Source organism: Streptomyces sp. NPDC090994, assembly GCF_044768905.1.
GTDB lineage: Bacteria > Actinomycetota > Actinomycetes > Streptomycetales > Streptomycetaceae > Streptomyces.
This window is the reverse complement of sequence record NZ_JBIVWS010000001.1, coordinates 184,487-298,581: the sequence shown is the minus strand read 5'-3', so window position 1 is coordinate 298,581 and position 114,095 is coordinate 184,487. Positions and strand designations below refer to the sequence as shown.

Below are 114,095 nucleotides of genomic sequence, written 5' to 3'. Positions count from 1 at the left end.
CGCGGTCTACCAGCGCCGCCGCGTTCCCGGTGCCGCCGATCTCGCCCGCCGCGCCCGCGAGGCCCTCGCCTAACATGCCCAACAACCCGCCCGACGAAGGGAACACCGTGGCCCAGCAGACCAACGACCAGCCGAAGGCCCTCAAGCCGGCGCTCGAATCGATGACCCTGCTGGTCGCCGCCGTCATCGTCCACGACAAGGCCACCAACCGCGTCGTCCTCCTCCAACGCAGCGAGAACGCCAAGTTCGCCCAGGGCATGTGGGACCTCCCCGTCGGCAAGAGCGAGCCGGGCGAACCCATCACCGAAACTGCGGTGCGCGAGCTCTACGAGGAGACGGGCCTCACGGTGAAGCCCGAGTCTCTCAAGGTCGCCCACATCATCCACGGAGCCTGGGGCGTCGAAGCCCCCAACGGCTTCCTCACGGTCGTCTTCGCCGCCCACGAATGGACTGGCGAACCCGAGAACCGCGAACCCCGCAAGCACTCCCAGGTCCGCTGGGTCGACGCCAACGCCATCCCCGACGCCTTCGTAGACACCACGGCAAGTGCTCTCAGCCACTACCTGGATGGAGGCGCCCAAGTTTCACTTGATGGCTGGCTGCAGGTGTAGCGAGCAGAAAGAATGAGGGTTGACCTCAATCGATAGGCCGAAAACAAGCAGACGCGCCGAAATGCTATCCCCTAAAACAGAATTCAAGGACGGCGGAGCTAATGACTAGCAATGACCTGGTTCTCATCGATCAGCTCCTCAAGCAGCGACAGCAGGAGCGAGTAACTCCGCTCGCCGATGACAAAGCGTTCGAAGTTTTTGCTTGCGAACAGGCGGTGACTCTCGGAGAACTGTCGCTGGAGGAAATCGAGGCAGGAGTTCTCGGAGGCGGTGACGACGGGGCTATCGACGGGGTCTATGTCTTCCTGGGTGAACAACTGCTGATGGAAGATAGCGAAGTCCTCGGGGAAGATTTCAAGGCGACGACTGTTGAGCGAGGCACGCGGCTGACACTTTGGATGGTTCAGGCCAAGACTACTCCGTCATTTACGGAAACTGCCCTCGATCTGGTTTCCTCGTCTGCTCGTCGCCTTCTCGACTTGTCCGCGTCTGAAGAGGACTTGCGTCAGCTCTATAATGATTCTGTTGTTGAGCGGGTTGGGCGGTTCCGTACCGCATTGCGGGCGCTGGCCACGAGGCATCCGAAAATTGAAATCCGGTTCTCGTATGTAACGCGCGGTGACACTGAGACGGTTAATGCTAAAGTCCTAATCAAGGTGCGCGACTTGGAGTCGCAATTCTCCAGGGTTATGTCCGGGGCAGTGGGGAAAGTGGAGCTTCTGGGGGCGGCAGAACTCTGGAAGCGCGCCAACTCTGCACCCTCCTACACTTTGACACTCCCCTTCCAGGAAAGTATCACGCATGGTACTAGCCATATCGTGCTAGTCAAGATTCGAGACTACCTGGCATTCTTGCGTGATGAGGATGGTTCTCTGCGGCGCCATATCTTTGACTGGAATGTGCGTGACTATCAAGGCGAAGTCGAAGTAAATCGCGAGATTCGAGCCTCGTTAGTAGATGATAATGCTCCTCAGTTCTGGTGGCTTAATAACGGTGTCACCATCGTGTGTTCCCGGGTTTCCACCGTGGGTAAGGAGCACTCTCTCGATGACGTGCAAATTGTCAATGGCTTGCAGACCTCTCACACCTTGCACCGAACGCTAGAAGAGCTGGCTGTTAGTGACGCAGAACACCCTGCGCTCGAACGCTTGCTCCAGGTCCGGGTGCTGGTGACGGGGGATGCCAGCGTCCGCGACAAGGTAATTCGAGCCACGAACCGTCAGACCAGCGTTCCGGTCGCTTCATTGCATGCCACGGATGAAATTCAGCGCCAGATCGAGAAATATTTCCTGGAAAATGACTGGTTCTACGATCGCCGTAAGAATTACTACCGAAATCAGGGTCGACCTGCAGGTCGAGTGGTAAGTATCCCGCTGCTGGCTCAGGCTGTTATGGCGATGGGGCTCAGTCAGCCACATAACTCTCGCTCTCGGCCATCCAGTCTGCTCAAGGATGATACCGATTATAAGCGAATCTTCTCCGCCGACATTCCCCTCAACGTCTACCTATGGCTTGCGCGGACTCAGAGCGAGGTAGATTCCTTCCTCTCGTCTGAGGCCGCCGGTGCTCCTGCGGCCGAGCGAACCAACCTGCGCTTTCACTTGGCCATGCTGGCTGTGGCTGAACTGCTGGGTCGACGGGTCCGTAGCCCGAAGCAACTCAAGCAACTTGCCACTGATGATCGGCACAGTACCCCGGAGCTTCTTTTGACGCAGCTGCAGTTCCTTCGTGGTCACTTTGAGGAGCACGCCAGCCGTACTGGCGACACGCAGGACAAGATTGCCAAGCGTTCCGATTTTGTGGAATCTCTTCTCGGAGCAGCCGGCTACCTCTGAGTATTTGGGCCAGTCCAGAGAGCGTGCGTGGCAGCGTCGGCGCTACTCCGTGTGAAATGGATAAACTGGTCGCAGGCGCCGAAGTCCTGGTGATTCCGCTGGGCCTTGATCAGGGAGACCTGGTTCGCGCCGCCGCCCATGGTCGGCTGGCGGAACTGGACCCCGTCGTCCTCCCAGAAGCAGACGGGGCAGATCTCGTACGAGCCGGGCATCGCGTCCAGCACGCGGTGCCCGCAGCAGGGACAGGGGCAGCGGTCGTTCACCTGGGCAGTCTCCTTACCGGTCCCGCCGGTGTGCCATGGATTTCTCTGCCTCAGGCCCCGGCCAGTCCGCAGCCAGTCCGCAGGACACCCGTAAACGGCCGTCGGGAGCCAACGCACGTCAACGAGGAATCCCAGGTCAGCGCCCTGCTCGGGGCTCCGCCGCAGGTCAGGATCAGTCCCCAAACATTCCGCTTCAACGTGTGATCGGGAAAACGCAGTACGGCAATGAAGTGTGTGGAACGGGGTCGCGCCCTCTCGGGAGTTCGGCCCCTTCCCGCAGCGTCGTCCGCCAGTTCGGGCAGTCCGGTCTCAGAGCCTGTACGAGCTGGTCGTCGCAGACGATCAGTGCTCAGACGGTGCGGACGACAGGGGCGGGTTTGGTGTCCTGGGCGTCGATGAGAGTGCGGATGTCGTTCGGGTCCGACGTCCAGATGATGGCACCGAGGCCGGCCGCCATCGTCACGACGGTGGCATCGACGATGTCGGTGGTGCCGGCCTTGCCGCAGAGGATGCCTGCGGCTTTGGCGGTTTCGAGGCCGACGGGTACGACGTTGCACCCGGCGAGGAACTTGCCGAGTCTGACCTGGCGGCGGGAGTCCCGCCAAGCCTGACTGACGACGACGGACGGGATGTGGATGTCCCGTCCGTCGTCGAGGGCCAGGCTGTGGCGGGCCCACATGCGTCGGTCGTCGTTGTCGATGGCGATGAGTGCCCCGGCGTCGTACAGGTAGGGGATGTTCACGCGGCCGAGGCTCCCGAGCTGCTGAGGTACTCGGCGTCGGCGGCGGCCAGGTCCGAGCGGGCGGCAGCGAGCTCTTCCGGGGTGAAGGCGCCGTGTTCTGCCTGCCATTCCTGGATGACGGCCCGGCCGGCCCGCAAGCGCAGCTCGCGTTCGGCTGCCCCGGCGACGAGGCGGGAGAGCGGGATGCCTTCTTCCTCGGCGGCTCCGGCCAAGGCTTCGACCAGTGCTTCGTCGAGAGTGATAGTCACCTTCTTGGTAGCCATATCACCACCATAGCGCGGTATGGCCTGGGGGTGGCCGTTGAGACGTCGCCTACGTCGCCCACCGACGCGTTCGCGGAACGCTTCGCGTCGGCCTACGCCGATCAGCCATGCGGCGGTGAGGCGTGAACGCCATTTCGTACCTGAGGAGGGCTTCCAGTTCCTCGTCGGTGATCGCGGCGGCGTCATCGATCAGGTGTCGGGTGGAGCGTGTGGTGTGCCACCAGCGGGGGCTCAGGATCCGCCCGCCGTTCGGTACGAGGTAGCGCGGGAGGCCTCCGTACGTCCTGGTCACGTAGCTCCCGACCACATGGCCGCAGTCGGTTTGTTCGGGGTGCTGGGACGGCATCGGTCACCTCTGTGGGTACGGGCGGCACGGTCGGGTCATCGAGCCGCTGGACGGTCTCGCGACGCGGGTGGTCATGAGCGGTCCCGGTGCCAAAAGGTGGGGAGCCACCAGCAGAGCACCGAGCTGTCTGTGAGCCAGGGGGCGCGGTCCTCGGCGGACGGAGGGCGGACGTACCGTCGGCCGGCGGAACTGGATCCCGTCGTCCTCCCAGAAGCAGACGGGGCAGATCCCGTGCGAGCCGGGCAGGGCGTCGAGTATGCGGTGCCCGCAGCAGGGGCAGGGGTGGAGGTCGCGCTCACTTGCGCAGTGTTGCCGCGGGGCCGGCCGGCGCCACGGATTTCTCCGCCTCGGTGCTTCGGCCGGTTCGCGGTCGGCTCCCGGCCGGTCCGGTGGTGTCGGAGCCCGTCGGGCCGTTCTCCGGTTCGGGCAGCTGGGCCGGGGTCAGGCGCCGCCGTCCGCGCGCCTCAGGCGGAGGGCGGAGGCGAGGAAGAAGACGCCGCCGAGGAAGGCGTAACCGGCGAGGCTGCCCAGGGCGGCGCCGTCCTTGCCCGCCTGTGCGAAGAAGGACGCGCCGGCGAGGGTGGAGATGGCGCCGCTGGCGATCATCGGCCACTGGCCGCCCAGCCGGCGGCGGGCGGCGCCGACGGCGAGCTGGACGAGCCCCGCCGTGACGGCCCAGGCGCCCCAGACGCGCAGGACCGCGGGGATGCCGGACGTGGCGGCGACGGCGAGGCCGATGCCGGTGAGGGTGCTGAGCGCGATGTTGAGGTACAGGCCGCGGACCGGACCGTCGTTCGCGCGGGCGGACCGGACGTCGACGACGGCGCACGCCACGTCGAACAGCGGATAGAGCACCAGCAGCGGCACGCTCAGCGGGCCCAGGGCGTCGGCGGTCGCGAACAGCAGGGCGGCCCAGACGGCGGCGAACCCGAAGCGCAGGAAGTACAGCTTCCGCAGTGTTGAGGAGACGTCGGTGGCGGGAGCGGCGGGGATGGTGGCGGTGGTGGTGTCGAGGCGGGAGTTCATCGGGTGCCTTTCAGTGACAGGGAAGTGGCGCGGGGCGGGACTGCTCTCAACGAACGGAGAGAGGGAGAACGTTCGGTCTCTTTTTCACTCAAGAGGACTCCGCGGCCCCTGTCAAGACCGAACGTTCTCCCTCATCTCTTGGTAGCCTCGGAGCCATGCGGCAGGGCACAGAAGGCGGCAGCACGTCCGAGGCGCGGGCCCGGCTGCTCGGTACGGCGGCGAGGGTCTTCTACGCGGAGGGCATCCACTCCGTCGGCGTCGACCGGATCATCGCGGAGGCGCAGGTGACCCGGGCGACGCTGTACCGGCACTTCGCGGGCAAGGAGGACCTCGTCCTCGCCTACCTCGACCAGGCCGACCGGGGAATCCGGGCGCAGGTCGAGGCCGCGCTGGCGGGCGGCGGGCCGGCGGAGGACCGGATCCGGGCCGTCAGCCGTTCGATCGCCGAAGGCATCCGGTCCCCCGGCTTCCGCGGCTGCGCCTTCCTCAACGCGGTGGCCGAGTATCCCGACCCCGCCCACCCGATCCACCAGGCCGTACTGGCCCACCGGGCCTGGTTCCTGGACACGGTCACGGAACTGCTGGCGGAGAACGGCCACCGGCCCGCCGACGCGGCCGGCCGGCACCTCGTCATGCTCCGGGACGGCGCCATGGCGGCCGGCTGTCTCTTCGACCCGGAGCTGGTCTGCGAGACCTTCCTGCAAGGAGTGGAAGGGCTGTTGCGGGCCTCGCGGTGACGCCGCCGCTCCCGCTCCGGAGGGGCCCGTTCCGCCGTCCTCACCAGGCAAACGACTCCGCGTGCCCGCCGCCGGGCGCTTACGATGCGCCCAGCCGTACGGCAGGCAGCGGTACGGCATGTCCGCGGACGCCTGCGCGCCGCCGTCCGAGTCAGGAGCACGGTACGTGTCCATACCGCCGCCGCCCCACCCGCACCCGGCCTGGGGCCGGCCCTACGCGCCGCCGCCCCGCCAGGCGCCCGTCAACGGGATCGCCATCTCCGCCCTCGTGCTCGGCCTGCTGTGCTTCCTGCCGGCCGTCGGACTGGTGCTGGGGCTGATCGCGCTCAGTCAGATCAGGCGGCGGGGCGAGCGCGGCACGGGGTTCGCCGTGGCCGGGGCGGTGGTGTCCTCGGTGGGGCTGGTGCTGTGGGCGGTGGCGCTCACCACGGGGGGCGCGTCCGCCTTCTGGCAGGGGTTCAGGGAGGCGGCGAGCGGCGAGGGCACCGCGTACGCCCTCGACGCCGGCCAGTGCTTCGACACCCCCGACGGCTCACTGGGCGGCGTGACGTACGACATCGACGAGGTGCCCTGCTCCGGTGCGCACGACGGTGAGGTGTTCGCCGCCTTCGACCTGGCCGACGGGCCCTTCCCGGGGGACGACTCGGTCGCGCGCACGGCTGACGACAAGTGCTACGCGCTGCGCACCGGTTACGCCATGGACGCCTGGGCCGTGCCCTCGAACGTCGACATCTACTACCTCACGCCGACCCGGCAGAGCTGGCGGGCGGGCGACCGGGAGGTCACCTGCCTGTTCGGCGGCGCCGAGGAGGGCGACGTCCTGACCGGCTCGCTGCGCAACGACGAGACGACGCTCGACGCCGACCAGGTCTCCTTCCTGAAGGCGGCCGAACTCCTCGACGAGGCGCTGGAGTCCGAGCCCGCGACCGCGTACATCGAGGACGACCTGCCGGGGCACCGGGAGTGGGCGGGCCGGATGGAGAGCGCGCTCGCCGAACAGGGCCGGCGGCTGCGCGGGCACACCTGGCCGGCCGGTGCCGAGCAGCCGGTCGCCGACCTGGCCGAGGACCTGGACGCGGCCCGCGAGGAATGGGCCGCGGCCACGAAGGCCACCGACGCGGACACCTTCTACGAGCACTACGACACCGGGTACGACCTGATCGCCCCCTCCGCCTCGGTCGCCGCGCGCGAGGCGCTGGGGCTGGCCGCCACCCCGCCGGCGTACCAGGAGGGCGACGCGGGGGAGGGGACGGACGGGGACGGCCCCGGCTTCGAGGTGTGAGACCAGGAGGGGGACGGGTGAGGCCCCCGGGAAACTCCCGGGCAAAACCCGTCGCCGCCGTATGTCATCACATCGAGTGATTCTCTGGCCTTTGCTTGCCTGGTACAACCTACGGTTGCCACGCTGTTGCTGTCTGTACAACCTGATGGGAGAGCGGCCAGTGGCATTCGGTGAGCAGCCGGCGTATCTGCGTGTCGCGGGGGATCTGCGCAAGAAGATCGTCGACGGCCTGCTGCCGCCCCACACCCGCCTGCCCTCCCAGGCCAGGATCCGCGAGGAGTACGGCGTCTCGGACACCGTCGCGCTGGAGGCCCGCAAGGTCCTCATGGCCGAGGGCCTGGTCGAGGGCCGCTCCGGCTCGGGGACGTATGTGCGCGAGCGTCCGGTGCCCCGGCGCATCGCCCGCTCCGGTTACCGGCCGGCCGGCGGGGCCACGCCCTACCGGCAGGAGCAGGCCGACGCCGAGGTGCGCGGCACCTGGGAGTCCAGCAGCGAGCAGACCGAGGCGGGCGTCGGCGTCGCCGATCGGCTCGGCATCAAGCCCGGCGAGCGCGTGATGCGCACCAAGTACGTCTTCCGCGAGGGCGGCGACGCGGTCATGCTCTCCACCTCCTGGGAGCCGCTGGCCGTCACCGGCCGCACGCCCGTGATGCTGCCCGAGGAGGGCCCGCTCGGCGGAATGGGTGTCGTCGAGCGCATGGCCGCCATCGACATCGTCGTGGACAACGTCACCGAGGAGGTCGGCGCCCGCCCCGGCCTCGCGGAGGAACTGCTCACCCTGGGCGGGGTCCCCGGCCATGTCGTCCTGGTCGTCCAGCGCACGTTCTACGCGTCCGGCCTCGCGGTCGAGACGGCCGACGTGGTGGTCCTGGCGGACCGGTTCCGGGTGGCGTACCACCTGCCGGTGAAGTAGCCCCGTTCCGAGGGCGGACGTACGGGACGTACGGCGTCCAGGGCGCCGGTGTGAGATGGCGCACGCCGCCCGCGCCTCTCGCGCCCCTGGAGGTGTGCCGCCTCCGCCTCCCCGAGGCCCGCCGCTCCCGGCGGTGACGGGGTGATCCGGCCGTTCCCGCAGGTGGGCCAGACGAGCCCGGCGGACGCCCCGACCCGATACGCCGACGCCCGGCCGGGGCGCGTTCGGCGTGCGCGCCCCTGCCTCCTGACCGGCCGCATGCCTCTTTGTGAAAAGCCGTATTCGGTGCGTGAAGGTAGGGCGTAAGGTCGGGCATATGCGGACTGCGGTTTCCTTGGCGGGCGGGGTGCGCGACGGCCATGGACGCGAAGTGGAGGGGCGCGATGAATGACGGCACGGTCACTCTGCCCTGGCTTGTCGTGCGGCAGGACGACAACGGCCATCGCTACCGGGTGGGCCGGTACGCGACCCGGGCCGAGGCCCAGAAGATCGCGGACAGCCTCGGGGGCCGCGGCGCCCAGCAGATGTACTGGGTCGAGCGGATCGGACAGAACGGGACCGCGGCCGACTGACGGCCTCCGACTGACGGCCTCCGACCGACGGCCTCCGACCGACGACCGCGGGTTGACGACGGCTGATCGGCGAGGGCCGGCCGACGGGGTCCACGATGCCCGCCGGACGGGCGTTGAGGTGCCGGCGGGTCATGTCCCGTGACGCCGGCCGTGCGCGGCCCCGCGGCCTCGGCCGCGCGGGGGTTGCGTGCCCTCCCGTAGGCTCCGGCGCATGACGGAACGGATCGTGGTCGGGGCCGCCCTGTTCGACGGCGGGCGCCTGCTCGCCGCGCGCCGCAGCGCACCGGCCGGACTCGCCGGACGGTGGGAGCTGCCCGGCGGCAAGGTGGAGGAGGGCGAGACGCCCGAGGCCGCGCTCGTGCGGGAACTGCGCGAGGAACTCGGTGTGGACGCCCGGACCGGTGACCGGGTTCCGGGACGGTGGCCGCTGAGGTCCCCGTACGTCCTGGAGGTGTGGACCGCGCGCCTGCTCCCCGGCTCCGCCGCCCCCCAGCCGCTCCAGGACCACGACGAACTGCGCTGGCTGACCCCCGCCGAGATCTGGGACGTGCCCTGGCTCGACCAGGACGTGCCGGCCGTCCGCCGGGTGCTCGCCCACCTCGCGGTGCCGGGGGAGTCCGGCGCGGCGTAGTCCAGCGCGCACCCTCTCGCGTACTCCTCGTGTGACCCGGTGGGCGCCCCCTGTGCGATCCGGGGCATGTCTCCTACGCCGGTCGTGCCACAGTGCGCCCCTCCGGGCGGTACTCGACGCGGCAAATCGGGTATGGGCCCATTAACCCCATGAAAACGGACGGACGTGAGTGGGTCTCCAGCGGCCGGGGAGTGAGCGGAGTGATCGGCACCGAGGGCGACTGCGCCGAGTGGGTCTTCCCCGCGGAACCGGACGCCGTCGGCGCCGCGCGCTCCCTGGTGCGCGGCCGGCTGAACGACTGGGGCCTCGACGGCGTCGGCGACATCACCGTCCTGCTCGTCAGCGAACTGGTCACCAACGCCCTGCGGCACGCCACCGGCCCCATCGGGGTCCGGCTGGTCGCGCCCGACGGACCGGACGGCGTGCTGCGCGTGGAGGTCTCCGACCCGCTCCCCGACCTGCCCCACGAGCGGCCCGTCCGCCCCGAGGACGAGAGCGGCCGGGGCCTGCACATGGTCGCCACCGCCGCGCGCCGCTGGGGAACGCGGCCCGGGGCGGCGGGCAAGACGGTGTGGTTCGAACTCGCCCCGACCGGGTGAGCGCCCGTCACGCTCCGTATCGGTGCCTCCGTGACACCCACCGTTGCCGAAGTACGTGGTTCGATGACGTGTCCGCTGGTTAGAAGACTGGAAGTGTTGTCACGGTCCGGTCCGGAAAGCACAGGGACCGTGCTGTGATCGTGAACACCGTGTTGTGCGGCGCCGTAGTGCTGGATACTGCGGACAGCCGCCCCCGGTGACCGGTGCCGGACGCGGTGAGCTGGAGGGGACGGTTCGCGTGAGCGAGATACCAGCGAGGGCCACGGGGTCCAAGGCGCCCAAGGTGTCCGAGGAATCCACGGTGTCCGAGGGACCCGTGGTGTCCGAGGGATCCAGGGAGACCGAGGGCGCGCCGGACGGCGTGCGGCCCGGCGCCGCGGGCGGGGCCGTGGTGCCCGCGGGACAGTTGCCCGCGGGACAGGTGTCCGCGGGCCGGGTGCCCGCCGGCCGGGTGTCCGCGGGCCGGGACGAGACCCTGCCCGGCGACACCATGTGGCAGAGCAGTCCGCCCGGCTCCATCTACGACTACATCAAGGTCGCCTCCTTCTCCATCGGACCCGACGGGCTGGTGGACCAGTGGAGTCTGCGCGCCGAGCAGCTCTTCGGCATCCCCGCGCAACGGGCCCTCGGCACCGACCCCATCGACGTCTTCATCGACCCCGACCTGCGCGAGCGCGGCCAGCGCAAGATGGCCGAGATCCTCGACGGACGCGAGTGGACCGGCGTCGTCCCCTTCCGGGTACCGCACGGCGAGGGCGGGGAGTGCGGCAAGCGCGGCCTCGCCGAGGTCTACGTCATGCCGACCCGGACCCGGGACGGCGAGAAGGCCGCCGTCTGCATCGTCGTCGACGTCCGCACCCTGCGCAGCATCGAGACCGACCTTGCCGCCTCGCAGTCCATTTTCGGTCAATCTCCGTTCGGTTTCCTGCTGATAGACCACGACCTGAAGGTGCGCCGCGCCAACCAGCGGTTCGCCTCCGTCTTCGGCGGCACCCCCGAGGACCACCGCGGCCGGGGCGTCCACGACTACCTGCCGCGCGGCGAGGGCGACCGGGTCGCCGCGACCCTGCGCCGGGTGCTGGAGACCGGCGAGTCCATCACCGACATGCACGTCACCGGCTTCCGGCCCGGCTCCGACGAGCGCCGCCACTGGTCGGTCAACCTGTACCGGGTGCACAGCGGTTCGGGCCGCCCCATCGGGGTCGCCTGGCTCGGCACGGACGTCACCGCCCGCCGTGCCGCCGCCCGCGAGGCCGCCGCCGCCCGCCGCAACCTCGCCCTCCTCAACGACGCCGGCGCCCGCATCGGCACCTCCCTCGACCTGGAGACCACCGCCCGCGAACTCCTCGACGTCGTCGTCCCCGGCTTCTGCGACCTGGCCACCGTCGACCTCTACCAGGGACTGCTGACCGGCGACGAGACACCGCCCGGCCTCGCCGACGGCAGCGCCGAACTGCGCCGCGTCGCCTACGCCAGCGCCGTCGCCGACGTGCCCTTCCTCGGCACCGGGACGCGCGTCCAGGTCGGCGCCGTCCATCACTACCCCTTCACCTCGCCCTGCGCCGACGCCCTGCGCACCGGCCGCCCGCGCACCGTCCCGGCCGAGGAGGGCGGCCTGGTGCAGTCCACGCTCGCCGTGCCGATGGTCGCCCACGACACGGTGGTGGGCCTCGCGCAGTTCGCCCGGACCAAGGGCAGCGAGCCGTTCGGCGACCGCGACCGCGGGCTCGCCGTGGAACTGGCCGCCCGCGCCGCCGTCTGCATCGACAACGCCCGCCTCTACCGCCGCGAGCACGAGCGGGCGCTGATCCTCCAGCGGTCCCTGCTGCCGCCCGGCGACCCGGAGGCGTCCGGCCTCGACATCGCCTGCCGCTATCTGCCCGGCAACGCGGCCACCGGCCGGCCCAGCGAGGTCGGCGGCGACTGGTTCGACGTCATCGAACTCCCCGGGCACCGCACCGCGCTGGTCGTCGGCGACGTCATGGGCCGCGGGCTGCGGGCCGCCGTCGCGATGGGCGAACTGCGCACCGCCGTACGGACGCTGGCCCAGCTCGACCTCGAACCGGCCGAGGTCCTCGCCCAGTTGGACGAGATCGCCCGGGGCCTCGGCGCCCCCGGCGGCCCCTCGCAGGCGTTCGCGGGCGGGGTCCGGCAGGCCACCCGGTCCGCCCGCCGCCCCCGCGAGGCCGACCTCTCCGAGGTGTACCTCGCGACCTGCGTCTACGCCGTCTACGACTCCGTCACCAGGCGCTGCACCTTCGCCAACGCCGGCCACCTGCCGCCCGTCCTGGTCGAGCCGGGCGAGCCCGCCCTGATGCTGGACGTACCGCCCGGCCTGCCGCTGGGCGTCGGCGGGGAGCCCTTCGAGGAGGTGGAGGTCGAACTCCCCGAGGGCGCGCTGCTCGCGCTCTACACCGACGGGCTGGTCGAGAGCCGCGACCATCCGCTGGACGAGGGGCTCCAGGCGTTCGTGGGCGCGCTGACCGGTCCGGCCCGCCCCTCGGCCGCGCCGCCCCGCGCCGACACCCACCGGGACCTGGAGGACGTCTGCGACCACGTCCTGCACACCCTCGACTCGCACCACGGCGAGGACGACATCGCGCTGCTCATGGCCCGGGTGCAGGGGCTGCCCGCCGAGTCCGTCGGCGACTGGGCGCTGCCGCGCGAGCCGCGCAGCGTGGGCCGGGCCCGGGAGTACGCCCGCGCCCAGCTGACCGAGTGGGACCTGGAACCGCTCGTCGACACCACGGAACTGCTGGTGAGCGAGCTGGTCACCAACGCCCTGCGGTACGGCGAGGGCGAGATCAGGCTCCGCCTCCTGCTCGACCGCACCCTGGTCTGCGAGGTCTGGGACTCGGGCCTGGTCCAGCCGCGCCGCCGCCGCGCCCGCGACACCGACGAGGGCGGCCGGGGCCTGCAACTGGTCGGGCTGCTCAGCGCCGCGTGGGGGTCACGGCGTACGCCGCGCGGCAAGACGGTGTGGTTCGAACTCCCGCTGCCGGGCGGCGACTCCGGCCTGCCCGACCCGGCGGAGGCGCTGCTCAGCCTGTTCTGAGCCGGTGCGGGCCCCGCCGGGGCCGTGTCCCGGGCCGCAACCGGCACCGCCGCGTCCGTCGTCCCCGCCGGTGACACCTGCCACCGGGGCGGGGCGACGAAGGGCGCGGCATGGAACAGCCGACCGACGGCACGGACACCCCGCGCCGGGGGCAGCGGACGGAGACGGCCACGCCCGCCGGGGCCCCCGAGGCCGGGGCCGCCGAGGCCGGGGCCCCCGGGGCCGGGGCTGCCGAGGCCGGGGCCGGGGCTGCCGAGGCGGTGGCCTCCGGGCCCGAAGCGCCGCCCGAGCCCGAGCCCGAGGCCCACAAGGCCAGGCCCCCCGAGCCCGAGGCCCCCGACGCCCCCGAGACCGACACCGCCGACACCACCGACACCACCGACACCGCCGACACCGCCGACACCACCGAAGCCCCCGGCACTCCCGACGCCCCCGACACCACCGAAGCCCCCGGCACTCCCGACGCCCCCGAGCCCCGCACCCCCCGAAGACCCTGGCCCCGCCGCCTCCGCCGTACCGCCCTCGTGCTCGCGCTCGTCCTCCTCGTCCCCGTCCTCGCCGCCCAGGCCGCCCTGCGCGTCAGCTACGCCGGTGAACCGGCCGACGGCACCCGGACCCGGCACCAGGACGCCCTCTGGCTCGGTCACGCCTGGGTCGACGGGCGGAAGACGGACGCCGACCTCGCCGCCCTCGGCCGACGGCTCGCCACCACCGGCATCCGCGACCTCTACGTCCACACCGGCCCCCTGGAACACGACGGCACCCTCCCCCGCGCCCGCTACCCGAAGGCCCACTGGCTGACCGACGCCGTCCACGAGGAACTGCCCGGCGTCCGCGTCCACGCCTGGCTCGGCGACGTCCTCGCCACCGAGACCCCGGACGGCATGCGGCTGGAGCGGGCCGGGACCCGCGCCGCCGTCGTCCGCTCGGCCGGGCAGATCCTCGACGAGGGCTTCGACGGCGTCCACTTCGACCTGGAACCCGCCCACTCCGGCAACGGCGACTACCTCGCCCTCCTCGACGCCGCGCGCCGGGTGACGGACGAGCGCAACGTCGTACTCTCCGTGGCCGCCCACCAGATCGACCCGCTGCCGGCCCTGCACTCCGTCGCGGGCGCCCTCACCGGCCACCCCAAGTGGTGGTCGCAGGAGTACTTCGGGCAGGTCGCCCGCCGGGTCGACCAGATCGCCGTCATGTCGTACGACACCGCGCAGCCCCTGCAGAGCACCTACGGCGGTTACGTGGCCCGGCAGACCTCGCTCGCCCTGGAGGTCACCCCGCCCACCACCGACCTGCTGATGGGCCTGCCCTTCTACTACGAGAGCGACCCCTCCCACTGGGGCCACGCCGAGACCGTCCCCGCCGCCGTGCGCGGCGTCCGCCTCGGCCTGTCCCGCACGGACCCCGGCCGGGAGAACTTCGGCGTCGCCCTGTACGTCGACTTCGCCGCGACCGAGGCCGACTGGCGGGCGTACCGCGAGGGCTGGGTCAGCGCTCCCGGCGCCTCCTGATCTTGGAGCCGAGCCAGACCAGCGGGTCGTACGTGCGGTCGACGGCCCGCTCCTTCAGGGGGATCAGCGCGTTGTCCGTGATCCTGATGCCCTCGGGGCAGACCTCCGTGCAGCACTTGGTGATGTTGCAGTAGCCGAGGCCGTGCTCGTCCTGGGCGGTCTTCTTGCGGTCCAGGCCGGTCGACTCGGCCGCGTCCAGCGGGTGCATGTCCAGCTCGGCGACGCGCATCAGGAAGCGCGGGCCCGCGAACGCCGGTTTGTTCTCCTCGTGGTCCCGGACCACATGGCAGGTGTCCTGGCACAGGAAGCACTCGATGCACTTGCGGAACTCCTGCGGCCGGTCCACGTCCTCCTGCATCATGCGGTACTCGCCGGGCCCGACCCCGGCGGGCGGCACGAAGGCCGGGACCTCGCGGGCCTTGGCGTAGTTGAAGCCGACGTCCGTCACCAGGTCCCGTACGACCGGGAAGGCGCGCAGCGGCGTGACGGTGATCGTCTCCTCGCGGGTGAAGACCGACATCCGGGTCATGCACAGCAGCCGGGGCCGCCCGTTGATCTCGGCGGAGCAGGAACCGCACTTGCCGGCCTTGCAGTTCCAGCGGACGGCCAGGTCGGGGGCCTGGGTGGCCTGGAGGCGGTGGATGATGTCGAGGACCACCTCCCCCTCGTTCACCTCGACCGTGAAGTCCTCCAGCGCGCCGCCCCCGGTGTCGCCCCGCCACACCCGGAACCGTGCCTCGTAACCGCTCATCGGTACAGCTCCTCGTCGGCGAGGTACTTGGCCAGCTCTTCCTTCTCGAACAGGGCGAGCAGGTCGGGACGGACCGGCTCGGTGGTCTCCCGGTGCAGGGTGATCTGGCCGCGCACCGGGTCCGTCGCCGCCAGGCCGCCCGTCGGGTCGGTCAGCCGGCAGAGCAGGTTGACGTTGCGCCACCGGCGGTCCATCGCGGCGTGGTCCTCGCGGGTGTGGCCGCCGCGCGACTCGGTGCGCTCCAGCGCGGCCCGCGCCACGCACTCGCTGACCAGCAGCATGTTGCGCAGGTCCAGGGCGAGGTGCCAGCCCGGGTTGAACTGCCGGTGCCCCTCGACGCCGGCCCGCCGGGCCCGTACCCGCAGCTCGGCGAGTTTCTCCAGGGCCCGCTCCATCTCGGCTTCCCGGCGGATGATGCCGACCAGGTCGTTCATGGTCTGCTGGAGTTCCTGGTGGAGGGTGTACGGGTTCTCCGGGGGCCCGCCGGCCGGTTCCCCCGTCTCCGCCTCCGCCGAGAACGGGCGCAGCGCCTCGGCGGCGGCCGAGCCGATGTCCTCCTCGGCCGTGCGGGGCCGTTCCCGGCCGAGCGCGTACTCGGCGGCGTGCCACCCCGCCCGCCGCCCGAACACCAGCAGGTCGGAGAGGGAGTTGCCGCCGAGCCGGTTGGAGCCGTGCATCCCGCCGGCCACCTCGCCGGCCGCGTACAGCCCCGGCACCCCGCGCGCGGCGGCGGTGTCGGAGTCGACGGCGATGCCGCCCATCACGTAGTGGCAGGTGGGCCCGACCTCCATCGCCTCCGCCGTGATGTCGACGTCGGCCAGCTCCTTGAACTGGTGGTACATCGACGGCAGTCGCCGCTTGACGACCTCCGCGGACATCCGCGTCGACACGTCGAGGAAGACACCGCCGTGCGGGGAGCCCCGGCCCTCCTTCACCTCGCTGTTGATGGCGCGGGCGACCTCGTCGCGGGGGAGCAGTTCGGGGGGCCGCCGGTTGCGGTCCGGGTCGTCGTACCAGCGGTCGGCCTCGGCCTCGGACTCGGCGTACTTCTCCTTGAAGACGTCCGGGATGTAGTCGAACATGAACCGCTTGCCCTCGGAGTTCCTGAGCACCCCGCCGTCCCCGCGCACCGACTCGGTGACCAGGATGCCCTTCACGGACGGGGGCCAGACCATGCCCGTGGGGTGGAACTGCACGAACTCCATGTTCAGCAGCGGGGCGCCCGCGAGCAGGGCGAGGGCGTGTCCGTCGCCGGTGTACTCCCACGAGTTCGACGTCACCTTGAAGGACTTGCCGATGCCGCCGGTGGCGATCACCACGGCGGGGGCCTCCAGGACGAAGAAACGGCCGGTCTCGCGCTCGTAGGCGAAGACGCCCGAGACACGTGAGCCGTCCTTCAGGACGCGGGTGACCGTGCACTCCTGGAAGACCTTCAGCCGGGACTCGTAGGCGCCGGTCTCGCGGTGGTCCTCCTGCTGGAGGGCGACGACCTTCTGCTGGAGGGTGCGGATCAGTTCCAGGCCGGTGCGGTCGCCGACGTGGGCCAGGCGCGGGTACTCGTGGCCGCCGAAGTTGCGCTGCGAGATCCGGCCGTCCTTCGTACGGTCGAACAGGGCGCCCCAGGTCTCCAGCTCCCAGACCCGGTCCGGGGCCTCCTTGGCGTGCAGCTCGGCCATCCGCCACTGGTTGAGGAACTTGCCGCCGCGCAGGGTGTCCCGGAAGTGGACCTGCCAGCTGTCGCGCTCGTTGGCGTTGCCCATCGCCGCCGCGATGCCGCCCTCGGCCATCACCGTGTGCGCCTTGCCGAACAGCGACTTGCAGATCACCGCCGTACGGGCGCCCCGCTCGCGCGCCTCGATCGCGGCGCGCAGCCCGGCGCCGCCCGCGCCGACCACGACGACGTCCCACTCCTGGCGATCGACCACGGACATCAGAAGCACCTTTGTTTTCGCTAGAAGAGGGTCGGATCGTCGAAGGCGCCGGACGCGACCAGGTACACGTAGAAGTCGGCGAGCGCCACGCTCACCAGGGAGGCCCAGGCGAGCTGCATGTGCCGGGCGTTGAGCCGGCCCACCCACTGCCAGGCGCGGTAGCGCACGGGGTGCTGGGAGAAGTGCTTGAGCTTGCCGCCGACGATGTGCCGGCAGGAGTGGCAGGACAGGGTGTACGCCCAGATCAGCGTGATGTTGACCAGGAAGACGAGGGTGCCCAGGCCCATGTGGCCCCACGCGTAGTGCTCGTCGCGGAAGGCGAGCACCGTGTCGTAGGTGAGGATGCCCGCCACCAGCAGCGCCGCGTAGAAGAAGTAGCGGTGCAGGTTCTGGAGGACGAGGGGGAAGCGGGACTCGCCGGTGTACTTCTTGTGCGGCTCGGCCACCGCGCAGGCGGGCGGCGAGGCCCAGAAGCCGCGGTAGTACGCCTTGCGGTAGTAGTAGCAGGTCAGCCGGAAGCCGAGCGGGAAGATCAGGATGATGATCGCGGGGGAGATGCCCCACCAGGAGCCGACGATCTCCCAGTTGGGCCCGGAGCGCATCGGCGCGCAGCGCTCGGCCAGGCACGGGGAGTAGAACGGCGAGACGTACGGGGCCGCGTAGTAGTCGGCGTCGGCGAACGCCCGCCACGTCGAGTACACGATGAACGCGAGCAGCCCGGCCGCGGTGCCGGCGGGGGCCAGCCACCAGCGGTCGGTGCGCAGGTGCGGGGCGCTGATCGCGGCGCGCGCCGGGGCGTGGACGCCGCCGCCGCGGGGTCGGGGGTCGGTGGGGGGTGGTTCCGTTCCAGTGGCCACGGGGCGACTCCGGTGGGGTCCGGTCGGATGCGGTCGGGTCAGGGGGCGCGCCGGTCGCGGGCGCCCAGTCCCTCGTCGTCCGAGTCCGTCCACAGGGTGAGGTCGTACGGGGCGTCGGAGATGGTGACTAGGTCCGGCCGCGGTATCGGCGCGTCCCCCGCGGCGGCGGCAGCGTGCAGCAGCGCGACGCTCTCCCGCAGGTGACCGGCGTCGGTGCGGACCCGCCGGACCTCCAGACCGTCGCGGCCGATCCGCTGTTCCAGCCGGCTCACGGCCCGCGACAGATCGTCGAGGCAGCGCCGGATCGTCGTCAGTTCGTCGTGCACGGACATGACGTGACCTCACTTCCGTCGGACGCGGCCACGCCGGCCGGCCTGGGATGGCGACGTTCATGCGCCTGAGAGTGTCGCGCGTCACACCTGTCCCTGTGAAGGGACGTGCAGCGATTGGCCGAGGCGCGCGGGCGCACCCCCGGGCGCGCGTTCCCCCGGGCGGGTGAGCTTACGGAGCGGGTCCGACGTGTCGCCGGTCGTTGCCGAACCGATTCCTCTTCAGTGGCCGCATACGTCTGAATACAAATGATCAACTCCATATACCGCCAGAAGTGAACACAACGCCCGCGGCTCTCCGGAGGTAGACAGATGTCCCACGTCGGCGTCGGACCACGCGCCCGCACGCGCTCGGTCGCCTTCCTCACCGCGGGCGCGCTCGCGGTCCCCGTCCTCGCCGGGTGCAGCTCAGAGGACCCCGCGGGCGAGCCGCTCGCCGGTCCCGACACCGCCGTCGCGGCCCGCGCCCGGATCGCCGACGGCGGCACCCTGCGCTGGGCGGCGGACTCCGTGCCGGACACGCTGAACGTCTTCCAGTCCGACGCCGACGCCACCACCACCCGGGTCGCCCAGGCCGTCCTGCCCTCGATGTTCCGCATGGACGCCACCGGCCGCCCGGTGCGCAACCCCGACTACCTGGAATCCGCCGAGGTGGTCGCCACCGAACCCCGGCAGGTCGTCCTCTACAAGCTCAACCAGCAGGCCGTCTGGAGCGACGGCCGGGAGATCGGCGCCGCCGACTTCGCCGCCCAGTGGCGTGCCCTGTCCGGCAAGGACAGCGCCTACTGGACCGCCCGCAACGCCGGCTACGACCGCGTCGAGAAGATCGAGCGGGGCAAGAACGACCTGGAGGTCAAGGTCACCTTCCGCCGCCCCTACGCCGACTGGCGCTCCCTGTTCACGCCGCTGTACCCGAAGGAGGTCATGGGCACCCCGGACGCCTTCAACGACGGGGCGCGGCGCAAGCTCAAGATCACCGCCGGGCCGTTCGCCGTCCAGAAGGTGGACCGCGAGGCCGACGAGGTCGTCCTCGGGCGCAATCCGCGCTGGTGGGGCGAGCCGGCCAAGCTGTCGCGGATCGTGCTGCGCGCCGTGGAGCGCGGCGAGCGCACCGCGGCCCTGACCGCCGGCAAGCTCGACCTCGCCGAGGTCGACCCGGCCACCGCCCGGGAGGTCGGCCGGGCCGGCGCCCCGCCCGGCACCGGCAACCCGCTCGGCTCCACCGACACCGAGGACGCGGCACCCCTCTCCGGCCCGGAGAGCGGCCAGGGGCGGTCCGCCGCCGACGCCCTGCGCTCCTGGGCCGTCGCCCACGGCTCCGACGAGGAGGCCGCGTACGAGGAGACGCTCGCCCGCGAGGAACGGCGCGCGGCCCTCGCCCGGGCCGAACGCCGGCGGTCCGCCCTGCGCGGCTTCGAGGTCCGCAAGTCGCTGGAGCCCGCCTACACCCAGCTCGCCCTCAACGGGGCGGACGGCCCCCTCGCCGACGAACGGGTGCGCCGGGCCGTCGCCCGCGCCGTCGACCGCGAGGAACTGGCCGAGGCCGTGCTGAAGCCCCTCGGCCTCCCGGCGGAGCCGCTCGGCAGCCACCTCGCGCTGGCCGGCCAGGACGCCTACGCCGACGGCAGCGGCGCGCTCGGCGAACCGGACGTCAAGGAGGCGCGGGCGCTGCTCGCGGACGCGGGGTGGGTGCCCGGGGGGCCCGTGAAGAAGGGCAAGGAGAAGGAAGGGGAGGCGGAGGAGGCGGCCGGCGCCGAGGAGGGCGAGGGCAGCTCGTCCGAGAGCGACTCCCCGGGCGGGGACGACGGTACGTACATCGTGGGGGAGGACGGCAAGGGCGAGGGCGCCGGCGACGGAAACGGCCACGGAAACGGCGACGGCAAGGGCGAGGCCGAGGGCGACGGGAACGGCGGCGGCAAGGGCGCCGGGGACGGCGACAAGGACGGCGACAAGGACGGCCACGGGAACGGCGACGGCGAGAAGAACAAGGCCAACGGCAGCGCCCCCGGCGCCTACGCCCCCAAGGGCACCGCCGCCCCGGCCGGCGCCGCGGCCCCGCTGGCCAGGAACGGCAAGCCGCTCACCCTGCGCTTCGTGCTCCCCTCCGGCCCCGGCTCCGGCACGCTGCGCACCGTCGCCGACCGGATCAGCCGCATGCTGGACCGCATCGGCATCCGCACCGACATCACCAAGGTCCCCGACGAGAGCTACTTCCGGGACCACATCGCCAACGGCGACTACGACCTGGCGCTCTACTCCTGGCCCGGCACCGCCTTCCCGGCCACCGACGCCCGCCCCGTCTACGCCAAGCCCGTCCCCGCCGCCGACGGCTCCCTCAACGTCGAACAGAACTACACCCGGGTCGGCACCGACCAGGTCGACCAGCTCTTCGAGCAGGCCGTCGCCACCCTGGACGAGAAGGAGGCCCGGTCCCTGCTCCGCAAGGCCGACTCCCGGATCTGGGCGGCGGCCGCCTCGCTCCCCCTCTACCAGCGCCCCCAGCTCACCGTGGCCCGCGAGAACCTCGCCAACGCGGGCGCCTTCGGCTTCGCCACCCCGGTCTACGAGGACATGGGCTTCCTGAAGAAGGGCGCGCAGGGCGGACAGCGCTCCGGGACCCCGGCCCCGACCCCGACCCCGTCCTCGTCCTCGTCCTCGTCCTCGTCCTCGTGACCGTCCCCACAGGGTCGAACAAGGCCACTGCCGTCAGCCCCGTACCATGGAAGGGAAAAGGCCGAGGCGTCACCAGCCCGGCGAGGCCAGCGCAGCAGACCTGGCCGTCCTCACCACTCCGGGAGTACGCCGCACATGGCTGTGTCCGTAACGCGTCACGACATCCGCAACGTCGCCATCGTCGCCCACGTCGACCACGGCAAGACCACGATCGTCGACGGCATGCTGAAGCAGGCCGGTGCCTTCGCCGCCCACCAGCTCGACTCCGTCGACGACCGCATGATGGACTCGAACGACCTGGAGCGTGAGAAGGGCATCACGATCCTGGCCAAGAACACGGCGGTCAAGTACCACCCGAAGGATGGCGGCGACGTCATCACCATCAACATCATCGACACCCCGGGCCACGCCGACTTCGGCGGCGAGGTCGAGCGCGGCCTGTCGATGGTGGACGGCGTGGTCCTGCTGGTCGACGCCTCCGAGGGCCCGCTGCCGCAGACCCGCTTCGTGCTGCGCAAGGCGCTCGCCCAGCGGCTGCCGATCATCCTGTGCATCAACAAGACGGACCGGCCCGACGCCCGCATCGACGAGGTCGTCAACGAGACCTACGACCTCTTCCTGGACCTGGACGCCGACGAGGAGCAGATCGAGTTCCCGATCGTCTACGCCTGCGGCCGCGACGGCGTCGCCTCGCTGACCAAGCCGGAGGACGGCACGGTCCCGGCCGACTCCGACAGCCTGGAGCCGTTCTTCTCCACGATCCTCCAGCACATCCCCGCGCCCACCTACGAGGAGGACGCGCCGCTCCAGGCCCACGTGACGAACCTGGACGCCGACAACTTCCTCGGCCGTATCGCGCTGCTCCGCGTCCACCAGGGCGAGCTGAAGAAGGGCCAGACGGTCGCCTGGCTCAAGCGCGACGGGTCCACGCAGAACGTGCGGATCTCCGAGCTGATGATGACCGAGGCGCTCACCCGCAAGCCCGCCGAGAAGGCCGGCCCCGGTGACATCTGCGCCGTCGCCGGTATCCCGGACATCATGATCGGCGAGACCCTGGCCGACCCGGAGAACCCGGTGCCGCTGCCGCTGATCACGGTGGACGAGCCCGCGATCTCCATGACCATCGGCACCAACACCTCCCCGCTGGTCGGCCGCGGCGCCACCGGCAAGGGCGCGGACAACAAGGCGGTCGTCAAGGACCGCAAGGTCACCGCCCGCCAGGTCAAGGACCGCCTCGACCGCGAGCTGATCGGCAACGTCTCGCTCCGCGTCCTGGACACCGAGCGCCCGGACGCCTGGGAGGTGCAGGGCCGCGGTGAGCTGGCGCTGGCCATCCTGGTCGAGCAGATGCGCCGCGAGGGCTTCGAGCTGACCATCGGCAAGCCGCAGGTGGTCACCAAGCAGGTCGACGGCAAGACCTACGAGCCCGTCGAGCGGATGACCATCGACGTGCCCGAGGAGCACATGGGCGCGGTCACGCAGCTCATGGGCGTCCGCAAGGGCCGCATGGACAACATGTCCAACCACGGCTCCGGCTGGGTCCGCATGGAGTTCGTCGTCCCCTCCCGCGGTCTGATCGGCTTCCGTACCGAGTTCCTCACCCAGACCCGCGGCACCGGCATCGCGCACTCCATCCACGAGGGCCACGAGCCCTGGTTCGGCACGCTGACCACGCGCAACAACGGCTCGCTGGTCGCCGACCGCTCCGGCGCCGTCACCGCGTTCGCCATGACCAACCTCCAGGAGCGCGGCGTGCTCTTCACCGAGCCCGGCACCGAGGTGTACGAGGGCATGATCGTCGGCGAGAACTCCCGCGCCGACGACATGGACGTCAACATCACCAAGGAGAAGAAGCTCACCAACATGCGGTCGTCCTCGGCCGACTCCTTCGAGGCGATCGTCCCGCCGCGCAAGCTGTCGCTGGAGCAGTCGCTGGAGTTCTGCCGCGACGACGAGTGCGTCGAGGTCACCCCGGAGGCCGTGCGCATCCGCAAGGTGAACCTGGACGCCCGCGAGCGCGCCCGCGCCGCGAGCCGCGCCAAGCACGGCTGATCCCCCTCCGGCGGCCCTCACACAGGCCGCCGGACCACGGACGAGCGTCGGGCACCCCTGTCACGGACAGGGGTGCCCGGCCCCGTTTCACGGCCCCCGCGGCGTCACGGATCCGGGGGAGACGACGGGAACGAGAGTTCCCCCACACCCCGGTGCGCACGCGTCCGGTCACCGACGGTTCGCACACGGCATGTTCCGCGCGTTCGGGCAAGCGGATTTCTGTGCCCGAGTGTCCGCAATGCGGACACCTTCCCTCGATAGATGTGTAACAAGTCCGTTTCGCAGGGATCTTTCTGCAAAGGGTTTGTCCGGATTTTGGAAGAAGTTAGCGCCAGGTGTGATCGAACCGAGACCTTTCGGGTGTGGTTCGGCTGTGGGGGGATGGCAGATAGTTAGGCGCGTAGAACTCGATCGAGCGGGGCGTCCGCAGCCGCGGCGCCGACGCACGAGTTACGGGCACCCAACCTTCTCAGGCACCGGTGACGGTGTCGTGTCGCGGGCCTGCCCGTGCGATGAACCATTGGTCTCCTAGGAGGAATCCATGCGCGGTGCGAAGAGCGCCAAGTGGGTCGCGATAGCCGCGGTTGTGGCGCTGAGCGCGACCGCTTGTGGCGGCGGCGGCGACGACGGCGACAGCAAGGCCGCGATCGACCCGGACGGCACGTTCTCCGTCGAGGTGGGTGAGCCGCAGAACCCGCTTCAGCCGGCCAACACCATGGAGTCCAACGGCAGCATCGTCATCAACTCGCTGTTCTCGGGCCTGGTCGACTACGACTCCAAGGGCAACATCACCATGGTGAACGCCGAGTCGGTGGACACCAAGGACAACAAGACCTTCACGGTCAAGCTGAAGGCGGGCTGGAAGTTCCACGACGGCACCCCCGTCACCTCCGAGTCCTACATCAAGGCCTGGAACTGGGCCGCGAACCCGGACAACAAGCAGACCAACAGCTTCTGGTTCTCCGACATCAAGGGCTACGACGACATCTCCGGCGGCAAGGCCGACGAGATGTCCGGTCTGAAGGCCGTCGACGACACCACCTTCACGATCGAGCTGAGCAAGGCGCTGCCCTACTTCGTCTACAAGCTGGGCTACGAGGTCTTCTCCCCGCTGCCGGAGTCCTTCTACAAGGACCCGGACGCCGCCGGTGAGAAGCCGGTCGGCAACGGCCCCTACAAGTTCGTCAGCTGGGACCACAAGAAGCAGATCGTGGTCGAGCGCAACGACGACTACAAGGGTGACGACAAGGCCAAGAACGGCGGCGTGATCTTCAAGAACTACGCCCAGCTGGAGACGGCCTACCAGGACCTCAAGTCCGGCAACCTCGACGTGATGCGCCAGATCGCCCCGCGTGACCTGCCGGTGTACAAGCAGGACCTCGGCGACCGCGCCGTGGACCAGGCGCAGTCCTCGATCCAGTCCATCGCCGTCGCCTTCTACACCAAGCAGTGGAAGGACATCGACCCGAAGGTCCTCCAGGGCCTGTCGATGGCGATCGACCGCGACACCATCACCAAGACCGTCCTCCAGGGCACCCGCGAGCCGGCCACCGGCTGGGTCGCCAAGGGCGTGCTCGGTTACACGGACAACGCCGCCGGGGACGTCACCACGTACGACCCGAAGAAGGCCAAGGCCCTCATCAAGGAGGGTGGCGGCGTCCCGGGCAACAAGATCTCCATCCAGTACAACGCGGACGGCGGTCACAAGGAGTGGGTGGAGGCCGTCTGCGGCTCCATCACCAACGCCACCGGCGTGGCCTGCACGGGCGACTCCAAGGCCGACTTCCAGGCCGACACCAACGCCCGTGACGCCAAGCAGGTCAAGTCGCTGTACCGCTCCGGCTGGGTGCTCGACTACCCCTTCATCGCCAACTTCATCCGGGACCTGTTCGGCACCAAGTCGGACGGCAACCAGGGCGGCTTCTCCAACGCGGAGATCGACAAGCTCATCGAGCAGGCCGACAGCGCCGCCACGCTGGAGGAGTCGGAGAAGCTCTACCAGGAGATCGAGAAGAAGCTCCCGGAGTACATGCCGAGCATCCCGCTCTGGTACTACAAGGTCAACGCGGGCTACTCGGAGAAGGTCACCGGCGTCAAGTACGCCCAGGACGGCGACCCGATCCTGACCGGCGTTCAGGTCACGAAGTAACCGCTGATCACAGCGTGTGCCGTGCCGCACCTCATCAGGTGCGGCACGGTGTCGGCCGGTCGGCCGGGGGGCCCTTTTCACCGGGTACGTACGGGACGTCCGCGAGGACGGTCAGGCGTGCGCGGTGAAAAGGGCCTGCCGCTGTAACTGACATGGAGGCACCATGGGGCGCTACGTCATACGACGACTGCTCCAGATGATCCCGGTGTTCATCGGGACGACTCTGCTGATTTTCCTGATGGTCTACGCGCTGCCCGGCGACCCCGTGCGCGGACTCTTCGGAGACAAGAGCGCGAGCCCGGAAGTGCTGCAGGCCCTGCGGCACGAGTACGGCCTGGACAAGCCCATCATGGTCCAGTACCTGGACTACATGAAGGGCATCGTCCTTCACTTCGACTTCGGCAACCAGATCGCCAGCGGCCGGCCGGTCACCGAGATCCTCGGTGACGCCTTCCCCGTGACGCTGCGGCTGGCCGGCCTGGCCTTCGCCATCGAGGCCGCCCTCGGCATCATCCTCGGCCTGATCTCCGGCATGCGCGCCGGCAAGACGGCCGACACGCTGATCCTCATCCTGACCCTGCTGCTCATCTCGGTGCCGGTCTTCGTGCTCGGCCTGATCCTGCAGACGGTGGTCACCAACGCGGGCGGCGCCCCCTCGGTGAACGACGACACCGACATCGGGCAGATGCTGATGCCGGCCATCGTGCTGGCCAGCGCCTCACTGGCCTATGTGGCGCGGCTGACGCGGACCTCGGTCGCCGAGAACATGCGCTCCGACTACATGCGCACGGCCATCGCCAAGGGACTGCCCCGGCGCCGGGTCGTCGGCGTCCACCTGATGCGCAACTCGCTCATCCCGGTCGTCACCTTCCTCGGCACCGACCTCGGTGCCCTGATGGGCGGCGCGATCGTCACCGAGCGCATCTTCAACATCAAGGGCGTCGGCGGCACGATCGCGGAGGCCATCACCCGCCGCGAGGGAACGACACTGGTCGGCCTGGTCACCGTCCTGGTCCTCGTCTACCTCGTCACCAGCCTCATCGTCGACCTGCTGTACGCGGTCCTGGACCCGAGGATCCGTTATGCCTGAGCTGACCAAGACCTCCGCGGAGGAGTCCGCGACGTCCGCCGCCCCGGACGGCCGGCGCCTGCCCGAGGCCGGCCAGGAGAAGGCCCGCAGCCTGTGGGGCGACGCCTGGCGCGACCTGCGCACCAACTGGATCTTCATCGTCTCCTCGGTGCTGATCCTGCTGCTGCTCGTGATCGCGCTGTTCCCCGGTCTGTTCACCAGCGCCAGCCCGGACGCCAAGGACCTCGCGGCGCACTACCTCCAGAAGCCCGAGTACGGGCACATATTCGGCGCCGACTGGCTCGGGTACGACGCCCAGGGCCGCAGCGTGTACGCCCGTGCCATCTACGGCACCCGCGCCTCGCTGCTGGTCGGCGGCGGCACCACCCTGGCCGTCACGGTCTTCGGCGGTCTGGTGGGCATGCTGGCCGGCTACTTCGGCGGCTGGATCGACGCGGTGCTCTCCCGCATCACCGACATGTTCTTCGGCATCCCGTTCCTGCTCGGCACGATGGTGATGCTGAACTCGTTCACCGAGCGGTCCATCCCGATCGTCATCCTCGCGCTGACCTTCCTGGGCTGGACGCAGACCGCCCGCGTCATGCGCGGTTCGGTGATCACGGTCAAGTCGCAGGACTACGTGCAGGCCGCCAAGGCGCTGGGCGCGAGCACCTCGCGCATCCTCTTCCGGCACGTACTGCCCAACGCGATCGCCCCGGTGATCGTCGTCGCCACCATCGCGCTCGGTGTCTACATCGGCGCCGAGGCCACGCTGTCGTACCTCGGTCTCGGCCTGGAGGGCGCCTCGTGGGGCAACGACATCTCCGACGGCCAGAACCAGATCCGGGTCGCGGCGTACATCATGCTCTACCCGTCGATCATGCTCAGCATCACGGTGCTGGCGTTCATCATGCTCGGTGAGGCCGTCCGCAACGCCCTCGACCCGAAGCAGCGCTGAGGGAGGCGTACGTGACCATCATCGACCAGACCGCTTCCGTACCGGGACCGGCCGACGGCGGCGCCGACGACGCGCCGCTGCTCGAAGTGCGCGACCTGCACGTCGAGTTCCACACCCGGGACGGTGTCGTCCGGGCCGTCAACGGCGTCAACTACAGCGTGTCCGCGGGCGAGACCCTCGCCGTGCTCGGTGAGTCCGGGTCCGGCAAGTCCGTCACCGCGCAGGCCATCATGGGCATCCTGGACATGCCCCCGGCGAAGATCCCGCAGGGCGAGATCCGGTTCCGCGGCGAGGACATGCTGCGGATGGACGCCGAGGAGCGGCGCCGGCTGCGCGGCGCGAAGATCGCGATGATCTTCCAGGACGCGCTGTCGTCCCTCAACCCGGTCCTCTCCGTCGGCTACCAGCTCGGCGAGATGTTCCGGGTCCACCAGGGCCTGGGCAAGAAGGAGGCCAAGGCCAAGGCCGTCGAGCTGATGGACCGGGTGAAGATCCCGGCCGCCGCGGCCCGCGTCGACGACTACCCGCACCAGTTCTCCGGCGGTATGCGCCAGCGCATCATGATCGCCATGGCGCTGGCCCTGGAACCGGACCTGATCATCGCCGACGAGCCCACCACGGCCCTCGACGTGACGGTCCAGGCCCAGGTCATGGACCTGCTCGCCGAGTTGCAGCGCGAGTACCACATGGGTCTGATCCTGATCACCCACGACCTCGGCGTCGTCGCCGACGTCGCCGACAAGATCGCCGTGATGTACGCGGGCCGCATCGTGGAGCAGGCCCCGGTGCGCGAGCTGTACAAGCGCCCCGCGCACCCCTACACCCGGGGGCTGCTGGACTCGATCCCGCGCCTGGACCAGAAGGGCCAGGAGCTGTACGCGATCAAGGGTCTGCCGCCCAACCTGCTCAGGACGCCGTCGGGCTGCGCGTTCAACCCGCGCTGCCCCAAGGCGCAGGACATCTGCCGCACCGACACCCCGGCCCTGTTCGAGGTGACGGAGCGGGACGGCTCCGCCCTGCCGGGCCGGCGCAGCGCCTGCCATTTCTGGAAGGAGACGATCCATGGCTGAGATCAAGAAGGACGAGGCCGTGGACACCACGCCGAACGTCACGGACGTCGAGGTCGTCGACGCGGCCACCGAGGAGGCGTCGGTCGTCGCGCTGGACAAGCCGGTGGACCGGGGCGAGCCGATCCTCCAGGTCCGCAACCTCAAGAAGCACTTCCCGCTGACCCAGGGCGTCCTGTTCAAGCGGCAGGTCGGCGCGGTCAAGGCCGTCGACGGCGTCTCCTTCGACCTCTACCAGGGCGAGACCCTCGGCATCGTCGGCGAGTCCGGCTGCGGCAAGTCCACGGTCGCCAAGCTCCTGATGAACCTGGAGCGGGCCACCGCGGGCGAGGTCTTCTACAAGGGCCAGGACATCACCAAGCTGTCCGGGCGCGCGCTCAAGGCCGTCCGCCGCAACATCCAGATGGTGTTCCAGGACCCGTACACCTCGCTGAACCCGCGCATGACGGTCGCCGACATCATCGGCGAGACCTTCGACATCCACCCCGAGGTGGCTCCGAAGGGCGACCGGCGGCGCAAGGTGCAGGAGCTGCTGGACGTGGTGGGCCTGAACCCGGAGTACATCAACCGCTATCCGCACCAGTTCTCCGGCGGTCAGCGCCAGCGCATCGGCATCGCCCGCGGCCTCGCGCTCAACCCGGAGATCATCATCTGCGACGAGCCGGTGTCGGCGCTGGACGTGTCCGTCCAGGCCCAGGTCATCAACCTGATGGAGAAGCTCCAGGACGAGTTCGACCTCTCCTACATCTTCATCGCCCACGACCTGTCCATCGTCCGGCACATCTCGGACCGGGTCGGCGTCATGTACCTCGGCAAGATCGCGGAGATCGGCACCGACGTGCAGATCTACGACCACCCGACGCACCCGTACACCCAGGCGCTGCTCTCCGCGGTGCCCGTGCCCGACCCCGAGTCCCGCGACCACCGGGAGCGCATCATCCTCACCGGTGACGTGCCCTCGCCCGCCGACCCGCCGTCGGGCTGCTCCTTCCGCACCCGCTGCTGGAAGGCGCAGGACAAGTGCGCGCAGGAGGCTCCGCTGCTGGCCGTGCCCGAGCGGTTCAAGGGCGAGAACTCGCAGGCGGCGCACGAGTCGGCGTGCCACTTCGCCGAGGAGAAGGACGTCGTGCACGCGGCCTGATCCTGTTCTGCCCCCCGGTTCCCGGCACCTGCCCCAGGTGCCGGGAACCGGCGTTTTCGCGAGCCTCGGCAGGTCAGCCGCGTGAGGCGGCCCAGTGGCACGCGACCCGGCTCGGCCCGGCCCCGCCCGTGAGGGACGGGTCCTCGCCGTGACAGCGCTCCGCGACCCCCGCCCGCCCGGCCTCCCCGTCCGCGAGGACCGGGCACCGGACGCGGAACCGGCACCCGGAGGGAATCCGGGACGGGTCGGGCGGCTCACCGGACAGCACCACCGGGTCCCCCGGGGTGTCCGGCAGCACCGACAGCAGGGCCCGGGTGTAGGGGTGCCGGGGTGCCGTCAGCACCTGCTCGACCTCGCCCGTCTCCACGATCCGGCCCAGGTACATCACCGCGACCCGGTCGGCGACGTTCCAGGCCAGCCCCAGGTCGTGGGTGACGATCAGCGCCGCCAGCCCCAGCTCGGCGCGCAGGCGCAGCAGCAGCGCCAGGATCTCGCCGCGCACCGACGCGTCCAGCGAGGCCACCGGCTCGTCGGCGACCAGCAGTTCGGGCGCGAGGACCAGTGCGCCCGCGATCACCACGCGCTGGCGCTGGCCGCCGGAGAGTTCGTGCGGGTGACGCAGCAGGAAGCGTTCCGGCGGGCGCAGTCCCGCCCGGGCCAGCGCCCCGGTGACGGCCTCCTTCTCGTCACCGGCGTACCCGTGGACGCGCAGCCCTTCGGCGACCGCCTCGTACACCGTGTGCCGGGGGTTGAGCGAGCCGCTGGGGTCCTGGAGCACCAACTGGACGCGCTTGCGGTGGGCCTTGAGGGCGCGTGCGCCGTACTCCAACGGCCGCCCGGCGAACTCGATCCGCCCCGAGGCCGGTCGCACCAGTCCGAGCAGGGCCCGGGCGAGGGTGCTCTTGCCGCAGCCCGACTCGCCGACCAGCGCCACGATCTCGCCGGCCCGCACGGTGAGGCCGACCCCGTCCACGGCCCGGGCCGGCGGGGCGCCGTGCCGCCCGGGGAAGGTGACGTGCAGGTCGCTCACGCCGAGCAGCGGGGGAGGGGGCGCGGTCGTCATGTGGTCCTTCCGCTGGGGCCGGCCGGTGCTCCGCCGGGAGCGGTCCGGCCGGCACCGGGGGACGGTTTCTCGGGCGGGGCCGCCTGATCCTCGTCGGCGGCCGGCGGCTGTACGCGGACGCACGCGGCCCGCCGGTCCCCGGCCGCCTCCCGCAGCGCGACGTCGTGCGTGGCGCAGGCGTCGAGTGCGACCGGGCAGCGCGGGCGGAAGGCGCAGCCGGCGGGTACGGCGGCCGGGTCGGGCGGGTCGCCGGGCAGGCCGCGGGGCGCGAACCGGGAGGCGGGGTCGCCGACGCGCGGGAACGCGGCGGACAGCGCCGCGGCGTACGGGTGCAGGGCCCGTTCGTGGACGGCCCCGGCGGGCCCCTCCTCGACCACCCGGCCCGCGTACATCACCGCCAGCCGGTCGCAGGTCTGTGCCAGTACGGACAGATCGTGACTGATCATGATCAGGCCCAGGTCGCGTTCGGCGACGGACCGCTCGATCAGCCGGAGGATCTGCGCCTGGACCATCACGTCCAGCGCGGTGGTCGGTTCGTCGGCGATGATCAGCCGGGGCGCGCAGGCCAGCGCCATGGCGATCATCACGCGCTGCCGCTGTCCGCCGGAGAGCTGATGCGGGTACGCCGCCGCCCGCGCCGCCGACAGACCGACCTGCTCCAGCAGCTCACCGGCGCGGGCGCGGGCCGCCGCCCGGGAGGCCCGCTGGTGCAGCAGGACCGGCTCGGCGATCTGGTCGCCCACCCGGTGCACGGGGTTGAGGGAGTGCATCGCCCCCTGGAACACGATCGACGCCCCGGCCCAGCGCACCGCCCGCACCCGGCCCCACCGCATGGTGAGCACGTCCTCCCCGTCCAGCAGGACCCGCCCGCTCACCTCGGTGCCGCCCGGCAGCAGCCGCAGCAGCGCCAGCGCCAGCGTCGACTTGCCGCACCCCGACTCCCCGGCGATGCCCAGCTTCCGCCCGGCCGGCAGGGTGAGGTCGACGCCCCGCACCGCTTCCGCCCCGCCCGGATAGGTCACCCGCAGGTCCCGTACCTCGAGGAGCGTCACCGCCCCACCCCCAGCCGGGGGTCGAGCACCGCTTCCGCCGCCCGTCCGCACAGGGTGAACACCAGCGCCACGACGGCGATGGCGACCCCCGGCGGCACCAGGTACCACCAGTCCCCGGAGCTGACCGCCCCCGCCTCCCGCGCGTCCTGGAGCAGTCCGCCCCAGGACACCACCGTCGGGTCGCCGAGCCCGAGGAAGGCGAGGGTGGCCTCGGCGAGGACGGAGGCGGAGACCATCAGGGTCGTCTGGGCCAGCACCAGCGGCATCACGTTGGGCAGCACGTGCCGGACCATGACGTGCCGGTGGCCGCCGCCCAGCGCCTTGGCCCGCTCGATGTACGGCCGGGCCTCCACCGCCAGCGTCTGGGCGCGCACCAGCCGGGCCGTGGTCGGCCACGAGGTGACGGCGATCGCCAGGATCACCGTACCCAGCGAGCGGGACATGACCGTCGCCAGCGCGATGGCCAGCACCAGGGCCGGCATCACCAGGAACCAGTCGGTGACCCGCATCACCACCGTCGCGTACGCCCCCCGGAAGTGACCGGCGGTGATGCCGGCCACCGCGCCGATCGTCACCGACAGGACCGCGGCGAGCAGCCCCACCAGCAGGGAGACGCGCGTGCCCCAGACCAGCAGGCCGAGCAGGTCGCGGCCGAACCGGTCGGTGCCCAGCGGGAATTCCCCGCTCGGGCCCTGCAACGGCCGGCCCGGCGCCCCGGTCACGTCGGCCACGTCACCGCCCACGGTCAGCGGCGCGGTCAGCGCGGCCAGCGCCAGCAGCACCAGGGCGGCCAGGCCCGCCAGTCCGGCGCGGTGGGTGCGGTACTCCCGCCAGAACCGGGCCGCCGCCCGGCGCCGCCGCCGCCACGCCAGCGCCCGGGGTCCGGCGGGCACCGCGGGTGCCGGGGAGGCGGGCGGCGCGGTCATCGCCCCACCCGTGGGTCGAGCAGCGGATAGAGCAGGTCGGCCACCGTGTTCAAAATGATCACCGCCGAGGCGAAGAAGAGGAACAGCCCCTGCACCAGGGGCAGGTCGGGCACGCTGAGCGCCTGGTAGAAGAGGCCGCCCAGGCCGGGCCAGGAGAAGACGGTCTCCACCAGCACCACCCCGGCGACCGTCCGGCCGAGGTTGACGAAGACCAGGGTGACGGTGGGCAGCAGGGCGTTGGGCACGGCGTGCCGGCGGCGTACCAGGTCGTCGCGGAGTCCCTTGGCCCGCGCGGTGGTCAGATAGTCGCTGCCCGTCTCGTCGAGCAGCGCCGACCGCGTCACCAGCAGGGTCTGCCCGTACTCGACGGCGACCAGGGTGACCACCGGCAGCACCAGGTGGTGGGCGACGTCGAGGACGTATCCGAACCCCTGCTCCCCGCCCGACTCCATGCCGCCGGTCGGGAACAGGCCGGGCACCGGGCCGACGCCGACGGAGAGGACGACGATGAGCAGCAGGCCCAGCCAGAACGACGGCAGGGAGTACAGGGTCAGCGCCAGCCCCGTGTGCAGCCGGTCGGCGAGCCGCCCGTGCCGCCAGGCCGACCGGGTGCCGAGGAAGATCCCGAGCGCGGTGTGCAGGACGAAGGCCGTGCCGGTCAGCAGCAGCGTCGGCCCCAGCGCCTCGGCGATCTTGCCGGTGACCGGCGTACGGAACTGGTACGAGGTCCCCAGGTCCCCGGTGAGCGCCTTGCCGCAGTAGTCCGTGAACTGCCGCCACAGCGGCAGATCGAGCCCGAACTCTCTGCGGTATGCGGCAAGTTGCTCGGCCGAGACCGGACGGCCGCCGGTCATGGTCTTCACCGGGTCGCCCGGGATCAGCCGGAACAGGAAGAAGCCGGTGACGAGGACGGCGAGGAGCGAGACGACCGCGCCGCCGGTCTTCCCGAGGGCATAGCGGAGGTACGCGGTGCGGTGGCGGCCGGTGGCGGCGGGCGTGGGTGCCGCCCGGGAGACGGCGTCCGCGGTCATCGGCGCTCACCCGGCGCCGGCCGGAGCGGTGCGGGGCGCACCGGCTACTCGCGGTCGTCGGCGGTCGAGCGGCGCCGCAGGGCGAAGAGAATCCCGGCCCCGGCGAGTACGACGACCCCCGCGGCGATCCCGACGACGACCCCGGTGGAGTCGCCGCCGCCCCCGGTGTCGTCCCCGGAGCCGGCCGGTACCGCCGACCACCAGCTCCAGTAGCCGTCCTGCCCGTAGATGTTGCCGCCGTCCTCGGGCATCGTCGTCAGCGAGGCCACCTGGTCGGTGCGGTAGGCCTCCAGGGCGTTCGGGTACGCCATGACGTTCATGTAGCCCAGGTCGTACAGCCGGGACTGGAGCTGTTTGACCAGCTGCGCGCGCTTGCCGGGGTCGTACTCGGCGAGCTGGCGGGCGTACAGGTCGTCGTAGCGGCGGTCGCAGATGAAGTTGTCGGTGGCGCCGGTGTCGTTCTCGGTGGCGGGCAGCGCGTCGCAGGTGTGGATGGAGAGGACGAAGTCGGGGTCGGGGTTGACCGACCAGCCGTCGATGGCGAGGTCGTAGGTGCCGGCCAGCCACGGGTCGGACACGTTGTCCAGGCACTGCAGCTCCACACCGATGCCGAGGTCGCCCCACCACTCGGTGAGGTACTGCCCGACCGCCTTGTCGTTGGGGTCGGTGGCGTGGCACAGCAGGCGGTAGCTGAGCGGCTCGCCGTCCTTGCCGGTCCGCTCGCCGTCGGCGTTCTTCCGGTAGCCGGCCTGGTCGAGGAGGCGGGCCGCCCGTTCGGGGTCGTAGGCGAGTTCCTGCTCGGCGGAGGGCTCCCAGAAGTACGTGTCGAAGCGGGGCGGGAGGTAGCCGGCGCCCTCGACGGCGTGGCCCTGGAAGACCCGGTCGACGAGGGTCTCGCGGTCCACGGCGAGGAAGAGGGCCTGCCGGACCCGCAGGTCGCGCAGCGAGGGGTCGCCGTCGCCGAAGCGGGTGCCGTCCTTGGCGCGGGCGCCCGGGTTGGTGGCGAGGGCATAGAAGCGGCGGCCCGGCGCGTCGTTGACCTTGATGTCCTCCTGGCCCTTCAGGGCGTCGGCCTGCGCCGGCGTCAGATTGCTGACGAACGACACCTCGCCCTTGCGCAGCGCGGCGACGGCCGCGTCACCGTCCTTGTAGTACTTGAAGACCAGCTCGTCGAACTGGGGCGCCCCGCGCCAGAAGTCCGGGTTCGCCTTCAGCCGTACGTAGCTGTCGGCCCGGTAGCCGGTGAGGACGTACGGGCCGCTGCCGACGACCGGGAACGCCTTGTCGTTGGTGAACTTCCCGATGTCGCCGACCTTCTCCCACACGTGCCTGGGCACGATCGGCACGTCCAGCGCGGTCATGGTGGCCTGCGGCTTCTCCAGCTCGACGACGAGCGTGGTGGGGTCCGGTGCCGACACCTTCCTGAAGTTGCCGACGAAGCTGCCGTTGGCGGTGCCCGCCGCCTCGTCGGTCATCATCGTCCGGAACGTCCAGGCGGCGTCCTCGGCGGTGATCCTCCGCCCGTCCGACCAGGTGGCGTCGGAGCGGATCGTGTAGGTCCAGGTGAGCTTGTCGGCGGACGGCGTCCACTTCGTCGCCAGTCCGGGCACGGCGTGGCCGTCGCCGGCGTCGTAGTCGGTCAGGTACTCGTACATCAGCCGCAGGACGCTGGTGCTGACCAGGCGGGTGGCCAGGAACGGGTTGAGCGAGTCGACGCTCTGCGCGACGGCCGCCGTCAGCACCCGCTTGCCGTCGCCGGCCGCCGCTGCCTGCCGGGGTGCCGGGTCGAGCGGGGTCGCGAGGCCGGCCGTGAGGAGCAGGGCCGCGGCCCCGGCACCGGCCGCCCGCCGCAGCGCGCGGAGCCAGGACGCCCCGGGGGGCCGTGACCATGGGCGGGAGCGCCCCGGGCCGTGCTGTTCTTCCGTGCTCATGGTGGTGACCTCGCGTCATCGTTCGGACGGGTCGGCAGTGGCGCCACCTGCGTGAGGAGAGTGTCTATCAGTGCCGTATGCACGCGTCAACGGTCCCTCAGGGCCCGTGTGGCCAGGGAAAACACAGGTGTCGATGTTTCTTCGCACGCCAGTGGTCCAGACCTCTGATGCCGTGCTGGTACGAGGCCGGCGCCGCGCCGGAGGGCGCCCTGTTCCCTCGGACGGAGGGGATGAAGATGGCATCGCGGTCATACCGGGCGATAGTGGGTTGAACCGAGTTCCGCGTCTTGAGACGGGCGCGCGGCGCACACGAGGAGGCATCCCATGCGTGGAGCGACGTACGCCACCCGGGCCGCGTGCGCGGCGGCGGTGGTCCTCGCGGCGACGGCCTGCGGCGGCGGCGGAGGGGGCGGGGGTGCCGACGCGGTGCTCAGCTCCTCCTGGGGCGACCCGCAGAACCCCCTGGAGCCGGCCAACACCAACGAGGTGCAGGGCGGCAAGGTCCTCGACATGATCTTCCGGGGCCTGAAGCGGTACGACCCGGAGACCGGCGAGGCCGAGAACATGCTCGCCGAGAAGATCGAGACGACCGACTCGCAGCACTTCACCGTCACCGTCAAGGACGGCTGGACCTTCAGCAACGGCGAGAAGGTCACCGCCCAGTCGTTCGTCGACGCCTGGAACTACGGCGCGTCCCTGAAGAACAACCAGCGCAACGCCTACTTCTTCAGCTACATCGAGGGCTACGACAAGGTCCACCCGGAGGACGGGAGCGAGCAGAGCGCGGACACCCTCTCCGGGCTGAAGGTCACCGGGGACCGCACCTTCACCGTCGCGCTCGGCCAGAAGTTCTCCACCTTCCCCGACACCCTCGGCTACCCCGCCTACGCCCCGCTGCCCCGCGCCTTCTTCGACGACCACGCCGGCTGGCTGAAGAAGCCCGTCGGCAACGGCCCGTACCGGGTGGACAACTACGCCCGGGGCTCGCAGATGTCCCTGCGGAAGTGGGACGACTACCCGGGCGACGACAAGGCGGCCAACGGCGGCGTCGACCTCAAGGTCTACACCGACAACAACACCGCCTACACCGACCTGATGGCCGGCAACCTCGACCTCGTCGACGACGTCCCCGCCGCCCAGCTCAAGAACGTCGAGAGCGACCTCGGCGACCGGTACATCAACACCCCGGCCGGCATCATCCAGACCCTCGCCTTCCCGTACTACGACAAGGACTGGAACAAGAGCGGCTCGGACAAGGTACGCAGGGGCCTGTCCATGGCGATCGACCGCGCCCAGATCACCAAGACGATCTTCCACGGCACCCGCACCCCGGCCACCGACTGGACCTCGCCCGTGCTCGGCGCGGACGGCGGCTACAAGAAGGGCCTGTGCGGCGAGGCGTGCGCGTACAAGCCGGACGAGGCGAAGAAGCTGATCGAGGAGGGCGGCGGGCTGCCCGGCGGCCAGGTCAAGATCACGTACAACTCGGACACCGGCTCCCACAAGCAGTGGGTCGACGCGGTCTGCAACTCCATCAACAACGCCCTCGGCAACGACAAGGCGTGCGTCGGCAACCCGGTCGGCACCTTCGCCGACTTCCGCAACCAGATCACCGGCAAGAAGATGAGCGGCCCCTTCCGCGCGGGCTGGCAGATGGACTACCCGCTCATCCAGAACTTCCTCCAGCCGCTCTACTACACCAACGGCTCCTCCAACGACGGCAAGTGGTCCGACGACGCGTTCGACTCCCTCATCGACCAGGCCAACGGACAGACCGACACCGCCGCGGCGATCAGGACCTTCCAGCAGGCCGAGGAGGTCGTCCGGGACGCCATGGCCGCCATCCCGCTCTGGTACCAGAACGGCAGCGCCGGCTACTCCGACCGGCTCTCCGGCGTGAAGCTCAATCCGTTCAGCGTCCCGGTGTACGACGAGATCAAGGTGAGCTGATCCGCCGTGGGCCGCTATGTGATCCGACGGCTGCTCCAGATGATCCCGGTCTTCATCGGGGCCACCCTGCTGATCTTCCTGATGGTCAACGTCATGGGCGACCCCATCGCCGGGCTGTGCGGCGACCGGGAGTGCGACCCGGCGACCGCCGCCCAGCTCAGAAGGGAGTTCGGCCTCGACAAGCCGGTCTGGCAGCAGTACGCGACCTACATGGGCAACGTCTTCACCGGCGACTTCGGCACCGCCTTCAACGGCCAGCCGGTCACCGAGCTGATGGGCACCGCCTTCCCGGTCACCGTCCGGCTGACGGTCATCGCGGTCGTCTTCGAGGTCGTCATCGGCATCACCCTGGGCGTCATCACCGGTCTGCGCCGGGGCCGCCCCGTCGACACGGCGGTCCTCCTCGTCACCCTCGTCGTCATCTCCGTCCCCACCTTCGTCACCGGCCTGCTCCTCCAGCTCCTGCTCGGCGTGAAGTGGGGGTGGATCGCCCCGTCCGTCTCCTCCGAGGCCCGCGTCGACGAGCTGATCCTGCCCGGCCTGGTGCTGGCTTCGGTCTCGCTGGCGTACGTCACCCGCCTCACCCGTACCTCCATCGCGGAGAACCGGCGCGCGGACTACGTCCGTACCGCCATCGCCAAGGGCCTGCCCCGGCGCCGGGTCATCACCCGGCACCTGCTGCGCAACTCCCTCATCCCGGTCGTCACCTTCATCGGCACGGACGTGGGCGCCCTGATGGGCGGCGCGATCGTCACCGAGCGGATCTTCAACATCCACGGCGTCGGCTACCAGCTCTACCAGGGCATCCTGCGCCAGAACACCCAGACCGTCGTCGGCTTCGTCACCGTCCTGGTCCTGGTCTTCCTCGTCGCCAACCTCCTCGTCGACCTCCTGTACGCCGTACTCGACCCGAGGATCCGCTATGCCTGAACAGGAGCCCTACGAGCCCGAACGCGCCATCGCCGGCACCGGCATGGGCGGGCAGATGGACCTGGGCGCGAGCGAGGCCGTGACCCTGGAACAGCGGACATCAGCCGCCTCCGGCGGACGGGCTCCCAGGGGACCGGACGGGACGGGCCCCCAGGAGAAGGCCCGCAGCCTCTGGTCCGACGCCTGGCACGACCTGCGCCGCAACCCCGTCTTCCTCCTCTCCGCCCTGGTGATCCTCTTCCTCGTCGTGATCTCCATCCGGCCGTCCCTCATCGCCTCCGGCAACCCGCTCCACTGCGACCTCGCCCTGGCCCAGGAGGGCTCCCGCTCCGGCCACCCCTTCGGCTTCAACGGCCAGGGCTGCGACGTCTACACCCGCACCGTCTACGGCGCCCGTACGTCCGTCCTGGTCGGTGTCCTGTCCACGCTCGGCGTTGCCGTCCTCGGCAGCGTGCTCGGCGGACTCGCCGGCTTCTTCGGCGGGGTCTGGGACGCGGTCCTCTCCCGCGTCACGGACATCTTCTTCGCGATCCCGGTCGTCCTGGGCGGTCTCGTCCTGCTCTCCGTCATCACCAGCAACACGGTCTGGCCGGTCATCGGCTTCATCGTGCTGCTCGGCTGGCCGCAGATCTCCCGCATCGCCCGCGGCTCGGTCATCACCGCCCAACAGAACGACTACGTGCAGGCCGCCCGCGCCCTCGGCGCGAACAACTCCCGCCTGCTGCTGCGCCACATCGCGCCCAACGCCGTGGCCCCCGTCATCGTCGTCGCCACCATCGCGCTCGGCACCTACATCTCGCTGGAGGCGACCCTGTCCTTCCTCGGCGTCGGCCTCAAACCGCCCAGCGTCTCCTGGGGCATCGACATCTCCGCCGCCGCCCCCTACGTACGCAACGCCCCGCACGCGCTGCTCTGGCCCTCCGGAGCCCTCGCGATCACCGTCCTGGCGTTCATCATGCTCGGCGACGCGGTCCGCGACGCCCTCGACCCGAAGCTGAGGTGACCGGCCGCCATGCTGCTCGAAGTGCGTGACCTGCACGTGGAGTTCCGCACCCGGGACGGCGTCGCCAAGGCCGTCAACGGCGTCTCCTACGGCGTCGACGCCGGCCGCACCCTCGCCGTGCTCGGCGAGTCCGGCTCCGGCAAGTCCGTCACCGCCCAGACCGTCATGGGCATCCTCGACGTCCCGCCCGGCCGGATCACCGGCGGCGAGGTCCTCTTCGAGGGCCGCGACCTGCTGAAACTCAAGGAAGAGGAGCGCCGCAAGGTGCGCGGCGCCGAGATGGCGATGATCTTCCAGGACGCGCTGTCGTCCCTGAACCCGGTGCTGACGGTCGGCGACCAGCTCGCCGAGATGTTCACCGTGCACCGGGGCATGTCCCGCAAGGACGCCCGCGCCAAGGCCGTCGAGCTGATGGACCGCGTCCGCATCCCGGCCGCGAGGGAACGCGTACGGCAGTACCCGCACCAGTTCTCCGGCGGCATGCGCCAGCGCATCATGATCGCCATGGCGATGGCCCTGGAGCCCAAGCTCATCATCGCCGACGAGCCGACCACCGCCCTCGACGTCACCGTCCAGGCCCAGGTCATGGACCTGCTCGCGGACCTCCAGCGCGAGTACGACATGGGCCTGATCCTCATCACCCACGACCTCGGCGTGGTCGCCGACGTCGCCGACGAGATCGCCGTGATGTACGCGGGCCGGATCGTGGAGAGCGCCCCCGTCCACGAGATCTACAAGAACCCCGCCCACCCCTACACCCGCGGCCTGCTGGAGTCCATCCCCCGCCTCGACCAGAAGGGCCGGGAGCTGTACGCCATCAAGGGCCTGCCGCCCAGCCTCACCCGCATCCCGCCCGGCTGCGCCTTCCACCCGCGCTGCCCGATGGCCCAGGACGTCTGCCGCACCGACGTCCCCCCGCTCTACGAGGTGAGCGGCACCCGGGGCAGCGCCTGCCACTTCTGGAGGGAGTGCCTCGATGGCCTCGACGGCTGAACCGATCCTCGAAGTGACCGGGCTGGTCAAGCACTACCCGCTCACCAGCGGCATCCTCTTCAAGAAGCGGGTCGGCGCGGTCAAGGCCGTCGACGGCGTCGACTTCCGCCTGGACGCCGGGGAAACCCTCGGCATCGTCGGGGAGTCCGGCTGCGGCAAGTCCACGGTCGCCAAGATGCTGGTCAGCCTGGAGCAGCCGACGGCCGGGTCGATCCGCTACAAGGGCGAGGACATCACCCGCCTCACCGGCCGCGCCCTGCGCGCCGTACGCCGCAACATCCAGATGGTCTTCCAGGACCCCTACACCTCCCTCAACCCCCGCATGACGGTCGGCGACATCATCGGGGAGGCGTACGACATCCATCCCGAGGTCGCGCCCAAGGGCGACCGGCGGCGCAGGGTGCAGCACCTGCTGGACGTCGTCGGCCTCAACCCGGAGTACATCAACCGCTACCCCCACCAGTTCTCCGGCGGCCAGCGCCAGCGCATCGGCATCGCGCGGGGCCTCGCCCTGCGCCCGGAGATCATCGTCGCGGACGAGCCGGTCTCGGCGCTGGACGTGTCGGTCCAGGCGCAGGTCATCAACCTGATGGGCCGGCTCCAGGACGAGTTCGACCTCTCCTACATCTTCATCGCCCACGACCTCTCCATCGTCCGGCACATCTCCGACCGGGTCGCCGTGATGTACCTGGGCCGGATCGTCGAGACCGGCCGGGACGCCGAGATCTACGAGCATCCCACCCACCCCTACACACAGGCGCTGCTCTCCGCCGTCCCGGTGCCCGACCCCGAGGCCCGCGAACACCGCGAGCGGATCATCCTCGCCGGTGACGTGCCGTCCCCGACCGACATTCCGTCCGGCTGCCGCTTCCGCACCCGCTGCTTCAAGGCGCGGGAGCGCTGCGCCCTGGAGGTGCCGCGGCTGGCGGTCCCGGCGGAGTTCCGGGGGACCGGAGGGCCCGCGGCGCACGACTCGGCGTGTCACTTCGCGGAGGAGAAGGTGGTCGTACCGCCGGAGACATAGGTGTGCGAAGCGGGGCGAACGTCGTTAACACACAGGCAACTTCGCGGAATCCGTATCGATATACGGACGGGGGAAGCTCTTCAGCGTACGGCCGTGCGGGTGCCGTGAACGGGCCGGGGCGCGCCATGTCGCCCCGGCCCGTTGCTGCTTACGCCAGTCCCAGGGAGCGCTTCAGGAAGTCCACCTGGAGCAGCAGCAGGTTCTCCGCGACCGACTCCTGCGGGGTCATGTGCGTGACGCCGGACAGCGGCAGCACCTCGTGCGGGCGGCCGGCCGACAGCAGGGCCGAGGACAGGCGCAGGGAGTGGGCGACCACCACGTTGTCGTCCGCCAGCCCGTGGATGATCATCATCGGACGGTGCGGCTCGGCGGCGTCGACCAGGCCCGCGTCGTCGATCAGCGAGTTGCGCCGGTAGACCTCGGGCCGCTCGTTCGGGTCCCCGAGGTAGCGCTCCTGGTAGTGGGTGTCGTAGAGGCGCAGGTCGGTGACCGGGGCGCCGACCACCGCCGCGTGGAAGACGTCCGGGCGGCGCAGGGCCGCGAGGGCGGCGAGGTACCCGCCGAAGGACCAGCCGCGGATGGCGACCCGGCCGAGGTCGAGGGGGAAGTCGGCGGCGAGCGAGTGCAGCGCGTCGACCTGGTCCTGGAGGACGACGGCGGCGAGGTCGTCCTTGACGGACTTCTCCCAGGCGGGCGAGTGCCCCGGGGTGCCGCGCCCGTCGGCGACCACCACCGCGAAGCCCTGGTCCGCGAACCACTGCGACGTGAGGTGGGCGTTGTGGGCGGCCACCACCCGCTGACCGTGCGGACCACCGTAGGGGTCGAGGAGCACCGGGAGGGAGGTGTCACCGTGGTAGTCCGTTGGCATAAGCACGGCGCACGGTACGCGGCGTGCGCCCCCCAGAGTGAGCGTCACGCGCGGGGACAGACCGGGATCTTCCGCATAAGAGGTGACGGTGGCCACCGGCTTCCCGTCCCGCAGGACCTGGGCCCGGCTGCCCGGCCGGTCCAGGGTGGCGGAGACCAGGACGGCCGTGTCGCCGGCGCGCACGGCCGAGTGCACGCCGGGGACGGCGGAGACGCGCTCCACGCCCAGCTCGTTCACCCGGTAGACGTGCACCTCACCGGTCTCCGGCTCGGCCGCCTCGGCCCCGGCCGACGCCGAGATCAGCACGTCCTCGCCGGACACGTCCAGTACGGCCCGGACGTGCAACTGGGCTCCCGTCAGCGGACGTTCCCCCACCGCCAGGACCCGGGCGCCGCCCTCGTCGGCGATCCGGACCAGCTGTCCGGACGGGCTCCAGCAGGGCGTTCCGGGGAAAAGTTCCAGCCAAGTTCGATCTTCATCGGCGTGCACCATCCGGGTCCGGCCCGACTCCGGGTCCACGGCCAGATAGACCTGGCTGCGCTGGTCGCGCGCTTGTGCGAGCAGCAGTGGTGCACCCGCCGCTGACCAGTGCACTCGCGCCAGATACGGATAGCGCCGACGGTCCCAGCCGACCTCCGTGCGGGTACCGTCGAGGCCGATCACGAAGAGCCGGACGTCCGCGTTGGGGGTGCCGGCCGCCGGGTACGGGACGTGGTGTGGATCACGGTCCGGGTGGGCCGGGTCGGAGATCCACCAGCGCTGTACCGGCGTGTCGTCCACGCGCGCGACCAGCAGCCGGTCCGAGTCCGGACCCCACCAGAAACCCCTGGTCCGGCCCATCTCCTCGGCCGCGATGAACTCCGCCAGCCCGTACGAGACGCCCTCCGCCTCCGGCTGGGCCAGCGCCCGGTCGTCGCCGCCCTCGGCCCCCGTGACCCGCAGGGCGCCGCGCGCGACGTAGGCCACGTGCCGTCCGTCGGGGGAGGGGCGGGGGTCGATCACCGGGCCGGCGACCGGGAGTTCACGTGCCGTGCCGGCCCGCAGCTCGGCCGTGAAAAGCCGCCCTGACAAGGCAAAAGAGGCCAACTCGACGGCGGCGTCGGTGGCGTAGCCGACGATGCCGGAGCCGCCCTCACGGCTGCGCTCGCGGCGGGCGCGTTCCTCGGGCGGGAGGTGTTCCTCCGCCCCGCCCAGCAGGGCGCGCGGGTCGGCCGCGAGGCGCTCCTCGCTGCTCGTGGGGTCGAGCACCCACAGTGCGTTCGCCCGGTCCGTGCCGGACGCGGAACGGAGGAACGCGACACGCGAACCGTCGGGTGCCACGGAGAACGAACGCGGCGCGCCGAGGGTGAATCGCTGGGTGCGGGCGTGCCGTCTGGGGAAGGACTCGGGCTCGGTCGTCATGCCCTGACCATATTGGCCATGCGCCCCCTTGTGCGGCTGTGCGCCACTCGATGCGCGCGTACGGATAGTTATGATCACTAGCGCATAGTGGGTATCAACCTGCTGCCCGCTGTGTGGATTTATCTGCCCCCATGGTTCCGTGCCGACGTCCCGACTGTTCGATCCCCCCATGTCCCTGGGTTCTTTGGAGGTGAGCCGCCGTGGCACTCTCGATTTCGGCGGTGGTGCTGCTGGCGATCATCGTCTTCCTGCTGATCAGGAAGTCCGGACTGAAGGCGGGGCATGCGGTTGTCTGCATGCTCTTGGGTTTCTACCTCGCCTCCTCCACGATCGCCCCCACGATCAGCGAACTGACGTCGAACATCGCCGGCATGATCGGCAGCATCAGCTTCTGACCGGCCGATGCCTCAGGAGGCTTGGGCGGTGACGAACGCCGCCCATGCCTGCGGCGCGATGGCGAGGCACGGGCCGATGGCGTCCCGGTGCTTCGAGTCGCGTACGTGGACTCTGCCGGGGGTTGTGGCTATCTCGACGCAGGAGTCCGTCTCGGCGCCGCTGCTGTAGCTGCTCTTGAACCAGGCGAGGTCGGAGGCGGTGCGGGTCATGTCTCCCCCAGCAGGTCTTCGATGAAGGCGGCCGACTCACGCGGCGTGAGAGCCTGCCCGCGGATGATGCCATAGCGCAGCTCAAGGATACGGAGCTGTTTGGGCTCGCTGACGGGGCGGCCGTAGCTGAAGCCTGGCGAGCGGCCCACCGATGTACCGTCCTCGAACTTCATGATTTCGATGCCGCCGTCCACCCCGGCGTGCTCTTCGCGGTCCATCGGCATCACCTGGATCTCCACGGTCGGCAACCGCCCGGCCTCCAGGAGGTGTTCGAGCTGCCCGCGCAGCACCTCCTTGCCGCCGAGCGGCCGCCGAAGGGCCCACTCGTCCTGCACGAAGCTGAAGTCGGGCGCGGGGTCCCGCTCGAAGACCGACTTCCGGGCCATGCGCGCCGCCACTCCTCGCTCCATCTCCTCCACCGCGTACATCGGTCGCCGCATGCGGAACAGTGCACGCGCGTACTCCGGCGTCTGAAGGAGACCGTGGATGTGGAGGGGATCGTAGAGCAGGAGCTCGACCGCCTTCTCCTCCCGCTTGGCCAAGTCCCGTACGTTCTTCGGGTACCGGACCTTGGCCACGTCCTGCCGCATCGCGGCGACCAGTCCGCCCGCGTCCAGTACGCGGTCCGCCTTCTCCAGGTACCCGGGCCTCGGGATCCGCCTCCCGCCCTCCACCTTGTAGACCAGATCCTCCCCGTACCCCATCGCCGCCGCGAAGTCGGCCGCCCGCATCCCCGCTGCCTCGCGCCGCAGCTTCAGCTGGCGTCCGACCGTCGCGATGACGGCCATGCCCCACTCGTCGTCCGGGTCCACCGCCCAGCTCGCCTCGTCGTCCTCCGACATCCACCCCTCCGGTCACCGTCCGTGTCCGATCAGTCACACAGCACGGTAGAGGGAGAAGCCCGCGCCGTGTCCCGGCCTGTGGAAAACCCCTCGTAGGGTGGAGCCCATGACGGAACTGCCCTCCCGGCGTCTGCTGCTGGTGCACGCGCACCCGGACGACGAGTCGATCAACAACGGCGCCACCATGGCCAAGTACGCGGCCGAGGGCGCCCACGTGACGTTGGTGACCTGCACGCTCGGGGAGCGGGGCGAGGTCATCCCGCCCGAGCTGGCGCACCTGAGCGGGGCCGCCCTCGGGCAGCACCGGCTCGGTGAGCTGCGGGCAGCGATGGGCGCGCTCGGCGTGACGGACTTCCGGCTGCTCGGTGGACCGGGCCGGTTCGCCGACTCCGGGATGATGGGACTGCCCGACAACGACGACCCCGGCTGCTTCTGGCAGGCGGACGTCGACGAGGCCGCCGCGCTCCTGGTCGACGTCATCCGGGAGGTACGGCCCCAGGTCCTCGTCACCTACGACCCCGACGGCGGCTACGGACACCCCGACCACATCCAGGCCCACCGCGTCGCCATGCGCGCCGCCGAACTGGCCGCCGAGGCCGGCCACGGCATCGCCCGGATCTACTGGAACCGCGTCCCGCGCCCGGCCGCCGAGGACGCCTTCGCGCGGCTCGGCGAGGAGCTGCCCGGCCTCCCCTTCGACAAGGCCGCCGCCATCGACGACGTACCGGGCGTCGTCGAGGACGAGCGGATCGGCGTCGAGATCATCGCCGACGGCACCCCGTACGCCGCCGCCAAGGCCGCCGCCATGCGGGCGCACGCCACCCAGATCGAGGTCGCCGAACCGTACTTCGCCCTCTCCAACGCGCTGGCCCAGCCGCTGTTCACCACGGAGTACTACGAACCGGTGGGCGCCTGGGCGCCGGGCGGGCGCGCGACCGACCTGTTCGCGGGGACCGAGGAGGCGTCGTGAGCGACCGGAACGCGCGGACCGGGCAGACCTCGGTGCTCGCCCAGCCGCTGCGCCCGCCGTCCCTCGGGACCGCCGCCCTCTACCTGGGACTTCTCGTGCTCGGCGCGCTGACCGGGGCGGCCGGGGCACTGGTGCAGCCCGCGTGGTTCCCGGGCGGGCTGCTGCTCGCCCTCGTCGCCGAGGCCGGACTCTGCGTGGGCGCCGCCCGTGCCGTGGGCCGCCGGGGCGGGGCCGTCGCGCCCGCCGCCGGCTGGGCGGTCGCGGTCATGTTCCTCACCGCCAGCAGACCGGAGGGCGACTTCGTCTTCGCCGCCGGGAGCGGCTCGTACCTCTTCCTGCTCGGGGGCATCGCCGTGGCTGTGATCTGTGCCACCCTCGCGCCCGTGCGGCAACCGGACGGCGGCGCCGTCCGACTTGGCAAGTGACGTACTACTTCGCCGCCGCGCGCGGGTGCGGGTCCGGTGTGGGTTTCCCCGGCGGTCTCGGGATGCGCGTGAACAGCGGCCAGTATGGTGGTGCGCGCCGCCGAGCCGCCCGCTGTGAAGGTGCGCCGGGCGGCGGAGCCAACCGGGAGAACCTGCCTTGAGTCGTGAAACTGACACTCCGTCCTCCGGACCCCACGGGCGCGGCTCGGCCGCGTATCCGTCGGGTACGCCGCCCTACGGGACGCCGACGGGGCCCGACGCCGGTGCGGACGCGGGACGTTCGGCCTCGCGGCCGGACGAGCGCAAGACCGAGACGACGCTGACCACCCGGATCCGGATCAACATCCCCGGGTCGCGGCCGATCCCGCCCGTGGTGATGCGCAAGCCGGTCGGTGGTGCCGAGGACGGCGCGGGCGAGCCGGAGGCCGAGGCTCCGGTACTGGACGCGCCCACGCGGACCGTCGAGGCCCCTGGCGAGCCCGCCCGACCCGGCGGCGGGCGTTCCGGGCCGTCGGGTCTGTCGGGGCCGTCCGGTCCGTCCGGTCCGGTCGGTTCGGTCGGGCTCGGCGGTACCGCCGGGGCTGCCGGGGCTGTTGGGGCTGCGGGTTCCGCCGGTTCCGGCGGCGGCTCCACCGGGTCCGGTGGGGCCGGTGCGTCCGGTGCGTCCGGTCGGGAGAAGCCGACCAGTGACTGGTTCGCGCCCCGCAAGTCCGCGGCGGCCAAGGGCGGTCAGGGCGGCGGGGCCGGCAAGGGAGCGGGTACGCCCGGTGGTTCGGGCGCGGGTGCCGCGGCTCCGGGCGGCGGGGCCGCGGGTGCCGGTGCCGGACGGCCCGGCGGTGTGGTCGGTTCCATGAGCGCGCCGGGCGGCTCCCGGTCGTCCGCCACGGGCGGCGCCGGGGCGACCGGCGGACCCGTCGCGCCCGGACACGGCGGCGGTACCGGTTCCTTCGACGTGACCGAGGCGCTGGCCGCCGGCCCCCTGGGCGACGGCTCCCGCCCGGGCGCCGGACCGGAGCCGCGCCGCGACGACCTGCCGTACTTCTCCGAGCCCGGTTCCGGTGACGGGGTTTCCGGTGGCTCCGACGCGTCGCGCGGCCCCGCGGGCCCGACGGGCGGACCGGTGACCGGCGACGGACCCCTGACGTCAGCGACGGGTCCGGCCGGACCGGGCGGACAGGCCGGACCGGGCGGGCGGAGCGGCCAGGGCGGGCCGGACGGTTTCGGCGGCCAGGGCTCCCACGGCGTACCTGGCGTACCCGGCGTACCCGGCGGCCTCGACGATTCCGGCGGCCTCCGCGGTCCCGCCGGCCCCGGCACCCCCGGCGGCCTGCGCGCCCCCGGCGCACCGGGTGGCGGCCCCCGCCCGGCGGGCCCCGGCGGCATCATGGGCGGCCTGGGCGCGACGACCGGCCCGAACACCTCCGCGGCCCCCGACCCCCTCGGCACCCCCACCGCCCCCGGCGCCGGACTGAGCGACGACACGGCGATCCTCACCCCGCAGACGCCGGCCCCCGAACCCCAGGGCGGCATCCCCTTCGGCAACCGGGACAACGTCTCCGGCAACACCGTCACCAGCGGCATCCCGGTCGTGCCCGGCGACACCTCCGTACCGTTCCAGGGCGGCGGCCCCGTCGGCGGACCGTCGGCGCAGACGCCCCCGGCGCGTCCGGAGCCCGCCGCCGCGGCAGCACCGGCCGCCGCCGCGAAGCCCGCGCCGGCCAAGAAGAAGGGCCGCAGGAAGCTCCCCCTGCTCGTCGGTGCCGTGATCGTCGTCGGCGGTCTGGTCTACGGCGCCGGACTGCTGATGAACCACTCCGACGTCCCCAAGGGCACCACCGTGCTCGGCGTCGACATCGGCGACAGCACCCGGGACGACGCCGTCGAGAAGCTCGACGCCACCTTCGAGAAGCGGGTGAACAAGGAGCTGAAGCTCACCGTCGACGGCGAGACCGTCTCGCTCAAGCCGGACCAGGCGGGGCTCCAGTTCGACACCCAGGCCACCGTCGACATCGCCGCGCAGAGCGACTACAACCCGGTCACCGTGATCGCCGCGCTCTTCGGCAACCACCGGGTCGTCAACCCCGTGATGCCGGTCGACGAGGAGAAGCTCCAGGCCGCGCTGGAAGACGCGGCCGGCGGATCCGGCTCCATGACCGAGGGCACGATCGAGTTCAAGTCCGGCAAGGCCGTGGCCGTGTACCCGAAGGCGGGCCAGGGCATCGACGCGGAGAAGTCGGCCGACGCGGTCACACAGGCGTACCGCACCCAGGTCGAGACCGGCTCCTCCGCCGCCGTGAAGGTCGCCACCACCGCCAAGCAGCCCGAGATCACCAAGGCCGAGGTCGACCGGGAGATGAAGGAGTTCGCCGAGCCGGCCATGTCGGCCAACGTGGTCGTGCAGACCGACGCGGCGCACACCATCGAGATGAGCCCGCAGAACTCGCTGTGGAAGTTCCTCCGGGTCACGGCCGTCAACGGCAAGCTGGTCGACAAGCCCGACCTGGACGCGCTCGAAGAGCTCTACGGCCAGACCTTCGACGGCGTCCTCATCGCCCGCGCCAACGGCGAGAAGACCGAGGTCACCCCCGAGGACGTCTACGGCGCCCTGCGCCAGGCCCTGCTGAGCAGGACCGACCGCGTCGCGGTGATCGACACCAACCCGAGCTGACCTGTCCGGAGGGCGCCCACTGGGCGCCCTCCGGAAGGGGTGCGGGATCGCCACACGGTCCGAGCCGCTAGTTCAGCATGGCCCGCGCTGCCGCCGCCTCGCCCCGCAGCCGCTCCCCGGCGGCCGGGTCCACCGCCCCCACGATCTCCGCGTAGGCCTCCAGCTCCGCCGCCCCCGCCAGGAACTCCCCCCGCCCCACCAGCAGCCGAGCCCGCTCGTACCGCAGCCGCGCCGGATGCGACGGCAGCAGCAGGGACAGCTCCACCGCCCACAGCGCCACGTCCGACCGCTCGGGCCGCGGCGCCGCCCACGCCCGTACGTTGTTCAGGATCCGCAGTACGACGTCCAGCGGATCGGCCGGCCCCAGCATCGACGGCCGCAACGGCACCCCCGTCGCCCCGGCCACCAGAAGCTCCGCGTCCGTCCCGGACAGCACCCGGCCCCCGCCGAACGGATCGGCGAGCACCAGCTCCGCCCCCGCCCCGAACCCGACCACGAAGTGCCCCGGCAGCGCCACCCCGTACACCGGCGCCCCCGCCCGCCGCGCCACCTCGATCCACACCACCGACAGCAGGATCGGCAGTCCTCGCCGCCGCTCCAGCACCCGGTGCAGCAGCGACGACTCCAGCCGCCGGTAGTCCGCGGCCGAGCCGCCGAACCCGTGGCCCTCGCCGAGCAGCTCGCGCAGCGCCACCGCCCAGGCGTGCGGCCCGCCGGGCCGGAACGGGAGCTGTCCGGCCAGCCGGTCCAGTTCCGACTGCGCGGCGTCGATGCCCGCCTCGTCCAGGGAGCCGTCCGCGACCGCGCCCACCAGCAGGCACAGCGTGGCCAGGTCGGGCCGGTCGGACCGGGCCTCCTCGGCGAACCGGCGCCGCAGTCCGGCGGCGCGTTCCGGGGACGGGGGAGTGGGGGAACACATGGCTGGGTAGTGCCCTCTCACAGCGATCGGTTACCGGTCCGGGTCCGCCGGGGTCCGCTCAGGAGCCGCCCGGCGCCCGGTAGTGGTGGTAGGCGTGGTGCGCGGCGAAGCCCAGCCCGGTGTACAGCGCCCGGGCCCCGGCGTTGTCCGTCTCGACCTGGAGCCAGGCCGCCGACGCGCCCTCCGCCAGCGCCCGCCGGGCCAGCGCGGCCATCACCTCGCCGGCCAGCCCCCGGCGCCGTAGCGCGGGGTCCACCTCGACGGCCGCGAACCCGGCCCAGCGCCCGTCCACGACACACCGCCCGATCGCGGCCGGCGGCTCGCCCGCCCCGGCACCGGGCACGGTCGCGAACCACACCGACGGACCGGCGCCCAGCACCTCCAGCGCGACCCCGCTCACACCTGTGCGCTGGTACCGCGCGAGCCACGCCTCGTCCGCCGTCCGGGAGAGCGTGACCCCCGCGCCCTCGGCCCGGTCGGCGACCGGCGCCAGGTTCCCGGTCCACAGCTCGGCGCTGACCTCCCGCGTCCAGCCCCGCTCCTCCAGCTCCACGCAGAGCGCCTCCTGCGTGCCCTCGGCCCCGGTGGCGGTCTGGACGTACGCGGGCAGGCCGCGATCGCCGTACCAGCGCCGTACGGCGGTCAGCGCGTCGTCGAGCGGAAGTCCCGGATCGCCCAGCGGGAGCACGGAGTTGGCCCGCCGGGTGAACCCGGACGCGGCCCGCAGCTCCCACTCGCCCAGCCGCTCGCTCTCCACCGGCCGCCAGCCCCGGGAGGCGACCCGCGCCAGCTCCTCGTAGGAGGCGGCGGGGCCCCGGCGACGGGCCGGAGCGGAAGGCACCACTTTGCCCGCGACCAGCGAGGATTCACCGATCCGGACGGTCTCGCCGGTCTTGCGTGTGATCAGCAGCACACCATCGTCCCAGGATGTGAGAACGCCGACCGTGTCCGTGAACCTCCCACCCGGCGCGTCGTCTTCCGTCCACCGCCGCACCGAGACGCGTTTCCCCACGTCAGCGGTGGTGATACGGACCTTCAGACGCCCAGCGCCGGAGATTTCCACGGGTCGGTTCACCCCTCCTGTTCGGATCATGCCCAAGAACGGAGATACTAGAGGCGGGCATCGACGACGCCGCGCTCCCGCGCGCCAGGCGGCGGAGCCTGAGGAGGCCCGCCAGCGCCCGTATCGAGGAGGAACGACAGCGTGACCTACGTCATCGCGCAGCCTTGTGTCGACGTCAAGGACAAGGCGTGTATCGAGGAGTGCCCGGTCGACTGCATCTACGAGGGCCAGCGGTCCTTGTACATCCACCCGGACGAATGCGTCGACTGTGGTGCCTGTGAGCCGGTCTGCCCGGTCGAGGCGATCTTCTACGAGGACGACACTCCGGAGGAGTGGAAGGACTACTACAAGGCGAACGTCGAGTTCTTCGACGAGCTGGGTTCGCCCGGCGGCGCCAGCAAGCTGGGTCTGATCGAGCGCGACCACCCCTTCGTCGCCGCGCTGCCGCCGCAGAACCAGTAGCAGCGGCCCGCACACCCGCGCCGCCTCGGTCCCGTACGGCCTGATCGTCCCTGATCGGTGCCGGACGGGGCCGAGGCGTTTGCCGTACGACGAAAGTGAGCCAGTAACCGTGTCCGCAGTCTCCGACCGCCCGCCCGTCGCCCGCCGCCACCCTTCCAAGGAGTCGCTGCGCGACCGCCTTCCCACCTTCCCCTGGGACAAGCTGGAGCCGTACAAGAAGACGGCCGCCGCGCACCCGGACGGCATCGTCGACCTGTCCGTCGGCACCCCGGTCGACCCGGTCCCCGAGCTGATCCAGAAGGCCCTGGTCGACGCGGCCGACTCCCCGGGCTACCCGACCGTCTGGGGCACCCCGGCACTGCGCGACGCGATCACCGGCTGGGTCGGGCGCCGGCTCGGCGCCCGGGACGTCACGCACCGCCACGTCCTGCCGATCGTCGGCTCCAAGGAACTCGTCGCCTGGCTCCCCACCCAGCTGGGCCTCGGCCCCGGCGACACGGTGGCCTTCCCGCGCCTGGCCTACCCGACGTACGAGGTCGGCGCCCGCCTGGCCCGCGCCGAGTACGTCGCCTACGACGATCCGACCGAGCTGGACCCGGCGGGCCTGCGGCTGCTGTGGCTCAACTCCCCGTCCAACCCGACGGGGAAGGTCCTCTCCAAGGCCGACCTGACCCGGATCGTCGCCTGGGCCCGCGAGCACGGCGTGCTGGTCGTCTCCGACGAGTGCTACCTGGAGCTGGGCTGGGAGGCCGACCCGGTCTCGGTCCTGCACCCGGACGTCAACGGCGGCTCGTACGACGGTCTGGTGGCCGTGCACTCGCTCTCCAAGCGGTCCAACCTGGCCGGCTACCGGGCCGCCTTTCTGGCCGGCGACCCGGCGGTCCTCGGCCCGCTCCTGGAGATCCGCAAGCACGGCGGCATGATGACGTCCGCGCCGACCCAGGCGGCCGTGGTGGCCGCCCTCGGCGACGACGAGCACGTCCGCGTCCAGCGTGAGCGGTACGCGGCCCGCCGCACCGCCCTGCGTACCGCGCTGCTCGGCCACGGCTTCCGCATCGAGCACAGCGAGGCCGGCCTCTACCTGTGGGCCACGCGCGACGAGTCCTGCTGGGACACCGTCTCCCACCTGGCGGAGCTGGGCATCCTGGTCGCCCCGGGCGACTTCTACGGCCCGGCGGGCGACCGTTTCGTACGTGTCGCCCTGACGGCGACGGACGAGCGCGTCCGCGCGGCGGTGGCACGGCTGTCCTGACGGCCTCGGCCGGCAACGACGACGGAGGGGCCCGGGGGAGTGTTCCCCCGGGCCCCTCCGTCATGGCGCGAAGCGGATGTCAGCCGCCCAGCGGCAGGCCCTTGCCGACGGAGGGGGCCGGCAGGGTGCGGGCGGTCTCGCCGATGAGGTCACCGGTGGAGCCCGCCGTGTCCCCGGCGGCCTTCTGCGCGGCCGGGGTGGCCTTCTTGACGACCGAGCCACCGGTCTTGCCCGCGGCCGGCACGGCCTTCTTCACGGCCTTGCCGCCGGACTCACCCGCGGTCTTGGTGACCTTCTGGGCCGCGGAGTCCACGGTGTTGCCCACGTTCGCCCCGTCCAGGGCGCTCAGCCCGCTGAGGTTCGGGGCGGCGGGCAGCTCCGGGGCCGCGCTGGCGGAGCCGGCCGCACCGACCCCGGCAGCCGCTCCCGCAGCGACGAGCAGCGCGGCACGGGCGATCCGGCGGGTCAGGGGGAGGGACATGATGCTCCTTCGACGGAATGTCAACGGTGGTGGGGTCCTCTCGGACGCAGTGACTACCGCTCGAAGGCCGCGAAGGTTGCGGCGGCAGAACGTAAAGAGTTGGCAATGTGTCGCATTATCGAGTGCGGAGGAAAACGGGCAAAAGAGCCCGGTCGGAAAGTCTGCTGAATCCCTTGCAGTCCTGTGTTCCCAAGGGTTTCGGCGCCTCGGCCGGCGACTGGGAGGAAATGCGAGCGGGCGGCTGCCGGGGCATCGCCCGAATAATCCGCCCGGGTGAGGACTCGCACTGGGGGCCGGGTCTACTGGGCGGTCACGATCCGGACCGACCCGGTGCCCCGTTCCGCACCCCGGGTCCCGGCCGCCTCCAGCGCCTGCCACCGGCCGGCCGTGTTCCCGGCGATCCCCGCGCGCCACTCCCGCCCCGCGTACACCACCCGCTCGATGTGCAGCGCCGAGGCGTTGGCCACCGCCCAGTGCGCCAGCTGCCAGCCACGCCGCCGGACGCTGGCGCTCCGCACGGCGTCCGGAGCGGCCCCGGCGGCCACCGGCAGCGTCACGGTCCGCCCGTCACCGCCGCCCGGCACCGCCGCCCGCCTTCCGGCCTCCGCATGCCGCACGGCGCGGGCGGCCTTCGCGGGCAGCGCCACCGCCGAGGCGTCCGCCGCCGCGCGGTCCGGCCGCAGCACCGCGCGCCCGAAGTCCCGCACGAGCGCCGCCCGTACCGCCTCCGGGCCGCCGGCGCGGGCGGCGCCCGGGCGTCCCGCGCAGGTCAGCGTGGCCGCGGACCGACCGGTCAGGGCGGCGGCGAGCAGCGCGGCGTCCGGCTCGTGCTTGGCGTACGCCTCGGGGAAACCGCTGCGCTGCACCCGCTGGGCGGCGACGGTCAGCGGCAGCCGCGTATAGCCGGGCACGTCGACCAGATGGTCGTAGAACTTCCCCGCCGCGTACGTCGGGTCCATGATCCGGGCCGGGGTGCCCCAGCCCTGCGAGGGCCGCTGCTGGAACAGGCCGAGGGAGTCCCGGTCGCCGTGGCGGACGTTGTGCAGCGCCGACTCCTGGAGCGCGGTCGCCAGGGCGATGGTCACCGCCCTTTCGGGCAGCCCGCGTGCAGTGCCGACGGCCGTGACGGTCGCCGCGTTCACCGCCTGCTCCGGCGTGAACGCGTACTCCTCGTCGTCGTCCGCCGCGGAGACGACGGTGCAGCCGGTCGCGCCGGTGCCCGCGGTCAGGTACTGCACCACGAGGTATCCGGCGAGCGCGGTCAGCACCATCAGGGCCGCCCCGAAACGGAAGAGACGGCCGCGGCGCTTGCTGGTGAGGGGCGGCTGTGACACGGGGTACAAGGTACTGGAGGGCATGATCGATGCCCGATCAGGCGCGAGGAGTGTCCCGAAGGGCAGCGGGTTAGGGTCGACGTCATGGCCGACACCCCGCTTGACCTCTCGCTGAACGCCGCCGAGCTGACCGCCCGGCTGGTCGACTTCCCCTCCGTCAGCGGCTCCGAGAAGCCGCTCGCCGACGCGATCGAGGACGCCCTGCGCGCCCTGCCGCACCTGACGGTCGACCGGCACGGCAACAACGTCGTCGCCCGCACGGACCTCGGACGCGGGGAGCGGGTGATCCTCGCCGGGCACATCGACACCGTGCCGATCGCCGGCAACGTCCCCTCGCGGCTGGACGAGGACGGGGTGCTGTGGGGCTGCGGGACCTGCGACATGAAGGCGGGCGTCGCGGTACAGCTGCGCGTCGCCGCCACGGTGCCGGCCCCCAACCGCGACCTGACCTTCGTCTTCTACGACAACGAGGAGGTCGCCGCCGACCTCAACGGGCTGGGGCACGTGGCCGAGGCGCACCCCGAGTGGCTGGCGGGCGACTTCGCGGTGCTGCTCGAACCCTCCGACGGGCAGGTCGAGGGCGGCTGCCAGGGCACGCTGCGGGTGCTGCTGAAGACCGCGGGCGAGCGCGCGCACTCCGCGCGGAGCTGGATGGGCTCCAACGCCATCCACGCCGCCGCCCCGATCCTGGCCCGGCTGGCCGCCTATGAGCCCCGGTACCCGGTGATCGACGGCCTGGAGTACCGGGAGGGCCTCAACGCGGTCCGGATCTCCGGGGGAGTGGCCGGCAACGTGATCCCCGACGAGTGCGTGGTCACCGTCAACTTCCGCTACGCCCCCGACCGTTCGCCCGAGGAGGCCCTTGCCCACGTCCGCGAGGTCTTCGCGGACTGCGGGGTGACGGAGTTCGTCGTCGACGACCACAGCGGTGCCGCCCTGCCCGGCCTCTCCCACCCGGCCGCCGCCGCCTTCATCGAGGCGGTGGGCGGCACCCCGCAGCCGAAGTACGGCTGGACGGACGTCTCCCGCTTCTCCGCGCTCGGTGTCCCCGCGGTCAACTACGGCCCCGGCAACCCGCACCTGGCCCACAAGCGCGACGAGCGCGTCGAGGTGGCGAAGATCCTCGCGGGTGAGGAACGCCTGCGCGGATGGCTCACCGCCTGATCACGGGCGTGGTTTGAGCCGCTGCACGGCGGACATGCTGAGGTACCCCGGACGTAACCCGCGTGGATCTACGCTGAGGTGGAACGACGGCACGACGCAAGGGAGCTCCGCATGCCCACCGGCAACCCAGAAGGCAAGAAGCAGCCGCCGGACGAGCAGCGCACGGGGCCGGTCCTGCGCAGGCGGGACCAGGTCAAGCCGAGCACCACGGACCAGCGGCTGCTGGACGAGCGGGCGCCCAGCGACTGGGTGCACACCGACCCGTGGCGGGTGCTGCGCATCCAGTCGGAGTTCATCGAGGGCTTCGGCACGCTCGCCGAACTCCCGCCCGCCATCAGCGTCTTCGGCTCCGCCCGGACACCCGCGGACTCACCGGAGTACGAGGCCGGCGTCCGCCTGGGCCGCGGCCTGGTGGAGGCCGGCTTCGCGGTGATCACCGGCGGCGGTCCGGGCGCCATGGAGGCGGCCAACAAGGGCGCCTCCGAGGCGGGCGGCACCTCGGTCGGCCTCGGCATCGAGCTGCCCTTCGAGCAGGGCCTGAACCCGTACGTCGACATCGGCCTCAACTTCCGCTACTTCTTCGTGCGGAAGATGATGTTCGTCAAGTACGCGCAGGGCTTCGTCGTCCTGCCCGGCGGCCTCGGCACCCTCGACGAACTCTTCGAGGCCCTCACCCTGGTCCAGACCCAGAAGGTGACCCGCTTCCCCATCGTCCTGTTCGGCACGGAGTACTGGGGCGGCCTGGTCGACTGGCTGAAGAACACCCTGATCGCCCAGGGCAAGGCGGCCGAGGCCGACCTGCTGCTGTTCCACCTGACGGACGACGTGGACGAGGCGGTCGCGCTGGTCTCCAAGGAGGCCGGGCGCTAGACGTGGGCTAGGCGAGGCCCCGGCGGGCCACCGCGGGGGGACGGTGGCCGGCGATGGACGCCACCATGTCCAGTACCTGCCGGGTCTCCGCCACCTCGTGCACCCGGTACACCTGCGCGCCCAGCCAGGCGGAGACCGCCGTCGTCGCCAGGGTGCCGATGAGCCGCTCCTTGACCGGCCGGTCCAGGGTCTCGCCGACGAAGTCCTTGTTGGACAGCGAGACCAGCACCGGCCAGCCGGTCGCCGCCATCTCGCCGAGCCGCCGGGTCGCCTCCAGGCTGTGCCGGGTGTTCTTGCCGAAGTCGTGACCGGGGTCGATCAGCACCGACTCCCGGGGCACGCCCAGCGCCACCGCCCGCTCGGCCAGTCCCAGCGTCACCTCCAGGATGTCGGCCATGACGTCGTCGTACGTCACCCGGTGCGGGCGGGTGCGCGGCTCGGCGCCCCCGGCGTGGGTGCAGACCAGGCCGGTGCCGTAGCGGGCCGCGACCTCGGCGAGCTTCGGGTCCACGCCGCCCCACGCGTCGTTCAGCAGGTCCGCGCCCGCCTCGCAGACGGCCTCGCCGACCTCGTGCCGCCAGGTGTCGACGCTGATCACGACGTCCGGGAAGCGCCGCCGCACCTCCGCGACGAACCCGACCGTGCGCCGCGCCTCCTCCTCGGCGCTCACCTCGTCGCCGGGACCGGCCTTCACCCCGCCGACGTCGATGATCGCGGCCCCCTCGGCGACGGCCCGCTCCACGCGCGCCAGCGCCGGCTCGTCGTGGAAGGTGGCGCCCCGGTCGTAGAAGGAGTCGGGGGTCCGGTTCACGATCGCCATGATCACCGGCTCGTGCGCCTCGAATACGCGCCTGCCCAGCCTGAGCATCCCCTGTGTCTCCTTCTCCGGAAGTCTTCGTGTGTCCTGTGTACGGTCCGGTCGCGGACCGCCTGCGGCCCCGGCTGTCAGACTCGCATGGCACGATCGACCTGACACACCCGACTCCGATCCGTACGTACCCGGTACCGACTCCGTACCGGCTCCGTCCGATCACCGAGATCACTGACCGTGGGGGCCCCAGCGGTGGTTATGTTCCTTTTCCTCGTCATCGCGCTCGCCGTCGTGGTCGCCGCGGTGACCCTCGCCGTGGTCGGCGGCGGTGAGAGCGGCCCGCTGCCCGACGCCGCGCCCGAGCGGCTGGTCGACGCGCTGCCCGCCGAGCGGCCGGTGCACCGCGCCGACGTGGACGACCTGCGCTTCCCGCTCACCCTCCGCGGCTACCGCATGGCCGACGTCGACGACGCCCTGGGCCGGCTCGGCGCCGAGCTGGCCGAACGCGACGCCCGCATCGCCGACCTGGAGGCGGCCCTCGCGGGCGCCCGGTCCGGGGACCATTCCGTCCCCGGAGGCCACTCCGTTCCCGGGGGCCACTCCGTCCCCGTGGAGAAGCGGGCCTTCGTGGAGGAGCGGGCCGAGGAGGAGGGCAGTTGAGCGCCGGGGCCGCAGCCGTCGGTCCGGACGGCGCCCCGCGCTGCCCCTGGGCGCTGTCCACCGCCGACTACGTCACGTACCACGACGAGGAGTGGGGCCGCCCGGTCCACGGCGACGACGCGCTGTTCGAGCGGCTCAGCCTGGAGGCGTTCCAGTCCGGCCTGTCCTGGATCACCATCCTGCGCCGCCGGCCCGGCTTCCGCGCCGCGTTCGCCGAGTTCAAGATCGACGCGGTGGCGGAGTTCACCGGTGCGGACCGCGAGCGGCTGCTCGCCGACCCCGGGATCATCCGCAACCGCGCCAAGATCGACGCGACCCTCGCCAACGCCCGGGTGCTGGCCGGCTGGGCCCCGGGCGAGCTGGACGAGCTGATCTGGTCCCACGCCCCCGACCCGGCGGGCCGGCCGGTCCCCAGGACCCTGGCCGACGTCCCGCCGGTCACCCCCGAGTCGACCGCCCTGGCCAGGGCGCTGAAGAAGCGGGGCCTGCGCTTCGTCGGTCCGACGACCGCGTACGCCCTGATGCAGGCGTGCGGACTGGTCGACGACCACCTCGCGGACTGCGTGGCCCGGCGCACCTGAGGGGCAGGCGCTACCGGCCCAGGTACGTCGGCTTCTCCTTGTTCACGAACGCCCGCACCGCGATGCCGTGGTCCTCCGAGGAGCCCGCCCGCGACTGCAGCTCGTCCTCCTTCTCCAGGGTCTCGGCGAGGGAGTGCGTCAGCCCGTACGCCATCGACTCCTTCAGTGCCGCGTACGCCACCGTCGGCCCCTCGGCCAGCGCGCGGGCGGTCTTCTCCGCCTCGGCGCGCAGCTCGCCGGCCGGGACCAGGCGGTTGGCGATGCCCAGCTCGTACGCCTCCTGGGCGGTGACGGTGCGCGGGAAGAGCAGCAGGTCGGCGGCGCGGCCGGGGCCGATCACCCGGGGCAGCGTCCAGGAGACCCCGGAGTCGGCGGTGAGCGCCACGCCCGCGAAGGAGGTGGTGAACGCCGCCGTGTCCGCGACGATCCGGTAGTCCGCCGCGAGCGCGAAGCCGAGGCCCGCCCCCGCCGCCACCCCGTTCACCGCGGCGACCACCGGCTTGGGCGCCTCGGCCAGCGCCCGCACGATCGGGTTGTAGTGCTCCCGCACGGTGCTCATGGTCTGGCCCGAGCCGGTCTCACGGTCGGCGGCCAGCAGCCCGATGTGCTCCTTGAGGTCCTGGCCCACGCAGAACGCCCGGTCACCGGCGGCGGTGAGCAGTACGGCCCGTACGGCGCCGTCGTCCGCCGCGGCCCGCGCCGCGTCCCGCAGGGCGGCCTTGGTCTCGATGTTCAGCGCGTTCATCGCCTCGGGGCGGTTCAGCGTGATCGTCGCGAGTCCGTCGCTCACCTCGTAGAGCACGGTGTCGGCCATGGGTGTGTCCCCTCCGCGTCGTCCGGTCCTGCCCGGTCCTGGGCTGGTCCTGCCTGATCCTGCCTGGTCCTGCCTGGTCCTGTCTGGTCCTGTCCGAGGGACAGCATGACGGAGATCACCGGGTTCGGACCGTGGCGGCGGTGTGACGTCCGTCAAAGAATTGCGGTTCGTCTTTGTTCGATGGAAGTGCGTGCGGGCGCGCAGTATCGCAGTCCCGTCCCCGAATTGAGTGGTTTTGCTCGCGTGCGTTGTCCAAGCGATGCCGACCGATGTTGGTCATCGGGTCCTGCGATGCGGGATAATGGCTTGGAAGCAATGTGTTCGATGCCGGTGTCGCGTGTCCCTAGCACGGGGCTGCGCGTGCCCTCGTGGGCCGTCGGCCTGGACGATGAACTGGTATCAGGAAGGGGAACGAGCATGGCGGCCATGAAGCCGCGGACGGGCGATGGCCCGCTCGAGGTGACCAAGGAGGGGCGGGGCATCGTCATGCGCGTTCCGCTCGAAGGCGGCGGTCGGCTCGTCGTCGAGCTGACCCCCGACGAGGCCGACGCACTGGGCGATGCCCTCAAGAAGGTCGTCGGCTGACGCGCAAGCGACCATACATGTCCAGTCGCCCCGGTACCGCACGCGGTACCGGGGCGACTGTCATGACGGACCTGCATGACGGACCTACCGGGGTGTCCTCACCGCTTCACCGCGCACAGCAGGCCCTCGCCCACCGGCAGCAGTGAGGGCACCAGCTCCTGGCTCTCCCGCACCGCCCGCAGCAGCTCGCGCACCCGCAGCACCTCGGTGGGCTGCGGTCCGGAGTCGACCGTCCGGCCGTGGGCGAAGACGCCCTCGAAGACGACCAGGCCGCCCGGCCGCAGCAGACGCAACGATTCAGCGAGGTAGTCGAGGTACTCCAGCCGGTCGCCGTCGCAGAAGACGAGGTCGTAGCCGGCGTCCGCGAGGCGGGGCAGGACGTCCAGGGCCCGGCCTGGGATGAAGCGCGCCCGGTTGCTGGCGAATCCCGAGGCACGGAAGGCCTGGCGGGCGAACTGCTGGTGCTCCGGCTCGGGGTCGACCGTGGTGAGCACGCCGTCCGGCCGCATGCCGTGCAGCAGGTGGATACCGGAGACACCGCAGCCGGTGCCGATCTCCGCGACCGCCTTGGCGTCCACGGCGGCGGCGAGCAACCGCAGCGCGGAGCCCGTGCCGGGCGTCACCGAGCGCAGGCCCGCCTCGTGAGCCCGGTCACGGGCCCAGAGCAGCGCGTCGTCCTCGGCGACATAGGCGTCGGCGAACGCCCAGCTCGTCTGCCGGTTGCCGGTAATGACCCTCTCCTGTCCCCGTTGAAGCCTCGGCGTGACTGTATCCGTTGGCGCCGGGAACCCGCAGATGGGACCGGTCGTTTGAAGGGGCGGGGACGAGAAGACCGAGCGAGCGGGGCGGCGACGGGGGCAGGCAATGGACCAGGGAACGGACCGGGACACCGAGCAAGTGATGACGCAGCCGTACGAGCCGTGTCAGCCCGAATCAAATTCTCGTAAAACCGCTTATCCGGAGCTAACGGGCGAGGTGGCTATGGTAGGGGCTCCACTGGACACCACCAGAGCCGACAGGGGAGGTGCGGCCGCGCCCGGGGACCGTCGGGGAGCGCTGTGGCGCTTCCTCGGATCGGCGGGCAGGCCGAAATCCGTGAACGACACCGCTGCTGACCACAGCCACGCCGCCGGCGCCGCCGGCCAGGACCGGACCGCGACCTTCTCCACCGACGCGGACGGGCAGGCGTGGACTCCGCCCACCTGGGAGGAGATCGTCAGCACGCACAGCGGCCGGGTCTACCGGCTCGCCTACCGCCTGACGGGCAACCAGCACGACGCCGAGGACCTCACCCAGGAGGTCTTCGTCCGCGTCTTCCGCTCCCTGTCGACCTACACGCCGGGCACCTTCGAGGGCTGGCTGCACCGCATCACGACCAACCTCTTCCTGGACATGGTCCGCCGCAAGCAGCGCATCCGCTTCGACGCCCTCGGCGAGGACGCCGCCGAGCGGCTGCCCAGCCGGGAGCCCACCCCGCAGCAGGTCTTCAACGACGCGCACTTCGACGCCGACGTCCAGCAGGCGCTGGACACCCTCGCGCCCGAGTTCCGCGCCGCCGTCGTCCTGTGCGACATCGAGGGACTGTCCTACGAGGAGATCGCCGCCACGCTCGGCGTCAAGCTCGGCACGGTCCGCTCCCGTATCCACCGGGGCCGCTCCCAGCTGCGCAAGGCCCTCGCGCACCGCTCGCCTCAGGCGCGTGCCGAGCGCCGCTCCTTCATGGCCCGCGTTCCCGCACTGGGAGGAGGGGGCGCGAGCGCGTGAGCGGTTCACGGCCGAAATCCGAGGGACACCTCGCAGAGCAGCATCTGGGAGACCGACTCTCCGCCCTGGTGGACGGCGAGCTCGGTCATGACGCGCGGGAGCGCGTGCTGGCGCATGTGGCCACCTGCCCCAAGTGCAAGGCGGAAGTGGACGCGCAGCGCCGGTTGAAGAACGTCTTCGCCGAGGCCTCCGGCCCCGCCCCCTCCGAGAGCCTCCTGGCACGCCTCCAGGGGCTCCCCGGCGGTGACGGCTCGTCGGGCTCGTCGCCTGGCGGCGACGCGCTGTCCGGGTTCTCCGACCTGACCGGGCGGTTCGGTACCACCGGGGCGTTCGGGGTCGAGCGGGGCGGGGGCTTCGCCTTCGGTTACGCGCCCTCCCGGTCGCACGCCTCGTCGGTGCTGGCGCCCTCCGCGCCGGGCCGCGGCTTCCGCATCCACGACGTCGGTCGGCACGAGTCCGACCGGGCGGCCTCGCGCGGACTGAGATTCGCGTTCGTCGCCGCCGGAGCGGTGTCGCTGGCCGCGGTCGCCCTCGGCGGCGTCACGGCCGGTTTCCCCGACAGCACCACGGAGGCGCGCGGCGGCTCCGGGACCGGCAGCAATGTCACCCCGGCCCGCACCCAGGGCGCGGGATCGTCGACGACCCCCGAGACCCAGCGCCGCCGCCTGATCGGGCCGCTGCTCGGCCAGGCCGCGGGCCAGGGATCGCCCGGTGACGCCCCGGTGGCGTCCACCGCGCTCTCCGCGCCGCTGCTGCCCGGTCTGCCGGCGCCTTCGGCGGGGCCCGACGACCAGACCGGTCACCCCCTGACCACGCCCGTCATGGCCGGTGCCGTCGCGATGTCCCCGCTGATACGTCCCTTCGAGGCGGTTGTGCCGGTCGCGCTGTCCGCTTGGCCGACGACGCCCGAGGTCACGGCGCCCGGCCTGCTCAGCGCGCCCGTCCCCGATCCGTACGCGTCCCCGTCCACCGCTCCGTCGGCCTCTCCGGCCGCGTCCTCCTTCCCTTCCGCTCCCTGACCGGCCGCTGCGCGCCGGCGACCGGGTTTGATTGAATCCGGGGTGGCGCGCAGTCGACGGGCCGCGCGGCGGCCAGCTGTGGGGAGAACATGAACGAGGGCAAGCCCGACGGCGGCTTCGAGCCGGCCCGGCCCCGGGAGCCGGAGGGGGACCAGGGCGGTGACGGCCCTGGGGCGGCGCCTGCGCCGGCCGCGGCCGACCGCCCCGAGCCTACGGACCCGCCCGCCCCTGGCATCAGCCCCGCCCCCGGCTCCGGCTCGGCCCCGGGTCCCGGATCCGCCCCGGGTTCCGGCTCGGCCCCGGGTTCCGGCTTGGCCCCGGGTTCTGGCTCGGCCCCGGGTTCCGGCTTGGCCCCGGGTTCTGGCTCGGTCCCGGGTTCCGACGCCACCCCCGGCTCCGACTCCGGCTCCGACCCGGATCCGTACGACACCCCGCCGTACGGTCAGCCCGGCCCCTGGGCTCCGGCACCGCCGGTCCGGCATCCGGCGGCGCCGCCCGCCTCCGGAGTGCCGCCGCGGACGGTCCCGCCGGCCCTTGGCGTCCCGCCGCAGCCGGCGCCGCCCGTCTCTGGCGTCCCGCCGCAGCTGGCGCCGCCCGCCTCTGGCGTCCCGCCGCGGCCGACCCCTCCGGTCCTGCCCCCGGCGGCGCCGCCCGCCTCTGGCGTTCCACCGCGGCCGACCCCTCCGGTCCTGCCCCCGGCGGCGCCGCTCGCCGTCGGCGTTCCACCGCGGCCGACCCCTCCGGCCCACGGGGCGGTCTCGCCGACCGTTCCCCCGCCCACCCCCGCGGTGCCGCCCCCCGCCCACGATCCGGCCCCCGCCCCTGACCGGGCCCCGGCCCTTGACCCCTGGGCCCGCTACGACCCCTGGGCCGTGGCGCGGACCGGCGGGGCGGCACGGCAGAACGGCGCGACGGGTGCTGCGGGTGCTGTGGGCCCTGTGGAGGCTGAGGGCTCCGTGGGCTCCGTGGGCGAGAGCCGGCGGCGGAGCCGGGCGCGGAAGGCGCTGGTCGGGCCGGCGGTCCTGCTGGCGGTCGTCTCCGGCCTGGCCGGCGGTGTCGTCGGGACGTACCTGGAGCGCAACGGCGGCCTCGGCGCCGTAGAGCTTCCGCAGGCGGCCGAGGAACCCGCCGGGCGGGACCCGGACAGCGTGGCCGGGATCGCCGCGAAGGCGCTCCCCGGCGTGGTCACCCTGCACGCGAGCGGCGCCGAGCAGGGAGGCACCGGCACCGGCTTCGTCCTCGACACCCGCGGCCACATCCTCACCAACAACCACGTCGTCGCGCCCGCCGGCGCCGACGGCGTCATCACGGTGACCTTCCACAGCGGCGACAGCGCCGAGGCCACCGTCGTCGGCCGGGACAGCGGATACGACCTCGCCGTGGTCAAGGTGCGAGGCGTGCGCGGACTCAGCCCGGTGCCGCTCGGCAACTCCGACAACGTCCGGGTCGGCGACCCCGTCGTCGCCATCGGCGCCCCCTTCGACCTGGCGGGCACGGTCACCTCCGGCATCATCAGCGCCACCGAGCGGCCCATCACGGCGGGCGGCGAGGAGGCCGACGGCAGCGACGTGTCCTACGTCGACGCGCTCCAGACCGACGCCCCCATCAACCCCGGCAACTCCGGCGGCCCCCTCCTGGACGCCGCCGGCCGCGTCGTCGGCATCAACTCCGCCATCCGCTCCGCCGACGGCTCCACCACCCCGGACGGCGGCCAGGCCGGCTCCATAGGGCTCGGCTTCGCCATCCCGGTCAACCAGGGCAAGCGCGTCGCCGAGGAACTGATCGACACCGGTCACGCCACCCACCCGGTCATCGGCGTCACCCTCGACATGAACTACGCCGGGGACGGCGCCCGCGTCGGCACCCGGGGCGGCGACGGCGGCCCCGCGGTCGCCGAGGGCGGCCCCGGTGACAAGGCCGGCCTCAAGGCGGGCGACGTGATCACCGCCGTGGACGGCCGCCGCGTCCACTCCGGAGAGGAACTGATCGTCCGCACCCGCGCCCACCGCCCCGGCGACCGTCTCGCCCTCACCCTGGAACGGGACGGCGAGGTGAGGAAGGTCTCGCTGACGCTCGGTTCCTCGGACGGAGACTGAACCGGATGGCAAACAACGCGGAAAGCGACCGGACCCGGCGCACGGGGAGCGGACGGGACTGTACCGGTCTCATGGGATGGGCGGGTACCGTGGAGGCGGCCCGGACATCCCAAGGAGCTTCAGGTGTTCAATGACATAGGACCACTCGAGCTGGTCACGCTCGTCGTCCTCGCCGTGCTCGTCTTCGGTCCGGACAAGCTCCCCAAGGTCATCCAGGACGTGACGCGCACGATCCGGAAGATCCGCGAGTTCTCGGAGAGCGCCAAGCAGGACATCCGGCAGGAGCTCGGCCCCGAGTTCAAGGACTTCGAGTTCGAGGACCTCAACCCCAAGACGTTCATCCGCAAGCAGCTGGACAACGACGACCTGGGGCTCAAGGAGATCCGCAACGGCTTCGACCTGAAGAAGGAGATGGCCGAGGTCGCCGACGCGGTCCAGGGCCGGGAGTCCGAGACCTCCTCGTCGTCCGGGTCCTCGTCCTCGTCCTCCGGCCGGATCGACATGACCAAGAAGCCGGAGACCACGGTGCGCGAGGAGCGCCCGCCCTACGACGCGGACGCCACCTGACGCTCTGACGCCTGCGTCTCGTCCTACTCCGTTGCGGTGGCGCACGGCCTGAACCCGTCGCCCGCGCGCTCCACGCGCCGGGCGCTTTCCCGGCCGCCCCGACCGGTGTGGCTATGCTGCCGACTTGTTGTACGGATCGTACGAGTACGCCCGATGGGGGGCGGGCCGTGCCGGTCCGACTAGAGCGAGGAGGCGTCCGGGCACATGGAGACGACGAGTCGGGCAGTCGCGCAGACGCCGGCCGCGGAGGGCGGAGAAGAGTCCCCTTCCGCCCGGAGTGCGGTCGACGGCTACCTGCGTGCGCCCTTTCCTTGGTACGGCCTCGACGAGGCGTTCACCGGGCCGCGCTGGCTGATGCAGGTCGGCGCGGCCGCCGACGGGGCGGTGGAACACGGTTCGCTCGGACACGGGGACGAGCCGTCGGTGCGCAACGAGCACGTGGCGGGTGACGAGAAGGACGCCACGGAGAAGTTCGCGGTCGTCGTGACGGTCGCGGCCAACCCGGTGCGGCGCAGCGCGGACGGTACGGGGATGCTGGAGGCCACGTCGGTGTCCTCGGCGGCGTGGCTGGCCGGGGTGGGGCTGCTCTCCTTCACCTGGCCGGGGCAGATGGACCACTCGCTGCGGGACGACTGGCTGGACCAGCAGACCGAGACGGCGTGGGTCCTCGCGGACGATCTCGACGGCGAGGACTGGTCGACGCTGTCGCTGCCGGTGGACGGCGTGCCCACGCCGTTCCACTACCGGGAGTCGGAGTTCGGGTGGGTGCTGGCCGGTTCCACCGAGCAGGGGGTGCACCTGGGGGCGTACGGCAGGGGGATGAGCGTGTACGGGCTGGCCTTCGCCGCGGTGCAGGACATCGCCGCGTACGCGTGAACGGTGGGGCGCCGGTTGTCTTCGGCGCCCCTTCGCCGCGGAGGGGAGCTCCGCTGTGGGGCGACCGCGGGTCGGTCGCGGTCGCTCGCGCGGTTCCCCGAGCCCCTGGGGCATGACCCTTGAGGCAGTACTCAGAACTTGTTCTTCGGGGTGATCCCCAGCGACAGGCCCGACAGACCCCGCTGCCGTCCCCCCAGCTTCCCCGCGATCGAGCGCAGGGCCGCGCCCGCCGGGGAGTCCGGGTCGGTGAGGACCACCGGCTTGCCCTCGTCGCCGCCCTCGCGCAGGCGGACGTCGATCGGGATGGAGCCGAGGACCGGGACCGAGGCGCCGGTGGTGCGGGTCAGGCCGTCGGCGACCATCTGACCGCCGCCCGTGCCGAAGACGTCGACCATCTCGCCGCAGTGCGGGCAGGGCAGCCCGGACATGTTCTCGACCACGCCGACGATCTTCTGATGGGTCTGTACGGCGATGGCACCCGCCCGCTCGGCCACCTCGGCCGCCGCCTGCTGAGGCGTCGTCACGACCAGGATCTCGGCGTTCGGTACCAGCTGGGCGACGGAGATCGCGATGTCGCCCGTGCCCGGCGGCAGGTCGAGCAGCAGGACGTCCAGGTCACCCCAGTACACGTCGGCCAGGAACTGCTGGAGCGCGCGGTGCAGCATCGGGCCGCGCCACACCACCGGGGCGTTGCCCGGGGTGAACATGCCGATGGAGATGACCTTCACGCCGTTCGCTGACGGCGGCATGATCATGTTCTCGACCTGGGTGGGCCGCCCGTCGGCGCCCAGCATGCGCGGCACGGAGTGGCCGTAGATGTCCGCGTCCACCACGCCGACCTTCAGGCCGTCCGCCGCCATCGACGCCGCCAGGTTGACCGTCACCGACGACTTGCCGACGCCGCCCTTGCCCGAGGCGACCGCGTAGACCCGGGTGAGGCTGCCGGGCTTGGCGAAGGGGACCTCGCGCTCGGTCTGGCCGCCGCGCAGCGCGCTGGCCAGCTCCTTGCGCTGTTCGTCGCTCATCACGTCCAGCGTGACGTCGACCCGCGTGACGCCGTCGACGCGCGAGACGGCGTCGGTCACGCGCTGGGTGATGGTGTCGCGCATCGGGCAGCCGGAGACCGTCAGGTACACGGTGACCGCGACCGCCCCGTCCGCGCCGATCTCCACCGACTTGACCATCCCGAGTTCCGTGATGGGCCGGTTGATCTCGGGGTCGTTCACCGTCGCCAGTGCTTCGCGCACCGCGTCTTCCGTAGCCATGGCACCGATGGTACGGCGCCCGGCGCGGGCGGCGGAAAGCCCGTCAGCGGTCGTCTGCGTCACGTCCCCGCGGCGGTTCCGCCGGGAGTGCCAGGTTTACGTCGGTCCCGGGGTGGTGGCCGTCGCGCCGGGAGTCCAGTTCCTTGATCATTTCCTGGAGTTCGTCGCGGATCCAGTCCCGGGTGGCGACCTCGCCCAGGCCGATCCGCAGGGCGGCGATCTCGCGGGTCAGGTACTCGGTGTCGGCGATCGACCGCTCGTTCTGCTTGCGGTCCTGCTCCAGGTTGACCCGGTCCCGGTCGTCCTGCCGGTTCTGCGCGAGCAGGATCAGCGGGGCGGCGTAGGACGCCTGGAGGGACAGCATCAGCGTCAGGAAGATGAACGGGTACTCGTCGAACCGCAGGGCGGCGGGGGCGGAGATGTTCCACACCACCCACACGATGATGACGACCGTCATCCAGACGATGAACCGCCCGGTGCCCAGGAAGCGCGCGATCCGCTCCGACAGCCGCCCGAACGCCTCCGGGTCGTACTCGGGCAGCAGCCGGCGGCGCGGCGCGCGCGGCTGGTCGAGGCGGGGCCCGCGGTGCCGGGAGGCGGCCGTCGCGCCCGAGACGGCGCGCTCCCGCACGGGCGTCTCACGCTCCGGCGCCATCGGCACGCACCCCCTCGGCGTCCGCTTCTTCCAGGTGGTACTCGGTCTCCCGCCAGTCGTCGGGCAGCATGTGGTCCAGTACGTCGTCCACGGTGACCGCGCCCAGCAGCGACCCCGAGTCGTCGACCACGGGCGCCGCCACCATGTCGTACGTCGCGAAGAACCCGGCGACGACCGGCAGCGCGGCGTCCGGCTCCAGCGGTTGCAGATCGTCGTCGATGATCGAGCCGACCAGCGTGTACGGGGGGTCCCGCAGCAGCCGCTGGAAGTGGACCGTGCCGAGGTACTTGCCGGTCGGCGTCTCGTCGGGCGGGCGGCAGACGTAGACCTGCGCGGCGTGCGCCGGGGACAGGTCGGGGTTGCGGATGCGGGCCAGGGCGTCGGCGACGGTGGCGTCGGGCCGCAGCACGATCGGCTCGGTCGTCATCAGACCGCCGGCCGTGTGCTCCTCGTACGCCATCAGCCGCCGCATGTCGGCGGCGTCGTCGGGCTTCATCAGGCTCAGCAGCCGCTCCTTGTCCTGCTCGGGCAGTTCGCCCAGCAGGTCTGCGGCGTCGTCGGGGTCCATCGCCTCCAGGACGTCGGCGGCCCGCTCCTCCGCCAGCTTGCCGAGGATCTCGATCTGGTCGTCCTCCGGCAGCTCCTCCAGGACGTCGGCCAGCCGGTCGTCGTCGAGGGCGGCGGCGACCTCGGCGCGGCGCTTGGCGGACAGGTGGTGCAGGACGTTGGCGAGGTCGGCGGGGCGGAGCTGTTCGAAGGTGGCGAGGAGGTTCTCCGCGCCCTGCCCCTGCTCCTCCGCGGAGAACCCGGTGACCGCCGACCACTCCACCGTCAGCGCCTCGCCCTTGCTGCGCCGGAACGCGCCGCCCCGGCGGCCCCGGCGGACGAAGATCTTGTCGATCTCCCAGTCCCGGCGGGCGGGCAGCTGGTGCACCGACAGGTCCAGGACGGTGACCTCCTCGCCGGTCTCGGCGAGGGTGACGCGCCGGTCGAGCAGTTCGCCGAAGACGAGGCGCTCGGTGGGCCGCTGCTCGAAGCGGCGGACGTTGAGCACGCCGGTGGTGAGCACCTGGCCGGACTGGACGCCGGTGACCCGGGTCATCGGCAGGAAGATCCGGCGGCGGGTGGCGACCTCGACCACCAGGCCGAGCAGCCGCGGGGGTTTCTGTCCGACGCGGAGCATGACGACCAGATCACGCACCCGCCCCACCTGGTCGCCGTTGGGGTCGAAGACGGCGACACCGGAGAGGTGCGATACGAAGATCCGGGGGGCGCCGGCTGCCATGGCCGCGGCTCCTTTTCCTCACGCCGGCGTGTGCAGGCGTGCTGCGTCGTCGTGCTCTGTCCCTTTTCCGAAATGCCCGCTCGGACGCCCTTCAGGCTAGCCCGTCCGGAACCCGTCCGCCCTGGTGGCCGGTCCGGACGGACTGGCTCCGCCGCCCGCGTCCGGCCCCGGTACGCTGCCGTACGCCGCACCGGTCTCCCGCGAGAAAGGCAGCCCCACCCGTGACTGTGACTCCCCGGCGCAGAAATCCCCGGGCCGCTCTCGCCGGCGCCGCGTGTGTCCTGGCCGTGGGGACGGGGCTGACGGGATGCGGCGGCGAGGACCCCGACGCGGGCACCAACGGGGTCGGCAAGCTGTCCGCGGCGCAGATCCAGCGCAAGACCCGCACCGTCGCCGAGGCCGCCCAGACCGTGCGGCTGCACGGGACCGTCGTCACCAGCGGCAGTACGTACGCGCTCGACATGCGCCTGAAGTCCGACGGGGGCACCGGGTCGGTCACCGCGGAGGGCGCGACGTTCGGGCTGCTGCGGGTCGGCGAGCAGCTCTTCCTCAAGGCCGACGCCGACTTCTGGAGCCACGACACCGGCGACGCGGACGCCACCGCGGCCGAGAAGCTGGCCGGCAAGTACGTGAAGGTGCCGCAGGGCGACCCCTCGTACAAGAAGTTCAGCGGGTTCACGGACAAGGACGTGCTCCTCGACGGTCTGCTGGCGCTGCACGGCACCGTGGAGACCGAGGGCCGGCACGAGCAGAACGGCACCCGCACCGTGCGCATCAGCGGGGACGGGGGAGACGGCGGTTCGCTGGACGTCTCCCTGGAGGGCAAGCCGTATCCGCTGCGCCTGGTCCGGGCGGGCAGCGCGGGCACGCTGACCTTCTCCGACTGGAACAAGGACTTCGCCCTGACCGAACCGGACAAGGACGACACCCTGGACTACGGCAAGCAGCTGCCGACGTCCTGACTCCGCCGGGGTTCCTACCGCTTGCGCCGCTTCCACAGCAGCCGGGGCAGCCCCGCCGGTACCGGCTCCCGCGTGGTCGCCGGTGTGGGCAGCGGCGCCTCGGCCAGGGAGCCGTCGGGCAGCGGCGTCGTCGTCCCCGTCGGCTCCAGCCGCAGCACGCGGCACTCGCGCGCCCAGCGCTGGGGCATCGTCTCGGCGTCGGGGGCGTTGAGCCGCTTGCCCTTCAGCTCGTCGACGGCCCCCTGCCACGCCTCGGAGCCGGCCGCCAGCTCCGCGACCCGGGCCGTCCAGGCGACCAGCCGGCCGCCCTTGTCCTTGCTGCGGACCGTCACCTCGGCCGTGGCCCCGTCGGTCAGGGACGGCAGCGGCTGCTCGCCGGGCCCGTCGCCGACGACACAGGCCGCGCCCTCGTGCCAGACGTGCCACAGCGCGCGGGCCGGGCTCCCGGGGCCCGCGACCCAGATGAGGCCGGACTTCTTGGTGGCCTCCTCGACGAGGGCCTGGTCGAGCAGCTCGCTTGTCATGCCCGCCAGCCTAACGAGACCCGCCCGAGGGGGGTCACAGCCAGCCGTTGCGCTTCAGCGTGCGGTGGATGCCGAAACAGATGGCGACGGTGACGCCGAGGACCATCGGGTAGCCGAACCGCCAGTGCAGTTCGGGCATGTGATCGAAGTTCATGCCGTACACCCCGCACACCATCGTCGGTACGGCGACGATCGCGGCCCACGAGGTGATCTTCCGCATGTCCTCGTTCTGCGCGACGGACGCCTGGGCGAGGTTGGCCTGGAGGATGGAGTTGAGCAGCTCGTCGAAGCCGATGACCTGCTCGTGCACCCGGGCGAGGTGGTCGGCGACGTCCCGGAAGTACTTCTGGATGTCGGGGTCGACCAGCCGCATCGGCCGCTCGCTGAGCAGCTGCATGGGCCGCAGCAGCGGGGAGACCGCCCGCTTGAACTCCAGGACCTCCCGCTTGAGTTGGTAGATCCGCCCGGCGTCGGTGCCGCGCGGGGAGCCCTTGCGGCCGGGCGAGAACACCTCGGTCTCGACCTCGTCGATGTCGTCCTGCACGGCGTCGGCGACCGCGATGTAGCCGTCGACGACGTGGTCGGCGATGGCGTGCAGCACCGCCGAGGGGCCCTTGAGGAGCAGCTCGGGGTCGTCCTGCAGGCGGTGGCGCAGCGCGCGCAGCGAGCCCTTGCCGCCGTGCCGGACGGTGATGACGAAGTCCCGCCCGGTGAAGCACATGACCTCGCCGGACTCGACGACCTCGCTGTTGGCGGTCAGTTCGTCGTGGTCGACGTAGTGGACGGTCTTGAAGACGGTGAACAGGGAGTCGTCGTACCGCTCCAGCTTGGGCCGCTGGTGGGCGACGACGGCGTCCTCCACGGCCAGCGGGTGCAGCCCGAACTCGCCGGCGATCCCGGCGAACTCGTCCTCGGTGGGCTCGTGCAGCCCCATCCACACGAACCCGCCGTCGCGGCGCACCTGGCGCATCGCCTCGTGCGGGCTGAGCGGGGCGTCGGTGTGGACGCGGCGGCCGTCGCGGTAGACGGCGCAGTCGACCACGGCCGAGGCGGAGGCCGGGTCGCGGGTGGTGTCGTAGGCGCCGCTGTCCTTGCGCGGCGGCACGCGGGAGGGGCGGACCGCGGCTCGCAGGTCACGGATCATCGACATGGCAGGCTCCTTCGCTACGGGCAGCGAACGGCGGCCGGGGCGACGGGTGGAACCACCCGGAATGAGGACGTCCTGTACTTACGCGAGCCCGGTACGTACGCGTGCCCGGCGCGTCCACAAAGCGGGGAGCACCCCACCGTCGCGGTGGCGTGTCTTCACTGCTGGTTCACATGAGTTCTCATGAGTGAGACGAAGTGCTCTTCCGCAGGAAAGCGCGCGGCTGACGGAAGGCGGCGACCGGCGGGATTCCGGAGGCGGCGACGTCAGCGGCCGGAAGAGCGGGTGGTACTGCACGGTCGACTTCGGTCCATGCCAGCCCCACCTCCTCCGGCCGGTCCCTCGTAAGGGACGTCCATTCCCTCGTTTAGAGGGGTTCCCCGTAGGGGAGTCTCCAACGCAGCGACGGGACTTGCGCTCCGCGCTTGTGCGGGCTGCCCGACGACCGGCCCAGAGTACCAGCCGCCGCTTGTGTCAAGGTGCCGCTTTGCCTCGTACTGACGAGTTCTATGCTCGCGGCATGACAGATGTTCTTCCTCTGGTCGAGGCCCGGTTGCGCAGCGCGCTCGGCGAACCGGACGCCCGCGCGGGGGTCACCTTCCTCGGCACGGACCGTATCGAGGTGCTCCGCTTCCATGCCTCGGGCCAGGACGGGAGCGTCGTCCGCTACGCCACCCTGGGCATGTCCGCGCAGCCGATGGCGGACCCCACGGCGGTGCTCGCCCACCCGGTCGAGGGGCCCCGCGCCGAGCTGGTCCTCTCCGTCCGCGCCGGCCTCGCCGACACCGACAAGGTGCTCCGTCCGCTGGCCGTGCTCGCCGCGTCCCCGCAGGTCGAGGGCGTGGTCCTGGCTCCCGGCGCCTCGCTGGACCTGGGGAAGCCGCTGTGGCCCGGGGCGCCGTTCACCTCCGTCCTGGTCGCCGAGCCGGGCGGTCTGGTGGCGGACCTGGAACTGGACGCGCCGCTGGACCCCGTGCGCTTCCTGCCGCTGCTGCCGATGACGCCCAACGAGGCCGCCTGGAAGCGGGTGCACGGCGGACAGGCGCTCCAGGAACGCTGGCTGACGCACGGTACGGACCTGCGCGACCCGGCCCGCGGGTCCGTACCGCTGGGGTGACCTGACTCACCCCGCGGGGGCGTCAGCCGGCGAACGCCGAGACGCCGTCCTCGGTGGCGTGCTTCGGCTCCAGTTCCTCGGCCTTGTGGGTGAGGGACCGGCGGCGTACGGCGACCACGGCCGCGCCGAGCACCGCGGTGACCGCCGCCACCACGAACGGGACGTGGATGTCGGTCCACTCCTCGATCTTCGGTGCGAAGTACGGGGCCGCGGCGGCGGCGAACCAGCGCACGAAGTTGTAGCCGGCGCTGGCCACCGGACGCGGGGCGTCGGAGACGCCGAGGGCCAGTTCCGTGTAGACGGTGTTGTTCACGCCGATGAAGGCGCCGGACAGGATCGTGCAGACGACCGCCGCGGTGTGGTTGCCGTAGCCGAGCACGAGCACGTCCGCCGCCAGCAGCACCAGCGAGCCGCCGAGCACCTTCAGCGAGCCGAACCGCTGCTGCATGCGCGGCGCCACGAGCACCGAGAAGACGGCCAGCAGCACGCCCCACGCGAAGAACACGGCACCCGACTTGTACGGCGTCATGTTCAGCACGAACGGGGTGAAGGCCAGCACGGTGAAGAACGTGTAGTTGTAGAAGAACGCCGAGATCGCGGCCGAGGCGAGACCGCCGTGGCCGAGCGCCCTGACCGGGTCGAGCAGCGAGGTCTTGCGGGCGGGCTTCGGCTGCTCCCGCAGGAACGCCGCGATGCACAGGAAGCCGACCGCCATCAGGAACGCGGTGCCGAAGAACGGGTAGCGCCAGCTCGCGTCGCCGAGCACCGCGCCCAGCAGCGGGCCGCAGGCCATGCCGAGGCCGAGGGCGGACTCGTAGAGCAGGATCGCCGCGGCGCTGCCGCCGGCCGCCGCGCCGACGATGACCGCGAGGGCGGTCGAGACGAAGAGCGCGTTGCCCAGGCCCCAGCCGGCCCGGTAGCCGACCAGCTGGCCGACCGTGTCCGAGGTCCCGGCCAGGCCCGCGAAGACCACCACGAAGGCGAGGCCGAGCAGCAGGGTCTTCTTGCCGCCGATCCGGCTGGAGACGAAGCCGGTGACCAGCATCGCGATCGCGGTGATCAGGAAGTACGAGGTGAAGAGCAGGGAGACCTGGCTGGCGCTCGCGTGCAGTCCGGTCGCGATGGACGGCAGGATCGGGTCGACCAGGCCGATGCCCATGAAGGCGACGACGGACGCGCCGGCGGTCGCCCAGACGGCCTTGGGCTGCCTGAGGATACTGCCGGCCCCCGCTTCGAAGGGGTCCATGCTGGCTCCAATGCGCAGAGATGGTTGGTGTTTACATACAATAAGTTAGGTCAGCTAAATGATGCAAACTACATCTACTTTTGGCTGGTCAGCGGGGCGTCAGGGCGGCCCTCGCCGGCGCCTCCGGACGGGTGATCGTCCTTGACGCGGCGGGGCCGGGGTAGGACCGTGGGGCTCTATGAGGGGCGAACCCAGTTGCCCGAAGTGCGGTGGCCGGGTCAGGGCGCCCGGTCTCTTCGCCGATTCCTGGCAGTGCGATGTGCACGGCGCGGTCCACCCGGTCCAGCCCGTGATACCGCCGAGCGTCGAAGCCCTGGAGGTCGTGGTCCACCGCACCCAGGTGCCGGTGTGGATGCCGTGGCCGCTGCCGGTCGGCTGGCTGTTCACGGGCGTGGCCTGCGCGGGCGACGACCGCAGCGGCGGACGCGCGACGGCCGTGGCCTGCTCCGGGCCCGGACCGCTCGGGGGCGTCGGCGAGCTGATCCTGGTGGCCGAGGAACTGGGGGTCGGACTCGGCGCGTACTACGCCGGTCTGGACGGGCCGGACCCGGGACCCTCCCTGGACGTCGAGAAACCGCCGCAGGCCAAGGTGCTCGCCGCCGGCCGCCCGACCCCGCTCTGGCACGTCTCCGGCGCGCCCGTCGACCGGGCCGTCTTCGCGGGCGAGGCGCTCGGCATGTGGCTGTGGGCCGTGGTCTGGCCCGAGCAGTCCGGGCTGCTGATGTACGACGAACTGGTGCTGGCGGACCTGCGGGAGGCGGGGGCGGAGGTGGAGCTGGTGCCGTGCGGGGCGCTGTCACCGCGGTTGCTTCAGCCGTAGCCCCTGGGGGCAGCCGTAGTACCTGGGTGGCGTGGCGCCTGGCTGCTCCCTGGTGGCGTGAGCGCACAGGGGGCTTGTAGGGGGCTCTCAGGGGCAGTGGGTGTGACGGGGGACGGTGGGAATCCGGTTATCCTTTCTTCGTCCGCTTCTCTTCCGTCGCCGTCTGGAGCCCGCCGTGCGCATCGATCTGCACTGCCACTCCACCGCGTCCGACGGTACGGACACCCCGGCCGAGCTGGTGCGCAACGCCGCCGCGGCCGGGCTGGACGTGGTCGCGCTGACCGACCACGACACCACCCGGGGCCACGCCGAGGCGATCGACGCGCTGCCCGCGGGGCTCACGCTGGTCACCGGCGCCGAGCTGTCCTGCCGTATCGACGGCGTCAGCATGCACATGCTCGCCTACCTCTTCGACCCCGAGGAGCCGGCCCTGCTCGCCGAGCGGGAGCTGGTCCGGGACGACCGGGTGCCGCGCGCCAAGGGCATGATCGCCAAGCTCAACGAGCTGGGCGTGCCCGTCACCTGGGAGCAGGTCGCGCGGATCGCCGGCGACGGCTCGGTCGGGCGTCCGCACGTGGCCTCCGCCCTCGTCGAGCTGGGTGTCGTACCGACCGTGGGCGACGCCTTCACCCAGGACTGGCTGGCCGACGGCGGCCGGGCCTTCGTGGACAAGCACGAGACCGACCCCTTCGAGGCCATCCGGCTGATCAAGGGCGCGGGCGGCGTCGCGGTGTTCGCGCACCCGGCCGCCGCCAAGCGCGGGCGTACGGTGCCGGAGTCGGCGATCGCCGAGCTGGCCGCCGCCGGGCTCGACGGCATCGAGGTCGACCACATGGACCACGACGCCGGGACCAGGGTCCGGCTGCGCGGTCTCGCCGATGAGCTGGGGCTGCTGGTGACCGGGTCGAGCGACTACCACGGCAGCCGGAAGACCTGTGTGCTCGGCGAGTACACGACCGACCCCGAGGTCTACGGGGAGATCACGCGGCGTGCGTTCGGGGCGTTCCCGGTGCCGGGGGCCGGCGGGGCCTGAGGCCCGCGTCCGTCCGCGCCTCCGTTCCGAGATCCGTACCTCCGTCCCGAGACCCGTACTCCCGCCGCGCACCCGTGCGCGTACCTCCGCAAGGTCAGTAGCTCACCCATGTTCGACATCGCCGTCTTCGGTTCTCTCTTCCTGACCCTTTTTGTCATCATGGATCCCCCTGGGATCACCCCGATCTTCCTGGCCCTGACCGCCGGTCGGCCCGGCAAGGTGCAGAAGCGGATGGCGTTCCAGGCCGTCTGTGTCGCCGGCGGCGTGATCACCGTGTTCGGGCTGCTCGGGCACCAGATCCTGGACTATCTGCACGTGTCGGTGCCCGCGCTGATGATCGCGGGCGGACTGCTGCTGCTCCTGATCGCGCTGGACCTGCTCACCGGCAAGACGGACGAGCCCAAGCAGACCAAGGACGTCAACGTCGCCCTCGTACCGCTCGGCATGCCGCTGCTCGCCGGGCCGGGCGCGATCGTCTCCGTGATCCTCGCGGTGCAGAAGGCCGACGGGGTGAGCGGTCAGCTGTCGGTGTGGTCGGCGATCCTCGCCATCCATGTCGTGCTGTGGCTGGTGATGCGGTACTCGCTGCTGATCATCCGGGTCATCAAGGACGGCGGTGTGGTCCTGGTGACCCGGCTCGCGGGCATGATGCTCTCCGCGATCGCCGTGCAGCAGATCATCAACGGCGTCACGCAGGTGATCCAGGGGGCGTGAGGGCCGCGGGGCCGGCCGCAGGGCCGGCCGCGGGGCCGGCCGCAGGGTCTCAAGGGCGGTGGACGCGACCGGGCCCCCGTGTACGACGTGCGTACGCGGGGGCCCGGACGGAGCGGTGTGAACGATCCGCCGCTACGAGGCCGTGGTCTCGGCCGGGCGGATCCACAGGCGCTGCCCGATGGCGGCGGCCTGCTGGACTATCCGGTTGACGGAGGCGGCGTCCACGACTGTGCTGTCCACGGGCGTGCCGTCGATGTCGTCGAGTCGCATGACTTCAAAGCGCATGGCCTCTCCCTTCGTCTGGTCATCCTCCTGAGGAGAACTACTGAGGGGATCCCCAAGGGTCATCGGTGCCCGGGGTTCCACAGCTAGTCAACGGGCCGGATGTTACAAACATTCCCTACGCTAAAGAAATTTTTCGAAAGACTAATTACCGGCTGGTACAAGACTGATCGGGACCGGTTGTGTTCGCTGCGTGACCGCCGGGACAATGGAGGTGATGAACGACGACCTCGCATCCCTGCCCGACCGCATCGAACGCACCAACGAGCTGCTCCAGCGCATGCTCGCCGAGGTGGCGAAGACGCCCTCCACCCACGCGATCTTCGTGGACGCGGGATACCTGTACGCGGCGGCGGGACGACTGGTCGCCGGGACCGAGGACCGCCGGGCCTTCGACCTGGACGCCGAGGGACTGATCGAGGCGCTCATCGACCGGGCGCGCACCATCTTCGCGGACAGCCGGCTGCTGCGGGTCTACTGGTACGACGGCGCCCGGCGCCGCATCCACACCGCCGAGCAGCAGTCCATCGCCGAGCTGCCCGACGTGAAGGTACGGCTGGGCAACCTGAACGCCAACAACCAGCAGAAGGGCGTCGACTCCCTGATCCGCAGCGACCTGGAGTCCCTCGCCCGGCACCGCGCGATCAGCGACGCGGCCCTGCTCGGCGGCGACGAGGACCTGGTCTCCGCGGTCGAGGCCGCCCAGGGGTACGGCGCCCGCGTCCACCTCTGGGGCGTCGAGGCCCCCGAGGGGCGCAACCAGGCCGACCCGCTGCTCTGGGAGGTCGACAGCCAGCGCACCTTCGACCTGGACTTCTTCAAGCCGTACGTCTCCAGACGCACCCTGCCCGTCTACGAGGCGACGGGCACGGGCCGGCCGACCCGGGAGAACGTCCGCTTCGTCGGTTCGCAGATCGCGGCGAAATGGCTGGCGTCCCGGGGCCGGGAGGCGCTGGTGGAACTCCTCGACGGCCACCCGTACCTGCCCGGCCCGGTCGACCAGGACCTGCTGGTCGAGGCCGAGGGGCTGCTCCAGTACTCCCTGCGCGGCCAGCCCGACCTGCGGCGGGCGCTGCGGGACGGGTTCTGGGAGTACGTGCAGACGCAGTACTAGCCGGTCAGGCGCGGTGTTTGTCGCCTTCGGCGGTCGGTGGGCCGACCCGCACGACGAACTTCCCGCGTACTCCGCCGGCCTCCAGGGCCCGGTGGGCCGCCGCGGTCTCCTCCAGTGGGAAGACGGTGTCCACCACCGGGCGCAGCGCGCCGTCCGTGACATGGCGGGCGACGTCGTCGAGGAGGGCACGCTTCGGGTTGCCGCTGAAGGCTCGCACCCGGCCGCGCCCGTGCAGGACGGCACTGGCCGCGAGGTATCCCAACGTCACGGCGACGCGCGCGGGGTCGACGGTGATCGTGACCATGCGCCCGCCGGGTCGCAACAGGGCCCGGTAGGCGGGCAGTTCGGTGCCCACGGTGTCGAGTACGACGTCGAAGCGGCCGAGGTCCGCGGGCCGCACGGTCCGGTGGTCGACGGCTTCCAGGGCGCCCAGTTCGCGGACGAAGTCCAGGTTGGCGGCGCGGGCCAGGCCGGTCACCTCGGCGCCACGCGCCCGGCCGAGCTGGACGGCGACGCTGCCGACCCCGCCGGCCGCGCCGCGCACCAGGAGGCGTTCGCCGGGGCGCAGCGCGGCCTTGTCGCGCAGCGCGGTGACGGCGGTGGTGCCCACTCCCGGGAGTGCGGCGGCCTCGACCAGGTCCAGTCCGTCCGGCACCCGCCCGATCCGGTCGGCCGGTACCGCCACGTACTCGGCGGCGGTGCCCTTCGGGGAGCGGCCGGCGGTGCCCCATACGCGGTCGCCGACCGCGTACGCGCTCGTGCCGGTGCCGGTGCCGGTGTCGGTGCCGAGTGCCGCGATCTCGCCGGTGAAGTCGATGCCGGTGCGCTGCGGGAACTTCGAGCCCGTGATCAGGCGGGTGCGGCCGGACCGGGCCAGCAGTTCACCGCCGTTCACGCTGAAGGCGCGGACCCGGACCAGTACCTCGCCGGGCGCGGGCTCCGGACGCGGCAGCTGACCCACGTAGAGCACCTCGGGGCCGCCGAAGCGGTCGTACAGTACGGCTTTCATCGTTCTCTACCTCGACCTCTGCGGAGATGTGGGGATGCGGGAGCGGGGAGTGGGGGGCGGGGGTGTGGCCGAGCGTAGGGTGACAAGTGGACGGCAGCGTCCACTTGTGGCGGAGGTGAGAGACAGTGGGGGGCGAAGCTTCTCGGTTCGGGGAGGCGGGTGGGCTGCGGGTGGACGCGCGGCGCAATCGGCGGCGGATTCTGGTGGCCGCCCGTGAGGTGTTCGCCGAGCACGGCATCGACGCGCCGATGGCCACCGTGGCCCGACGGGCCGGCGTCGGCGTCGCCACGCTCTACCGGCGCTTCCCGACCCGGAACGACCTGGTGCACGCGGCCTTCGAGGACCAGGTGCGCGCCTGTCGCCAAGTCCTCGCGGAGGCCGTGACCGACCCGGACCCCTGGCACGGATTCCGGCGGCTGGTCGAGACGGTCTGCCGGTTGCAGCGGGAGGAACGGGGGTTTCCCGCGGCGTTCGTCGCGGCCTTCCCCGACCGCTCGCGGGACCGGGTGCGGGAGTACGCGGAGGCCGAGCGGCAGCTCATGACCCTGATCCGCAGGGCGCAGGGGGCGGGCGCGTTGCGGCCCGACTTCCACCCCTCCGACCTCGGGGTGGCCCTGCTGGCGCACTGCGGCATGGTCACCGCGCTGCCCGACGACGCCGCGGCGTCGCGGCGGCTGGTGGCCTACTTCCTGGAGGCGTTCCGCGCCCGCCCGGCCCGCGCGACGCTGCCCCCGCCGAGCGCGTTGCGCCTGGACAGCTTTCCGATGGCGGCTGACGGGGGGCGGGGGTGAGGTGGGTGATCCCGGCGGTCCGGGTGGGGTGGCTGGTGCGGTGGGTTCACCGGGCCGTGGTGCGGTCCCAGAAGTCGGCGAGGGCCGTGGCGGTGGGCAGCGGCTGATCGGCGTTGGGGGAGTGCTCGGCGCCGGCGATCACGGTCCGGTGCGCGTCCAGCCGTACGGCCATGTCGTCCAGGAGCGGCACCGGCCAGGTGTCGTCGCGTTCCCCGGAGAGCACGTGGAACGGCAACGGTACGGCCGAGAGTTCCGCGACGCGGTCCGGTTCGGTGCACAACTGCCCCCCTCCGGCCAGGAGTTGCGCGGGGGCGGTGCCCAGCCAGCGGAGCCGTAGCCGCTCCTCGTCGACCGGGCCGCGGACGGGCCCGCCGACCTCCTCGGGCGGTCCCATCGCCTGCATCGTCTCCCAGACCTCCGCCATCGTCAGCACGGCGAGCGCGTCCCGCAGCAGTTTCACGCGCTGCCGCTGGGGCGCCGAGATCCGCGCCGGACCCGAGGACATCAGGGTGAGGGAGCGGAACGGGCTGTGGTCGAGGAGGACGGCCGCGCGGGCGATCTGACCGCCGAGGGAGTGACCGAGCAGATGCACCCGGGTGCCGAGGGCGGCGGCCTGGGCGAGCACGTCCCGCGCGAGTTCCCGCTGGGCGTACGCGGACTCGTCGTGCCGGGGGCCGTCGGACTCGTACTGTCCCCGCCCGTCCACGGCCACCGTGCGGTACCCGCGTGCGGCCAGCGGCTCGTGCAGCAGGGTGAAGTCCTCCTTGCTGCCGGTGAAGCCGGGCAGCATCAGCACGACGCCGTGCGGCTCGACTCCTTCGGCCACGGGTGAGTCGACGGCGGCGAACTCGCCGCGCGCCGTCCGCAGCCGGTACGTGCGGGCGCCGGGGGGCGGGGCGAAGGCGGCGTTCCTGCTCACGGGGTGAGGGTATCCGGGGTGCCGCGGGTGCCGGGGCGGGGGTGACGCCGTCGGCCCGGCACCGCGCGGGGCGGTACCGGGCCGACGGGGGGAGGGGTGGGGATCAGCTCTCCGGGGACTCCGGGGACTCCGTGGACTTCGAGGACTCCGGGGCCGTGGCCGCCGCCGCGGTCTTGCGGGTGCGGCGCGTCTTGGGCTTGGGCTCCGTGTCCTCGGCCGCGGGCTCGGTGGCCGGGGTGGTGGCCTTCGCCGCGGTCTTGCGGGTGCGGCGGGGCTTGGTCCCGGCTTCGGCTTCGGCTCCGGGTTCGGATTCCGGTGCGGTCTGGGCCGGGATGCCGGCGGTGGTGGCCGTGGTGGCCGTGGTGGCCGCCGTGGTCTTGCGGGTGCGGCGGGCCTTGGGCTTGGTCTCGGCCTCTGTGGCTTCGGTCGCCGGTTCGGCCGTGGCGGTGGCGGTGGCCGCTGTGGCTGCCGTCTTGCGGGTGCGGCGGGTCTTCGGCTTGGCCTCGGGCTCCGCGTCCTCGGTGGCCGGTGCCGGTGCCGGTGCGGCTTCGGTGGCCTTTGCCGCGGTCTTGCGGGTGCGGCGCGGCTTGGTCGCAGTGGCGGTGGCGGTGGCGCCTTCGGCCGCGGGCTCGGTGGCCGGGGTGGTGGCCTTCGCCGCGGTCTTGCGGGTGCGGCGGGGCTTGACCTCGGCTTCGGGGTCCGGTGCGGTCTGGGCCGGGATATCGGCGGTGGCCGGGCTCGTGGTGGCCGCCGTGGTCTTGCGGGGGCGGCGGGCCTTGGGCTTGGTCTCGGTGCCTTCGGCGGTGTCGGTCGCAGCTTCGGCCGCTTCGGTGGCGGTGGCCGCTGTGGCTGCCGTCTTGCGGGTGCGGCGGGTCTTCGGCTTGGCCTCGGGCTCCGCCTCCTCGGTGGCCGGTGCCGGTACGGCTTCGGTGGCCTTTGCCGCGGTCTTGCGGGTGCGGCGCGGCTTGGTCTCGGTGGCCGTGGCGCCCTCGGCGGTCTCGACCGCCGTCTCGGCGGCAGCCGCGGTCTTACGGGTACGGCGGCGCGGCTTGGCGGCCGGGGCCTCCTCGGCCGGCGCGGCCTCGGCGACCGGCGCGGGCTCGGTGGTCACCGGTGCGGTGTCTGCCGGGGCCTCCACCGTCACGGCGGTCTCCGCCGACTTGCGGGTGCGACGGCGGCGCGGCTTCTCGGCGGGGGTTTCCAGGGCCTCCGGGGTCGCCGGGGCTTCCGGTGCCTCGGTGACGGCCGGTGCCGCCACCGCCGTAGCGGCGTCGGTGGTCTCGGTGGTCGCCACGGCCGAGCCTTCAGCCGTGGCCAGCGCGGCGTCCGCGGACTTCGCGGTCGCCACGGTCTCCGTGTCGGAGGGGCCGGACCGCGTCGTCGCGGGCAGCGGCTGACGGGTCTGGGCCCCGCCGCGGGTGCGGCGGCGCCGGCGCAGTACGCGGGGAGCGGCGTCGCCGTCCTCCGGCGCACCGCCGCCGGGCACGGCCGGAGCCGCCTCGGTGGCCGGCGAGGCCGCCGCGTCCAGCGGAGTACCGCCACGGGTACGGCGACGGCGGCGCGGCGTACGCGCCGAGCGCTCGCCCTCGCGGTCCCGGTCGGCGGAACGGGACTCGTCACGGCCGCCCCGGCCGCCGCGACCGCGGTCACGGCCGCCCCGGCCGCCGGGCTCGCCCAGGTCCTCCAGTTCCTCGGCCGCCAGCCCGGCGCGCGTACGGGCCGCGCGCGGCAGGACGCCCTTGGTGCCCTCGGGGATGCCGAGGTCGGAGTAGAGGTGGGGGGAGGTGGAGTAGGTCTCCGGCGGGTCGTTGAAGCCCAGGTCCAGCGCCTTGTTGATCAGCTGCCAGCGGGGGATGTCGTCCCAGTCGACCAGGGTGATCGCCGTACCCTTGGCGCCCGCGCGGCCGGTGCGGCCGATGCGGTGCAGGTACGTCTTCTCCTCTTCCGGCGACTGGTAGTTGATGACGTGCGTCACGCCCTCGACGTCGATGCCGCGGGCGGCGACGTCGGTGCAGACGAGCACGTCCACCTTGCCGTTGCGGAAGGCGCGCAGCGCCTGCTCACGGGCGCCCTGGCCCAGGTCGCCGTGGACCGCGCCGGAGGCGAAACCGCGCTGCTGGAGCTGGTCGGCCAGGTCGGCCGCGGTGCGCTTGGTGCGGCAGAAGACCATGACCAGCCCACGGCCCTCGGCCTGCAGTATGCGCGCGACCATCTCGGGCTTGTCCATGTTGTGCGCGCGGTAGACGAACTGCTTGGTGTTGGCCACCGTCTGGCCCTCGTCGTCCGGCGCGGTGGCGCGGATGTGCGTGGGCTGCGACATGTACCGGCGGGCCAGTCCGATGACCGCGCCCGGCATGGTGGCCGAGAACAGCATGGTCTGGCGCTTGGCCGGGAGCAGGTTGATGATCTTCTCGACGTCGGGCAGGAAGCCCAGGTCGAGCATCTCGTCGGCCTCGTCGAGGACCAGGCACTTGACGTGCTTGAGGCTCAGCTTCTTCTGTCCGGCGAGGTCGAGGAGCCGGCCGGGGGTGCCGACGATCACGTCGACGCCCTTCTTCAGGGCCTCGACCTGGGGCTCGTAGGCCCGGCCGCCGTAGATCGCGGTGACGCGCACGTTGCGCACCTTGCCGGCGGTCAGGAGGTCGTTGGTGACCTGCTGGCACAGCTCGCGCGTCGGGACGACGACGAGGGCCTGCGGGGCGTCGGTCAGGGCCTCGGGAGCGGCGCGGCCGGCCTCCACGTCGGCGGGGACGGTGACGCGCTCCAGGAGCGGGAGGCCGAAGCCCAGCGTCTTGCCGGTGCCGGTCTTGGCCTGGCCGATGATGTCCGTGCCCGAGAGGGCCACGGGGAGCGTCAGCTCCTGGATGGGGAAGGGGGTGGTGATGCCGACGGCCTCCAGGGCCTCGGCGGTCTCGGGAAGGATTCCGAGGGAACGAAACGTCGTAGTCAGGGTGCTGCCTCTTCTGTGTGCGCGGTGCGAGGCGAGCGCGGGGGTCGTGTCAGGACCGTGCCGGGGACGTCGGCTGCCTTACGGGCGAGCCGTAGACACGGGACCTCTGCCGACGCTCTAGCGCTCGAACCGCTGAGGGTCCCCCTCCGGGCTGCCGTACACAGTGGCGTACGGCCGGGAGGGCTGTCGGGCGGAGCCGATCGGGCCACCGACCGGGCATCCTCATGCGTGCGGCCCGACGAACACGTCACGTAGCCGTACGACACGTACTCGTACGTCACACACTCGGCAGGCGCATTACCACCATACCCCGGATTCGCGCACACGCGATGGCCGATTCGGTCACGTAGTCGTCGTCACACTGACTGACCAGGCCCTTACGGGCGTCGGCGGGCGAGCTATTGTGCGCTGCATGACGAGCTCTGACAAGCCTGGCACCGCCGCCGACGCCCCCGTCGAAGCCACCGGGGAAGCCCCCGCCGAACGTACCGCGGTCGCGGAGCAGGACTGGTCGGCGGCTGCCGCCGACCCGCACTACCGCGCCGCCGTCGTGGACCTGCTCGGAGCGCTCGCGTACGGCGAGCTGGCGGCGTTCGAGCGCCTCGCGGACGACGCCAAGCTGGCGCCGACCCTGTCGGACAAGGCGGAGCTGGCCAAGATGGCCTCGGCGGAGTTCCACCACTTCGAGCGGTTGCGGGGCCGGCTCGCCGAGATCGGTGAGGAGCCGACGGAGGCGATGGCCCCGTTCGTCACCGCCTACGAGAGCTTCCACAAGCAGACGGCGCCCTCGGACTGGCTGGAGGGACTCGTCAAGGCATACGTCGGTGACTCGATCGCCAGTGACTTCTACCGGGAGGTCGCGGCCCGCCTCGACACCGACACCCGGGAACTGGTGCTGGCCGTGCTCGACGACACGGGGCACGCCGGGTTCGCCGTGGAGAAGGTGCGCGCGGCGATCGACGCCGACCCGCGGGTGGGCGGCCGGCTGGCGCTGTGGGCGCGGCGGCTGATGGGCGAGGCCCTGTCGCAGTCCCAGCGGGTGGTCGCCGACCGGGACGCCCTGTCGACGATGCTGGTGGGCGGGGTCGCGGACGGCTTCGACCTGGCGGAGGTGGGCCGGATGTTCTCCCGGATCACCGAGGCGCACACCAAGCGGATGGCCGCGCTGGGGTTGGCGGCCTGATCCGACCTGATGCGGTCGGGCCGCTTGAACCTGATGCGGTCGGGCGGCTTGATTCGACCCGATCTGGCCGGCGGCTTGTTTCGACCCGATCTGGTCGGGCGGCCTGGTTCGACTTGATCTGCTCGGGCGGCCTTGTCCGGCCTGATTCCATGTGGGCTCGTCCGGTCCGGCGATGACCGGCGAGGGTCAGCGGCCGGACGTCCGGTGGAGTCGTGGGCGGCGGCCGGTCAGGCGGTCGCCGACCGGCCGCGCAGTCTCCCCGCCGGGCGCAGCAGCAGCGACAGCGAGGCCGCGGAGACGGCCGCCGAGCCCAGCAGGATCGGCAGCAGGTTCCCGGCACCCAGCGCGCTGTGCGTGACGAACGCGCCGAAGAGCGCGCCCGTGACGCCCGTCGGGAGGACGAGGGCGCGCGCCGGCAGGCGGTGCGGCAGGCGGTGGGCGGCGGCCCACGCCAGAGCCAGCCCGAGGATCGCGGCGCTGAGCGCTTCCAACAGCATGTCGGGGTCCCTCCCACACGGCCGGCCTGCTCGAACGGTCGTAGCCGTCATACCCCTGACCTGCGGAATGCAACCCTTCCCTGTGGGGGAGTTGTGCTCCGTTCGTGCAGTGGTGTGTCAAAGGGCGGCAGGGCATGCGGAAGGGCCCGGCGGTCACGTACCGCCGGGCCCTTCCGCATGCCGGTTCGGCTACAGCGCGCCGAAGCCCACCTTGCGGGGGGCCGGCTCGCCCAGCTCGACGTAGGCGAGACGGTCGGCCGGGATCAGTACCTTGCGGCCGTGCTCGTCGACGAGGCTGAGCAGCGCCGACTTGCCGGCCAGTGCCTCGGACACCACGCGCTCTACCTCCTCGGCACTCTGACCGCTCTCCAGAACGATCTCGCGGGGCGCGTGCTGCACGCCGATCTTGACCTCCACGGCTTTGTCCCTCCGACGGTCAGTGATGTGCGCGATCTTCCGCGCCGTACCCAGCACACATTAGCCCGGGGAGGGGACGTACACGCTCGGCGCGAGAACGCCAGGAGCGAACAGTCACCGGGAACAAACGACAACGGCATGCACTGATCGCCTCAGCCGACCGTCTCAGCCGACCGTCTCAGCCGACCGTCTCAGTGCTGTTCGCCACCGTGCTGTTCGCTGCCGTGCAGCGGGAAGCCGGCGATGCCCCGCCAGGCCAGCGAGGCGAGCAGCTGCACCGCCTGGTCGCGCGGCACGCTGCGGTCGCTGTGCAGCCACGAGCGGGCCACCACCTGGGCGAGGCCGCCCAGGCCGGAGGCGAGCAGCATCGACTCCGCGCGCGAGAGCCCCGTGTCCTCGGCGATCACGTCGCAGATCGCCTCGGCGCACTCGTTGGTGACCTTGTCGACGCGCTCGCGCACGGCCGGCTCGTTGGTCAGGTCCGACTCGAAGACCAGCCGGAACGCGCCGCCGTCGTCCTCGACGTACGCGAAGTAGGCGTCCATGGTCGCCCGGACGCGCTGCTTGTTGTCGCTGGTCGACGCGAGGGCGTTGCGGACGGACTGGATCAGGGACTCGCAGTGCTGGTCCAGCAGGGCGAGGTAGAGGTCCAGCTTGCCCGGGAAGTGCTGGTAGAGCACCGGCTTGCTGACGCCGGCCCGCTCGGCGATGTCGTCCATCGCGGCCGCGTGGTAGCCCTGCGCCACGAACACCTCCTGCGCGGCGCCCAGCAGCTGGTTCCGTCGGGCGCGACGCGGCAGGCGCGTGCCCCGCGGGCGTGTCGCCTCTGTCTGCTCGATGGCTGTCACGCCGCCTCCCGAAGTCGTCCTGTGCGGTGTGCGCCGCGCGGCCATCGTACTTTTCGGTAACCGTGGTGTGCGCGGTGCGAGCTGAGAATTTCATGGACCGGACGGTGGTGAAAAGGTCACAAAATGTTTTGAACGTGTGTGGTTCGGGCAGTCGTGGTCTCCTTCCTGCTCGGCGCACGTCACCGGTAGTCGTCCTCGTCGAGGGAGACCACGCGGGCCTGCTCCGCGAGATCCGCCTCGTTGGCACGGTCGGGGTCCACGCCGGTCAGCGGGTCGTCCCGGACCGGTGCGATGTCCGTCTGCTGCTCGGCCGCGTCGGCGTCCGGGGCCTCGACGCCGACGTCCTGGGTGTCCTGTGCCGCGTCGTCCTCGAAGGTCTCGGGGTCGCTGGGGTCGATGGCCATGCCGGCTCCCTTTCTGTGAACGTCCCGCCGGGAGGCGGGGGGTCAGGTGCGGGTGCCCTCTGTACGAGCCTAGGAGACACCCGATTCTGATGCTGTGCGATCTGGTGCCGTACGAGGGGGCGGAGGAGCCGAGGGGTGCAGGGGGTGTCGGGCGGTCGGGGGGTGCAGGGGGTGCAGGGGGTGCAGGGGGTGCGTGCGGGTCGTCGGACAGATGCGTCTCTCCTGTGATGCCGAACACATGAACCCCCGCGTGATCGTCTCGTAACATTGGCGCATGTCTTCGACCGAGCTGCCGTCCGTGCCGCCCGCCAACGTGCTGCCGAAGGCGGCGGCCGTCAGGGTCGCGGAAGGGGAGCGGCTCAGGTCGGTCCGGCTGCCGGGGATCACCCTGACGGTGCGGTCACGACAACCGTCCCGTGCGGAGCTCCCGCCCGCCCTGTACGTCCACGGCCTCGGCGGCTCCTCCCAGAACTGGTCGGCGTTGATGCCGCTGCTGGACGACGTCGTCGACAACGAGGCGGTCGACCTGCCGGGCTTCGGCGACTCCCCGCCACCGGACGACGGCAACTACTCGATCACCGGGCACGCGCGCGCGGTGATCCGCCTCCTCGACTCGACCGGGCGCGGCCCCGTGCACCTGGTGGGCAACTCGCTCGGCGGCGCCGTCGTCACCCGCGTCGCCGCCGCCCGCCCCGACCTCGTCCGGACGCTCACCCTCATCTCGCCGGCGCTCCCGGAGATCCGCGTCCAGCGCAGCGCCGTACCGACGGGACTGCTGGCGCTGCCCGGGGTCGCCTCCCTGTTCACCCGCCTGAGCCGGGACTGGACGGCCGAGCAACGGGTCCGCGGCGTCATGGCGCTGTGCTACGGCGATCCCGCGCAGGTGTCCGAGGAGGGCTTCCGGCACGCGGTGGAGGAGATGGAGCGGCGGCAGCGGCTGCCGTACTTCTGGGACGCGATGGCGCGCTCCGCGCGGGGGATCGTCAACGCCTACACGGTGGGCGGCCAGCACGGGCTGTGGCGCCAGGCCGAACGGGTCCTCGCGCCCACCCTGCTCATCTACGGCGGCCGGGACAAACTCGTCGGCTACCGCATGGCCCAGCGGGCGGCCCGCGCCTTCCGCGACTCGCGGCTGCTGACCCTGCCGGACGCGGGCCACGTCGCCATGATGGAGTATCCGCAGACGGTCGCCACGGCCTTCCGGGAACTCCTCGCGGACACAGCCGGGTTGGCGCCCGACGGCGACGCCCGAGGCGCCGCCGCTGACCTGCACACCGACGACAACACAGGAGGCTGAGGCGCGACGTGGGACGCCACAGCCGCCGCGGACCGGCGCCCAAGGGCGACACCGCGGACGCGACCGCAGCACGGGAACGCCGGAGCGGCCGGTCACAGGAGACGGACGGACAGCCGCGGGAGAGGAACGGACAGCGGCAGGAGGGGGGCGGACGGCCGCGGGAGAGGGGCGGTCCGGCCGTGCCGCCGGGGCAGGGGCGCCGGACGGTGCCCGAAGCCGGGCCCGGGGGTGGCGCGTCCGCGTACGGGACTCCGGCATACGGGACTCCGGCCTACGGGACTCCTGCCGACGGGACGCCTGCCTACGGGACGTCTGCCTACGGGACTCCGGCATACGGAACGCCGTCCTACGGGGCGTCGGACGCCGTCGCCGGGACACCGGCCCAGGTGCGCGGTGGACACCCTGAGCAGCGGGAACCCGGTGGGGGATGGGGCCCGTTCGGGCGACGCGGTGGTACGCCGCCCGGCGTGGCTCCCGGGCCTCCTGGGCCTCCCGCGTCCGGGGCAGGCCCTCGGCCCGGTGCCGCTCCTGGCCGCGCCGGTGTCCCCCTTCCGCGGCAGCGGCAGATGCCGCAGGCGTCGCAACCGCCACAGGCGCCTCAAGTGCCGCACGGGCCGCAGGCGTCGCAGATGCCGCAAGTGCCACAGGCGCCGCAGGGACCACGTGTGCCGGCGGGTGGGCCCCGGCAGGATTACCTCGACGCCTTCGACCAGGGCGAGGACGGCGCCTTCGCGGCTCATGCGCCGGCGCGCACCCGCGCCGCCGCGCCCGCGCCCGCCTCGTACGCCTCCGTCACCGACTGGAACGCCGAGGCCGGCCCCGTCCGCACCGTGGACGGCGCGCGCGGCGCCGACGGCGGCGCCGACGGTGACGCGCCGCTCGCCGACGAGCCCGAGGCGGCCGACGAGCCGGAGGCGCCCAAGGGTGCCAAGGGGCGGGCCTTCGTGGGCGTCGCCGCCGCGGCGGTCACCACCGTGCTGGCGATCGTGGTGGCCGGACAGGTCACCGACGGGCGTATCGGTTCGGACGCGGGATCGTCCCAGTCGGCCGCCGACCAGGCACGTGCCACCCGGGAAGCCACCGCGGACGCGGACGGACAGCAGGACCGGTCGGGGTCGGATCCCGGTTCCGGGACCGGGTCGGGCGCCTCGGCGCCGCTCACGTACGCGCAGCAGATGGGCAAGGTCTACCCGCTCAGCCCCACGCTCACGGGTTCCGGCAAGTTCGACGCGATCGAGGGCATCGCGAAGGCGCCGGGGAAGGGGCAGAAGTACACCTACCGGGTGGACGTCGAGCAAGGGCTGGACCTCGACGGCGAACTGTTCGCGGAGGCCGTGCAGAAGACGATCAACGACGACCGGAGCTGGGCCCACAACGGCGCCCGTACGTTCGAGCGCGTCCACTCCGGCAAGGTCGACTTCGTGATCACGCTGGCCAGCCCGGGCACCACCGCCGACTGGTGCGCCAAGTCGGGCCTGGACACCACGGTCGACAACGTTTCCTGCGACTCGGCCGCCACCGAGCGCGTGATGATCAACGCCTACCGCTGGGCCCAGGGCGCGGAGACGTACGGCGACGACAAGATCTACCCGTACCGGCAGATGCTGATCAATCACGAGGTCGGTCACCGTCTCGGCTACAACCACGTGACCTGCGACAAGGACGGGGACCTCGCTCCCGTCATGCAGCAGCAGACCAAGTTCCTGGAGTACAACGGGATCCGGTGCCGTCCCAACGCCTGGGCCTACCCGTCCGGCTGATCCGGCCGCCCCGTCGCATGACGTTCGGGGCCTGTTCGAACCCTTAGCGGGGTCGAACGCGTCCCGCGCGAGAAAGTTACGCCCGTTCACCCCTTTTGGTGGCGCGATGGACAACCGTCCGTCGCGCCACCGCCTTGTCCGCATACGTTCGTCCCCGCTGCGAGCCGCTGGACCAACGGCGGCTCCCCACACGGGAGATGGAGTGGACGTGCGTATCGGACTACTGACGGAGGGCGGCTACCCGTACGTCAGCGGCGACGCCGGACTCTGGTGCGACCGGCTCGTGCGCGGGCTCGGGCAGCACGAGTTCGACGTCTACGCCCTCAGCCGTGGTGAGCACCAGGAGGACGACGGCTGGGTCCCGCTTCCGCCGCAGGTCAGCCGGGTGCGCACCGCGCCGCTGTGGACGGCCGAGGACGACGGCGTGGTGTACGGACGACGGGCGCGCAGGCGCTTCGCCGAGCACTACGGCGAACTCGTCGCCGTCCTGTGCGCCACGCGCCCCGGGGACCCGTCCGGTACGGCGGATGCCGCCCGGGCCGTCGAGGCGGACCGTTTCGCCAGCGCCCTGTACGGACTCGCCGGGCTGGCCCGGGACGAGGGCGGCCTGGTGGGCGCGCTCCGTTCCGAAGCCGCCGTACGCGCGCTGGAGCACGCCTGTCGCGCCCCCGGCGCCCAGCGCCCCGCGCGCGAGGCCCGCGTCCCGGATCTCCTCGCCGTCGCGGACCACCTGGAACGCGCCCTGCGCCCCCTCTCGCTCGACTGGTACGAGGACGCCGGTCTCGGCGCGGTCGACCTGTGCCACGCGACGTCCGGCGGCGCGGCCGCCCTGCCCGGCCTCCTCGCCCGGCACTTCTTCGGCGTCCCCCTGCTGGTCACCGAGTACGGGGTGCGGCTGCGCACGCACTACCTGACCGCTCCCGACTCCTCGCCCGCGATACGCACCCTGCTCGCCGCCTTCCACGGCCGGCTCGCCGCCGAGACCTACCGCCGGGCCGCCGTCGTCACGCACGGCAACGCGCACGCCCGCCGCTGGCAGGAGCGCTGCGGAGCCGACCGCGCCAAACTGCGCACGGTCCACCCGGGTATGGACGCGGCGCCCTTCGCCGAGGTCGGGGAGGCGCCGGGCCGTGCCGACCCGGACACCCTCGTCTGGGTCGGCCGCGTCGAACCCGTCAAGGACCTGGTGTCCCTGCTGCACGCCTTCGCCGAGGTCCGCCGGGCGCGGCCCCGGTCCCGCCTGCGGATCGTGTCCGCTCCCGGCGCGCTCGGGGCCCCCGGTCCCTCCGGGGACGCGGCCTACCTCGTGCACTGCCGGGGCCTGGCCGACCGGCTCTTCCCCGCCGGGGCCGACGACCCGCACGCCATCGGCCGGAACCCGGTGTCCTTCGAAGAGCTCGGCGGGCCGGACCTGCCGTCCGTCGCCGACGCCTGTGCCGCGGGTGCCCTGGTCGTCAGTTCCAGCGTGGTCGAGGGTTTCCCGGTCAGTCTGGTCGAAGCCATGCTCTGCGGTCGCGCGACGGTGTCCACGGAGGCCGGCGCGGTGGTCGAGGTGATCGGCGGTACCGGGCTGGTCGTGCCGCCGCGCGATCCGCGGGCGCTGGCCGAGGCGTGCGTGTCACTGCTGCGCGACCCCGAGCGCCGTGAGCGCCTGGGTGCCGCCGCGCGCGCCCGCGCACTCGAACTGTTCACCGTGGAACAGAACATCGCGGCATTTCAGGGCATTTACCTGGAGGTTCTCTCGCATACACCGCTCCGCCGGGATCTCCTCGACGGGGCCGGCACGCCCCTGCCGTTCGCCGTGCCGGCCGAGGCCCATGTCACCGCCACCGCCACCGCCACCGCCGCCGCCACCGCCGCCGCCCCCGGCCGTGGCCCCGGCTGGGCGACGGACGCGCCGGTCTCCGTCACCGCCGGGGGGGCCCGATGAGCCACCTCGACGACCTCACTGACGCCGACGACATCAACGAAGTCAACAGCGGCAACGGCCCGGGCACCGCACACGGGATCCGGACCGGTGCAGACCCCGTCAAGGCCCTGATGCGCCGCCACCGGGAACTGTGCGAACGGGCCGTGGACCCCCTGGAGATCGCGGCGGGTCTGGAGGCCCACGGCGTCACCGACCGGACCGCCGCCCGTTTCCGCCACCGCGACGTCTTCGCCCTGGCCGAGGAGATGTACGCCCGCGTCCCTCGCGACGGCGACCGGCCCGGCGGCTTCCCGGACCCCGCCGCTGCCGGTCCCACCAGTCCCACCAGTCCCACCGGTTTCGCCAGCCCCACCAGTCCCGCCGGTTCCTCCCGTACCCCCTGTTCCTCCGATTCGGCGAACCCCGCAGCTGTCTCCGCCACCCGCCCCGGCGTCGGCTGGTTCGCCCTCACCCTGCTCCCCGGCGTCCTGGGCGCGGCGACGGTCGCCGGTCTGCGTCTTGCCCACGGGCAGCCGCGCCTGGTCACGGCCGCCGTCGGGGCGCTCACCGTCGCCCTGGCCGTGCGCGTGCTCCTTCGCCGGGAACGGCTGCCGGGTGCCGCGAACCACCACAGCGGCGTCTGGGTGCACTGCCTCGTCGGCTACGCCCTCCTGGGCGACGGGCTCCTCGGCGCCGCGCTCGGCGGTGGCCCCGACGGTCTGCCCACGGGCACCGCCGACGGGCCCTGGCCCGTCACGGTCGCCCCCGTGCTGGCCCTGACCCTGGCCTGCGCGCCCGCGCTCTGGTGCACCCGCCTCTTCGCGGTCCACGCCCGTCGCCGACTGGAGACGAGCCGCGGACTGGAGGAGTTCGCCGCCTCCGTACGGCCGTTGCTGTTCGGCGTCTTCGCACTGTTCCTCGGCGCGCTCTCGGCCCTTCTCGCTCTCACCGGCGCGGTCCTCGACCAGCCCGCCGCCTACGCCCAAGGCCTCACCCTGGGCGCCCTCCTGCTGCTGGCACGCCTCCTGACCGCCCACGGCGCCGCGTACGCGCCGGCGCTCGTCCTCACCGCGGCGGCGACCGCCGAGGTCACCGCCCTGGCCAGCCTCTTCGCGAGCCGGCTTCCCGGCTGCCAGGTCCTTGCCGTCCCCGTGGAGGAACTGGTCACCGCCTGGGGGAGCGGCAGCGTCCCGACCTTGGCGTGCGGCATCGCAGCGCTGGTCCTGCTGCCGCACACGGTCCGCCGTCTGACGAAAGCCTCGGCCCACGCCCACCCGGAGCCCCGCCGATGAACTCTCCTTGGTACGCCGCCCCCAGCCCCAGCCCCAGCCCCAGCCGTAGCCGTAGCCGTAGCTGTAGCCGTAGTTGCGGCCGTGGCCCCAGTGCCGACGGCGCCCCCGCAACCCCGTCCCGGCACGGCCCCCGTACGTACGCCTCCGTGTCCGGCGGATCCCCCGCCGCCCACGGCCCGCCGGGGCCCGCCCGCCCGGGCATCCGACGTCCCCCGATCCAGCCCCGCGCCGCAGCACGGACGGCAGCGCGAGTCGTGGCGCGCACCGCGGCACGGGCCGTCGCACGAGCCGTGGCGGAACACCCTCCCGGCACCACCCTCGAAGGAGAACCCGACATGACCACCTCCCGACCCGAAGCCTCGGCCCCGGGAGTCGTCCGATGAGAGTCCTGCTGATCGGAGCCAACGGCTACATCGGCCGCTTCGTCGCCGACCGCCTGCTCGCCGACCCGGCCGTCCAGCTCACCGCGCTCGGCCGCGGCGACGACGCCGACGTCCGGTTCGACCTCGCCAGCGGCAGTCCCGGCGCTCTCACCCGCTTCCTCGACGCGGTCCATCCCGGCGTCGTCGTCAACTGCGCCGGCGCCACCCGCGGCGGGGCCCGCGAACTCACCCGGCACAACACCGTCGCTGTCGCCACCGTCTGCGAGGCCCTGCGCCGCAGCGGATGCGGCGCCCGCCTGGTGCAGATCGGGTGCAGCGCGGAGTACGGCCCCAGCCAGCCCGGGTCCTCCACGGCCGAGGACGCCGTCCCCCGGCCCGGCGGCCCCTACGGCGTCAGCAAACTCGCCGCCACCGAACTGGTCCTCGGCTCCGGCCTGGACGCCGTGGTGCTCCGGGTCTTCTCCCCGGCCGGGCCCGGCACCCCCGCGGGCTCCCCGCTGGGCCGCCTCGCCGAGGCCATGCGCCGCGCCATGCAGTCCGGGGACGGAGAACTGCGCCTCGGCGGCCTCGGCGCCCAGCGGGACTTCGTGGACGTCCGCGATGTCGCCCGTGCCGTACACGCCGCCTCCCTCTCCGCCGCGCAGGGCGTCATCAACATCGGCTCCGGCCGCGCCGTCCGGCTGCGTGACGCCGCCACCACCCTCGCCCGCGTGGCCGGCTACGGCGGTGCCCTGCACGAACTCGACGGCCCGCCCGGCGCCCTGCGCCCGGTCATCGGCCACCCCCGGGCCGAGTCCGTCGTCCACCGTGCCGACGCGCTCGGTCACCGCGCCGAGCCGACGGGCCACCACCGTGCCGACGCCGTGGCCCACCGGGTGGACGGCCTCGGCCCCCGCGGCGACGCCGACCACCCGGCCCCCGTCGCCTACCCGTACCCGGACGGCTGCGGCAGCTGGCAGCAGGCCGACGTGCGCACCGCCCGCGACCGGCTCGGCTGGCGGCCCCGGATCAACCTCGAGGAGTCCCTCGCCGACATCTGGATGGAGGCCGCGTGCCGTATCTGACCAGCACCAGAACGGGCACCGCGAGCACCGACGTCCGTACCGGCCTCGGCGCCCCCGGACTGGCCCATCCGCTCGTCGCCCCCGCCGAGTGGGCGGAACTCACCCGCCCGGGCACACCCCTGCACTGGGCCGTCCTGGACGTCGCCGACGGCCCGGGCACCGCCCCCGACCCGCACTGCCTGGAGGCGGCCGGCCGGCTGCACAACGCGGGCCACCGCGTGCTCGGCCGGCTCGACGCCGCGCACGGCGCCCGCCCCCTCGGTGAACTGGTCGCGGACGCCCACCGGTATGCCGACTGGTACCGGACCGACGGCTTCCTCCTGGACCACTGCCCCGGCGAACGGCACGCGCTCCCCACCGTCCGCCGCACCGTCACCACGCTGCGGACGGTCCGTGACGATGGCCACATCGTCCTCGGCCACGACACCCACCCGTATCCCGGCTACGCCGAGAACGCCGACCAACTGGTCACCTTCCGCGGCTCCTGGAGCGACTACCGCTGGTCCCAGGTGGCCGAGTGGACCGCCGACCATCCGCCCGAGCGCTTCTGCCACCTCGTCCACGGAGTGCCCCGCCCGCACCTCGACGAGGCCCTGCGCATCGCCCGCTGGCAGGGCGCCGCGACGGTCTGGTTCACCGACCACACCGACCACCGCGGCCGCGTCGCCCCGAGCCCCTGGGAGACGATGCCCGGCTACTGGGACGACATCGTCTCGCGCATCGGGACGGGTGTCTCGGAATGAAAAAGGCCGTGGCAGTGTTACTGGGAGAACAACCGTAATGATTGACCGACCAACGGAGTCCCCGTGTCGCTGCCACCCCTGGTCGAGCCGGCTTCCGAGCTCACCGTAGACGAGGTCCGCAGGTACTCCCGCCACCTGATCATCCCCGACGTCGGGATGGACGGGCAGAAGCGGCTGAAGAACGCCAAGGTGCTGGCCGTGGGCGCCGGTGGCCTGGGCTCGCCGGCGTTGATGTACCTCGCCGCCGCGGGCGTGGGCACCCTCGGCATCGTGGAGTTCGACGAGGTCGACGAGTCGAACCTGCAGCGCCAGATCATCCACAGCCAGTCCGACATCGGCCGCTCCAAGGCCGAGTCCGCGCGTGACACCGTCAAGGGCATCAACCCGTACACCAACGTGGTCCTTCACGAGGAGCGGCTCGAAGCCGACAACGTGATGGACATCTTCAGCCAGTACGACCTGATCGTCGACGGCACGGACAACTTCGCCACCCGCTACCTGGTCAACGACGCCTGTGTACTGCTGAACAAGCCGTACATCTGGGGCTCGATCTACCGCTTCGACGGCCAGGCCTCCGTCTTCTGGTCCGAGCACGGGCCCTGCTACCGCTGCCTCTACCCGGAGCCCCCGCCCCCCGGCATGGTCCCCTCCTGCGCCGAGGGCGGCGTGCTCGGCGTGCTGTGCGCGTCCATCGGCTCCATCCAGGTCAACGAGGCCATCAAGCTCCTCGCGGGCATCGGCGAGCCGCTGGTCGGCCGCCTGATGATCTACGACGCCCTGGAGATGCAGTACCGCCAGGTCAAGGTCCGCAAGGACCCCGACTGCGCGGTCTGCGGCGAGAACCCCACCGTCACCGAGCTCATCGACTACGAGGCCTTCTGCGGCGTCGTCTCCGAGGAGGCCCAGGCGGCGGCCGCCGGCTCCACGATCACTCCCAAGCAGCTCAAGGAGTGGATCGACGACGGCGAGAACATCGAGATCATCGACGTCCGCGAGCAGAACGAGTACGAGATCGTCTCCATCCCCGGTGCGCGCCTGATCCCGAAGAACGAGTTCCTCATGGGCACCGCCCTGGAGAACCTCCCGCAGGACAAGAAGATCGTCTTGCATTGCAAGACGGGTGTCCGCAGTGCGGAAGTTCTCGCGGTCCTGAAGTCCGCGGGCTTCTCGGACGCCGTGCACGTCGGCGGCGGCGTGATCGGCTGGGTCAACCAGATCGAGCCGGAGAAGCCGGTCTACTGAGCCGAGGCTGGAGCCGGGGCCGGAGTCGAGGCCGGCCACATCTCCCGAGCGGCGGGGGTCTCGCGCACCATGGGTGCCCGGGGCCCCCGCCGTCGTCATGAACGGAGCCGGGGCGGGGACCGCGGCCGCCGCCGCGGGCAGGATCGCCGTTACGAACAGACCTTGCCGTCCTTCGGCACCGTTCCGTCCAGGAGATAGGCGTTCACCGTGGAGTCGACGCAGTCGCTCCCGCTGCCGTACGCACCGTGCCCCTCGCCCTTCCAGGTGAGCATCACACCGACGTCCTCGCCCAGCTCGTCCGCCATCTTGCGGGCCCCCTCGTAGGGTGTCGCCGGATCGCCGGTGTTGCCGACCACCAGCACCGGTGCCGCTCCGTCCGCGCTGACCTCGGGCGTCTCGTACTGCCCGGCCACCGGCCACTCGTGACACCACCCCGCGGTGTCCCAGCCCAGGAAGGCGCCGAACACGGGGGAGATCTCCTCGAACTCGGGCAGCAGCTTCTTCGTCTCCTCCAGGGTCGGCCGCTGCTTGTCGTCCAAGCACGATATGACCCGTTGGGAGTGGGTGCTCGTGCCGTAGTGCCCCGACGGATCACGTTCGTTGTAGCCGTCGGCGAGCGCCAGCAGCTCCGAGCCGTCGCCCGCCTCGGCCGCCGACAGCGCGCTGGTCAGCGCCGGCCAGCTGTCCTTGCTGTACAGCGGCAGCACGATTCCGGTGAGCGCCAGGGTCTGGGTCAGCTTCCTGCCCGACGACGACGTCGGCAGCGGCTCGGTGTCGATCCGCTCCAGCAGGTCGGCGATCTCCTGTGAGCCCCGTTCGGGGACCTGTCCGGTGGACCGGAGGTAGTCCTCCAGCGCGCGCTGGAAGCCCCTGGTCTGGTGCTCGGCGTGGCCGATGGTGTCGGCGGTCGGATCGACGACCGCGTCCAGGACCACGCGGCCCACCTTCTCCGGGAACAGGTGGGCGTAGACGCCGCCGAGTTCCGTGCCGTAGGAGATGCCGAAGTAGTGCAGCTTGGCGTCGCCCAGGACCTGGCGCATCAGGTCCATGTCGCGGGCGGTGTCCGTGGTCGAGACGTGGGCCATCAGTTTCCCGGCGGTCCGCTCGCAGCCCTCGGCGAAGTCCGCGGCGTCCTTCAGGTACGCCTGTTCCTCGGCCGCGGTGTCGGGTGTGGCGTCCACCGTCGATTCGGCCGCCTGGATCTCCTTGTCGTCGCGGCAGCGGATGCCCTCGCTGGCGGCCACTCCGCGCGGGTCCCAGCTGACGAGGTCGTACCGCTCGTGCAGGGAGGAGGTGAGGGAGGCGTACGACGGCATCGTGGAGACGCCCGAGCCGCCGGGGCCGCCGAAGTTGAACAGCAGGGAGCCGGCCCGCCGGTCCCCGGTGGCCTTCGCGCGGATCAGTGCCAGCCCCATCCGCTCCCCGTCCGGCTTCGCCCAGTCCACCGGCACCTGGAGCGTGGCGCACTGCCAGTCGCCGCCCGGCGCCGGGGCGTCGTCGGTGGCCTTGCAGCGGCCCCAGTCCAGCCGCTGGGACGTCAGCGGCTTCCCCGCGGTCGCGCCGCCCCCGCTGTCCTTGCCGTCCTCTCCGTCCGTGCCGCCCTCGGACGGACTGCCGCTGCACCCTGACAGCAGCAGTCCGGCGGCAGCCAGCGAAGCCAGCCACCGTACGTTCCGCGACCGTGCGTACCGCCCCATGCGCACTCCCCCCAGACCGGCCGTCCGCGCCGAACGGCGGATGGCTGTCATGCCATGGTAGGGCGGGCGCACGATGACCGCTGGGGCCTGTGGATAACGCTTTGACCTGCTGATTCGCTCGATGCCGGGGTGGTGCGGAGAAGTCAGGAGCAGACCGTCCCGGCCTTCGGTGTCCGTCCGTCGAGCAGATATCCGTCGACCGCCTCGCGCACGCAGGCGTTCTTGCTGTCGTAGGCGCCGTGGCCCTGGCCCTCGTAGGTCAGCTCCACACCGACGTCCGAGCCCAGGGCGTCCACCATCCTGCCCGCGCCCTCGTACGGCGTGGCCGGGTCACCGGTGTTGCCGACGACCAGGATCGGCGGGGCGCCGGGGGCGCTGACGTCGGGGTGGTCGGCGGCGCCGGCCACCGCCCAGTCGGTGCAGCTGACCATGGACCAGGCGAGATAGTCGCCGAACAGGGGCGAGGCGGCGCGGAACTCCGGCAGCTTCTTCCGCACGTACGCGGCGTCGTAGCGCGGCTTGTCGTCGGCGCAGTTGATGGCGACGTTGGCCGCGGTGATGTTGCTGTACTCGCCGTTCTCGCCGCGTCCGTTCAAAGCGTCCGCGAGCGCCATCAGGATCCTGCCGTCACCGTCGTACGCCTGCTCCAGGCCCTCCGTGAGGTACTCCCAGAGATCCTTCGAGTACAGGGACTGCGCGATGCCGCTGGTCGCGGCGGTCTGGGTGAGTTCACGGGGGGAGATGCCGGGGATCGGCTCGCGGTCGAGCTTCTTCAGCAGGGCCGCGATGCGGTTCTTGACGTCCTCGGCGGTGTCGCCGACGGGGCAGTCCTCGGTCTGGGAGACACAGTTCTCGGCGTAGTTGTCGAGGGCTCGCTGGAAGCCCTTGGCCTGGCCCAGCGAGCCCTGTTCCGAGTCCTGCGTCGGGTCGACGACGGCGTCGAAGACGGCGCGGCCCACCTTCTTCGGGAACAGGTGGGCGTAGACGCCGCCGAGTTCGGTGCCGTAGGAGATGCCGAAGTAGTGCAGCTTGTCGTCGCCCAGGACCTGGCGCATCAGGTCCATGTCGCGGGCGGCGTCGGTGGTGGTGACGTGCGGAAGCATCTTCTTGGAGTTCTTCTCGCAGGCCGCGTTGAACTCCTCGGTGTTGTCGACCAGTGCCGTGCGCTCGGCGGCGTCGTCGGGGGTGGCGTCCTGCTGGAAGTAGGCGTCGAGCCGCTGGTCGTCCAGGCACTCCACGGGGGCGCTGCGGCCGACGCCGCGCGGGTCGAAACTGACCAGGTCGTAGCGGGTGCGCAGCTTGGCGTAGTCGTCGCCGAAGGCGGGCAGCGTGGTGACGCCCGATCCGCCCGGGCCGCCGAAGTTGAAGATCAGCGACCCGATCCGCCGGTCGGCGGCGCCGCTGGCCCTGGCCCGGATCAGCGCGATGCCGATGGTGTCGCCGTCGGGGTCGTCCCAGTCGAGCGGGGCCCGCATCGTGGCGCACTGCCAGGTGCCGCCGTCCGGCAGGGGAGAGGGCGCGGCGCCGCCGCCCTGCGCCTGGGACGGCGCCGGGCAGTCCCGCCAGGAGAGCTTCTGCCGTGTCACGTCCCCGTTCCCGTCCGCCGCGCTGTCACCGCAGCCGGCCAGCAGGGAGGACAGCACGACGACGGTGGCGGCGGGGGCGGCGGCACGCAGCCGGGCGGGATTCGGCATGTCCCCATCGTGCGGGCACGCGGGACGGGACGCTCGGGGCGCGGGCCGTACGAGGTACGGCGTGCTACAGCGCCTGTTTCCTGGTCAGGTGGTTGAAGGCCAGCCAGCCCGGCAGCACCGGCAGCCACAAGGTGAGCAGCCGGTAGAGGAGCACCGCCGGTGCGGCGACCTCCTTGGGCAGGCCCACGGCGATCAGACCGAGGGTCAGGGTCGCCTCCACCGCGCCCACCCCGCCGGGGGTCGGAGCGGCGGAACCCAGCGCGTTTCCCGCGAGGAAGACGACGGCGACGCTGGCCAGGCTGATCGACGCCGTCTCGTCGCCGAACGCGCGGATCGAGGCGTCCAGGCACATCACGAAGCAGGCCGTGAGCAGCAGCATGCCGCCGATGCCGGTGACCAGCTTCTGCGGGCGCTGCAGCACGTCGAGCATGCGCGGCACGACACCGGCGAAGAGCGACCGCACGCGCGTGACGACGAATTTCCGCAGGAAGGGCACGGAGGTGACCACCAGCACCAGGACCGCCACCGTCAGCAGACCCGCGATGACCGTCCGGGACGGTGACAGGGAGGGCGTCTTCTCGGTGCCGGTCAGATAGCCGAAGGACAGCAGCATCAGGATGTGACAGCCGAGCCCGAACAGCTGCGACGCGCCGACGCTCGCCACCGCGAGCCCGGGGCGCACCCCGGCGCGCTGGAGGAAGCGGGTGTTCAGGGCGACGCCGCCGACCGCTGCGGGCGCAATGATCTTCACGAAGGACCCGGCGACCTGCGCGGCCACGGTCCGCAGGAACGGCACCCGCTCCGGCACGAACCCCAGGAGGGACATCGCCGCCGCGACGTAGCTCGCCGCCGAGAACAGCACGGCCGCGATGACCCAGCCCCACTCGGCGTTGCTGATCAGCGGTCCGAATTCGATGTGGGTGAGCTGTGTCAGCAGGAAGTACGCGCCGATCGCGCCGGCGATGAAGCTGATCAGCGTGCGCGGCCGGACCCGTTCCAGGCGGGCCGGCTCGACCGGGGCCTGCGGCCTGATCCGCAGTACCTGGTGCCGGATCTGGGTGAGCAGGTCCTCCTCGCGCGCCTCGTCCATGGCCTCGTCGAGGGCCCGCTTCTCGGCCCGCTGCTCCGCACGCTCACTCTTCTTGTCCGGTTTGCCGGGCTTGTCGACCCGGACGGCCGTGGCGCCGGAGCCGTCGCCGGCCGCGGCCTCCACCCGGGCCTGCTTGGCCTGCCGGGACGCCTCCAGGACGGCCTCGCGTTCGCGCTGGGACCGTTCCCGGGCGAGTCTGCGCAGTGTCGCGCGCGTGGAGCGGCTCAGCGCGATCGGCTGCAGCATCGGCAGACAGTCCGCCACCGTGTCCGGGCCGAGGACATCCACCGCGGAGGCCACCGCTCGCTCGGCCCCCACCCGTAGTCCGAGCGTCACCAGCAGCTGGGAGACGTCCATGCGCAGCAGCAGGTCGCCCGCGGCGATCTCGCCGGTGCGCAGGTCCGTGATGCTCACCGTGCCGGAACGATCCACCAGGATCGAGTCACCCACCAGCCTGCGGTGCGCGATCCGCCGGGACTGCAGCGCCCGTACCTGCTCCCAGGTGTCGCGCAGCAGGTCGTCGGTGATGTCCTCGTCCGGCAGCGAGTCGAGGGAGCGGCCGCCGGTGTGCTCGTAGACCAGCATCACCGCGTCGGGTCCCAGTTCCGAGGTGGCGATCAGCTTGGGCGCGTTGGCGCCGGCCGCGATCGCCGCGTAGGCCAGCAGTGCCTCCTGCTCCAGCGCCTGGCGCAGTGACTGGAGGCTGCTGCGGGTGGCGAAGCCGCGCAGCGTCAGGTTGCGCCACGCGCGGTAGAAGAACCCCTGCGCCTGCTGTTCGCGGTCGACCACCGTGACGTCCAGCGGGGGGCCGTCCTCCAGGGTGACGAAGTAGCGCCGGCCGCGGTCACCGGTCTCCAGGGTGTCGGCCGGCACTTCCTCGCGCGAGGCGGTCACCGGGCGGAAACCGACCGTCATCAGGCCCGCCATGAGCGTCCGCCCGGTGGGCCGGACGTTGGGCGAGCCGACCGCGTACAGCGTCCCGTAGGCCACGGTCCAGCCGATCAGCACGGTCAGGATGATCGAGAACGGCGTCGTGTAGCCGGTGACGAGCATGGAGAACGCGTCCAGCAGCAGCACGATCCACAGCACGGCGCGCCACCGCGGTCTGCGGGACATGCCGACCGCCGTCATGTACGCGATGACCGGCGCCAGATAGCCGTGCACCGGGTCGGTGAGGGCGTGGATGTCCCCCGGCGAGGGCTGGGTGAGCGCTTCCTGGATCGAGTCGGGGGCGGCTTTGGCGACCCACAGGTCGGTGGCGAGCGTCACGCCGTGGGCGAGTACGGCGGCCAGTACGCCGTCGGCGATCCGCAGCCCGTCGCGTTTGATCAGCCGCTCGATCGCGAAGGCGACCGGGACCAGCAGGATCGCGATGCTGGAGGCCAGGCCGGCGATCTTGATCAGCAGGTCGGGCGCCTGGCCGGTGCCCTTGTTGATGTCCTGTTCGAGGCCCGAGGTGGTGCCGTGGGCGAACGCGGCGACGGCGAGCAGTACGCCGACCGCCAGCACGCCCACCAGGAGCCGCATGAGGTCGGAGGGACGGTGCACGCGCGCGGGGAGGAGCGGTTCGTCGCCCTCCACCTCGTCGATGTGCGCCGTGTCCGCGGGGTCGGTGTCCGGTGCGGTGCTCCCGGTGTCACCCTTGCCGCCGGCGGCACCGGGGCGCGACGAAGCGTCGGAGGAGCCCTGCGTGCCGCCGGGCCGCACACCCTGTTGCTTCATCGTCTCTTCTTGCTCTCGTATCACTGGTCACCGCCCGCACGATGGTGGCATGCCGCACCGACACATGGGGGCATCAGGGTGGATCAGGGCGCACGCGCGGGCCGCACAGTCTGCCGCAAGCGCCGTCCCCGGGCGAGGGGTGCGGACCGGCCGCGCGAGCGCGTCGTGGTGTCGGTGGGGTGCGGCAGTATGGGGCGGATGAGCGAGGGAAGTCTTCCGGACCGCGTCCGTCCAGAGCCCGCGGACGCGCTGCCGGAGTACGCCGAGCGGGTCCTCGAGGTCACCGAGCTGATCCCGCCGGGACGCGTCATGACCTACGGGGACGTCGCCGAATGGCTGGAGGAGGGCGGTCCCCGGCAGGTCGGCCGGGTGATGTCCCTCTATGGGGTGGGAGTGCCGTGGTGGCGCGTGGTCCGCGCCGACGGAGTCCTGCTGGCGGGCCATGAACGGGAGGCGCTCTCCCGGTACCGGGAGGAGGGCACGCCCCTGAAGGAGGCGGGCCGGGCCGCGGAGGGCCATCTGCCGCGCGTCGACATGCGGCGAGCGCGGTGGGACGGCGGCGAGCACGCGCAGGGTCACACCTGAAAGCTTCCGCCATCGGACGCCCCGAGGGGTGACCGGTGATCCGTATGAGGGAATCGGGGCAGAACGGGCACGTCCGTGGAATGACGTACGTTCGAGGGGCGCAGGACTCCTGCGCCGCGGGTGAAGGGAGGGAAGAAGCGGAAGCCCTGCTTCCCGCCCGGGCGCCGGCGTAGCGTCGGCTGCGCGCGTCCCGTTCACCCCGCGTCCACCGCCCGTCCCACGCGGCGGTCGTCCCACCAGCACACCCACCAGGACCGGCGAACCACGTGAGCTCCTCTTCCTCCACCAGACACCCGTCGCACCCCGCGGGGCGACAGGGGGTCCGTGGCGCTTACCGACTGGTCCGTACCCCACCGCCGCGCGTGGATCCCCCTCTTCTGGACGCCGCCCAACGCGCCGTGGTTGACCACCGCACCGGTCCGCTGCTCGTGCTCGCCGGCCCGGGCACCGGCAAGACGACCACGCTCGTGGAGTCCGTCGCGGCCCGCGTGGCCCGCGGCGCCGACCCCGAGCGGATCCTCGTGCTGACCTTCAGCCGGAAGGCCGCCGTAGAACTGCGCGACCGCATGGCCCGGCGCACCGGCGCGGCGCGCGCCCCGCGCGCGACCACGTTCCACTCCTTCAGCTACGCCCTCGTCCGCGCCCAGCAGGACAGCGACCTGTTCGCCGAGCCCCTGCGGCTGCTGTCCGGCCCGGAGCAGGACGTGACCGTCCGTGAGCTGCTGGCCGGCCAGGCCGACCTCGAACGGCGCGGACTGGCCCATGTGCGCTGGCCCGACGAACTGCGCGCCTGCCTGACCACCCGGGGCTTCGCCGACGAGGTCCGCGCGGTGCTCGCCCGCAGCCGCGAGCTGGGGCTCGGCCCGGACGCCCTGGCGGACTTCGCCCGGCGCATCGGCCGCCCCGACTGGCGGGCCGCCGCCGTCTTCCTCGCCGAGTACCTCGACGTGCTCGACCTCCAGGGCGTCCTCGACTACGCGGAGCTCGTCCACCGCGCGGTGCTCCTCGCCCGCCGCCGCGAGGTCGCCGAGTGGCTCGCCGGGCAGTACGACGCCGTCTACGTCGACGAGTACCAGGACACCGATCCGGCCCAGATCCGGCTGCTGCACGCCCTGGCGGGCGGCGGGCGCACCCTGGTGGCCTTCGGCGACCCCGACCAGTCGATCTACGCGTTCCGCGGCGCGGACGTGGGCGGCATCCTCGACTTCCCGCACGCCTTCCCGCGCGCGGACGGCCGCCCGGCGCCCGTGCGGGTGCTGCGCACCTCCCGCCGCTCCGGAGCCGCCCTGCTGGCCGCCACCCGGCTGCTGACCCGGCGCATGCCGCTCACCCGCCTCCCCGCCGACCAGGTGCGCGCCCACCGCGAACTCGCGCCGGTACGGGACGGTGGCCGGGTCGAGGTGTACACGTACCCGACCGCCGGTACGGAGCTGGACAACGTCGCGGACATCCTGCGCCGGGCGCATCTGGAGGACGGCGTCCCGTGGAGCGAGATGGCCGTCCTGGTGCGCGCCGGCTCCCGCACCCTCCCGGCGGTCCGCCGCGCCCTCACCTCGGCCGGCGTCCCGGTCGACGTGGACGGCGACGACCTGCCCCTGCGCCACGAGCCGGCGGTGGCGCCGCTGCTGACGGCACTGCGGGCGGTGGCTATGGCTGAGGCGGGGGTGGCTTCCGGGGCCAGTGGGGCCGCTGGGACTCCTTTGGCGGCTGCGGCTGGTGAGGCCGATGAGGTGACCGAGGCGGCTGAGGCCGCCGAGACCGCCCAAGCAGCGGAACCGGCGGCAGACGACCCCGCCGGCACCCTGGAAGCCGGCGGCTGGCTCGACACCGAGACCGCCCTCACACTGCTCACCTCTCCCCTCGCCGGCATGGACGCCGCCGATCTGCGCCGCCTCGGCCGCGCCCTGCGCGAGGAGGAGCGGGCCGCGGGCAACGCGCTGCCGCCCCCCTCCGACCAGCTGCTCGCCCGGGCCCTGGCTGAGCCGGAGCGCCTGGCCGTGCACGATCCGGCGTACGCGCGGGGCGCGCAACGCCTGGGCGCGCTGCTCCGCACGGCCCGGGAACGCCTGGCGGGCGGCGGTACGGCCGAGGAGGCGCTGTGGGAGCTGTGGGCGGGCACCCCGTGGCCCGGACGCCTGGAACGGGCCGCCCGGCGCGGCGGCGCCGCCGGCCGCAACGCCGACCGCGACCTGGACGCCGTATGCGCCCTGTTCGCGACCGCCGCGCGCGCCGAGGAGCGCACCGGCGGCCGGGGCGCCCTGAACTTCCTGGAGGAGGTCGAGGCCGAGGACATCGCCGCCGACACCCTCGCGCGGCGTGCCGTACGCCCCGACGCGGTGCGCCTGATGACCGCGCATCGCGCCAAGGGCCTCCAGTGGCGACTGGTCGTCGTCGCCGGGGTCCAGGAGGGGCTCTGGCCCGACCTGCGCCGCCGCGGCTCCCTGCTGGAAGCGGACCGGATCGGCCGCGACGGTCTCGCCGAGCCGCTCACCCCCGGGGCGCTGCTCGCGGAGGAACGCCGCCTGTTCTACGTGGCCGCCACACGCGCGCGTGACCGCCTCGTCGTCACGGCCGTCAAGGCACCGGCGGACGACGGGGACCAGCCCTCCCGGTTCCTGGCCGAGCTGGGTATCGAACCCAAGGACGTCACGGGCCGCCCGCGGCGCCCCCTGTCCGTCGCCGCCCTGGTCGCAGAGCTGCGCGCCACGACCGTGGACCCGCGCGTCTCCGACGCCCTGCGCGAGGCCGCCGCCCGCCGGCTGGCCCGCCTCGCCGCGCTCAGCGACGACGAGGGCCGCCCCCTGGTGCCCTCCGCGCACCCCTACCGCTGGTGGGGCATGTTCGAGCCGACCGAGTCCAAGGTGCCGCTGCGCGACCGCGACCAGCCCGTCGTGCTCTCCGGCAGCGCGCTCGACCAGCTCGCGAACACCTGCGCGCTGCAGTGGTTCCTCGGCCGCGAGGTGAAGGCCGACGCCCCCGCGACCGCCGCCCAGGGCTTCGGCAACGTGGTGCACGTCCTCGCCGACGAGGTCGCCTCCGGGCACACCCCCGCCGACCTCGACGTGCTCATGGCACGCCTGGACTCGGTGTGGAACGCGCTCGCCTTCGACGCGCCGTGGAAGTCGGAGCAGGAGAAGGCCCACGCGCGCGTGGCGCTCGAACGCTTCCTCAAATGGCACGTCATGGACCGCACCGGGCGCAGGCCCGTCGCCAGCGAGCACGACTTCGACGTCACACTCGCCGCGGGCGACTACGAGGTGCGCATCCGCGGCCAGATGGACCGCGTGGAGGCCGACGGCGACGGCCGCGCCTACGTCGTCGACTTCAAGACCGGCAAACAGACGCCCAGCTCCGCCGAGGTGGCGCGTCACCCGCAGCTCGCCGTCTACCAGCTCGCCGTCCGCGAGGGCGCCGTCGACGAGGCGTTCGACGGCGTACGCCCCGAACCGGGCGGCGCCGAACTGGTCCAGCTCCGCCAGGGCGCCGCCAAGCGGGACGGCGGCGAGACGCTGCCCAAGGTGCAGGCCCAGGAGCCGCTCGACGGACCGGACGGCGAGTGGGTCGGCGACCTGCTGGCCACGGCCGCGGGCAAGGTCCTCGACGAACGGTTCACGCCGGCCTCGGGCCAGCACTGCGCGCACTGCGCTTTCCGGGCCTCGTGCAGCGCCCGCCCGGAGGGCCGGCACGTGGTCGAGTGACCCATCGCACCACAGGCGCTGACCTGCGCTTCTTCCGTCTCGGGTGGCCGGTCCGGCCCCGGCTGTCAGTGGCCGCCGCTAGCCTTTCGACATGCCCGCCCGTATCACCGATCCCGAGCAGCTCAAGGAGCTCCTCGGCATCCCCTTCACCCCGGAGCAGACGGCCTGCATCACCGCGCCGCCCGCCCCGCAGGTGATCGTGGCCGGAGCCGGCTCCGGCAAGACGACGGTGATGGCGGCGCGCGTGGTCTGGCTGGTCGGCACCGGCCAGGTCGCCCCGGAACAGGTGCTCGGCCTCACCTTCACCAACAAGGCCGCCGGTGAGCTGGCCGAACGCGTCCGCAAGGCGCTGATCAAGGCCGGCGTCACCGACCCCGACGTGATCGACCCGGACGATCCGCCGGGCGAGCCGGTGATCTCCACGTACCACGCCTTCGCCGGCCGCCTGCTGGCCGACCACGGCCTGCGCATCGGCCTGGAACCGTCCTCCCGGCTGCTCGCCGACGCCACCCGCTACCAGCTCGCCGCACGGGTGCTGCGCGAGGCCCCCGGGTCCTACCCGGCGCTGACCCGTTCCTTCCCCGACCTGGTCGGCGACCTCCTCACCCTCGACTCCGAGCTCTCCGAGCACCTCGTACGCCCCGAGCGGCTGCGCACCTGGGACGCGGACCTCCTGGAGAGCCTCCAGGGCGCCAAGCTCACCAACGCCGACCTGCGCAAGGTCCCCGAGGCCGCCGCCGCCCGGCGTGAACTCGCCGAACTGGTGATCCGCTACCGGTCCGCCAAACGCGACCGCGACCTCCTCGACTTCGGCGACCAGATCGCCCTGTCCGCCCAGCTCGCCCAGCTGCCCGAGGTGGGGCGGCTGCTGCGCGAGGAGTTCCGGGTCGTGCTGCTGGACGAGTACCAGGACACCTCGGTGGCCCAGCGCGTCCTGCTGGCGGGCCTCTTCGGCGGCGGCACCGGCCACCCCGTCACCGCCGTCGGCGACCCCTGCCAGGCCATCTACGGCTGGCGCGGCGCCTCCGTCGCCAACCTCGACGACTTCCCCGAGCACTTCGCCCGCGCCGACGGAGGCCCCGCCCTCCGCCAGTCGCTCAGCGAGAACCGCCGCAGCGGCGGCCGCCTCCTCGACCTCGCCAACGGCCTCGCCACCCCGCTGCGCGCCATGCACGCGGGCGTGGAGGCCCTCCGCCCGGCCCCCGGCGCCGAACGCGACGGCACCGTCCGCTGCGCCCTGCTGCCCACCCACGCCGAGGAACTGGTGTGGCTCGCCGACTCCATCGCCCACCTGGTACGCACCGGTACGGCGCCCGGTGAGATCGCCGTGCTGTGCCGCACGGCGACCGACTTCGCCGAGATCCAGGGCGCCCTGGTGGCCCGCGACGTCCCCGTCGAGGTCGTAGGCCTCTCCGGCCTGCTGCACCTGCCCGAGGTCGCCGACCTGGTCGCCGTCTGCGAGGTCCTCCAGGACCCCGGCGCCAACGCCTCCCTGGTGCGGCTGCTCACCGGCCCGCGCTGGCGCATCGGCCCGCGCGACCTCGCCCTGCTGGGGCGCCGCGCCCGCCGCCTGGTCGCCCACGCGCGCGTGGCGGGCGACGACGACCCCGACCGGCGGCTCGCGGAGGCCGTCGAGGGCGTCGACCCGTCCGAGGTGATATCGCTCGCGGACGCGCTGGACACGTTCCTGGAGACGCCGATGGACGGCGGCGGGGACGACGACGGACTGCCGTTCTCGCCGGACGCGCGCGTACGGTTCGCCCGCCTCGCCACCGAACTGCGCGACCTGCGCCGCTCCCTCGCCGACCCGCTGATGGACGTACTGCACCGGGTCCTGGCCGTCACCGGCCTGGAGGTCGAACTGTCGGCGTCCCCGAACGCGCTGGCCGCCCGCCGCCGCGAGACCCTCTCCAACTTCCTGGACGTCGCCGCGTCCTTCGCCGCCGGGGACAACGAGGCGTCCCTGCTCGCCTTCCTCGGCTTCCTGCGCACCGCCGCCCAGTACGAGAAGGGACTCGACAACGCCCTCCCCGGCGGCGAGAACACCGTCAAGGTGCTCACCGCGCACAAGTCCAAGGGCCTGGAGTGGGACGTCGTCGCCGTCCCCGGACTGGTCACCGGCACCTTCCCCAGCACCCAGGGCCGCGAGAAGTGGACCGCCCAGGGCAAGGTCCTCCCGCACCGCCTGCGCGGCGACGCCGACACCCTCCCCGACGTCGGCTCCTGGGACTCGCGCGGGCTCAAGGACTTCCACGAGGCCATGAAGGAGCACCAGCACACCGAGGAGCTCCGCCTCGGCTACGTCACCTTCACCCGCCCCCGTTCCCTGCTCCTGGGCTCCGGCCACTGGTGGGGACCCACCCAGAAGAAGCCCCGGGGGCCGTCCGGCTTCCTCCAGGCCCTGTACGACCACTGCGCGGCCGGACACGGCGAGATCGAGGCCTGGGCGGACGAACCCGCCGAGGACGAGGAGAACCCCGCCCTGCACCGGGCGGCCGACGCCGACCAGGCATGGCCGCTGCCCCTGGACGAGACGGCCCTGGCCCGCCGCCGGAAGGCCGCCGAGACGGTCCTGGCCCACCTGGAGCAGCTCGCCTCCGCAGACGGCCCCGACCACGCCCGCCCCGCAGCCGTCCACGACCCGGACACCTACGACGACCCCGACTGGCCACCGCCACCGGAGGACGACGCGCCTCTTCACGACGCGCCTCTTCACGACGCCCGTCTTCACGACGCCCCTCTTCACGACGCGCCTCCTCACGGCGAGGACCCTTACGACACGCCTCCCTACGGCGAGGACCCTTACGACACGCCTCCCTACGGCGAGGACCCTTACGACACGCCTCCCTACGACGAAGACCCTTTCCTGGACGGGCAGCCGCCGCAGGCGCAGCCCCGGACACCCGATGGCCCCACCGTCCCCCACCAGGCCGCACCCCTGGAGCCGCACGAGCTGTCCACCGGCCCCCACACCCCCCGCCCCCACCCCCAGGACGACGCCCCGCGCGGAGAGACGTTCCTCACGCCGGAGGAAGCCCGCACCGTAGCCTCCTGGGACCGCGATCTCGACGCCCTCGCGGGCGAGCTGCTGCGCGCCCGGGAAGCCGTCACCGAGGTGCCGCTGCCCGCTTCCCTCACCGCCACCCAGCTGCTGCGCCTGGCCGCCGACCCCGACGGCCTCGCCCAGGAGCTGGCCCGGCCCATGCCCCAGCCGCCCCGGCCCGCCGCCCGCCGCGGCACCCGCTTCCACGCCTGGGTCGAGTCCCGCTTCGAAGAGCTGACCCTCCCTCTGCTGGAGCCCGACGAACTGCCCGGAGGCGACGCCGAGATCACCGGCGAACAGGACCTGGCCGCCCTCAAGGAGGCCTTCGAGCGCACCGAGTACGCGCACCGCACCCCGTACCGAGTCGAGGCCCCCTTCCAGTTCGCGATCGCCGGCCGCGTCGTACGGGGCCGTATCGACGCCGTCTACCAGCAGGGCGACGGCGACGGAGCCACGTACGAGATCGTCGACTGGAAGACGTCCCGCACCCATTCCGCGGACCCGCTCCAGCTCGCCGTGTACCGCCTGGCCTGGGCCGAGCAGCAGGGCGTGCCGCTCACCTCGGTGACGGCCGCGTTCCTGTACGTGCGCACCGGCGAGGTGGTGCGCCCGGACGGCCTCCCGGACCGCGCCGCGCTGGAGCGGCTGCTGCTCGACGGAGCGTACGGTGACGAACCGCACGACCAGGGTGTCGGTGCGGGCCAGTAGGCTCGGAGGCATGAGCAAGCCCGTTGACAGTGCCGTCAGCGCCGTCCGCGCGTACATCGAGCGCCACCGCGCCGCCTTCCTCGACGACCTGGCCGAGTGGCTGCGCATTCCTTCGGTCTCGGCCCAGCCCCACCACGCGCAGGACGTGCGCCGCAGCGCCGACTGGCTCGCCGCCAAGCTCAAGGAGACCGGGTTCCCGACCACCGAGGTCTGGGAGACGCCCGGCGCCCCCGCGGTCTACGCCGAGTGGCCGGCCGACGACCCCGCGGCGCCCACGGTCCTCGTCTACGGGCACCACGACGTACAGCCCGCCGCCCGCGAGGACGGCTGGTCGAGCGACCCCTTCGAGCCCGTCGTCCGCGGCAACCGCCTGTACGCGCGCGGGGCGGCCGACGACAAGGGACAGGTGTTCTTCCACACCCTCGGCGTCCGCGCCCACCTCGCCGCCACCGGCCGTACCGCCCCCGCCGTCACCCTGAAGCTGCTGATCGAGGGCGAGGAGGAGTCCGGCTCCCCGCACTTCCGCGCGCTGGCGGAGGAGCACGCCGGACGGCTCGCCGCCGACGCCGTGATCGTCTCCGACACCGGCATGTGGTCCGAGGACACCCCCACGGTGTGCACCGGCATGCGCGGCCTCGCCGAGTGCGAGATCCGCCTCCACGGCCCCGACCAGGACATCCACTCCGGCTCCTTCGGCGGCGCCGTGCCCAACCCGGCCACCGAGGCCGCCCGCCTGGTCGCCGCCCTGCACGACGAGCACGCGCGCGTGGCGATCCCCGGGTTCTACGACGGCGTGATCGAACTCACCGACCGCGAACGCGAACTCTTCGCCGACCTGCCCTTCGACGAGCCGCGGTGGCTGCGCACGGCCAAGTCCCACGCCGCCCAGGGCGAGGCCGGGTACACCACCCTGGAGCGTGTCTGGGCCCGCCCCACCGCCGAGGTCAACGGCATCGGCGGCGGCTACCAGGGCCCCGGCAGCAAGACGATCATCCCGTCCGACGCCATGGTGAAGCTCTCCTTCCGCCTCGTCGCGGGCCAGGACCCCGACCAGGTGGAGAAGGCAGTCCGCGGCTGGGTCGCGGAGCGCGTCCCCCCGGGAATCCGCTGCGACATCGCGTTCGGCGCCGCCACGCGCCCGTGCCTGACACCCCTGGACCACCCGGCGCTCCAGTCCGTCGTCCGTTCCATGGAGCGGGCCTTCGACCAGCCGGTCCGCTTCACCCGCGAAGGCGGCTCCGGACCCGCCGCCGACCTCCAGGACGTCCTCGGGGCCCCGGTGCTCTTCCTGGGCATCTCCGTCCCGTCCGACGGCTGGCACGCGCCCGACGAGAAGGTCGAGCTCGACCTCCTCCTCAAGGGCGTGGAGACCTCCGCACACCTCTGGAGCGACCTCGCGGCGCACTGGCGGCACGGACCCTGACCGATGCCGCCGCACCGTCCGGACCGGCCTCCGGCGCGGGGCACACTGGAAGGGCCCGTACCGCGGCGCGCTCCCGGTCGCCGCCCGCAGCCCCGGAACCCGCCGCCCCAGAACCCGCCGAACCGTCCGCCGAACCACTGACCGCCGTACCGGGGGAGTTGGAAGCACCTGTGACCACCTGGACCGACCGCACCGCCGAACGTCCCATCTCGCTCACCGCACCGAGCGGTGTCGACCGCGCTGCGCACCACCGCCTCGACGAGGCCTGGCTCGCCGCCGCGTGGAGCCACCCCTCCACGCGCTGTTTCGTGGTCTCCGGCGGTCAGGTCCTCATCGACGAGACGCCGGACGGGCGTACCGAACTCGTCATGACACCCTCCTTCGAAGCCCCGCTCACCGAGGCGCACCGCTACTTCCTCGGCATCGACGAGGACGGCGTGAGCTACTTCGCGCTCCAGAAGGACTCGCTGCCCGGCCGCATGGACCAGTCCGCGCGCGCGGCTGGGCTGCGCGAGGCGGGCCTGCTGCTCTCCCCGCGCGACGCGGGCCTGATGGTGCACGCGGTCGGCCTGGAGAACTGGCAGCGCACCCACCGCTTCTGCTCCCGCTGCGGAGAACGCACGGCCATCGCCGCCGCCGGCCACATCCGCCGCTGCCCCGCCTGCGGCGCCGAGCACTACCCGCGCACCGACCCGGCCGTGATCATGGCCGTCATCGACGACAGCGACCGCATCCTGCTCGGCCGCCAGGTCCACTGGCCCGAGGGCCGCTTCTCGACGCTCGCGGGCTTCGTGGAGCCCGGCGAGTCCATCGAGCAGTCGGTGCGCCGTGAGGTCCAGGAGGAGGCCGGCATCACCGTCGGCCCGGTCGAGTACGTCGCCAGCCAGCCCTGGCCGTTCCCGTCCAGCCTGATGCTCGGCTTCATGGCCCGGGCCGTCTCCACCGACATCACCGTCGACGGCGACGAGATCCACGAGGCCCGCTGGTTCTCCCGCGACGAGCTGGGCGCCGCCTTCGACTCCGGCGAGGTCCTGCCGCCCTACGGCATCTCGATCGCCGCCCGCCTGATCGAACTCTGGTACGGCAAGCCGCTGCCGACCCGCGGCTTCGTCTGAGGCTCTACGGCCGGAGACAGCGCCGGACACGGCTGAGGGGCCGTCCCGCCCGGGACGGCCCCTCAGCCGTGTCGTGCGACCCGCT

101 protein-coding genes and 2 pseudogenes (2 of these 103 running past the window's edge) are annotated in these 114,095 nt (G+C 72.2%); 59 read left to right on the top strand and 44 right to left on the bottom strand.

From position 1 onward, the window contains the following. The 3 genes from ACIQR3_RS01390 to ACIQR3_RS01380 all read left to right on the top strand — a co-directional run. On the top strand, nt 1-73 hold the 3' portion of the coding sequence (locus ACIQR3_RS01390) for a tetratricopeptide repeat protein (protein WP_403532641.1). It extends 1,283 nt beyond the left edge of the window; only the last 73 of its 1,356 coding nucleotides appear in the window; the start codon falls outside the window, past its left edge; the stop codon is at nt 71-73. Between the two features lies 1 nt (nt 74). Beyond that, nucleotides 75-611 (top strand): NUDIX domain-containing protein, encoded by a 537-nt coding sequence (locus ACIQR3_RS01385; protein WP_030616583.1) that lies wholly within the window; start codon nt 75-77, stop codon nt 609-611. 101 nt (nt 612-712) lie between these two features. Continuing rightward, nucleotides 713-2,446 carry an AIPR family protein gene (locus tag ACIQR3_RS01380; RefSeq protein ID WP_403532639.1) on the top strand — a complete coding sequence of 578 codons (1,734 nt, stop codon included), beginning with the start codon at nt 713-715 and terminating at the stop codon, nt 2,444-2,446. Here the strand turns inward: ACIQR3_RS01380 and ACIQR3_RS01375 are convergent. From ACIQR3_RS01375 to ACIQR3_RS01345, 7 genes and pseudogenes are all read right to left on the bottom strand, one after another. Continuing rightward, nucleotides 2,437-2,709: a CPCC family cysteine-rich protein gene (locus ACIQR3_RS01375; protein WP_403532637.1), complete on the bottom strand. Its 273-nt coding sequence runs from the start codon at nt 2,707-2,709 to the stop codon at nt 2,437-2,439. The two genes, ACIQR3_RS01380 and ACIQR3_RS01375, sit on opposite strands and share 10 nt — an antisense overlap. 349 nt (nt 2,710-3,058) lie before the next feature. After that, entirely contained in the window at nt 3,059-3,451 is a 393-nt protein-coding gene (locus ACIQR3_RS01370; RefSeq protein ID WP_403532636.1) for a twitching motility protein PilT, read from the bottom strand. Continuing rightward, nucleotides 3,448-3,714 (bottom strand): hypothetical protein, encoded by a 267-nt coding sequence (locus ACIQR3_RS01365; protein WP_403533933.1) that lies wholly within the window; start codon nt 3,712-3,714, stop codon nt 3,448-3,450. Before ACIQR3_RS01365 ends, ACIQR3_RS01370 begins: the two co-directional genes overlap by 4 nt. 93 nt (nt 3,715-3,807) lie before the next feature. Then, nucleotides 3,808-3,900, bottom strand: a pseudogene (locus tag ACIQR3_RS01360) (hypothetical protein); the annotation flags it as partial. A gap of 13 nt (nt 3,901-3,913) precedes the next feature. Then, nucleotides 3,914-4,060, bottom strand: a pseudogene (locus ACIQR3_RS01355) (hypothetical protein); the annotation flags it as partial. Between the two features lie 3 nt (nt 4,061-4,063). Next, a complete protein-coding gene (locus ACIQR3_RS01350) occupies nt 4,064-4,306 on the bottom strand; it encodes a CPCC family cysteine-rich protein (RefSeq protein ID WP_403533930.1) in 243 nt (80 codons plus the stop codon). Between the two features lie 195 nt (nt 4,307-4,501). Next, nucleotides 4,502-5,086: a hypothetical protein gene (locus tag ACIQR3_RS01345; RefSeq protein ID WP_403532634.1), complete on the bottom strand. Its 585-nt coding sequence runs from the start codon at nt 5,084-5,086 to the stop codon at nt 4,502-4,504. A gap of 155 nt (nt 5,087-5,241) precedes the next feature. Between ACIQR3_RS01345 and ACIQR3_RS01340 the strand changes: the two genes are divergently transcribed. The 8 genes from ACIQR3_RS01340 to ACIQR3_RS01305 all read left to right on the top strand — a co-directional run bounded on the left by ACIQR3_RS01340 (nt 5,242) and on the right by ACIQR3_RS01305 (nt 14,386). Further along, nucleotides 5,242-5,823 carry a TetR/AcrR family transcriptional regulator gene (locus ACIQR3_RS01340; protein WP_403532632.1) on the top strand — a complete coding sequence of 194 codons (582 nt, stop codon included), beginning with the start codon at nt 5,242-5,244 and terminating at the stop codon, nt 5,821-5,823. Nucleotides 5,824-5,989: 166 nt separating this feature from the next. Next, complete coding sequence (locus tag ACIQR3_RS01335) at nt 5,990-7,105, top strand: DUF4190 domain-containing protein (RefSeq protein WP_403532630.1); 1,116 nt, start codon at nt 5,990-5,992, stop codon at nt 7,103-7,105. A 160-nt stretch (nt 7,106-7,265) separates the two neighbouring features. Beyond that, nucleotides 7,266-8,018, top strand: coding sequence for a GntR family transcriptional regulator (locus tag ACIQR3_RS01330; RefSeq protein WP_403532628.1), 753 nt, complete (start codon nt 7,266-7,268; stop codon nt 8,016-8,018). A gap of 383 nt (nt 8,019-8,401) precedes the next feature. After that, nucleotides 8,402-8,590: an SPOR domain-containing protein gene (locus ACIQR3_RS01325; protein ID WP_215164422.1), complete on the top strand. Its 189-nt coding sequence runs from the start codon at nt 8,402-8,404 to the stop codon at nt 8,588-8,590. Nucleotides 8,591-8,801: 211 nt separating this feature from the next. Next, nucleotides 8,802-9,221, top strand: a complete 420-nt coding sequence (locus ACIQR3_RS01320) for a (deoxy)nucleoside triphosphate pyrophosphohydrolase (protein WP_403532626.1) — start codon at nt 8,802-8,804, stop codon at nt 9,219-9,221. A 149-nt stretch (nt 9,222-9,370) separates the two neighbouring features. Then, on the top strand, nt 9,371-9,820 hold the full coding sequence (locus tag ACIQR3_RS01315; protein WP_403532624.1) for an ATP-binding protein: 450 nt from the start codon (nt 9,371-9,373) through the stop codon (nt 9,818-9,820). Between the two features lie 196 nt (nt 9,821-10,016). Then, entirely contained in the window at nt 10,017-12,875 is a 2,859-nt protein-coding gene (locus ACIQR3_RS01310; protein ID WP_403532622.1) for a SpoIIE family protein phosphatase, read from the top strand. Nucleotides 12,876-12,985: 110 nt separating this feature from the next. Next, nucleotides 12,986-14,386: a glycoside hydrolase family 18 protein gene (locus ACIQR3_RS01305; RefSeq protein ID WP_403532621.1), complete on the top strand. Its 1,401-nt coding sequence runs from the start codon at nt 12,986-12,988 to the stop codon at nt 14,384-14,386. Here the strand turns inward: ACIQR3_RS01305 and ACIQR3_RS01300 are convergent. From ACIQR3_RS01300 to ACIQR3_RS01285, 4 genes are read right to left on the bottom strand one after another with little or no spacing between them, the layout of a single operon-like run. Continuing rightward, nucleotides 14,364-15,137: a succinate dehydrogenase/fumarate reductase iron-sulfur subunit gene (locus ACIQR3_RS01300; protein WP_403532619.1), complete on the bottom strand. Its 774-nt coding sequence runs from the start codon at nt 15,135-15,137 to the stop codon at nt 14,364-14,366. The genes ACIQR3_RS01305 and ACIQR3_RS01300 overlap by 23 nt on opposite strands. Further along, complete coding sequence (locus tag ACIQR3_RS01295) at nt 15,134-17,068, bottom strand: fumarate reductase/succinate dehydrogenase flavoprotein subunit (RefSeq protein WP_403532617.1); 1,935 nt, start codon at nt 17,066-17,068, stop codon at nt 15,134-15,136. The genes ACIQR3_RS01300 and ACIQR3_RS01295 overlap by 4 nt, the downstream gene beginning before the upstream one ends. Nucleotides 17,069-17,088: 20 nt before the next feature. After that, entirely contained in the window at nt 17,089-17,925 is an 837-nt protein-coding gene (locus ACIQR3_RS01290) for a hypothetical protein (protein ID WP_403532615.1), read from the bottom strand. A gap of 38 nt (nt 17,926-17,963) precedes the next feature. Continuing rightward, a complete protein-coding gene (locus ACIQR3_RS01285; RefSeq protein ID WP_215164414.1) occupies nt 17,964-18,257 on the bottom strand; it encodes a hypothetical protein in 294 nt (97 codons plus the stop codon). A 309-nt stretch (nt 18,258-18,566) separates the two neighbouring features. Between ACIQR3_RS01285 and ACIQR3_RS01280 the strand changes: the two genes are divergently transcribed. The 7 genes from ACIQR3_RS01280 (at nt 18,567) to ACIQR3_RS01250 (ending at nt 29,363) form a co-directional block, all read left to right on the top strand. Beyond that, nucleotides 18,567-20,927 carry an ABC transporter family substrate-binding protein gene (locus ACIQR3_RS01280; protein WP_403532613.1) on the top strand — a complete coding sequence of 787 codons (2,361 nt, stop codon included), beginning with the start codon at nt 18,567-18,569 and terminating at the stop codon, nt 20,925-20,927. Nucleotides 20,928-21,062: 135 nt separating this feature from the next. Then, the gene (gene typA / locus ACIQR3_RS01275; protein ID WP_215164412.1) at nt 21,063-22,979 is read left to right on the top strand and encodes a translational GTPase TypA; all 1,917 of its coding nucleotides are present in this window, start codon (nt 21,063-21,065) and stop codon (nt 22,977-22,979) included. Between the two features lie 541 nt (nt 22,980-23,520). After that, complete coding sequence (locus ACIQR3_RS01270; RefSeq protein WP_403532611.1) at nt 23,521-25,128, top strand: ABC transporter substrate-binding protein; 1,608 nt, start codon at nt 23,521-23,523, stop codon at nt 25,126-25,128. Between the two features lie 163 nt (nt 25,129-25,291). After that, complete coding sequence (locus ACIQR3_RS01265; protein WP_403532609.1) at nt 25,292-26,218, top strand: ABC transporter permease; 927 nt, start codon at nt 25,292-25,294, stop codon at nt 26,216-26,218. Further along, a complete protein-coding gene (locus tag ACIQR3_RS01260) occupies nt 26,211-27,155 on the top strand; it encodes an ABC transporter permease (RefSeq protein ID WP_403532607.1) in 945 nt (314 codons plus the stop codon). The genes ACIQR3_RS01265 and ACIQR3_RS01260 overlap by 8 nt, the downstream gene beginning before the upstream one ends. Before the next feature lie 11 nt (nt 27,156-27,166). After that, the gene (locus tag ACIQR3_RS01255; protein WP_403532605.1) at nt 27,167-28,225 is read left to right on the top strand and encodes an ABC transporter ATP-binding protein; all 1,059 of its coding nucleotides are present in this window, start codon (nt 27,167-27,169) and stop codon (nt 28,223-28,225) included. Beyond that, entirely contained in the window at nt 28,218-29,363 is a 1,146-nt protein-coding gene (locus ACIQR3_RS01250; protein WP_403532603.1) for an ABC transporter ATP-binding protein, read from the top strand. Before ACIQR3_RS01255 ends, ACIQR3_RS01250 begins: the two co-directional genes overlap by 8 nt. A 73-nt stretch (nt 29,364-29,436) precedes the next feature. Here the strand turns inward: ACIQR3_RS01250 and ACIQR3_RS01245 are convergent, their stop codons facing one another. The 5 genes from ACIQR3_RS01245 to ACIQR3_RS01225 are packed head-to-tail and all read right to left on the bottom strand — an operon-like array spanning nt 29,437 to nt 35,366. Further along, nucleotides 29,437-30,426 (bottom strand): ABC transporter ATP-binding protein, encoded by a 990-nt coding sequence (locus tag ACIQR3_RS01245; protein ID WP_403532601.1) that lies wholly within the window; start codon nt 30,424-30,426, stop codon nt 29,437-29,439. Further along, on the bottom strand, nt 30,423-31,478 hold the full coding sequence (locus ACIQR3_RS01240) for an ABC transporter ATP-binding protein (protein WP_403532599.1): 1,056 nt from the start codon (nt 31,476-31,478) through the stop codon (nt 30,423-30,425). The genes ACIQR3_RS01245 and ACIQR3_RS01240 overlap by 4 nt, the downstream gene beginning before the upstream one ends. After that, nucleotides 31,475-32,404, bottom strand: coding sequence for an ABC transporter permease (locus ACIQR3_RS01235; protein ID WP_403532597.1), 930 nt, complete (start codon nt 32,402-32,404; stop codon nt 31,475-31,477). Before ACIQR3_RS01235 ends, ACIQR3_RS01240 begins: the two co-directional genes overlap by 4 nt. Continuing rightward, a complete protein-coding gene (locus tag ACIQR3_RS01230; RefSeq protein WP_403532595.1) occupies nt 32,401-33,435 on the bottom strand; it encodes an ABC transporter permease in 1,035 nt (344 codons plus the stop codon). The genes ACIQR3_RS01235 and ACIQR3_RS01230 overlap by 4 nt, the downstream gene beginning before the upstream one ends. Nucleotides 33,436-33,479: 44 nt before the next feature. Further along, complete coding sequence (locus ACIQR3_RS01225) at nt 33,480-35,366, bottom strand: ABC transporter substrate-binding protein (protein WP_403532594.1); 1,887 nt, start codon at nt 35,364-35,366, stop codon at nt 33,480-33,482. A gap of 324 nt (nt 35,367-35,690) precedes the next feature. On the opposite strand from ACIQR3_RS01225, the gene ACIQR3_RS01220 reads away from it, so the two are divergent. The 5 genes from ACIQR3_RS01220 to ACIQR3_RS01200 are packed head-to-tail and all read left to right on the top strand — an operon-like array spanning nt 35,691 to nt 41,266. Continuing rightward, entirely contained in the window at nt 35,691-37,316 is a 1,626-nt protein-coding gene (locus ACIQR3_RS01220) for an ABC transporter substrate-binding protein (protein WP_403532592.1), read from the top strand. A gap of 6 nt (nt 37,317-37,322) precedes the next feature. Continuing rightward, nucleotides 37,323-38,246, top strand: a complete 924-nt coding sequence (locus ACIQR3_RS01215) for an ABC transporter permease (RefSeq protein ID WP_403532591.1) — start codon at nt 37,323-37,325, stop codon at nt 38,244-38,246. Continuing rightward, nucleotides 38,239-39,249 (top strand): ABC transporter permease, encoded by a 1,011-nt coding sequence (locus ACIQR3_RS01210; protein WP_403532589.1) that lies wholly within the window; start codon nt 38,239-38,241, stop codon nt 39,247-39,249. Before ACIQR3_RS01215 ends, ACIQR3_RS01210 begins: the two co-directional genes overlap by 8 nt. 9 nt (nt 39,250-39,258) lie before the next feature. Next, nucleotides 39,259-40,242, top strand: a complete 984-nt coding sequence (locus ACIQR3_RS01205) for an ABC transporter ATP-binding protein (protein WP_403532587.1) — start codon at nt 39,259-39,261, stop codon at nt 40,240-40,242. Next, nucleotides 40,226-41,266, top strand: a complete 1,041-nt coding sequence (locus ACIQR3_RS01200; protein WP_403532585.1) for an ABC transporter ATP-binding protein — start codon at nt 40,226-40,228, stop codon at nt 41,264-41,266. The genes ACIQR3_RS01205 and ACIQR3_RS01200 overlap by 17 nt, the downstream gene beginning before the upstream one ends. A gap of 148 nt (nt 41,267-41,414) precedes the next feature. Here the strand turns inward: ACIQR3_RS01200 and ACIQR3_RS01195 are convergent, their stop codons facing one another. Then, nucleotides 41,415-43,535, bottom strand: a complete 2,121-nt coding sequence (locus ACIQR3_RS01195) for a prolyl oligopeptidase family serine peptidase (RefSeq protein ID WP_403532583.1) — start codon at nt 43,533-43,535, stop codon at nt 41,415-41,417. A gap of 200 nt (nt 43,536-43,735) precedes the next feature. Here ACIQR3_RS01195 and ACIQR3_RS01190 point away from each other — a divergent pair, with 200 nt between their 5' ends. After that, on the top strand, nt 43,736-43,930 hold the full coding sequence (locus tag ACIQR3_RS01190; protein ID WP_189415312.1) for a hypothetical protein: 195 nt from the start codon (nt 43,736-43,738) through the stop codon (nt 43,928-43,930). 12 nt (nt 43,931-43,942) lie between these two features. Here ACIQR3_RS01190 and ACIQR3_RS01185 read toward each other — a convergent pair whose 3' ends face one another. Both ACIQR3_RS01185 and ACIQR3_RS01180 read right to left on the bottom strand, forming a co-directional pair. Further along, entirely contained in the window at nt 43,943-44,140 is a 198-nt protein-coding gene (locus tag ACIQR3_RS01185; RefSeq protein ID WP_403532580.1) for a DUF397 domain-containing protein, read from the bottom strand. Continuing rightward, nucleotides 44,137-44,982, bottom strand: a complete 846-nt coding sequence (locus ACIQR3_RS01180; RefSeq protein ID WP_403532579.1) for a helix-turn-helix domain-containing protein — start codon at nt 44,980-44,982, stop codon at nt 44,137-44,139. The genes ACIQR3_RS01185 and ACIQR3_RS01180 overlap by 4 nt, the downstream gene beginning before the upstream one ends. A gap of 106 nt (nt 44,983-45,088) precedes the next feature. Between ACIQR3_RS01180 and mshB the strand changes: the two genes are divergently transcribed. From mshB to ACIQR3_RS01165, 3 genes are all read left to right on the top strand, one after another. Beyond that, nucleotides 45,089-45,952, top strand: a complete 864-nt coding sequence (gene mshB / locus ACIQR3_RS01175) for an N-acetyl-1-D-myo-inositol-2-amino-2-deoxy-alpha-D-glucopyranoside deacetylase (RefSeq protein WP_403532577.1) — start codon at nt 45,089-45,091, stop codon at nt 45,950-45,952. Then, nucleotides 45,949-46,377 (top strand): DUF6113 family protein, encoded by a 429-nt coding sequence (locus ACIQR3_RS01170; RefSeq protein ID WP_403532575.1) that lies wholly within the window; start codon nt 45,949-45,951, stop codon nt 46,375-46,377. Before mshB ends, ACIQR3_RS01170 begins: the two co-directional genes overlap by 4 nt. 157 nt (nt 46,378-46,534) lie before the next feature. After that, entirely contained in the window at nt 46,535-49,045 is a 2,511-nt protein-coding gene (locus ACIQR3_RS01165) for a hypothetical protein (RefSeq protein WP_403532573.1), read from the top strand. A gap of 67 nt (nt 49,046-49,112) precedes the next feature. Here ACIQR3_RS01165 and ACIQR3_RS01160 read toward each other — a convergent pair whose 3' ends face one another. Next, a complete protein-coding gene (locus tag ACIQR3_RS01160) occupies nt 49,113-49,964 on the bottom strand; it encodes a tetratricopeptide repeat protein (RefSeq protein ID WP_403532572.1) in 852 nt (283 codons plus the stop codon). Between the two features lie 58 nt (nt 49,965-50,022). Next, nucleotides 50,023-51,027 (bottom strand): GNAT family N-acetyltransferase, encoded by a 1,005-nt coding sequence (locus ACIQR3_RS01155; protein WP_403532570.1) that lies wholly within the window; start codon nt 51,025-51,027, stop codon nt 50,023-50,025. Between the two features lie 141 nt (nt 51,028-51,168). Here ACIQR3_RS01155 and fdxA point away from each other — a divergent pair, with 141 nt between their 5' ends. Then, entirely contained in the window at nt 51,169-51,489 is a 321-nt protein-coding gene (fdxA, locus tag ACIQR3_RS01150; protein ID WP_003973842.1) for a ferredoxin, read from the top strand. A gap of 109 nt (nt 51,490-51,598) precedes the next feature. Beyond that, on the top strand, nt 51,599-52,741 hold the full coding sequence (locus ACIQR3_RS01145) for a bifunctional succinyldiaminopimelate transaminase/glutamate-prephenate aminotransferase (RefSeq protein WP_403532568.1): 1,143 nt from the start codon (nt 51,599-51,601) through the stop codon (nt 52,739-52,741). Between the two features lie 79 nt (nt 52,742-52,820). Here ACIQR3_RS01145 and ACIQR3_RS01140 read toward each other — a convergent pair whose 3' ends face one another. Together ACIQR3_RS01140 and ACIQR3_RS01135 are read right to left on the bottom strand one after the other, a co-directional pair. Then, on the bottom strand, nt 52,821-53,222 hold the full coding sequence (locus tag ACIQR3_RS01140; protein ID WP_403532566.1) for an ATP-binding protein: 402 nt from the start codon (nt 53,220-53,222) through the stop codon (nt 52,821-52,823). Between the two features lie 299 nt (nt 53,223-53,521). Further along, the gene (locus ACIQR3_RS01135; protein ID WP_403533927.1) at nt 53,522-54,493 is read right to left on the bottom strand and encodes a heavy metal transporter; all 972 of its coding nucleotides are present in this window, start codon (nt 54,491-54,493) and stop codon (nt 53,522-53,524) included. A 147-nt stretch (nt 54,494-54,640) separates the two neighbouring features. Between ACIQR3_RS01135 and dapE the strand changes: the two genes are divergently transcribed. Both dapE and ACIQR3_RS01125 read left to right on the top strand, forming a co-directional pair. Next, a complete protein-coding gene (gene dapE / locus ACIQR3_RS01130; RefSeq protein WP_403532564.1) occupies nt 54,641-55,720 on the top strand; it encodes a succinyl-diaminopimelate desuccinylase in 1,080 nt (359 codons plus the stop codon). Between the two features lie 111 nt (nt 55,721-55,831). After that, nucleotides 55,832-56,590 (top strand): TIGR00730 family Rossman fold protein, encoded by a 759-nt coding sequence (locus tag ACIQR3_RS01125; RefSeq protein ID WP_215174409.1) that lies wholly within the window; start codon nt 55,832-55,834, stop codon nt 56,588-56,590. A 7-nt stretch (nt 56,591-56,597) separates the two neighbouring features. Here the strand turns inward: ACIQR3_RS01125 and folP are convergent, their stop codons facing one another. Beyond that, nucleotides 56,598-57,458, bottom strand: coding sequence for a dihydropteroate synthase (gene folP / locus ACIQR3_RS01120; RefSeq protein WP_215174410.1), 861 nt, complete (start codon nt 57,456-57,458; stop codon nt 56,598-56,600). A 201-nt stretch (nt 57,459-57,659) separates the two neighbouring features. Between folP and ACIQR3_RS01115 the strand changes: the two genes are divergently transcribed. Together ACIQR3_RS01115 and ACIQR3_RS01110 are read left to right on the top strand one after the other, a co-directional pair. Beyond that, nucleotides 57,660-58,061, top strand: coding sequence for a DivIVA domain-containing protein (locus tag ACIQR3_RS01115; protein ID WP_403532563.1), 402 nt, complete (start codon nt 57,660-57,662; stop codon nt 58,059-58,061). Then, nucleotides 58,058-58,642, top strand: a complete 585-nt coding sequence (locus tag ACIQR3_RS01110; protein WP_403532561.1) for a DNA-3-methyladenine glycosylase I — start codon at nt 58,058-58,060, stop codon at nt 58,640-58,642. Before ACIQR3_RS01115 ends, ACIQR3_RS01110 begins: the two co-directional genes overlap by 4 nt. A gap of 10 nt (nt 58,643-58,652) precedes the next feature. Here ACIQR3_RS01110 and ACIQR3_RS01105 read toward each other — a convergent pair whose 3' ends face one another. Then, nucleotides 58,653-59,456, bottom strand: coding sequence for an enoyl-CoA hydratase/isomerase family protein (locus ACIQR3_RS01105; RefSeq protein ID WP_403532559.1), 804 nt, complete (start codon nt 59,454-59,456; stop codon nt 58,653-58,655). A gap of 417 nt (nt 59,457-59,873) precedes the next feature. Here ACIQR3_RS01105 and ACIQR3_RS01100 point away from each other — a divergent pair, with 417 nt between their 5' ends. Next, entirely contained in the window at nt 59,874-60,041 is a 168-nt protein-coding gene (locus ACIQR3_RS01100) for a DUF3117 domain-containing protein (RefSeq protein ID WP_003966491.1), read from the top strand. Nucleotides 60,042-60,139: 98 nt separating this feature from the next. Here ACIQR3_RS01100 and ACIQR3_RS01095 read toward each other — a convergent pair whose 3' ends face one another. Next, nucleotides 60,140-60,838 (bottom strand): O-methyltransferase, encoded by a 699-nt coding sequence (locus ACIQR3_RS01095; RefSeq protein WP_403533924.1) that lies wholly within the window; start codon nt 60,836-60,838, stop codon nt 60,140-60,142. Nucleotides 60,839-61,022: 184 nt separating this feature from the next. Between ACIQR3_RS01095 and sigE the strand changes: the two genes are divergently transcribed. The 5 genes from sigE (at nt 61,023) to ACIQR3_RS01070 (ending at nt 66,363) form a co-directional block, all read left to right on the top strand. After that, a complete protein-coding gene (gene sigE, locus ACIQR3_RS01090; protein ID WP_403532557.1) occupies nt 61,023-61,805 on the top strand; it encodes an RNA polymerase sigma factor SigE in 783 nt (260 codons plus the stop codon). Beyond that, nucleotides 61,802-62,824 (top strand): anti-sigma factor family protein, encoded by a 1,023-nt coding sequence (locus ACIQR3_RS01085; protein ID WP_403532555.1) that lies wholly within the window; start codon nt 61,802-61,804, stop codon nt 62,822-62,824. Before sigE ends, ACIQR3_RS01085 begins: the two co-directional genes overlap by 4 nt. 89 nt (nt 62,825-62,913) lie before the next feature. After that, nucleotides 62,914-64,920, top strand: coding sequence for a trypsin-like peptidase domain-containing protein (locus ACIQR3_RS01080; protein ID WP_403532553.1), 2,007 nt, complete (start codon nt 62,914-62,916; stop codon nt 64,918-64,920). A gap of 123 nt (nt 64,921-65,043) precedes the next feature. Then, on the top strand, nt 65,044-65,487 hold the full coding sequence (locus ACIQR3_RS01075) for a sec-independent translocase (RefSeq protein ID WP_403532551.1): 444 nt from the start codon (nt 65,044-65,046) through the stop codon (nt 65,485-65,487). A 204-nt stretch (nt 65,488-65,691) separates the two neighbouring features. Further along, nucleotides 65,692-66,363 carry a hypothetical protein gene (locus ACIQR3_RS01070; RefSeq protein WP_403532550.1) on the top strand — a complete coding sequence of 224 codons (672 nt, stop codon included), beginning with the start codon at nt 65,692-65,694 and terminating at the stop codon, nt 66,361-66,363. Between the two features lie 131 nt (nt 66,364-66,494). On the opposite strand, the gene ACIQR3_RS01065 is transcribed toward ACIQR3_RS01070, so the two are convergent. Genes ACIQR3_RS01065 through ACIQR3_RS01055 form a run of 3 tightly spaced genes read right to left on the bottom strand, consistent with a single transcriptional unit; the run spans nt 66,495 to nt 69,568 of the window. Beyond that, complete coding sequence (locus tag ACIQR3_RS01065; protein WP_403532548.1) at nt 66,495-67,628, bottom strand: Mrp/NBP35 family ATP-binding protein; 1,134 nt, start codon at nt 67,626-67,628, stop codon at nt 66,495-66,497. A gap of 43 nt (nt 67,629-67,671) precedes the next feature. Then, nucleotides 67,672-68,283: a DUF1003 domain-containing protein gene (locus ACIQR3_RS01060; protein WP_403532546.1), complete on the bottom strand. Its 612-nt coding sequence runs from the start codon at nt 68,281-68,283 to the stop codon at nt 67,672-67,674. Further along, nucleotides 68,267-69,568, bottom strand: coding sequence for a magnesium transporter MgtE N-terminal domain-containing protein (locus ACIQR3_RS01055; RefSeq protein ID WP_403532544.1), 1,302 nt, complete (start codon nt 69,566-69,568; stop codon nt 68,267-68,269). Before ACIQR3_RS01055 ends, ACIQR3_RS01060 begins: the two co-directional genes overlap by 17 nt. Before the next feature lie 221 nt (nt 69,569-69,789). Here ACIQR3_RS01055 and ACIQR3_RS01050 point away from each other — a divergent pair, with 221 nt between their 5' ends. After that, a complete protein-coding gene (locus tag ACIQR3_RS01050) occupies nt 69,790-70,530 on the top strand; it encodes a hypothetical protein (protein WP_403532542.1) in 741 nt (246 codons plus the stop codon). 14 nt (nt 70,531-70,544) lie between these two features. Here the strand turns inward: ACIQR3_RS01050 and ACIQR3_RS01045 are convergent, their stop codons facing one another. Together ACIQR3_RS01045 and ACIQR3_RS01040 are read right to left on the bottom strand one after the other, a co-directional pair. Beyond that, nucleotides 70,545-71,054 carry a hypothetical protein gene (locus tag ACIQR3_RS01045; protein WP_403532540.1) on the bottom strand — a complete coding sequence of 170 codons (510 nt, stop codon included), beginning with the start codon at nt 71,052-71,054 and terminating at the stop codon, nt 70,545-70,547. Between the two features lie 34 nt (nt 71,055-71,088). Beyond that, complete coding sequence (locus ACIQR3_RS01040; protein ID WP_403532538.1) at nt 71,089-72,204, bottom strand: magnesium and cobalt transport protein CorA; 1,116 nt, start codon at nt 72,202-72,204, stop codon at nt 71,089-71,091. A gap of 517 nt (nt 72,205-72,721) precedes the next feature. On the opposite strand from ACIQR3_RS01040, the gene ACIQR3_RS01035 reads away from it, so the two are divergent. Continuing rightward, nucleotides 72,722-73,318 carry a suppressor of fused domain protein gene (locus ACIQR3_RS01035; RefSeq protein ID WP_403532536.1) on the top strand — a complete coding sequence of 199 codons (597 nt, stop codon included), beginning with the start codon at nt 72,722-72,724 and terminating at the stop codon, nt 73,316-73,318. Nucleotides 73,319-73,340: 22 nt separating this feature from the next. On the opposite strand, the gene ACIQR3_RS01030 is transcribed toward ACIQR3_RS01035, so the two are convergent. After that, on the bottom strand, nt 73,341-74,564 hold the full coding sequence (locus ACIQR3_RS01030; RefSeq protein ID WP_403532534.1) for an MFS transporter: 1,224 nt from the start codon (nt 74,562-74,564) through the stop codon (nt 73,341-73,343). A 178-nt stretch (nt 74,565-74,742) separates the two neighbouring features. Here ACIQR3_RS01030 and ACIQR3_RS01025 point away from each other — a divergent pair, with 178 nt between their 5' ends. From ACIQR3_RS01025 to ACIQR3_RS01015, 3 genes are all read left to right on the top strand, one after another. Further along, nucleotides 74,743-75,384 carry a DUF6758 family protein gene (locus tag ACIQR3_RS01025; RefSeq protein WP_215172291.1) on the top strand — a complete coding sequence of 214 codons (642 nt, stop codon included), beginning with the start codon at nt 74,743-74,745 and terminating at the stop codon, nt 75,382-75,384. A 175-nt stretch (nt 75,385-75,559) separates the two neighbouring features. Continuing rightward, nucleotides 75,560-76,417 (top strand): PHP domain-containing protein, encoded by an 858-nt coding sequence (locus ACIQR3_RS01020; protein ID WP_403532531.1) that lies wholly within the window; start codon nt 75,560-75,562, stop codon nt 76,415-76,417. 108 nt (nt 76,418-76,525) lie between these two features. Then, complete coding sequence (locus ACIQR3_RS01015) at nt 76,526-77,131, top strand: MarC family protein (RefSeq protein ID WP_215172295.1); 606 nt, start codon at nt 76,526-76,528, stop codon at nt 77,129-77,131. Nucleotides 77,132-77,263: 132 nt separating this feature from the next. On the opposite strand, the gene ACIQR3_RS01010 is transcribed toward ACIQR3_RS01015, so the two are convergent. After that, complete coding sequence (locus ACIQR3_RS01010; protein WP_215172297.1) at nt 77,264-77,416, bottom strand: hypothetical protein; 153 nt, start codon at nt 77,414-77,416, stop codon at nt 77,264-77,266. Nucleotides 77,417-77,630: 214 nt separating this feature from the next. On the opposite strand from ACIQR3_RS01010, the gene ACIQR3_RS01005 reads away from it, so the two are divergent. After that, on the top strand, nt 77,631-78,527 hold the full coding sequence (locus tag ACIQR3_RS01005) for an NYN domain-containing protein (protein WP_215172299.1): 897 nt from the start codon (nt 77,631-77,633) through the stop codon (nt 78,525-78,527). Nucleotides 78,528-78,531: 4 nt separating this feature from the next. Here the strand turns inward: ACIQR3_RS01005 and ACIQR3_RS01000 are convergent, their stop codons facing one another. After that, nucleotides 78,532-79,536: an NADP-dependent oxidoreductase gene (locus ACIQR3_RS01000; protein ID WP_403532528.1), complete on the bottom strand. Its 1,005-nt coding sequence runs from the start codon at nt 79,534-79,536 to the stop codon at nt 78,532-78,534. A 164-nt stretch (nt 79,537-79,700) separates the two neighbouring features. On the opposite strand from ACIQR3_RS01000, the gene ACIQR3_RS00995 reads away from it, so the two are divergent. Next, entirely contained in the window at nt 79,701-80,327 is a 627-nt protein-coding gene (locus tag ACIQR3_RS00995; protein ID WP_403533921.1) for a TetR/AcrR family transcriptional regulator, read from the top strand. Nucleotides 80,328-80,373: 46 nt separating this feature from the next. Here the strand turns inward: ACIQR3_RS00995 and ACIQR3_RS00990 are convergent, their stop codons facing one another. Beyond that, nucleotides 80,374-81,246, bottom strand: coding sequence for an alpha/beta fold hydrolase (locus tag ACIQR3_RS00990; RefSeq protein ID WP_403532526.1), 873 nt, complete (start codon nt 81,244-81,246; stop codon nt 80,374-80,376). A gap of 103 nt (nt 81,247-81,349) precedes the next feature. Beyond that, the gene (locus ACIQR3_RS00985; protein ID WP_403532524.1) at nt 81,350-84,091 is read right to left on the bottom strand and encodes a DEAD/DEAH box helicase; all 2,742 of its coding nucleotides are present in this window, start codon (nt 84,089-84,091) and stop codon (nt 81,350-81,352) included. Nucleotides 84,092-84,608: 517 nt separating this feature from the next. Here ACIQR3_RS00985 and ACIQR3_RS00980 point away from each other — a divergent pair. Further along, entirely contained in the window at nt 84,609-85,379 is a 771-nt protein-coding gene (locus tag ACIQR3_RS00980; RefSeq protein WP_403532522.1) for a ferritin-like fold-containing protein, read from the top strand. Nucleotides 85,380-85,606: 227 nt separating this feature from the next. On the opposite strand, the gene ACIQR3_RS00975 is transcribed toward ACIQR3_RS00980, so the two are convergent. From ACIQR3_RS00975 to ACIQR3_RS00960, 4 genes are all read right to left on the bottom strand, one after another. Beyond that, on the bottom strand, nt 85,607-85,876 hold the full coding sequence (locus ACIQR3_RS00975; RefSeq protein ID WP_403532520.1) for a hypothetical protein: 270 nt from the start codon (nt 85,874-85,876) through the stop codon (nt 85,607-85,609). A 189-nt stretch (nt 85,877-86,065) separates the two neighbouring features. Next, on the bottom strand, nt 86,066-86,293 hold the full coding sequence (locus ACIQR3_RS00970; RefSeq protein ID WP_215172720.1) for a DUF3107 domain-containing protein: 228 nt from the start codon (nt 86,291-86,293) through the stop codon (nt 86,066-86,068). Nucleotides 86,294-86,484: 191 nt separating this feature from the next. After that, the gene (locus ACIQR3_RS00965; RefSeq protein WP_403532518.1) at nt 86,485-87,141 is read right to left on the bottom strand and encodes a TetR/AcrR family transcriptional regulator; all 657 of its coding nucleotides are present in this window, start codon (nt 87,139-87,141) and stop codon (nt 86,485-86,487) included. 179 nt (nt 87,142-87,320) lie between these two features. Next, nucleotides 87,321-87,545, bottom strand: coding sequence for a hypothetical protein (locus ACIQR3_RS00960; RefSeq protein ID WP_403532516.1), 225 nt, complete (start codon nt 87,543-87,545; stop codon nt 87,321-87,323). Between the two features lie 274 nt (nt 87,546-87,819). Between ACIQR3_RS00960 and ACIQR3_RS00955 the strand changes: the two genes are divergently transcribed. The 7 genes from ACIQR3_RS00955 to moeZ all read left to right on the top strand — a co-directional run bounded on the left by ACIQR3_RS00955 (nt 87,820) and on the right by moeZ (nt 97,235). Next, entirely contained in the window at nt 87,820-88,842 is a 1,023-nt protein-coding gene (locus ACIQR3_RS00955; protein WP_403532515.1) for an alpha/beta fold hydrolase, read from the top strand. A gap of 665 nt (nt 88,843-89,507) precedes the next feature. After that, nucleotides 89,508-90,602: a DUF3152 domain-containing protein gene (locus ACIQR3_RS00950; protein ID WP_403532513.1), complete on the top strand. Its 1,095-nt coding sequence runs from the start codon at nt 89,508-89,510 to the stop codon at nt 90,600-90,602. Nucleotides 90,603-90,810: 208 nt separating this feature from the next. After that, a complete protein-coding gene (locus tag ACIQR3_RS00945) occupies nt 90,811-92,532 on the top strand; it encodes a DUF3492 domain-containing protein (protein ID WP_403532511.1) in 1,722 nt (573 codons plus the stop codon). Beyond that, nucleotides 92,529-93,803: a hypothetical protein gene (locus tag ACIQR3_RS00940; RefSeq protein WP_403532509.1), complete on the top strand. Its 1,275-nt coding sequence runs from the start codon at nt 92,529-92,531 to the stop codon at nt 93,801-93,803. The genes ACIQR3_RS00945 and ACIQR3_RS00940 overlap by 4 nt, the downstream gene beginning before the upstream one ends. A 379-nt stretch (nt 93,804-94,182) precedes the next feature. Continuing rightward, entirely contained in the window at nt 94,183-95,250 is a 1,068-nt protein-coding gene (locus tag ACIQR3_RS00935) for an NAD-dependent epimerase/dehydratase family protein (RefSeq protein ID WP_403532507.1), read from the top strand. After that, a complete protein-coding gene (locus ACIQR3_RS00930; RefSeq protein ID WP_403532505.1) occupies nt 95,238-95,993 on the top strand; it encodes a spherulation-specific family 4 protein in 756 nt (251 codons plus the stop codon). The genes ACIQR3_RS00935 and ACIQR3_RS00930 overlap by 13 nt, the downstream gene beginning before the upstream one ends. A gap of 63 nt (nt 95,994-96,056) precedes the next feature. Beyond that, a complete protein-coding gene (gene moeZ, locus ACIQR3_RS00925; protein WP_215172704.1) occupies nt 96,057-97,235 on the top strand; it encodes an adenylyltransferase/sulfurtransferase MoeZ in 1,179 nt (392 codons plus the stop codon). 149 nt (nt 97,236-97,384) lie between these two features. Here moeZ and ACIQR3_RS00920 read toward each other — a convergent pair whose 3' ends face one another. The 3 genes from ACIQR3_RS00920 to ACIQR3_RS00910 form a co-directional block, all read right to left on the bottom strand. Continuing rightward, nucleotides 97,385-98,932 (bottom strand): alpha/beta hydrolase, encoded by a 1,548-nt coding sequence (locus tag ACIQR3_RS00920; RefSeq protein ID WP_403532502.1) that lies wholly within the window; start codon nt 98,930-98,932, stop codon nt 97,385-97,387. A gap of 143 nt (nt 98,933-99,075) precedes the next feature. Then, nucleotides 99,076-100,626: an alpha/beta hydrolase gene (locus tag ACIQR3_RS00915; protein ID WP_403532500.1), complete on the bottom strand. Its 1,551-nt coding sequence runs from the start codon at nt 100,624-100,626 to the stop codon at nt 99,076-99,078. A 64-nt stretch (nt 100,627-100,690) separates the two neighbouring features. Next, the gene (locus ACIQR3_RS00910; protein ID WP_403532498.1) at nt 100,691-103,438 is read right to left on the bottom strand and encodes a lysylphosphatidylglycerol synthase domain-containing protein; all 2,748 of its coding nucleotides are present in this window, start codon (nt 103,436-103,438) and stop codon (nt 100,691-100,693) included. Between the two features lie 198 nt (nt 103,439-103,636). On the opposite strand from ACIQR3_RS00910, the gene ACIQR3_RS00905 reads away from it, so the two are divergent. From ACIQR3_RS00905 to nudC, 5 genes are all read left to right on the top strand, one after another. Beyond that, nucleotides 103,637-104,023, top strand: a complete 387-nt coding sequence (locus ACIQR3_RS00905; RefSeq protein WP_403532496.1) for an MGMT family protein — start codon at nt 103,637-103,639, stop codon at nt 104,021-104,023. A gap of 266 nt (nt 104,024-104,289) precedes the next feature. Further along, nucleotides 104,290-107,721 (top strand): ATP-dependent helicase, encoded by a 3,432-nt coding sequence (locus ACIQR3_RS00900; protein WP_403532494.1) that lies wholly within the window; start codon nt 104,290-104,292, stop codon nt 107,719-107,721. Nucleotides 107,722-107,812: 91 nt separating this feature from the next. After that, a complete protein-coding gene (locus tag ACIQR3_RS00895; protein ID WP_403532492.1) occupies nt 107,813-111,472 on the top strand; it encodes a UvrD-helicase domain-containing protein in 3,660 nt (1,219 codons plus the stop codon). Between the two features lie 10 nt (nt 111,473-111,482). Further along, the gene (locus ACIQR3_RS00890; RefSeq protein ID WP_403532490.1) at nt 111,483-112,895 is read left to right on the top strand and encodes a dipeptidase; all 1,413 of its coding nucleotides are present in this window, start codon (nt 111,483-111,485) and stop codon (nt 112,893-112,895) included. A 170-nt stretch (nt 112,896-113,065) separates the two neighbouring features. Continuing rightward, nucleotides 113,066-114,010 (top strand): NAD(+) diphosphatase, encoded by a 945-nt coding sequence (gene nudC, locus ACIQR3_RS00885; RefSeq protein WP_403532488.1) that lies wholly within the window; start codon nt 113,066-113,068, stop codon nt 114,008-114,010. A gap of 84 nt (nt 114,011-114,094) precedes the next feature. On the opposite strand, the gene ACIQR3_RS00880 is transcribed toward nudC, so the two are convergent. Further along, nucleotide 114,095 carries a 1-nt sliver of a mycoredoxin gene (locus ACIQR3_RS00880; protein ID WP_004983675.1) on the bottom strand. Its footprint extends 242 nt past the window's final position, so only 1 of the gene's 243 nt is visible here; its start codon lies off the right edge, out of view; only part of the stop codon is in view: it crosses the right edge, with 1 base visible at nt 114,095.

Coding starts and splice junctions, on each gene's coding strand:
- ACIQR3_RS01385 (WP_030616583.1), top strand. CDS start 75: ATGCCCAACAACCCGCCCGACGAAGGGAACACCGTGGCCCAGCAGACC.
- ACIQR3_RS01380 (WP_403532639.1), top strand. CDS start 713: ATGACTAGCAATGACCTGGTTCTCATCGATCAGCTCCTCAAGCAGCGA.
- ACIQR3_RS01365 (WP_403533933.1), bottom strand. CDS start 3,714: ATGGCTACCAAGAAGGTGACTATCACTCTCGACGAAGCACTGGTCGAA.
- ACIQR3_RS01345 (WP_403532634.1), bottom strand. CDS start 5,086: ATGAACTCCCGCCTCGACACCACCACCGCCACCATCCCCGCCGCTCCC.
- ACIQR3_RS01340 (WP_403532632.1), top strand. CDS start 5,242: ATGCGGCAGGGCACAGAAGGCGGCAGCACGTCCGAGGCGCGGGCCCGG.
- ACIQR3_RS01325 (WP_215164422.1), top strand. CDS start 8,402: ATGAATGACGGCACGGTCACTCTGCCCTGGCTTGTCGTGCGGCAGGAC.
- ACIQR3_RS01320 (WP_403532626.1), top strand. CDS start 8,802: ATGACGGAACGGATCGTGGTCGGGGCCGCCCTGTTCGACGGCGGGCGC.
- ACIQR3_RS01315 (WP_403532624.1), top strand. CDS start 9,371: ATGAAAACGGACGGACGTGAGTGGGTCTCCAGCGGCCGGGGAGTGAGC.
- ACIQR3_RS01305 (WP_403532621.1), top strand. CDS start 12,986: ATGGAACAGCCGACCGACGGCACGGACACCCCGCGCCGGGGGCAGCGG.
- ACIQR3_RS01300 (WP_403532619.1), bottom strand. CDS start 15,137: ATGAGCGGTTACGAGGCACGGTTCCGGGTGTGGCGGGGCGACACCGGG.
- ACIQR3_RS01295 (WP_403532617.1), bottom strand. CDS start 17,068: ATGTCCGTGGTCGATCGCCAGGAGTGGGACGTCGTCGTGGTCGGCGCG.
- ACIQR3_RS01285 (WP_215164414.1), bottom strand. CDS start 18,257: ATGTCCGTGCACGACGAACTGACGACGATCCGGCGCTGCCTCGACGAT.
- ACIQR3_RS01280 (WP_403532613.1), top strand. CDS start 18,567: ATGTCCCACGTCGGCGTCGGACCACGCGCCCGCACGCGCTCGGTCGCC.
- typA (WP_215164412.1), top strand. CDS start 21,063: ATGGCTGTGTCCGTAACGCGTCACGACATCCGCAACGTCGCCATCGTC.
- ACIQR3_RS01270 (WP_403532611.1), top strand. CDS start 23,521: ATGCGCGGTGCGAAGAGCGCCAAGTGGGTCGCGATAGCCGCGGTTGTG.
- ACIQR3_RS01265 (WP_403532609.1), top strand. CDS start 25,292: ATGGGGCGCTACGTCATACGACGACTGCTCCAGATGATCCCGGTGTTC.
- ACIQR3_RS01260 (WP_403532607.1), top strand. CDS start 26,211: ATGCCTGAGCTGACCAAGACCTCCGCGGAGGAGTCCGCGACGTCCGCC.
- ACIQR3_RS01250 (WP_403532603.1), top strand. CDS start 28,218: ATGGCTGAGATCAAGAAGGACGAGGCCGTGGACACCACGCCGAACGTC.
- ACIQR3_RS01245 (WP_403532601.1), bottom strand. CDS start 30,426: ATGACGACCGCGCCCCCTCCCCCGCTGCTCGGCGTGAGCGACCTGCAC.
- ACIQR3_RS01235 (WP_403532597.1), bottom strand. CDS start 32,404: ATGACCGCGCCGCCCGCCTCCCCGGCACCCGCGGTGCCCGCCGGACCC.
- ACIQR3_RS01230 (WP_403532595.1), bottom strand. CDS start 33,435: ATGACCGCGGACGCCGTCTCCCGGGCGGCACCCACGCCCGCCGCCACC.
- ACIQR3_RS01225 (WP_403532594.1), bottom strand. CDS start 35,366: ATGAGCACGGAAGAACAGCACGGCCCGGGGCGCTCCCGCCCATGGTCA.
- ACIQR3_RS01220 (WP_403532592.1), top strand. CDS start 35,691: ATGCGTGGAGCGACGTACGCCACCCGGGCCGCGTGCGCGGCGGCGGTG.
- ACIQR3_RS01210 (WP_403532589.1), top strand. CDS start 38,239: ATGCCTGAACAGGAGCCCTACGAGCCCGAACGCGCCATCGCCGGCACC.
- ACIQR3_RS01205 (WP_403532587.1), top strand. CDS start 39,259: ATGCTGCTCGAAGTGCGTGACCTGCACGTGGAGTTCCGCACCCGGGAC.
- ACIQR3_RS01200 (WP_403532585.1), top strand. CDS start 40,226: ATGGCCTCGACGGCTGAACCGATCCTCGAAGTGACCGGGCTGGTCAAG.
- ACIQR3_RS01195 (WP_403532583.1), bottom strand. CDS start 43,535: ATGACGACCGAGCCCGAGTCCTTCCCCAGACGGCACGCCCGCACCCAG.
- ACIQR3_RS01185 (WP_403532580.1), bottom strand. CDS start 44,140: ATGACCCGCACCGCCTCCGACCTCGCCTGGTTCAAGAGCAGCTACAGC.
- ACIQR3_RS01180 (WP_403532579.1), bottom strand. CDS start 44,982: ATGTCGGAGGACGACGAGGCGAGCTGGGCGGTGGACCCGGACGACGAG.
- mshB (WP_403532577.1), top strand. CDS start 45,089: ATGACGGAACTGCCCTCCCGGCGTCTGCTGCTGGTGCACGCGCACCCG.
- ACIQR3_RS01160 (WP_403532572.1), bottom strand. CDS start 49,964: ATGTGTTCCCCCACTCCCCCGTCCCCGGAACGCGCCGCCGGACTGCGG.
- ACIQR3_RS01140 (WP_403532566.1), bottom strand. CDS start 53,222: ATGTCCCTCCCCCTGACCCGCCGGATCGCCCGTGCCGCGCTGCTCGTC.
- ACIQR3_RS01135 (WP_403533927.1), bottom strand. CDS start 54,493: ATGGTGCTGACCGCGCTCGCCGGATACCTCGTGGTGCAGTACCTGACC.
- dapE (WP_403532564.1), top strand. CDS start 54,641: ATGGCCGACACCCCGCTTGACCTCTCGCTGAACGCCGCCGAGCTGACC.
- ACIQR3_RS01125 (WP_215174409.1), top strand. CDS start 55,832: ATGCCCACCGGCAACCCAGAAGGCAAGAAGCAGCCGCCGGACGAGCAG.
- folP (WP_215174410.1), bottom strand. CDS start 57,458: ATGCTCAGGCTGGGCAGGCGCGTATTCGAGGCGCACGAGCCGGTGATC.
- ACIQR3_RS01115 (WP_403532563.1), top strand. CDS start 57,660: ATGTTCCTTTTCCTCGTCATCGCGCTCGCCGTCGTGGTCGCCGCGGTG.
- ACIQR3_RS01105 (WP_403532559.1), bottom strand. CDS start 59,456: ATGGCCGACACCGTGCTCTACGAGGTGAGCGACGGACTCGCGACGATC.
- ACIQR3_RS01100 (WP_003966491.1), top strand. CDS start 59,874: ATGGCGGCCATGAAGCCGCGGACGGGCGATGGCCCGCTCGAGGTGACC.
- sigE (WP_403532557.1), top strand. CDS start 61,023: ATGGTAGGGGCTCCACTGGACACCACCAGAGCCGACAGGGGAGGTGCG.
- ACIQR3_RS01080 (WP_403532553.1), top strand. CDS start 62,914: ATGAACGAGGGCAAGCCCGACGGCGGCTTCGAGCCGGCCCGGCCCCGG.
- ACIQR3_RS01070 (WP_403532550.1), top strand. CDS start 65,692: ATGGAGACGACGAGTCGGGCAGTCGCGCAGACGCCGGCCGCGGAGGGC.
- ACIQR3_RS01065 (WP_403532548.1), bottom strand. CDS start 67,628: ATGGCTACGGAAGACGCGGTGCGCGAAGCACTGGCGACGGTGAACGAC.
- ACIQR3_RS01060 (WP_403532546.1), bottom strand. CDS start 68,283: ATGGCGCCGGAGCGTGAGACGCCCGTGCGGGAGCGCGCCGTCTCGGGC.
- ACIQR3_RS01055 (WP_403532544.1), bottom strand. CDS start 69,568: ATGGCAGCCGGCGCCCCCCGGATCTTCGTATCGCACCTCTCCGGTGTC.
- ACIQR3_RS01045 (WP_403532540.1), bottom strand. CDS start 71,054: ATGACAAGCGAGCTGCTCGACCAGGCCCTCGTCGAGGAGGCCACCAAG.
- ACIQR3_RS01040 (WP_403532538.1), bottom strand. CDS start 72,204: ATGTCGATGATCCGTGACCTGCGAGCCGCGGTCCGCCCCTCCCGCGTG.
- ACIQR3_RS01035 (WP_403532536.1), top strand. CDS start 72,722: ATGACAGATGTTCTTCCTCTGGTCGAGGCCCGGTTGCGCAGCGCGCTC.
- ACIQR3_RS01030 (WP_403532534.1), bottom strand. CDS start 74,564: ATGGACCCCTTCGAAGCGGGGGCCGGCAGTATCCTCAGGCAGCCCAAG.
- ACIQR3_RS01025 (WP_215172291.1), top strand. CDS start 74,743: ATGAGGGGCGAACCCAGTTGCCCGAAGTGCGGTGGCCGGGTCAGGGCG.
- ACIQR3_RS01015 (WP_215172295.1), top strand. CDS start 76,526: ATGTTCGACATCGCCGTCTTCGGTTCTCTCTTCCTGACCCTTTTTGTC.
- ACIQR3_RS01010 (WP_215172297.1), bottom strand. CDS start 77,416: ATGCGCTTTGAAGTCATGCGACTCGACGACATCGACGGCACGCCCGTG.
- ACIQR3_RS01005 (WP_215172299.1), top strand. CDS start 77,631: ATGAACGACGACCTCGCATCCCTGCCCGACCGCATCGAACGCACCAAC.
- ACIQR3_RS01000 (WP_403532528.1), bottom strand. CDS start 79,536: ATGAAAGCCGTACTGTACGACCGCTTCGGCGGCCCCGAGGTGCTCTAC.
- ACIQR3_RS00980 (WP_403532522.1), top strand. CDS start 84,609: ATGACGAGCTCTGACAAGCCTGGCACCGCCGCCGACGCCCCCGTCGAA.
- ACIQR3_RS00975 (WP_403532520.1), bottom strand. CDS start 85,876: ATGCTGTTGGAAGCGCTCAGCGCCGCGATCCTCGGGCTGGCTCTGGCG.
- ACIQR3_RS00960 (WP_403532516.1), bottom strand. CDS start 87,545: ATGGCCATCGACCCCAGCGACCCCGAGACCTTCGAGGACGACGCGGCA.
- ACIQR3_RS00955 (WP_403532515.1), top strand. CDS start 87,820: ATGTCTTCGACCGAGCTGCCGTCCGTGCCGCCCGCCAACGTGCTGCCG.
- ACIQR3_RS00940 (WP_403532509.1), top strand. CDS start 92,529: ATGAGCCACCTCGACGACCTCACTGACGCCGACGACATCAACGAAGTC.
- ACIQR3_RS00935 (WP_403532507.1), top strand. CDS start 94,183: ATGAGAGTCCTGCTGATCGGAGCCAACGGCTACATCGGCCGCTTCGTC.
- ACIQR3_RS00920 (WP_403532502.1), bottom strand. CDS start 98,932: ATGGGGCGGTACGCACGGTCGCGGAACGTACGGTGGCTGGCTTCGCTG.
- ACIQR3_RS00915 (WP_403532500.1), bottom strand. CDS start 100,626: ATGCCGAATCCCGCCCGGCTGCGTGCCGCCGCCCCCGCCGCCACCGTC.
- ACIQR3_RS00910 (WP_403532498.1), bottom strand. CDS start 103,438: ATGAAGCAACAGGGTGTGCGGCCCGGCGGCACGCAGGGCTCCTCCGAC.
- ACIQR3_RS00905 (WP_403532496.1), top strand. CDS start 103,637: ATGAGCGAGGGAAGTCTTCCGGACCGCGTCCGTCCAGAGCCCGCGGAC.
- ACIQR3_RS00895 (WP_403532492.1), top strand. CDS start 107,813: ATGCCCGCCCGTATCACCGATCCCGAGCAGCTCAAGGAGCTCCTCGGC.
- ACIQR3_RS00890 (WP_403532490.1), top strand. CDS start 111,483: ATGAGCAAGCCCGTTGACAGTGCCGTCAGCGCCGTCCGCGCGTACATC.